The sequence below is a fragment of the Gilliamella sp. Occ4-3 genome, assembly GCF_001690675.1.
GTDB lineage: Bacteria > Pseudomonadota > Gammaproteobacteria > Enterobacterales > Orbaceae > Gilliamella > Gilliamella bombi.
Genome location: NZ_LZHR01000073.1, coordinates 1 through 115,343, shown reverse-complemented (window position 1 = coordinate 115,343; position 115,343 = coordinate 1). Strand labels below are relative to the sequence as shown.

The window sequence follows — 115,343 nt, the reverse complement described above, 5'->3', positions numbered from 1 at the left end:
ATAAGCGCAATAGTCGGCTTGATTGTTCTTTTGTAGAAAGTGGTAATAATTAATAGCACTTTCATTAAATGAAGTAGTAAATTGAATTGTATAGTTGGTTTGATAAGTATTGCCTGATTCAATTTGAGATCGAATAAAGTTAATTTTTTGATTATATTCCTCAATTGATGTATCGCTTATCAAATCAAAAGTTGGTGGAGTGTAATCACTTATTTCTACATGTTTTTGCTCAATGATAGAAAATTTATCAAAAATACCAAATATCAATAGCGGCAAATCATAATTCTGTTTTGTTTTATTTTCACTATTGAACCCCATTGCGCTTTCATAAGCGAGATATCCAACCGCATAATAGCCTTGTTGTGTGAATTTTTCGATTGAATCAAATTGTTGTTTGATTGTTGAATAATCATCAGACTTTAAAATGGCGATAGGGTTGCAAAAATATTTATGTTGACCTTCAAAGTCGATATGAATTTTCATTTTAGTATTGCTCATGGACAAAATTATCAATCATTTGTAAACCAAATTCGGTTTTAATTGCTTCAGGGTGAAATTGGACTGACTCGATGGGTAACTTTTTGTGACGTAATCCCATAATCAATCCTTGATTGTTTCTTGCTGTTACGATTAATTGAGAGTCTTTTGGTAAAAGCTTATCACAAGCAATTAATGAATGATAACGAACCACCGAAAGTGGTTTTTTGATCCCTTTAAACACGCCTTGACCATCGTGCGTTATTTCATCGACTTTTCCATGCATAGGTGTTGGTGCTTTGATGATCTTATAACCATAATATTGAGCAATCGCTTGGTGCCCTAAACAAACTCCCAATATTGGGCAAATATGACTAAATTCGGCAATAGTTGCAAGTGATATTCCAGCATCGGTAGGGGATCCCGGACCAGGCGAAATGATAATCTTAGAAAAGCTAAGCTCTTTTATTTGTTCAATTGTCATTTCATCATTTTTAATCACTTTAATTTCTGCGCCAACTTGACACAAATAATTGTGAATATTGAAAGTAAAAGAATCATAATTATCTATTAATAATATCAAAATAGAGTCCATTAATTACATAGCGTATTGTTTTTAAACCATTGGCATTTATAACAGCCAAATTCCAGTTATATCCAGAGTCATTATACCGTTAATACAGTTAAAAACAGATATGATTGCCAGTTTGCTATCTTTTTATTTCCTTTTTTATACTGAAACATAGTGTTACCTGAAACTTTTTAACAAAAATTCTCTTTTTCTGTGATAAATCTCACAAAACCATACAACTCTACTTGTATGGTAGTATTTGTGTTACTTATTACGTTAGCCGAAGCTGGGATTGTCAAAATTTTTTTGCAATAGCTCAACATGAAAACCTATCGGCTATTTTGGAGACTACAAAAATAGTATCAAAACAGAAGAATGAATGGTTTGTTGATTAATCTTGATTAAAGTTCTGAATTATTATTTTGAATATTTTCTGTAATTATGCCATTTGTTTTTTGTGTAGTTTACTCTGGTGCAGGCAATTATTTATTTTTACGTAAATAACCTAAAACGCCAAAACCTTCTATTAGCCATTTTCCATCTTTAAAGATTAAAGGAAAAGTTGCTCTACTGCTTGCATTTGGTCCTGGGTTTTGTTGCACAATTTCAATTTCGTTGTCTGTTACTTTACTTATAATGGCAACATGTCCATATTTGGACCAATTAAGGATAATAATATCTTCAACTTTCGGTTTAGTTGGTGAACCATTATGAAACTGTAATAAATTACGTTGACGATTAATTTTGCCATCAGCAACTAATGGATCAAAGAAATCTTTTGCATGTCCATAGCTATTGGGCATTTTGTGATTGAAGCGTTGATAATAATAGCGTTTAATAAATTCAACACATTGATATTTCAGACCTAAGTTATAGCCGTCTTTAGCAATATTTCTTCCACTTACATTATTGATGCTACCATTATAATAGACTTTCACGCCATTAAATTCATCAACGACTTTGCCAATTTTCTGTTTATCAATTTCAACATTAGCAAAAGCACATGAATTAAGTGTATAGTAACTTAATACTGATACTAGCCAAAGTAAGAAAAACCTTTTTTTATATTTTAATAACATATTTATTTCCATTGTTTTAATTATTTATTATTGTTTATTTTATTGAAAAATAAAATTTAGTCGATAGGTAAAAAACTTACTAGTTGTAAGATTATTAATGAATCTAACATTTAACCATGATAAAAAATTATGTTCTGTATTTTCAATCTAAATTAGTATTTCATCATTAAGATAAATATATTTGAATTATAATAAAATGGGGTTGCAAAATGATTAAAAAAGTTAAGATAAATGTTAGCGGTCGCGTGCAAGGTGTAGGATTTCGCTTTTTTACTTATCAGCAAGCCCAAAAACTGGGTTTAGTTGGTTATGTTCAAAATTTAGATAATGGCGATGTTGAGATTATAGCTCAAGGTAATAGTTTACAAATAAGCAAATTAATAAAATGGATTAAAAATGGCGGTCCTGCATCTTCACGCATTTCACATTTTAATATTTTTGAATTATTACCACAAAACGATTTAACTTCTTTTAATGTTCGATATTAATTTAATAAAAAATAAAGTAGAATAATTAAAATTTTGGCATTCGAAATAATAATTTCTAATTAATGTGAAAAACGTATGTTATGAATAAAAAAAATCTAATCTGTTTTTTACTTCTCATTGTTGTTATCGGTGTTTATTATAATTATCAAAAAGGAGATGAGGTTGTAAATCAATCCACTCTAAATATATCAGATAAGCCGATTTATCAAAGTGATAAAATGTTAACAGATATTTATGACTTATCTGGGGATCTTATTTATAAAATTGAGTCCAGTAATGTAAGGCATTTTGATGACTCAAATAATACTGAATTTGATTTGCCCAATTTTACGTTTTATGAACAGAATCATTCAGCTACATGGCATATTAAAGCAAAGAAAGCAACGTTGACAAAAGATAAACTTCTTTACCTTTATGATGATGTTCAATTAGATAATTTGACACAAGAAGCTCAATTGAAACAAGTAAAAACTGATAATGCCGTGATAGATTTAACTTCACAACTAGTCAAATCAAAAGATCCTGTCATCATCAATGGGGTGGGATTTTATTCAACTGGTATTGGTTTAGCGGGTGATTTACATGCCAAAACGGCTAATATACTTGAAAATGTAAAAACATATTATAATACAGAGGCAAAATAAAACATGAGTTCGCTAAAACAGGTTGTTTTTTCATTAATTTTATTGCTACCAATCTCTTTAAGTAGTTTCGCCAATGAACTTACTTCGCAATCTATAAACTCTAAAGAAGAACATAAAATGTTCGCTGATAATAAACCCATAACGATAGATGCAGATAATCAAAAAATTGATATTGAAAATAATACAATCACATTTATTGGCAATGTTGTTATTGTCCAAGAAGGATTAACTATAAAAGCTGATAAAGTCGTTATCACTGACACGCAAGACAAAAATAAGCAAAAAATCACAGCTTATGGTAAACCTGTGAATTATAAGCAAATTTTACCAGAAAAAAATAAGATTGTAACGGGGCATTCTTCACAAGTTATTTATGATGTAAAACAAAATAATGTTATTTTACGCGGCCATGCTGAATTATTTCAACAAGATAATCATATTGTTAGTGATCTGATTACATACGATGTCAAAAAACAACAAATATTAGCCAATCCAGGTAAGAATATGCGAGTAAAAAGCACTATTATCCCAAACCAAGTTAAAGGGATGAACAAATAAAATGTCAATTTTAAAAGCGGAAAATCTGGCCAAAGTATACAAAAAAAGACGAGTTGTTGAAGATGTAAGTTTAACTGTCAACTCAGGCGAAATTGTTGGATTATTGGGCCCCAATGGTGCGGGTAAAACGACTACTTTTTATATGGTGGTTGGTATAGTGACATTAAATGCAGGTAAAATTTACCTTGATGATCATGATATCAGCATTTTACCTTTACATGAGCGAGCTCAAAAAGGTATTGGCTATTTACCACAAGAAGCGTCTATTTTCAGAAAATTGTCTGTTATAGATAACATTATGGCAATTTTAGAAACGCGTAAAGATATTGATAAAAATGAGAAAATCGATCGTGCCGAAGAATTACTTGAAGAGTTCCATATTTCTCATATTCGTGACAGTATAGGACAATCTCTATCAGGTGGAGAAAGACGTCGAGTAGAAATAGCAAGAGCGTTAGCAGCTAATCCTAAATTTATTTTACTTGATGAACCTTTTGCTGGTGTTGATCCAATTTCGGTGATAGATATCAAAAATATTATTAAGCATCTACGTGATCGAGGGTTGGGTGTATTAATAACCGATCATAATGTACGTGAAACGTTAGATGTTTGCGAACGTGCTTACATTGTTAATAAAGGACATTTAATTGCTGAAGGTTCACCAAATGACATCTTAAGTAACGAATATGTAAAACGCGTTTACTTAGGAAACGAGTTCAGATTATGATGAAAACCAGTTTACAACTGAAAGTCTCTCAACAATTATCCATGACGCCACAATTACAATTGGCGATTAAACTACTACAGTTGTCAACTTTAGAACTCCAACAAGAAATACAAACTGCGCTTGAAAACAATCCATTGCTTGAAGTTGATGATCAATATGACGAAGTGCACGTTAAACAAAACGATGAAGCAGAAAATATTGATACGCGTGAGGCTTTAGATAGCAAAGAGATTCCCGATGATATTCCACTGGATGCATCTTTAGATGATATTTATAGTGCAGGAACTCCATCTGGAACTAACTCAGATTATTGTAATGACGAATTGCCTATCTATCAAGGTGAAACTCACGAAACATTACATGATTATCTAGAATGGCAACTTGAACTAACACCCTTTAGCGATACTGATAGGGCGATAGCAGTATCTATTATTGAAGCTATAGATGAGAGAGGCTATTTAACAGTTTCAACAGAAGAAATACTTGAAGAGCAAGGTAATGATGAAATTGAAATTGCCGAAGTTGAAGCAGTATTGAAACGAATATGGAATTTTGATCCTATCGGTGTTGGTGCCAGATCGTTGCAAGAGTGTTTGTCTATTCAAATTCAACATTTAGATACTCCACCGTTAGTTAAACAAATTATTGATAATTATTTAGAATTATTAGCCATACGCGATTATAGAAACTTAAAAAAAGTGTTAAATACAACAGATGAACAATTAAAAGAGGCTGTTGATTTTATACAACGTTTACAACCTTATCCCGGCGATTTGGTTAATACTGCTTCTCCAGACTATGTCATACCTGATGTCATGGTAAAAAAGGTACAAGGAAAATGGGTTGTGTATTTAAATAGCGATACAGTTCCATCTTTACGTATTAACCAGCAATACGCCGATATGGCAAAATTAGCAAATGAAAGTGATGGGCAATATATTAGATCTCATCTGCAAGATGCTAATTGGTTTATTAAAAGCATCGAAAACCGTAACGAAACCTTATTAAAAGTCAGCCAATTTATTGTTGAGCATCAGCAAGCCTTTTTTGAACACGGTGCTGAATACATGAAACCAATGATTTTGTCTGATGTTGCAACGGCAATTGATATGCATGAATCGACCATTTCTCGTGTAACAACTCAAAAATATCTGCATTGTCCAAGCGGAATTTATGAACTTAAATTCTTTTTCTCAAGTCATGTTAATAATGATTCAGGTGGTGAGGTTTCATCTACAGCTATCCAAGCATTAATTAAAAAATATATATCGGCAGAAAATAGTAAAAAGCCATTAAGTGATAGTAAATTAGTTTCGATGCTTGAAGAACAAGGTATTATTATTGCACGTCGCACCGTAGCAAAATACCGTGAAGCCTTATCAATTCCACCATCAAGCCAACGTAAACAGCTTTAAATTTGAATTCAAATTTTTTGGATATATATCGCTTATTTTAATCATGGGCGCAATTTGCGCCCTTTAATAAAATTAAGCTAAAAAGCTTGGGATTTTATGTTCAAAGTCGCTAATCGCTTCTTCATGTTGTAAGGTTAAACCAATATTATCTAACCCATTTAACAAGCAATGACGTTTAAAAGCATCAATTTTAAATGAATATTGCTTATCGCCGGCAATGACCACTTCATTAACTAAATCGATGGTAAATTCAATGCCTTCATTGGCTTCGACAATTTTAAATAACTCATCGATATCCTCTTCGGATAAATTGACCAACAATAACTGATTATTAAATGAGTTATTGTAAAAAATATCGGCAAAACTTGAACCAATAATAGTTTTAAACCCATAATCAGCAAGCGCCCAAGGGGCATGTTCACGTGATGATCCACAACCAAAATTTTCACGCGTAAGCAAAATGCTAGCACCTTTGTAGCGTGGTTTATTTAAAACAAACTCAGGATTAGGCTGCTCGCCAGCATCATCTAAAAAGCGCCATTCATGAAAAGCATGTTTACCAAATCCAGTGCGTGTTACTTTCTGTAAAAACTGTTTAGGAATGATTGCATCTGTATCAACATTAGCCGCATCCAAGGGAACGACTAGCCCAGTATGTTTTGTAAATTTTGCCATGACAAGTCTCTCCTTAAAATGGTTTGCGAATATCTGTAAAATGACCAGTAATAGCTGCGGCTGCTGCCATAGCAGGACTAACTAAATGTGTTCTAGCATCACGTCCTTGGCGACCTTCAAAATTACGGTTGCTAGTTGATGCACAGCGATCTCCCGGTGCTAATTTATCATCGTTCATTGCAAGACACATAGAGCAACCCGGTAAGCGCCATTCAAATCCTGCATCAATAAAAATCTTATCTAATCCTTCGGCTTCAGCTTGTTCTTTCACTGGTCCTGAACCGGGTACAACTAATGCTTGTACACCATCAGCCACTTTGCGGCCTTTAGCAATTTGCGCAGCAGCTCGTAAATCTTCTATACGTGAGTTTGTACAAGAACCAATAAACACTTTATTGATCTTAATATCAGTCATTTTGGTGCCAGCGGTTAATCCCATATAAGTTAATGCACGCTCTGCAGAGTGTTTTTCAATAGGATCAGCAAAATCATTAGGATTCGGTACTGTTGCATTAATTGAAGTTACTTGACCAGGGTTCGTTCCCCAAGTAACTTGTGGTGCGATATCTTTACCTTCTAACGTCACAACTGTATCAAAATGTGCACCTTCGTCGGTTTTTAGTGTTTTCCAATAAGCCACCGCTTTGTCGAAGTCTTCACCTTTTGGTGAAAATTGGCGATCTTTTAAGTACTCAAAAGTGACTTCATCAGGTGCAATTATGCCAGCTTTAGCTCCCATTTCAATTGCCATATTACACAACGTCATGCGTCCTTCCATTGATAATGATTTAATAGCATCACCACAAAATTCAACTACATGACCTGTACCGCCAGCACTGGTTGTTTTGCCAATGATAGCTAAAATAATATCCTTAGCGGTAATGCCATCAGCAACATGTCCTTTAACTTCAATTTTCATAGTTTTAGCTCGACCTTGTTTTAAGGTTTGAGTAGCTAACACATGCTCAACTTCGGAAGTACCAATACCAAAAGCTAATGCACCAAATGCGCCATGTGTTGCTGTGTGCGAATCACCACACACAATAGTCATACCCGGTAAAGTCATACCTTGCTCAGGACCGACTACATGGACAATACCACGTAATGGGCTTTGTAAATCATATAACGAAACACCAAACTCTTTGGCATTTTTTGCCAGTTCAGTTAATTGAATGCGAGCCATTTCGCTACAGGCACTTAAATCATTACTTTTGGTTGAAGTGTTATGATCCATAGTTGCAAAAGTCTTATTGGGCTGGCGAACTTTACGATTCATTGCACGTAAGCCATCAAAGGCTTGTGGAGACGTGACTTCATGAACTAAATGACGATCGATATATAAAATAGGCGTTTCATTTGGAGCCTCATAAACGACATGCGCATCAAATAATTTCTGATACAGTGTTTTTGACATTGCAGATTCCTTATTATTTTTTACAACTGGTATTAGTTTTAAACTTTGACATTATTTACTAATACTATAATTAATTGAATTAAAAAGGATACAAGGAGCAGTTTATTTTGCATACTTGAGTATCCCTTTACTACACATTTAACATAGCTAATTCAATTAAATAAGCTTACAAATAATGTCTCCCATTTCATCAGTTGAAACGGCTTGTTCTTTTTGTGCAAGATCGATAGTACGATAGCCTTGCTCTAATGCTTTATTTACTGCTGTTTCGATAGCTGAGGCAATATCATCACGTTTAAAGCTATAACGGACTAACAAGGCTAATGACAAAATTTGTGCAGCTGGATTAGCAATATTTTTGCCAGCAATGTCAGGTGCGCTACCACCAGCAGGTTCATATAAGCCAAAGCCTTGTTCATTAAGACTAGCAGAAGGCAACATGCCCATTGAACCAGTTATCATGGCACATTCATCGGATAATATATCCCCAAATAGATTTGAGCATAAAATAACATCGAATTGAGACGGATCTTTAACAAGTTGCATTGTGGCATTATCGATATACATATGCTCAAGTTCAATATCAGGATAGTTTTTAGCTACTTCATTGACCACCTCGCGCCACAAAATTGAGGTTTGTAAAACGTTGGCTTTATCAATTGAAGTTACTTTTTTGCGACGTAACCGTGCAGCTTCAAACCCCATTTTTGCAATACGTTCTATCTCAAAACGATGATAAACTTCAGTATCAAATGCTTTTTCTTGAGCACCACTACCTTCACGTCCTTTAGGTAATCCAAAATAAATACCGCCAGTTAATTCGCGCATACATAAAATATCAAATCCACGCTCAGCAATATCGGTGCGTAATGGGCAAAGATCTTCTAAGCCTTGATATAAACGAGCAGGGCGCATATTAGCAAATAATTTGAAGTGTTTACGTAGTGGCAATAACGCACCACGTTCAGGTTGCTTTTCAGGTGGTAAATTAGACCATTTAGGACCACCCACTGAACCAAATAAAATAGCGTCAGCTTTTTCACAGCCTTCAAGTGTTTCATTAGGTAATGGGCAACCATGAATATCAATTGCTGCACCACCCACATCATATTCACTAGTAGTAATAGAAAGTTGATATTTTTGGCGGATAACATCTAATACTTTATAGGCTTGTCTCATTACTTCAGGGCCAATACCGTCGCCGGGAAGTACTGCAATATGGTAGTTTTGTGACATTTTTTATTCCTTTACAATCTAAATTAATTTTCATGTTTTGCTGTTAAACGGCAAAACAAATTATTTTTTAGTCATGATGTAATTTTTGTTTTTCTTGTGCAACTTGATTTGCTCTATACACATTATTCAATACATTAATTAAAGCTAAAGCCGATGAGTGAACAATATCAGTTGCAAGCCCCACACCATGGAACTTACGACCTTTATATTCGGCAACAATATCAACTTGTCCTAAAGCATTTTCACCTTGTCCTTTAGAAGCTAATTGATATTTTACAATCGAAATAGGTTCGCCAGTAATACGGTTGATAGCTTGATAAACAGCATCAACAGGACCGTTACCCGTTGCAGCATCAGAATACTTTTTATCACCAATTAACAAGCTAACCGAAGCGGTTGAAACAACCGTCGAACCTGATTGAACATTAAAATAATCCAAAACATAATGTTCTTTTTCATCTTTTAATTGATTGATAAATATTAATGCCTCTAAATCATAATCGAATACTTGGCCTTTTTTATCAGCTAATTCTAAAAATGCCTCATAGACTTGATCTAAGTTATAATCTTTATCGTGATAACCAAGTTCTTCTAAACGATGTTTAACGGCGGCTCGTCCTGAGCGAGAGGTTAAATTTAATTGGATTTGATTTAATCCGATTGATTCAGGGGTCATAATTTCATAAGTTTCACGATTTTTTAAAACCCCATCTTGATGAATTCCTGAGGAGTGGGCAAAAGCGTTACTACCAATAATTGCTTTATTACCTGGAATTGGCATGTTAGTAATTTGGCTAACAATTTGGCTGGTACGATAAATCTCTTGGTGATTGATATTTGTGTAAACATTTAAGATATTTTGACGAACTTTAATCGCCATAATAACTTCTTCAAGTGCGGTATTACCCGCACGTTCGCCTAAACCATTCATCGCACCTTCAATTTGCCGAGCACCTTCTTGAACCGCGCTAATCGAGTTAGCCACCGACATGCCCAAGTCATCATGACAATGAACAGAGATAATCGCTTGATCAATGTTCGGGACACGTTCAAATAGGGTACGAATAATGCCACCAAATTGATAAGGGACAGTATAACCGACAGTATCTGGAATATTGATCGTTCTTGCCCCTGCTTTAATTGCTGCTTCAACGATACGACATAAGTTATCAATTGGGGTACGGCCTGCATCTTCACAAGAAAACTCCACATCATTAGTATAATTACGTGCACGTTTAATACAGTGCACAGCTCTTTCAATGACATCATCAAATGTCATTTTTAATTTATCCTTAACATGTAAGGTTGATGTTGCCATAAAAGTATGAATTCGAAACTGATCTGCAACTTTTAATGCCTCGGCAGCAACATCAATATCTTTATCAACACAACGAGACAATGCACAAACACAGCTATCTTTAATGGTCTTAGCAATCGTTTGAACTGATTCAAAATCACCGGGAGATGAAACAGGAAAGCCAACTTCCATCACATCGACCCGCATTCGCTCCAAAGCAAGCGCTATTTGTAACTTTTCTTTAACGCTCAAACTTGCTTGTAATGCTTGTTCACCATCGCGTAACGTTGTATCAAAAATAATGACTTGATCGTTCATTGTTTTTCCTTTTATATATTTTAGCGCTATCTCGGTATTTCAAGTTAAAAAAACAAAAAACCCGCACTTTAGCGCGGGTTCTTGTTAATTTGTTGAGTTGTTTATTTAACTACTTCTTTTTACTCCACACACAAGCTATCCGCGCAAATTGATGCGAGGAGGAGGCTGAGGTCGAGTGATAAATAGTTAACAAACATAAAAATCTCTATTTGAATTGTAATTAATACTGTCTAAAACTGATGTTATTTTTACCAAATGATATTAGTGGTGTCAATGATTATTTGTAACCAATCTTAATATGTTCTATTTTTATTAAAATAAAGTACTCAATACTAATTAAGGATTGCTTTACTATTTGACAAATCTATTAAAATAATAAGTTGAGACATAATAAAACCGAATTATAATGGTGAAAAGAATAACTCGCGAGGGCATAATAATGAACATAGTTGATATTTCTCAAAAACGCTACACTACCAAACATTATGATCCAACAAAAAAAATTCCTGCCGATAAGATTGAACAATTATTAACGGTTTTAAGAAACAGTCCATCATCAGTTAACTCACAACCATGGCATTTTTATGTTATTGATAACGACGAGGCAAAGAATAAAATTTTACCAGCTATACTTGAATTTAATCAACCAAGGGTGACTGGCGCTTCGCATACGATTGTCTTTTGTATTAAAACACCATTAGACGACGCCCATTTAGTTAATCTACTCAATCAAGAAGATAAAGACGGTAGATATCCTTCAGCCGATCTTAAACAAGCACAAGATCAAGGTCGTCGGCACTTTGTAAAGCTCAATAGTGCAACCATTGAATCGCAACAATGTTGGGAAAGTAAACAAGCTTATCTTGCATTGGGGCAACTGCTTTTTGCAGCAGCAACAATTGGTATTGATTCAACGGCTATTGAAGGATATGATGCCCAAAAAATGGACGATATCTTAGATCTCAAAAGCAAAGGACTTAAAAGTATTGTTGTTGCTACATTAGGCTATCGAGCCGAAAATGACGGCAATGCGCATCGACCAAAATCACGCTTACCTAAAGAGCAACTTTTTACGTTTTTATAAAATAACGAGCAATATTCTCTGTATGAATTAAGATAAATATAGAGGATATTTTTTGAACTATGATAAGTTTAATTGTAGGAAAACATTAAGTTGTTTATACCTCATGTGTAGGACTTACTCGCATTATTTACAGTAAATCTGAGAAAATGTGGTAATGAATATACGTAAAACAAAATTAACGCCTTATCACAGACAAGAGATATGGCGTTTATATCATAAAGAAAAATAACCATCACTGATTTGGCTAAGCGCTTTATGGTCAATCGCCCGACCATTTATAGCGTGCTAAAAAAGCCTGATTGAAGCTGTTTGTGCCTTTAACCAGCAAGAACAAACGTTATAAAACGATTAGTTATGGTATTAAACGCCTAGTTAAAGTTGAAAAGTCCATTGAAGATAAATTAAGGCGACAAGCTAAATTCTAGAACAAAACCAACCCTGACGAAATGTTATATGTCGGCACCAAATATTTACCTTTACCTAAAAACAAAATAAAAACCTCAATTAAATCAATAGTTTACCTGAACGATTTAGAGTAAAAAAACTCAACACTATATATGCTTGTTTTTTTGCGGTGTCAAAATACGCTAATGACAGAACTAGGGTCGCCGCCAAACAGGACTATTTCATTTGTATGTTTTTTACAAAAATCCACCAAAAAACTAGCCAACTATTTTTTTAACGGCTATACTTTTACGGTTATAGGAAAACAAGCTTATTAAATAAGCGAATAATTATAAAAAATCCAAATAAAACAAAATATTACTTGACAGGTAGACAATAATGCATTATCATTTCTGGCACAAGGCACAAGGCACAAGCACTGGCAAACCTACGATTTAAATTTATTAAATAATCCTATTCGCCGAGTTTTTGCACGAAACTCATTTATATTTTCCAAATTATCTCTCAAATTATCCCGAAAACTCTTGTTAGTGTTGGGCGTGTTATTATTGCCATATTCATGGAGTTTAGAAGCATTAACTAGTAAAAATGGTCGCGTAAAAAATCATCGTAGTGATGCCATAATATTACCGTCGTTCGAAAACCCGTGTCTAAAATATGGTACAGACGGAGATGCAGGTTCAGTTGATTTATGGATATGGATATCGAATCCTGATTATTTTGAACCAAGTGCGCCATTGGTTTGTTATGCTCAACCTAATTTATCAAACGATTCCAGTAATAATACTGAATACAAAGATTTAGATGGTCCAGATTGGGTAAAAGGAAAAGGATTTGTACCACAAGATATAAACAATCCACAACGTAATTTCCCATCGACAGGAACAAATAATGTTTATTTTTATTTATTATTAGCAAATGTAACGCCCGAAGAGATTATCTCAGCTAATGGCGCTAGAGTATTCCCTGAGTCAGGGAGTGGAGTTAGTTTAGCTTTATCATCTGGACGAACACCAGGTTGGGGAAAAGGCTCACGAGATGTAGCTTTAAAGATAGTACTAAAAGGGCCAGTAAACCGTAGTGCTAATAAAAATTTTAGCCCCTCTACATTTAAGCTTTATTCAGATAGAGCCAAAAGTAAAGTTTTGTATAGTTTTAAAATTGAAAGATGGTATATAGCCCAAGGGGCTAATATTAATGCATCTGTGCAAGATGCAAAAAATTACTGTAACCGAATTGGATACCGAATGCCAAGTGTTGCAGATTATACTAATGCAAATAATGATAATATTTGGACTGGAGGTATTCCGGGAAGAAATATCAATGGTTATCGCCGTCAATTAAGTTATCGCGGCGGTAATGGCAAGTGGATTGGTGGGCTATTTAATGAATGGGGAACCTTATTTAACAATCCTAATCACTATTTAGGTCTTGATGACTGGGAAACTAGTCATCCTCAAGATTGGTATTGGGCAATTGATACATACAAAGGAGAACCAATTCGAATCGATTTGGGGGATGGAGATTTATATGATTCTAAATCAACTAATAATAAACTTAGAGCTGCTTGTGTCAAGCCGTAGTTAAATTTGTTTTATTTGTTCAGCAAATAGTTTGATTCTGTAACTTTTTGAAGTTACAGAGGTTATTACGAGTAAGTTAATTATAGAACTTACTCGCATTGTTTACCGTAATGGTATGTCCCCACTTTTTAGTACCAAAAAGATAAGGTTAACGATTTTGATACCTAATATTTAAAACCATAAAATCAGTCTGCTTTTTATTATTCAATATAATTTTCATATGGTTATATATTATTTTTAATAATCAGATTCATCTAATCAGATGTTTACAAAACTTAACAAAAAAGTTGTTTTTTTGCATAAAATTAACATTATATAATAAATATGATCAGGTTTGTGTTTTATCAGTAGTCATGATTTGGATGCAAATGATTTTTTATAGGAAAAAGTAATTAAAAATGGGAATTATGGATAATAAAATATACAAAAGCAATAAGTTAGCCTTTGAACAACCTCGAATGTTTATTTTAAAAATAGCTAAGGATTTTGGCCAAATTTTTCGAATTATATCGTCAAGTTTACATGTTAAACATTATGCTTATGGAACTATAATTGCTACGTTGGGTATAATGATATCGGGTAATGTTATTGCCTTATCCGCAACCACAACAAAGGTGATTGAAGGGAGTGCGCCTTATCTACAATTTAAAACGTCTCAGAATGATCAACTCGGTAATAAACTAAAAAATTTAGATGAGTTGCTAGGTTTTATGATGCCAAGTCAAGAAAGCACTGGCGAACTAATACAAATTGGAGTTAATGATTCAATCTCCAATGGAGGTAAACCGTTAACAGTCCCTTTTGGTACAAAGTTTTCAGATGTTATTGCTTTGGTTACTGCTGATGGAAAAGAACATACAATTTCTAACTTGCAAGTGGCGGATGATGATGGTGATGCTTCAATTACTGATAATTTTACCGTCGGTGGTACGTTAACTGCAACTTGGAAAGATGGTTCTCAAGTTGTGAGTGATTTACATCAGGAGTTGACACTATGTGGGGGGCCTTATACTTTAGAGTTGAGTGCACAAGATATCGCCGCAACGACTAAGTATGGCATTCCCAATAAAAATTATTATGGTAGTAAATCCAAAATAACTTACCAATTTATGCTTTCAGGTGGTCCAAAATTGTGCTACGCTCGGCCAGATGGTCTTGATGTTTATTCAGAGGCTAGTGATATAACTAAATATCCTAAAGGCTATAACTCGGCATTATGGAGTGGTGCTGGTTATAAGGAGGTTAATCGATTTCGTGTAGGATTTATAGCCGAGTCATTTCGACCTATCACTGGTTTCAAAGGGATTAAGTTTGACTTAATAGGTTCAGGGAATGAACAGTCAAAATACCGTTGTAGACTTGATGCTAGCAATATCAATAATTGGGTAACTTTATCAGGAAACGGAAATAAAGAATTGGGGAAAGGTTGTCAGGTTGTTTATAATAGTCGTCTTAAACCGAAGACTCCATTAACCATTAATATGGAGTACACAGAAGATAACGGTAACAGTTGGAAAAATATTGGTAAAGTGACTCTTCCGATACCTAAAAAATGGGCAATTCTTATTGATCATAATAAGGATGATACAAGTAAAGGTTTTGTTACATGGACAGGTGGTAGCTACCCGGCGTTTGATGAATGTCGTAAAATTATTGATGGTCATGCAATACCAGCAACAACACGAGAACAAGTTAATGATTTTTCTGACGAGGGAAAATCTTGGCGACAAAAATATATGTATAGAAGGAATGAATTAATTAATTCACTTGATGCTGATTTACCAGAAGGTACTGCTACACTTCCTACACCAAGGACATATAGACCTTCCCGTGATTTAGGTACATTTCTAGGAGAATGGGGAGGCGTCTACCGATATCATAACGGTGGGTCTTTTATTTGGACATCTGAAATGTATCGAGCCGATAAGCCTTTTGCTGTTGATGGATCGCCTCTAAAAAGTTGGATTATTGGTGATCAATATCTCCTCGATAATGCACAGTCCTCTCAAACATTTTGTCGAGGTGAAAATTTACCATAAAAACTTTATAAATCAAATCGATGTTTAAAATAGGATTATTGCTCTGTTTGTTTTATAGCCATTCATTAATTGATGATTATCTTATTGGTTTATGTGTGTCACTCCAAGATTTGAGGATGTTCAGACGTATTAATAATATTTCATTGTTCACAACCCACAGGGTAGTCTGTGTAGCACCTTAAAAGATAGTGAGTAATGAGTAGTATAGTGTTATAAAATAATTACTAAAACCGTAATGGGCAACTAATGTTGTTGTCTATTACGAGTATTTGAAAATGATTATGCTTTTTATAAAGCCTTTTTCTTATAGATATTAAATCTATTTCTTTATTTTTTCCACAACCAGATTAATTAGCGCAAGTCTTATAAAGCTTAACATAAAAGTTATTTTTTACTTCAACGTCGCATTTTATTTTGATCATATTAGTCTTGGATATTTATCAGTCGTTATGGGTTAAATAAATGCTATCAAATTTAAAAGTCATTTTTAAATTGATAGCTAACTAATGAATGGGAAAACGGTTTTTAATGATCAACTGGACTATGACATTATTGAGTTGAGGGATACAAAAATTTCTGGGTATCTCTATTACATGCTAAAGGTTATCTATAAGGGTGTTATGTCTATCTTTTGATTTCCAGAGATGGTGTCGGTATGTGACCCTCTTAAAAGCGTAGGCGTTAGATTAGAAATTATTCCTATTTTTTCACCGTTACCATTATGGTCATTGTGGCGAAGCATGAATATGCATATACAAGTCCTACATTAAGTTTTGTGTATAGCGAATATTGATTTACCTATATTCTCAAAAATAACCCTAGACCCGATGCTCAGAATCATTACAATATATGCCATCAATTATATAGCAACTGATATGGTTTGCTATTTTTAAACAAAATTAACGGATGATGTTTTATGGCGCAATATGTTTATACCATGAATCGCGTAGGGAAGATTGTTCCCCCTAAACGCTATATTTTAAAAGATATTTCTTTAAGTTTTTTTCCAGGTGCAAAAATTGGTGTACTCGGTTTAAATGGAGCGGGTAAATCCACTTTACTACGAATTATGGCGGGTGTTGATACCGAAATTGAAGGCGAAGCACGCCCACAACCTGATATTAAAATTGGTTATTTACCCCAAGAACCGAAATTAGATCCTAAACAAACTGTGCGTGAAGCCATTGAGCAAGCGGTTAGTGAGGCTAAACAAGCATTGGCTCGATTAGATGAAGTATATGCCGCTTATGCTGATCCTGATGCCGATTTTGACAAATTAGCCAAAGAACAAGCAGAGCTTGAAGCCATTATTCAATCGCAAGATGCTCACAATCTGGATAACCAGTTAGAGCGAGCCGCTGACGCACTACGTTTGCCAGATTGGGATGCGAAAATTGAAAATTTATCAGGTGGTGAACGCCGTCGAGTAGCAATTTGTCAATTATTACTTGAAAAGCCTGATATGTTATTAATGGATGAACCGACCAACCACTTGGATGCCGAATCGGTAGCATGGTTAGAACGATTCTTACATGACTACGAAGGTACGGTTGTTGCAGTAACTCACGATCGCTACTTTCTAGACAACGTTGCAGGTTGGATTTTAGAGCTTGACCGTGGTGAGGGTATTCCATGGGAAGGCAACTATTCATCTTGGCTTGAACAAAAAGATCAGCGTTTAGCACAAGAAGCCTCGACCGAATCGGCACGTCGTAAATCGATCGAAAAAGAACTCGAGTGGGTACGACAAAATCCAAAAGGTCGCCAAGCAAAAAGCAAAGCCCGTCTAGCTCGCTTTGAAGAACTCAACAGTAACGATTACCAAAAACGTAACGAAACTAACGAGCTCTTTATTCCAGCTGGACAACGTTTAGGCGATAAAGTGATTGAAGTAAGCAACCTAACTAAATCGTATGGCGATCGTGTGCTGATTGATAACTTATCTTTTAGTATTCCTAAAGGGGCAATTGTTGGCATTATTGGTCCAAATGGAGCAGGGAAATCAACACTATTTAGAATGCTATCAGGCAAAGAACAACCTGATACAGGTACGATTACTTTAGGTGAAACAGTGCAACTTGCATCAGTTGATCAGTTCCGTGACAGTATGGACGACAAAAAAACAGTTTGGGACGAAATTTCAAACGGTCAAGATATTATGCGTATTGGCAATTTTGAAATACCAAGTCGTGCTTATGTTGGTCGTTTTAACTTTAAAGGTGTTGATCAGCAAAAGCGTGTAGGTGAACTTTCAGGTGGTGAACGTGGGCGTGTACATTTAGCTAAATTATTGCAAGTGGGTGGTAATGTATTACTACTCGATGAACCAACCAATGATTTAGATGTTGAAACGCTACGTGCGCTTGAAAACGCATTATTAGAGTTTCCGGGTTGTGCTTTAGTGATTTCCCATGACCGTTGGTTTTTAGATCGTATTGCGACCCATATTTTGGATTATCAAGACGAAGGACATGTTGAATTCTTTGAAGGTAACTTTACCGAATACGAAGAATGGAAAAAACGCACATTGGGTGCTGAAGCATTAGAGCCTAAACGTGCTAAATATAAACGAATCTCCAAATAGAATTAATTTTTATTTTATTCCGCCGATTTATATTGGCGGAATAGTTTTATCTTCTTGATAGCGATTTTAAATATTTTTCAAAATGTAATTATCTAAACTAACCTTTTAGATGAACTAATAATTCTCGAAAAAGTATCCATTAGCAAACGCGGTATAGCGTTTATACCACGTGATTTTGCATCATCACAAATGGCAATCGCAAGATCAGGTTTTGAACTTTTATGAATTGCTTTTTGAATAATTTGATGTACAGGCAGATCAATATGCTGTGTTGTATTATAAGCGGCAAGTTTATAGACATGACTAAAACCATGTTTAAATAAAAAGTTTTCAATGTCTCGCGCAGGCAAAACCGTTAAGTAATCATCAGGATTTTTATCTTCACCACATAACGATTTTACCGTATCGGCATATTTTTTACCCGCCATATCCCCATCAGTAATTACATACCAATGAATTCCCATTTTATTGGCATATTTTATAAGCGGTTTTAAACCACACTGAGCAAACTCAATAAGCTGAACTCCCTCTGAACTCAGATGATAACCACTTTGTTCAGCTAGTTCACGTAACAACCACACTTCGGTTTCGCCCTCGACTAACAACCAACATCGTGCAAATAAGGCATTTGATCGGCGATAAAGAATATGAAACGCAATACGGCGACTATCACTAACGCTTAATGAATGAGGTTCAATGTATTTGGCAATAATTTTATCTGGCAGACGAATTAAACGATAAAGGTTTTCTAATGAAAATAACGATACCAGATCACTTGAGTTAGACGTGATAATTTTTTGTGTAGGGAAGTTTTTTAGTAAGCGAAATGCAACTGATAAAATGATTGGATGTAACAAACTTTCAGGCTCTTCTAAAATTAAAATAGGCATTGAACTTTGTGAAAGTGAATAATTCCCTTTAGCATCAATAATAGAGCCGAAAATTCCTAAAAATACCGTTCGTAAATAATCATTATCAAGATTATCCAATACATCATTAATTTGTTCCAAAACATTCCAATCTTCTGATCTTGGTGTACTTTTGGCATTTTTTTGTTTGTAATGATTGCGGTGTGCTTGATCGACAAAATAATACTCTAATAATGAGCGTGCGGCTTGTAGGCCTCGAGCTAATTCATCTTGGGTTAATTCGGCTGAATGGGCTTTTAGTTGGTTTGAAAGTTGGCTAATGTAGTGTTCGGATAATGGTTCGTTAGTAACAGTTAATTGCTCAGGATTAATTGCATTTTTAAGTGTCATTACTGGATTTAGTTTGATTAATGTTGCAATTAATAATTTTTCGTTTTCTATATTAAAGGGATTGCCTTGTGCATTGAGCAATTTATGTTGTGTTATAATTTGGTTATTTTGTTTATTGGCAGAAATTTGATAAGTGATACGATGCAGATTATCTTGGTGTGATTGATACGAAACTGAGCGTAATGGTTGATAATCTTGATTATTTAATTCATGTAAGTGTGATTGGCAATAAGTGATTTTAATAATAATATTATCGCCATAATATTGGTATTGATCATGATAAAAATCGGAATCGACAAATTGGTAAAATGTGTTATCTAGTGATAACAATTGCAAAGCGCTGATTAAACTTGACCGCCCCCAACGATTTTCACCCATTAGTACGCTAGAACTTGCATTTAATTTTAAAGATAGTTGACTAATACCTTTAAATCCGGAAATATCAATTTGTTCAATAAACATAGCGTATCCTTATTGTTAAAGATGATACTTTTCTGTCCTTTTACGAATTCGTTCAACTTTTTGATGCGTGCTAGCTATTAGCTTAGATTCATTGCGCAAAATCGTTTTTAAAGGTTGATTAAAATACACTTTCAAAAAACGCCAAATATCGCGATCGGTTAGCCCAATATTCATGGCTGAAAAATAAAGCCCAATTAAATCTTTATCACGCCAACGCACAGGAACTGTTTTACGGATCTGAGCACGGTGTAAATCAATCACCGATAATTTTATTTGCTGATGATTTTCAAAAAGCGGAATATCAAGCAAAAAGTGACACAAATAACAATCACGATGATTAACCCCAGCAGCATGCATTCGAGCTACCATTTTTGCCAAATAAATAACTAAAGAACGCTTTATATGATAGCTAGGTGGGTTAGTTAACCATGGCTTGGTAAAATCTTCTAAACTCACAGTCGGGTTAAGATCTCTTGTCACAATAAATGAATGACGAGTCAGCGGATTTAGCCCCTTACGACCAAATGCTCGCCCATCCATCGTATTAACGCCAACTTGCTCCAAACGCTCAATCGCATCCCACTCTTGCTTAGCATCTAAAACAGGTAAACGTAACGAAATAAGATTCTTCACAATCTCTTTAATGGTTGTACCACTATGAATTTTAATAAAATACGATTCATCACCAAGCTCAAAATTCAACGTCTTACGTTGCTTAACCGCTCGATAGACTTTGCCTGATATTAACTCAACTTCCGCAAACGGATCTTTATTTTTCCACAAAGCATCAAAAGGGCATTTTAACTTCAACTCATTCATAATGATCACAACCTAAAATAATATCTGCGGCACGCTGGGCTAAATGATATAAATCAGCCGTTTTACCATAATGTATTGCATTGTTGTGCCATGTTAATAACTGATCGTGGTTTGTTATGGCATTTTGCAACGCTTGATTGAGATCTGCTTGTACAAAAGGTTCGGCAAGGATCACCCCAGCATTGGCATCATCAATATGATAAGCATAGCCCGAAATGCTTGACACAATCACCGGCACTCCAGCTGCTAACCCTTCAATAAGCACCATACCAGCTGCTTCTTGTCTTGCTGGGTGCAATAGCAAATCTGCCGCAAATAAAAAGTCAGGGATATCATTACGGCCTGCAAAAAAACGTACTTGATACTCAATGCCGAGTTGCTTAGCCAGTTTTTGATAAGCTTCGGGATTATCCTGCCCCACTACTAAAAAAGTCACTTTTTGTTTTAAATCGCAAGGTAGTGCGGCAATGGCGGTTAAAGAACGATCTACTCCTTTACGCTTAAAATCTGATCCAATTTGCACAATCACAAAATTATGTTCATCAATTTGATTGGCTTGCCTAAATTGCTTACCTTTAGCTAGCGACTCATAATTGTATTGGCGATCTTGCGCAATACCGGGTGGCAATAGGTAAAAGCGTGATGGATCAGTATGATAATGGCGCTCAAAATCACTAATTTGCTGTTTTGTTAGTACCATAACTTTAGTGTGGCTTTGTTGATTAAATACTGCATCTTCAAAAGCTAAATAGTGCTTACAGCGTTTTGACAATTTATACAAAAAGCCCTTGTGTGAAACCTTTTCGGCATAACAAGTATCACCTGCAAAATAAACATCCAAATCAGGCATTTTATTAAAGCCAACTACACAATTAACAGGATTTGCTTGTAAATGAGCCTTCACCCAATAGTAATAAGATTGATTACGGCTATGGTTGGATAAGCCCTTTTTAGGTACCAAAATAATGTCAAACCCACAAGGTACATCGCCTTGCCAATCCATGACATAAACACGAACATTATGTCCTCGATTTTGACAAGCTTTAGCTATTTGCAAAAAATCACGTTGCAAACCACCAAAAGGAAAATATTTATAAATACAAAAAGCCAGTTGCATGCAGATTGCCTCAAGTTTTAAAGGAGTATTATATACTTAGTATTTATTTGGGTGCAAAGTTTGATTTTTATAGACCCAAATTTGCTGTAAAATTTGGGTCACAGTGACAGTTGAATAAGCATACTGTCATTTGTAAAAATAATTCAAGAGTCTATACCATTATAGTTTGGTTTTATTCTTAGTGTGGGTGCGTTACGCTATTGATAATCTCTCAAACTATAATAATTTTAGATGAAATTGTTAGCACCATTGAAAACGTAAAAAGAATGACCAAAAACAATAGAGAATAGCAAGGGACAAATAGATATATCTTATTTTTCTATTTTTTATAAAAAATAAACTCAAAATTAAGGGAATGGTAAGGATAAGAAAAACGTCTTCACTATTTCTTCCACCTAATGGTAACGTGCAAAGGTTGTCTGGATCACCTGTAAAAATCATCCATTCATATTTATTGGTTGAAAATAGATTAATAATTATTAATAAAAAGGCGAAGTGGATAAATGAAAGGATGTCCTTTTTCATAATCATTAAATCCACTTATGATTTAAAAAAGTAACTATCACCAATAGCACTACCTTGAGCGCCAAACTGGCGTAAATTGTGATCAATAGCATTCATCGATTGCCAGTGGTTTTCACACCAATTAGGAGCGAGTAAAGTTGGTTTTCTGGCATTGGCTGATATGCGATGATACAAAATATTTGCGGGAGTTTGCCGAATGATATCGCCAGCAATATCAACATATTCATCTAATGACAATACGGCAAGCCGCCCAGCCCGCCACGCTTTTGCCATAATACTACCTTCAACAATATGTAAAGGATGCAGCTTTAAACCGTCCACGCCACTATCAAGTACACGCTCAAGGGTTATAAAATTATCTTGTTTGGTTTCTTTCGGTAAACCAATAATTAAGTGAGTACAGACCTTAATGCCAAGCTTGCGTGCCTTTTGTACGGTTTGATAATAATCATCAAAAGTATGCCCTCGATTAATATCGTGTAAGGTTTTGTTATGAGCAGTTTGTAAACCAAGTTCTAACCAAACTTCATAGCCATTGGATTGATAATGCGCAAGCAAATCAAGCGCTTCATCAGGAACACAATCAGGGCGAGTACCAACACAAAGCCCAACAATATCTGTACTATTCAGGGCTTCTTCATACATATTTTTTAGAATTTCAACCTCGGCGTAGGTGCTGGTATAAGCCTGAAAATAAGCAAGGTATCGTTTAGATTTTTTCATTTGTTGGGCTTGCGAAGTTAATTGCTCCGAAATTGATTTAACCTGAATAGATTCATCAATGATTGAGGCAACATTACAAAAAGTACAACCACCTTGACCAATAGTGCCATCTCGATTGGGACAGCTAAAGCCACCATGTAAAGTAAGTTTATAGATCTTTTCGCCATAGCGACGTTGTAAATCGGAACCAAATGTATTAACGACTAAATGAAGTTGCATTATAAACCAAATAAGATTTTTAATTATTTTAGCAATATGTCTTGTATTCCATATCTTATCCATAATACTACTTTTCAACAATATATAAATATTTTTTATAACCCAAAAAAAGATTGAAATTGAGCGCTGATTAAGTAAGGGTAACTAGTGTTGTTTTTTACACTGTGATGTGCGGTAAGTTTAAGGCTTGTTGTAATTAATAACTAGGAGTTAACATGTAACTCACCAATAAATATGCTGAAGGTTATTCTGGTAAACGTTATTACAGTGGTTGTGAATATGTTGATGTTGTTGAAAAATTGACAATTGATCGTGCTAAATGTTTCTTTAAATTTATTTACATTTCTTTACAAAAAAGTCCGCCAAAAAACTAGCCAACTATTTTATAAATGGTTATACTTTCATCGCTTTAGAAAGGTAAGCTTATTAAATAAGCGAATAGTTATAAAAAATCTAAATAAAACAAAATATTACTTGACAGGTGGAACAAAATGCAGTACCATTTTAGGCACAAGGCACAAGGCACAAGCACTGGCAAACCTATGTCTTAAGTTTATCAAATAATCCTATTCGACGAGTTTTTACCCGAAACTTATTTATATCATCGAAATTATCCACAAAATTATTTTCAAAAATTCCATTGGCATTAGTGCCGTTGTTGTTATTGCCGTACTCTTTAGAATCGCAGGCATTATCGGCCACGACTTCTGAGCGCATTCACGGTACTGCGCCTTATTTAACCTTTGATGGTGGTGTTACTAAAGTGACTAAAACAGAGGACTTATTAGGTATTAAGTTATCAGATGGTCGAACATTTACATCGCAAAATAATTCTTCATCACCGACAGCGCCAATCAAGTTACCGAATATAGGGGATACTTTGGCTGATATTGAAATGATAGTCCCGCCATCAAGCGACTCAATAAATATAAATGATTTAGTGACCCAAGGTAAATGGGGAGATGATGATGGTGATGGACAGGGTGTAAACGGTGTTGTAGCATCGGGAAGTATATCGGTATCATTTACGGATAAAGATGGTAGTGCCGTTAGTCGTGGTGATGCATTAGATATATGTAAAGCACCTTATAAGGTAACTTTAAGTAGTACTGAAGGGAATTTAGCTACGCAGTATGGTGAGCCAAGAAGTAGTACTTTTAGTGGAGGAACAGCGGAGTATTATATCACTTTACCGTCACCGCCCGTTATTTGTGCGGTCAGGCCGAATTTGTTGTTGGGTGGAACAACTGGCTTGGGTTGGGACGACCAAATCTACGCAGGTCCTGCTAACATATGGGATCCAGCTAAGGGTTTTTTAGTTCAGTCAACAAGTCCATCATCTTACGACAGAAATTTTCCTACTACAGGTTCAGATGGCTTGTATTTTGATTTGGATATAGGTGGGCTTGATGCAAGCCTGTTGGGTTGGACAGTTACCACACGTGGTGATATAACGGCAACGGTGAATTGGAGGTTGCCAGTCTCAGACCAAAATAATTCTGACATTGATAGATGGATTAGGGATAAATCAAAATATGTAACAAGGGTAACGTTGCATGGTCCTAAAGCTGATAGTGCTCAAATAAGTTCAAGTCTTCCAAGTTCACTAGCACGTCCATCTTTTCCACAGACCTTTGAGTTAGTCGGTAGGGATAGAAGTGGTAATGAAGTGAAGTATGGATTTGTCTTAAAGCAGTGGTTCGTTAATCGTGGTGCTCAAAAAACTAACGTTTCTAATCAAACAGCATGGTGTAATAGTTTGGGTTATCGAATGCCTAGGGTAAGTGATTTAACCAATGCGGTCAGAAGAGCTAGTCCTCCTATTTCAGGCGCAGCACCTAGTTCATCAGGTAATTATTACCAGCGTCACATAGGTGCTGGATTTTTCACGGAGTGGGGCAGCATGTACAACTACGCTGATGCGGGCTTCGTCGACGACCTCTACTGGACAAGCGACGCGGCAGGTAGCAATCAGTTTGCTATCACCTCGGGCGACGGCGGCGTCCTCGACGGCAGCGCCAGCTACAGCAATTACGCTGTTTGCACCGCACTTTAGCTTTTAGCGTTTAATTTTTAATCCTTAGGCGCGGGGGGGACGGTGCTTGAGAGGACAATATAGACAAGAATAAAGCCCCCGCGTAAGTTGGGGCGTTTCCCTTAGGGTTGCGCCGTTGTGGCACAGCCACAATAGCGCCGCCCCCCGCCGCCGACGCAGAAAGCGTGGCAGGTAGTCCAGTATTACGCTGTGGCGGTTTAAAGCTGTGGTCTATTTTAGTTCGGCAAGGTTTCGGACGTATTGACCTTTGGGGAATAAAATAGCTATCTTGAATACTTCCTAGCAAGGGGAATTAGAGCGAACTCCTTTTGCAATCCCACGCTTTAGCGTATAATGTGTTTACGGCGCCCCTTCGCCGTCGATCGGTCTTAACGCACCGTTTGTGGGATTACTTGTATCATCCTGACACTCGCCTTTTCGAGACCATCTTCGCTTTGGCTTTGCTAAGATGGTCAAATTTGTTTCAGACAAATTTGTCAGACGTAGTGCAAACTCGCCAAACATCCCTGTTTGGCGTGCTAACCTCACTCTGTTGTCGGCACATTCAGACGCCGAAACAAAACAGACAACATAACCTTGAGTGGTTTTTATAAGTTACTTTTTATAAAAAAAACAATACAGTGGAATGGCAACACAGTTACCCTCCAAAAGCTGGTTATGTAAACCTATTGATTTTATTGTTTTTTTAAATATGCTAAACCTGGATTCAAACATGAAGTGCAATTTTAAACACGGTGGAGTGAAGAAAGTAGAAAGGTGATTTATACTAGCACCTTCGCACCACCACAGTTTGGAGATTGCTATGTATTATAATCACCTTTCTAGGAAGGAAAGATACCAGATTTTCGTATTATTACAAGCCGGAAAGAATAAAAAAGAGATAGCCCAGCTACTCAATAGACATCCTTCGACAATAAGTCGAGAGATAAAAAGAAACTCAAAACCTAATCAAGCCTATCAAGCACATGATGCGGTAACCCTAGCTAGGAAAAGGCGAAAAAACAGCGGTAATGGTAAGCCAATAGCGTCTTCAGTATGGCGCCAAGTTGAAAAATACCTCATGCTTTATTACAGCCCAGAGCAGATTGCTGCACGTTTAAAGAAAGTCAGCGTCCAATCAATCTATAACTATCTTTATCAAAATAAAGCGCGCTATGAACAATTCAAACCTTATCTAAGGCGAAAAGGCAAAGCCTATAGGCATTGTAAGGCACCGAGTATTAAAGAAGGAGACCGCCGATATAAACGGTCAATTAAACAACGTCCAAGTTATGTAGAAAGCCGGAAAACGCGAGGACATTGGGAGGGAGATACGATTATTAGCCGTAAAGACAAGCAAGCATTGGTGACATTAGTTGAACGCAAAACAGGGCTAGTATTAATTGGACGCCTCAATCAACGTACCGCCTCCGAAACGAGAGATATGATAATAAAATTGCTAACGCCGTTTAAAAAAATGGTTAAAAGCATCACCTTTGATAATGGAACCGAATTTAATTATCATCATGCTATTGAGCATTATTTAAACACCACCGTGTAGTTTGCGGAGCCTTATAAAAGCTGGCAAAGAGGCACAAATGAAAACACCAATGGCTTAATACGTCAGTTTATACCAAAGTCAGCGGCCATTTCATTAGTTGACGACAAACAGATAAAGAAAATACAATATCTATTGAACACACGCCCAAGAAAACGGCATAAGTTTAAAAGCCCTGCCGATTTTTATTCTAAGGAGTTAAGAAGAATTGCACTTCATGGTGTAATCTAGGAAATAAAATCAGTATTCTTATGACTAGATTTGAATTGTTCAAATGATGCTATTAAGCAATGTTATTTATGTGAGTTATTTCTTTTAAAAGTTGCAGTACTATTTTTATTGCAATGTATTAATATTACTTATAACTCATAAAAAAGATTGAAATCGTTTGGTTGTTAAGTAACCATATAAGTGTAATACCCATTTTTGCAAACGATAAAGCAAAATCTGACAAACTAAATAATTGATGATAAGGATCCAACATGTTTAGTAAAGATATGACTATTGCCGATTATGATGCGGAATTGTGGAATGCTATTAAAGGTGAAGAACAGCGCCAAGAAGATCACCTTGAACTGATCGCATCAGAAAACTACACCAGCCCACGAGTAATGCAAGCGCAAGGTTCGCAATTAACCAATAAATATGCCGAAGGTTATCCCGGAAAACGTTATTATGGTGGTTGTGAGTATGTTGATGTTGTTGAAAAATTAGCAATTGATCGTGCTAAGGCTTTATTTGGTGCTGATTATGCTAATGTGCAACCGCATTCAGGTTCACAAGCTAATTTTGCCGTTTATATGGCGCTTTTAAATACAGGCGATACGGTTTTAGGTATGAATTTGTCTGAAGGTGGGCATTTGACGCACGGTTCGCCCGTTAGCTTTTCGGGTAAACTTTATCATGTTGTGGATTATGGTGTTGATGATTCAGGGCGTATTGATTATGACAAGTTAGCTAAAACAGCCCAAGAATCTAAACCTAAAATGATTATTGGTGGTTTTTCGGCTTATTCTGGGGTGGTGGATTGGCAACGTATGCGTGAAATCGCCGATAGTGTGGGCGCTTATTTGTTTGTGGATATGGCGCATGTGGCAGGGCTAGTTGCGGCAGGTGTTTATCCAAATCCTGTTCCTTATGCACACGTTGTTACTACTACAACTCATAAAACTTTAGGTGGTCCTCGTGGCGGTTTGATTTTGGCTAAAGGTGGTAGTGAAGAATTATATAAAAAGTTAAATTCGGCTGTCTTTCCAGGAGCGCAAGGTGGTCCTTTAATGCATGTAATTGCCGCTAAAGCAGTTGCGTTAAAAGAGGCGATGGAGCCTGAGTATAAAATCTATCAACAACAAGTGGTTAAAAACGCTAAAGCTATGGTCGAGGTGATTTTGCAACGTGGCTATAAAGTAGTTTCAGGCGAAACACAAAACCATCTGTTTTTAATTGATTTAGTCGATAAAAATATCACAGGTAAAGAAGCTGATGCGGCTTTAGGTAGTGCTAATATTACCGTTAATAAAAATAGTGTACCAAAAGATCCACAAAGCCCATTTGTAACATCTGGTGTGCGCATTGGTACGCCGGCTATTACTCGCCGAGGCTTTAAAGAAGCCGAATCGCGAGATTTAGCTAATTGGATTTGTGATGTTTTAGATAATATCGATGACGAGCAAAACATCCAAGCCGTGAAAGAAAAGGTGCTTGCAATTTGCCGTCGTTTTCCAGTTTATCAGCATTAATGGTTGTTTCATTTCGCCGATGGTTGTCGGCGAAATGGTTTTTTACTTTTATTTACCAATATTGGCATTTGTGTCAGTTTTGCTTTGGGTTTGTTCTTGATTGTGTTGTTCGATATAGCGGTCAAGGTAACCTTCATGCCATAACCAGCCACCTGTAACTCCAACACCAAGTAAAATTGCTAACCAAAAAATAATAACTAATTTGTTGTGACGTTGTTTCATTGGATCGCGCAAATTGCGTTTTGCATTGGTAGGGAGCTGGGCTTTGCTAGTGAGCAAGCTTCCTAGCATTAAATTGATTTTGACTTGCCCATTAATTGCCCAACCCGATGCTTCTAGTAATGGTCCAAGTGTTCTTCGACGTAATTTTAACCATGCTAAAATAACAGAAGGACCTGAAATAATTAGAAATAATCCAATAAAAACTAAAGGTACTTGCCACCAAGCAAGCGCAAAAATAGCTTGGAATATTGTGGCTAATGCTGTGCCGATTGCGCCAATGGCTAAACCAATTGCAGCAAAAATCCCTACACTTTTACCTATATCAAATTTATTAGCTGGATTTTGTAGTGCTTGTTCGCTTGATTTTTCGATATCAGCGTCTTTGCTGTTTGCCCACTTGTTAATTTGTTCGGTAATCACACGCCCCATACGTTGATAAGGAGCCCAAATTGCTTGTTGGATGCTGATTGGCTTAGTGATTATTTTAACAACATTGGCATCCCAATCGTTACCTTTATTGTCAATAAACACACCATTGCGGCCTTCAATTAATAAATCACCTTGTCCTGCTGTCATTGCTGCTGCAATTAGCTGTTTTTCTCCATGTCTAGTGCATTCACAATAAAGTAAACAGAGTTCAGAATAATTTGCCATGGTTGCGTGTTTGGCAATATTATCGACCGCAACGCAAAGTGTTGCACAGCGACCATCAATGTAGAGTTTACCAAGTTGAAATGCTGCTCGTGTTTCAGGCTGGAAGAAGTCTGCAAAAGAGGCAAAGTTAACTAGCAAACGGTAAAGATGTTTATGAAATAGGACTAATTTTTCTAGCACTAGAATATCTGAGGCAGATATTGGTGTTTGATTATCTTGTTCAACCATTTTCTCAAATTCGGTCAGTAAATCATTGTTAGCTAGGTTGGTAATGATGCTAATAGGAATATCATCTATATTGGCCGAAGGCTCAATTTCAACGGTTAATTGTGCCATTTCGGGCTTAGTGCTAATAAGTGTGGTATATGCTTGCAAGCTTTGTTGTATATTTTGCCATTCTTGTTGTGTTAGTTGGTCTGGGTTGGATAATGATGATTCTATTAATGCCTTAAATCGGCTGATTTTAGCTTTCCAAAGTGGATTTAGCCCATTGACTAGATCTAGAGTATCAGTTGTGTCGATTTTGGATAGCGGTAATTCGGCTAATTCTTCTTCAGATAGTAATCCGTTTTGTGTTGGTACAATGTATTTTTCGTCGACATTAAGTGCCGTTTGCGCTTGAGGAGCGTATTGTGCTAATTCAGCACGTAAAAAATAATCATCAATTTTGGGTTTTAATAGCTGAATTAGTTTCCAAATTTCTGCGGTATTTTCACCAAATGGGGTTTGCGTATTACTTATTTTTGTTTGCCATTGTAACCACGTTTGTAGATTTTCAACAAAGGTGGTTGCTATGTTTAAATCAATGCCATCTTGCCCACTCATATCTTTTTGTGCACCAGTAGTTTTGATTGCTGTTGTAATAAACATTTGCATGTCTGGTGACAATTCGCTTGATGGAGGAAAGATTAAATCACCATTATAAAGTTTGTCAGCATTGATTTTTATTGATTGTTGTATATCATCTTGTGTTAAATAATCCACATTTTTTTTATTTAAGCTAGCTAAAATGCTTTGTGCGGTGACTGATAATTTTTTTCCTTGCGGGGTCGATGCGTTAATTTGTGATAATGGTAATGTTTCACTTGTACTTAAGATACTATCAAATGAATTGATTTTATCGCAAGTCCAGCTAATGGCATCTAAAATATCAGGTATGCGAATACGTCCGTCATTATCTGAATCGAGTAGAGATAAGGTTCGTTCATCAAAATCCAACCCTGTTGTTGGGCAACTTAAAGCCACCCATAATTTAGGATCTAAATCAGGTAAATTGATAATATCACTGGCACTTTTAAATACGACTTGATCAAGCCCACCAACACGTTGAAATGTCCACATATGGCTCATAATAATCTCCACACAAAAATTTGATAATATCTTTGTTAAAAGAAAACAGTGGGTTGTCTACATTTCATGACTAAAATAACCCTCTAAAAACTCATAAGGCTTCTTACTGGATATCGCTTGATGAGATTTAATTGTATTATAATAGCTAATAAATCGCTTAAACTTTTGTTTTCTATTTTTTGAATCTTCGGATATTTGCTGATTATGCCATATCTCCATTAAAGTTCGTACCACTCTTTCTGCTTTTCCATTTATTTATTGGTAGTTAGGTTTAGTGGCTTTTTGGTTTATGTGATTATTATACATTTTAACAAATCGGTGAATGCTACGTTTTCTTTATGATATAGTGCTGTTGAACCTAGTGAAAAATAAAGCCTAATGGAAAAGGAGGTTGTTAAATGAATAAAATAGGAAAAGATGAATTAGTAGTTACCTCACTTTTATCTATACTTTTGGATGATACACTTGAATATTATAAAATTCATTTAAGTGATTCAAGTCAACCTACGAACGATGATGATCCTTTTGCAAGAGCAAGAAGTATTATCACAAAGCTATCAGATAAAGACCAAGAAAAGATTTTTAATTTTCTGCGTATAGTAATAGTAGATACGATGTCAACGATTTTTGGCACCATAGATGGTTCATGTTTTCCTCTAAATATTAGTGGTGATTTCATTCTTGAGTATGATGGAGATGAAATACAAGGTTCATTGCAAGATGAGTTAATTGCAAAAGCAGAAGAGATTGGTGTCTATGATTAATAGCTAAAAGTAAAGAATTTATTTTACATTATATTATTTATATACCAATTGCTTTTAAAATATATTTAGGTACCTAATAAACTCGCCAAAAAAAGCTCATACAAAATTATTGAAATGGTTTAATAATAAACAATCGTGTAAAATTACAAGGGGTAAATGTGGTTAAGACAATATACGTTGATGTAGATTTTAACGGGATAATTATTTTCGATTATCCAGGGATACTGACCCCCTTTGGTGGGAAAATAAATAATGGGGAAAATATTCTTGAAGAATTTACTACAACAGACAAAGGAGATGTTGTTCTTGATGAAGGAATAGCCTTACCTATCATGGGCATTGATGATGGTGGCTATATTGTTCGTTTGTTTTTAAATGAAACTCCTTGTAATGAGAATAGATCCATTATATTCAGTGATAAATATTTTTATCTTAATGTTACTGGAGATTTATATATTGCTGATATGTCAGTTTTTTGGGAGTGGGAAGAATATACTGGTTGGAATAATACCGATATTCCTAAAGGAATATATAAAGTCTGTCTGGAGGGAGTAATTTTAAAAAAAAATGAGGATATTTTTTATTGCTATGATTTGATCTTAGAAAAAGTAAGTAAAATTGGTAGAAGAGAAATTGAACCACGCTCAGATTGTAGGCTTTATTAAAAATAATCTGAGTATAATGTCTTAATTGATGTTATAAAGAAAAATAACATGTTGATTTTCTAAATCTTATAAAAAAGCAAACAGACCACCAGTGCTATCCTTGTACCACCTTTATAACGCCTTAGCCCTACGTATCGAAAAACATCAGATTGTTGATTGTAAGGGGAAATTTTAAGGCTAGATCAGCTTTATTCTTTAAGCGAAAAGTCCCCGAGTTTGCTACTGGTGCTTACATAATGCGGAAAAAAATGTTATTTAACCATTACAAAACGATTTTATAGTTTCAGTAAAAATTGTCTGATGCATATCATAGAGCATATTCAGGCCTAGATGATATAAAAGTTAATTCCAAATTTATAATTTGAGTATTTTTGCAACATACTCTAAAGTTGCTAATTTCATGAAAAGTTGGTTTAAAGAACTAGGATTAATGAAATGAATGACAAAAATCTTATCGAAATTGATGACTATTTATCTACTTCAACAAATTTCAATTTTTTAAAATTATTAGACGCTGATAATGCATTGGATCTAAGAGATGAATCCGAATTTGATCATCAGTGGATGAATGTTTTTAATTCTTTGAAAATATGTGATTTTAAAGCGAATGAAGTGAAATTTATTAATATGTTACGAGAAAAGGCTTTTAAACAATCTTTTAAAATAATTAATAATTTTGAAATATCTTCCCGAATTTCTGATGATATTGAGATAATAGCTAAGAGTTTTATTGCTAAGAAATATAAAAATTGGGCTATCACGCACTTGTGGTCAACCTATAAAAATAAAAAATTTCCAATATAATTATTATAACTTAATAAAAAAATTAATTATTTCTAATAAATTGCTTAGTCTATTTTATTTAATGTATTAAATCGTAACAGTTAGACGGCGTAGACAAGGGTAATGCAGTTATCAATTATGGGGAAAATGGATTCAGAAAATTGAACACCAATTAATAGAGCAAAATTTCAGGTATCAGGGACAATATTTAGAGGGATAAACCAGCCTGCATTACAATACTTTTAAGTATTATGAGCTGAGCGTAGGTAATTTTATTTAGCTAGATTTGATTGGTTGTTGAGTGGGATTAATTTGTATCAGTATGATATTAGTAGGTTGGCTTTAGTTGTAAGTTATATAAAATTCTTCAGATATTAATCTAGGTACTTCAAAAACAGTGAATTCATCTATTTAACCAAAAATAAATGACTAGATAGGCAGTATCATAAATTTAGAAAAGGATATTGGAAATTGAAAGTATTCGATTTTAGGTAGGGTAATTATATGAGTAGTATTAAAAATCTTGTTATGCGTTTAAATCATGAGGCTCAAGATGAAGTGTATTGGCTTGGAGCTTGTGATGAATCACAAATTAATATACTTGAAAATAATTTAAAATTGTCGTTACCAAATGAGTTAAAAGAATTTATTTTATTAGTTGGTGGTGGAGGGCTTGTTGGAGAAGAATTGTCAGGTATAGTTGATAATGATGCTTTGGTTGAGTCAGGAGGCGCTATTTATTATGATACTTGCCTATGTAGAAATGAATACGCGTTACCATTAGATATGGCTGTTATTTACTTTAGAGATGATGATGTATGTTGGTGTGTTGATTGTGGAAGAAATACTTATGGAACAATAGTTAATTATGATCTTTTTTCAAGAAAAATATCAAATGTTCTCGCACCGTCATTCAACAGTTTTTTTGAGGAATATGTAAATCTACGCACATAACTTATAGAAAAAATTTTATAAAAATTAATTATTTAGTTTTTACATGTTTTATTATGAAAGTGATTTATTTTTGGACTTTGATTGAGATAATATGGAGTCCTTTTTATTTGCTTGGACGAATGTTGTTTAAAATATTAATTAAATTAGATATCCCAAAATTATTGTTTTTTTTTATTGATAACGGTGAGTATTGCAAATAAAACGTAGCTATTCAGTGAATTATTTATACCAATTTGATTGGTAAACATCATCTTCAGGAGACTATTATATATATTTTTAGTGCTACAAAATGGTTTTATAAAATTTGTAACTATCCCCTAAAATAGTACAGCAAAAAAGTAGAAAATTCTCTATGATAAAAGAAAAGGGGATTTAATTATGAAAAAAATGACTGAACATCAAATCGTGGCTATTTTAAAAAAAGCTGAAGCGGGTATTCCCGTTAAAGAACTGTGCCGTAAATATGGCATGGGTAATTCAACTTTCTATAAATGGCGAGAAAAATACGGCGGAATGGAAACTTCGGATATCAAACGCTTAAAAGAGCTGGAGGCTGAAAACCGCAAGCTTAAGCAGATGTTTGCCGAACTGAGTTTAAAATCCCAGCTGCAGGAAGAAATAATAAAAAAGCTTTAGTACCCACAAAGGCACGTAAAACGTGGGCACAGCAACTAAAACAAAATCATTCAGTTACTATTGCTATGAGTTGTGCCATTGTTGGCTTAAGCCGTTGTGCTTACTATTATCAACCTAAGTTACCGGATGATTCAGTGATTATTTCGGTGTTGAATGCTATCACGGACAGGCATTTACGCTGGGGCTTTCCTAAATGCTTTAATCGTATCAAAAAGCTCGGCTATAAATGGAATCATAAACGGGTATATCGGGTGTATTGCCAATTAAAGCTTAATCTCAGGATAAAGCGTAAACAGCGCATTCCTCCACGAAGCCCAGAAAGGCTATCAGCACCCAATAAACAAGGTGAATGCTGTCAATGGATTTTATGAGTGACAGTAGTCGTAATCAGCGTCGCTTTAGGACATTCAATGTCATCGATGACTTTAATCGTGAGGCGTTAGGGATTGATATTGCAGTAAGCTTACCAGCAGGAAGGATTACCCGTTACTTAGATAAACTGGCCGAATATCATGGGTATCCATTAAAAATACGGGTCGATAATGGGCCAGAATTTACAGGAAAAACCTTTATAAACTGGGCTAAATCACATGATATAGTCATTGATTATATAAAGCCTGGTAGCCCTTATCAAAATGGCTATATTGAACGATTTAATCGTACCTATCGTACTGAAGTACTCGATTTATATCTTTTTAACAACTTAGCACAAGCAAGGAAAATAACCGAAGAATGGCTAACGATTTATAACACCGAAAGACCGCATGAGGCATTAAATAACATGACACCGATTGAGTATAAAACACTAAAACAGGCAGCATGATTTTCTACGTGAGTTGTGTACTAAGTTTGGGATATTTACAACCGAATCATCCTGTAACTTAGGTTGATAATAGTAAGCACAACGGCTTAAGCCAACAATGGCACAATTCATAGCAATAGTAACTGAATGATTTTGTTGTAGTTGCTGTGCCCACGTTTTACGTGCCTTTGTGGGCACTAAAGCTTTTTTATTATTTCTTCCTGCAGCTGAGATTTTAAGCTCAGTTCGGCAAACATCTGCTTAAGCTTGCGGTTTTCATTATGTCAGATATTATATGGATCAAACGCATAATAACTCCCGTAAATTTATTTAGAAATTGATTTAGGAATCCAGCAAATTGCTAAAATACCGACAATGAAAGTTAGTGCACTTGCCACAAGGATTGCAATGTGCATTCCATTGACAAAAGCAAACTTTGCCTGATTGATTAATGCAATCGATAAATTCGGATAATCCAGTGTTTCATTTAATGTTCCAGCAACATTTGGTCCAGAAACTCTAAAGTAAAATGCAGCTAAAGAACCCAAGATAGTAATTCCCAATGCATTTCCTATTTCGTTACTTGTTTCTGCTAATGAAGCTGCTGCTCCGGCGTTAGCAGGAGGTACTGCTGAAATAGCTATCTCTGCGACTAGGCTAAAAGATAGTCCATATCCAACACCAGCTATAATAGATGAAATTATTACTGCAATAACTCCGTGTTCTATATTTGTAAATAATAGAATAGCTATTCCCAAGCTAAGGAAAAAATGAGTCATGACTAGAGAATTCTTTTTACCAATACGATCAGCTATTTTATTTGTTACGATACAAGTAATGATTAATACAAACGCACCAGGTAGAGCAAATAATGCAGCTGTAAAAACATCAAATCCTAGAACAGATTGAAGATAAATACCCGTTAAATAGCCCGAAGCAGACCATACGACCAAAGATAATAATCCTGTAGCAATTGCAATTGAAAAAACACGATCTTTAAATAAAGATACATTCAACAGTGGATATTTAATATGATTTTGTCTTCTGACAAACCAAATTAAACTTATGATACCAATCAAACCAATTGTGATTTGTAAAGTAGATATACCATAGGCTGCGGCGTTTTTTATTGAATAAGTGAATAATAAAATTCCTGCAAATGATAAAACTAAACTTAATATGTCTATCTTTCCATAGTTTACTTGCTTAACTTCTTTTAGAAAAATAGGAGAAAAGATCAAAAATAAAATAATTACTGGGATATTAATAAAAAATACAACTCCCCAGTCAAATTTACTTAGAAGAAGTCCACCTATTATTGGTCCAATGGCAAATCCCCCAGCAAATGTAGCTGCAAATATTCCAATTGCTTGTGCAAGCTGCTTTGGATTCAAAAATAAGTTACTTAAAATAGCAAGCCCTGATGGCAGTAATGTAGCTCCTCCTAGCCCCATAATCGCTCGACTAATAATTAACATTTCTGGACTTGATGAAAATGCAGCACAAATTGAACCAACACCAAAAGTTATTGAGCCAAATATAATTAATCGTAGTCTTCCATAATGATCTCCTATGTTTCCAAATACGACTAATAAAGAGCCAACAATAAATCCATAAATATCTAATATCCATAATGACTGATCGGCTGTAGGTAAAATTGAAGATGTAATCTTTGGCATAGCCAAATATAGTACAGAACCATCCATTGAAACCAAAAGTACTAACGCTAATATAGTTATTAACCCAAACCATGCTTTTTTATCTGCTTTCGAGTTAACACTTGAACTGTCTTGATTTTTTTCTGTCATAATTAATTATCCTAAGCTGATAAAGTATTTTTTGTAAAAGTTAATTCTTGATTATCAATAAGAATATTGAATAAGCTTTTTTTAAATATAGATAGGTTTTTTTTTGATACTATAGTCTTTGATAGTAGCGAAATATGTTCTCTTTAAAACAAAACTAGCTCCGATTCCGTTGTTAATTTCATTTGAAATGATACTATCTACAAGATTTTTATGTTCTTTATCACTATTACTGTAATGTCCATTTTCGATAAGTAGATTATGATCTTCTATCATTTCTATTATTTTTGTTTGTTGTTTAATTTTCATTACAACAAGAGGAGTTTCGTCATCAACATATTTGAATCCTTTCTCTTTAATTTGTTTAAATGAGATTAATGCTAATACATCATGTAGTTTATTTTGTTTATAATTGAAAGAATCAAACGGAATATCGTCAAGTGTGTCGTAAGTTGCAAAATTGCCAGTAAATACGTCGACTGTGTTGTTGTCTAATTTCGGTCTATAAACGATAGCAAATGAAGTGGGTTGATCTGAAAGAATTGATTCTAAATTCTCGTTCATATTATTTAGTTTCATTTTCAAAAAAATTTAGAAAAAATGTTGCATATCATGAATTAATAATACTGCTCGAGAGCAATTAATTTTCCAATTTGGTATATTTGAGAATAACTCATCTTTTTTGGGGAATGAGTAATTAATTTTAAATGGTATATATTCCATATCAACGGTCCTTTTAATTATGTTAAAAACCCAAACTGTTATATTAAAGCCATACAAGTGAGATAATTACAATTAAAGTGGCATTTTGCGAACTTTATCACTAAGCGACAATTGTCTATTTATGCAATTTGTCACTAAGTGACATATTAAGTATATGAAAAGTATTGCTGCTTGACAAGAATAATTAGTAAAATACTTAGATTTTCTTACATATCTAATATAGCTTTATACTGTTAGAGTCTGTAACTAAAAGGTATGACATATAAGAATGAAGTACTCAATTTAAATTTTAGTGGAGCATTAATACGTGACAAAAACAAACGACTCTCTTCGAGAAAGAAAAAAAATAAAAATGCGAGAAGAGCTAGTTGAAGCCGCATTCAAGTTATTTGTACAAAAAGGGTTTGATAATACCACCGTAAATGATATCGCAGATCTTGCTGATGTATCATCTAGGACGTTTTTTCGTTATTTTTCCTGTAAAGAGGATGTGGTTCTAGATTATCAGCTAGTCGAATATGATGAAATTATCACATCTTTAGAGTTTAGACCCGCAACTGAATCCATATTACTTGCATTACGAAAATCATCGGTAAATGTAACAAAATGCTGTGAAGAGGGAGCTTACGGAATAGATCCAAATAGATTTAAGACACTAAGAGATTTAATTCGGAATCATCCGTCGATTCGTGCAAAAAATAATGAATTATTACAATCAAAAAAACAACTCCTTACCGAATTAATTGCAAAAAAATTAGGGGTAAACCATTTGCATGATATGAGACCAATGATATTATCGACTCTATTAGAGTTTGTATATAGTGCTGCCTATGATATATGGAAAGAGAAAAAGGACTCTGCACCATTTTATGATGTATTAGATGAAACCTTTGTTCTTATAGAAAATGGAATGAACTATCCCTGCGTATATTAAATACATGATGAAGGCACTACCACTACAATTCATCAAAATGAATGGATCGGCTACACTAAGTAGTACCAGTTTTATAAGGTCATTGTTATGATAAACTAAAAAATAAGAGAAGGTAACAACAATGGCAATCGATTCATCACGAAGAGCAAAACGTAGCTTTACTAACGAGTTCAAAAAACAAATGGTCATACCACTACTTTAATTTATAAAAATCAGACGGCTTTTAGGTCATTTATATCTATTCGTAACTAGTTAAAAGGTTAGAGAATTCATCAAATGACGAAACTAATTCGGTGTCTTCATAGGTTTCAATATCTTCTACTTTTAATAAATCCATACATTTTTTATTTGCTGTCATCAATGGAAAATCTGGACCGGCAATAAACATTGGATGTTCATGAATAAGTAAAAAGATGGCTTTTTCTAACGCTGGATGATCAGAAGGTTTAATAATTTCAATCGACTCTATTATTTCCTTGCTGCTCTCTTTGAAGGATAGATATAAGGTACAATGATTGCATATAATCATATCTTCATAAACTTCATCACCATAATCTAATAAATATTCTTCGTCATCTTTTTTAGTACAATACGGGCTGAACGCATTTAAAACAATATCTTGTGTAACACTGTCATCCATTGCAATGATACTATATTCTATTCCCATGAATCTCTCCTTAAATAGTTATAATTCAAATAAAATATTTACACACTATAAGTATAACAACACAGTTAAATAAAAATAGTAAGTTGTTTGCGTATCTATTCTACCGTTACTGATTTTGCTAAATTACGAGGCTGATCGACATCGGTTCCTTTGATCAAAGCAACATGATACGCAAGTAGTTGTGTAGGTACTGTGTAATATATTGGTGCAGTAAGTTCTTCAATATGGGGTAGGTTTATAATGTGCATGGTGTCATCACTAACAAATTCCGAATCTTCTTGGGCAAAAACATACAGTTGACCGCCACGCGCTCGAACTTCTTCTATATTAGATTTTAATTTTTCTAGCATTTCGTTTGTTGGTGCCATAACAATCACTGGCATATCCGCATCAATTAATGCAAGTGGACCATGTTTGAGTTCACCAGCAGCATAGGCTTCAGCGTGAATATAAGATATTTCTTTGAGCTTTAGCGAAGCTTCCATAGCGATTGGATACTCATCACCTCGACCTAAGAATAGCGCATGATGTTTATCCACAAAATGACTAGCTAATTTTTTTATTTGAGGTTCTGCTGTGAGCACTTGTTCAATGCGGTTTGGTAGGACTTGTAGTGCATGCACAATAGCCTGCTCAGTACTTTCAGCCATATTATTTATGCGTCCTAATTTAGCAACTAGTAGCAATAAAACCGTTAATTGTGTGGTAAAGGCTTTAGTTGACGCAACACCGATTTCAACCCCTGCTTTGGTTAATAGAACTAAATCAGCTTCGCGCACGAGTGTTGAGGCTGCCACATTACAGATAGCAAGGGTGCTTAGGTAATTATTTTCTTTGGCTAATCGCAATGCAGCGAGTGTGTCAGCCGTTTCACCAGATTGTGAAAGGGTGATAAATAAGCTATTTTTGCGACGAGCTGGATTTCGATAACGGAATTCTGATGCAATCTCGACATCACAAGGAATTCCTGCTAAAGCTTCAAACCAATAACGTGCAACCATACCTGCATTATAAGCAGTACCACAGGCAACAATTTGAACATGCTCAACCTGTTTAAGGATGGCTTTGGCTTCATCACCAAGTTCGGATAAATCAACTTTACCATGTACCATGCGGCCTTCAAGCGTATTTTTTATTGCATTAGGTTGTTCGTAGATCTCTTTTTGCATGTAATGGCTGTAGCCTGCTTTACTACCCGCATCATACTTTGCATCAGATTCTAAACATGGTCTTGCTACTTCTTGATGATTTTTGTCTAAGATTGTTACTTTTCGGTGAGTGATAAGTGCGATATCACCTTCTTCCAAATAGATGAATTGGCGAGTGACGGGTAATAGTGCTAATTGATCGGATGCGATAAAGTTCTCTCCTACACCACAACCTATAACTAAAGGACTGCCTGAACGTGCCGCAACAAGTATATCTGGATTGCGAGTGTCCATAATGACTGTACCGTAAGCCCCTCGTAGTTGTGGAATAGCTTTTTGTACAGCGTCAAATAAGGAACAATCTTCTGTTGATATAATGTTATGAATTAAGTGGGCAATAACTTCAGTATCCGTTTCTGAACGAAATTGATAACCTTTGGCGATCAGCTTTTCACGTAGTGGTTCAAAATTTTCGATAATTCCATTATGCACAACGGCAATAAAACCAGATACATGTGGATGAGCATTGTGTTCAGCTGGTTCACCATGAGTTGCCCAGCGAGTATGAGCAATTCCTGTAGATCCTTCTAGTGGATGCTGTTCAATGGCATCTTTAAGAGCTTGTACTTTGCCAACACGACGAACGCGTTGTAATTCACCTTGTGATGAAATAATAGCCAGTCCTGCCGAGTCATAACCACGATATTCTAATCGTTTTAAACCTTCTAATAATATTTCAGCAACATCACGTTTGGCGATAGCACCTACAATACCACACATATCTTATTCCTCGTTAGTTAACTTTGTTGGTCGTTTCCAACCTGTAAGTTGTTTTTGTTTTACTCGGCTTACGACCAATTCGTTCTCATTCACGTTATTAGTAACCGTTGTTCCTGCTGCAATAGTTGCCCCTTTACCCACTTTTACAGGTGCAATTAATTGTGTATCAGAACCGACAAACACATCATCTTCAATAATAGTTTTAAATTTATTGGCGCCGTCATAATTACAGGTGATGGTGCCTGCACCTATGTTGACGTTACTACCAATTTCGCTATCGCCAAGATAGCTTAAGTGTCCCGCTTTGCTTGCTTGGCCTAGATGTGCTTTTTTTAATTCAACAAAGTTGCCAACATGGGCTTGTTCGTCAAGCTGTGAACCAGGTCGTAGACGGGCGAAAGGTCCGATAGTGCACTGTTTAGCGATAGTTGAATCTTCAATAATGCTATACGGACTGATTGTTGAATTGTCATCAATTGAGCAATTTTTTAAGACACAGCCTGCACCAATAAATACGTTATTGCCTAGTTTGACATTTCCTTCAATAATTACATTACAATCAATCGTAACATCTTTACCATGCGATAGTGTGCCTCGTAAGTCAAAGCGATTTGGATCAAGCAGTGTTACACCAGCTAGTAATAAATTTTGAGTTTGCAGGTGTTGATATTGTCTTTCTAACATTGCCAATTGTAGGCGATTATTAACACCTTCAACTTCAAATTGTTGAACTGGGTGCGAGGTTAAGATTTCATAACCATCTTGGTAAGCAAAAGCAATAATATCGGTTAAGTAGAACTCTTTTTGCGCATTATTATTGGTTAAACGTAGTAACCAACTTTTCAATAATTTTCCGTTAACTAGCATTATGCCAGTGTTAATTTCATTGATTTTTTGTTGTTCTGGTGTAGCATCTTTTTGTTCAACAATAGCAACAACTTTGCCATTTTTGCGTTCTATTCGACCATAACCTGTTGGATCTTCAAGAATAACAGTTAATAAAGCGATACCTTGCTGGGGTTTACTGGCAATTAAAGTTTGTAGTGTTTGAGCCGATATAAGCGGAGTGTCGCCATATAAAATTAAGATATCTTCGTCATCTTGAATGTAAGGGATAGCTTGTTGCACAGCATGACCAGTACCTAGTTGTTCAGCTTGATATACCAGTTGCACATGTTGCTCTTTAAGCGCATCTTTAAGCTGTTGTTTGCCATGTCCATAAACAATATTGATGCGATTTGTATTAAGTTGTTGAACTGTATCAATCACATGTTGTAACATCGGCTTGGCGCCAATTTTATGTAAAACTTTAGGTAGGTTGGAATGCATCCGTGTGCCTTTTCCTGCCGCCAAAATAATTGCACTTAGCTTTGGTGGTGAAATTGCCATAATTGGTTCCGATCTGGTTGAATTAGCGTAACACTATAATCAAAATTTTTAATGAAATCATCCCCAATCTTTTAATTTTTATCATAAAAAAAGTAAAATTGATATTTACCCAAGAGTTTAACAAAAGAGGCAGCAAGTTATGAATTCCGCTATAAAAGTTTTATTACTCTATACCACACATGAAAAACAGACATTTAAGATTATGCAACGCATAAAAACACGACTTAATGGTCAATGTGATTGTGATGTTATTGAACTTTTACCTGATACTAAAATCGATTTGACACAATACCAAGCAGCCTTATTGGGAAGTTCGATTCGTTATGGATTTTATAGCAAAGTGATGAAAGCATTTATCGATAAGAATTATCAGCAGTTAAATAGTATGAAGTCTGGATTTTTTGGGGTAAATATGGTTGCAAGAAAACCCAATAAAAATACACCAGAAACAAATTTATATACTAAAAAGTTTTTAGCTAAAATAGCCTGGAAACCAGCTTTTACTGCTGTTTTTGCTGGCGCGCTTTATTATCCTCAATATAATTGGTTTGATCGCAATATGATCCGCTTTATTATGTGGTTAGGGAAAGGTGATACTGATGTAACAAAACCAGTTATTGAATATACAGATTGGGCAAAGGTAGATGAATTTGCCAAACAGTTTTATACTTAAACGTATAGTTACCTGAAACTTTTTTACAAATAAATTGATATTTTTCTAAAGGTATCAAGTGTTCAACTTCTTTTAAAGAAACTTTGTGATATAGATCAACATTTCGGCTAAAAAGGTGTACAATACTGCGCCTATAGAATCTGTCTCCTAATTGGAATTTTAATTGTGATTGAAAATTTAAGAAATATTGCCATTATTGCTCACGTTGACCATGGTAAAACAACATTGGTTGATAAGTTATTAAAACAGTCAGGTACGCTAGATAATCTACGTGGTGACGATAACGAACGCATCATGGACTCTAATGCGCTTGAAAAAGAGCGTGGTATTACCATTTTAGCTAAAAATACCGCTATTGATTGGAATGGTTACCGAATTAATATCGTTGATACCCCAGGACATGCTGATTTTGGTGGTGAAGTTGAACGTGTTATGTCTATGGTTGATTCTGTATTATTGCTCGTTGATGCAATGGATGGACCAATGCCTCAAACACGTTTTGTAACGCAAAAAGCATTTGCTTATGGTTTAAAACCGATTGTGGTTATCAATAAAGTTGACCGTCCAGGTGCTCGCCCTGATTGGGTAGTTGACCAAGTATTTGATCTATTCGTTAATTTAGGGGCAACTGATGAACAGCTAGATTTCCCTATTGTTTATGCTTCTGCATTAATGGGTATAGCTGGTGAAGATCACGAAAATATGGCTGAAGATATGACGCCACTATTTGAAGCGATTGTTAAACATGTTGAACCACCAAAAGTGGATTTAGATGGTCCATTCCAAATGCAAATTTCTCAACTTGATTATAATAATTATGTTGGCGTTATTGGTATTGGTCGTATTAAACGTGGTCGTGTTAAACCAAATCAACAAGTGACTATAGTTGATAGTGAAGGTAACAAACGTACAGGTAAAGTAGGGCAAGTGCTAGGCCATTTAGGGTTGCAACGTTATGAAGCTGAAGTTGCCGAAGCTGGTGATATTATTGCATTAACTGGTCTTGGTGAACTCGGTATCTCTGACACGATTTGTGATAACAGTTGCGTTGAAGCTCTGCCGGCATTAACTGTTGATGAACCAACAGTAACTATGTTCTTTAATGTTAATAGCTCACCATTTGCTGGTAAAGAAGGTAAATATGTAACATCTCGACAAATTCTTGAGCGTTTAAATAAAGAGCTTGTACATAATGTTGCGTTGCGCGTTGAAGAAACTCCAGATCCAGATGCTTTTAGAGTATCGGGTCGTGGTGAATTGCATTTATCAGTACTAATTGAAAATATGCGCCGTGAAGGTTATGAGTTAGGTGTTTCTCGCCCTAAGGTTATTTTTAGAGAAATTGACGGTAAAAAACAAGAACCATTTGAACAAGTTACGCTTGATATTGAAGAACAGCATCAAGGTTCAGTAATGGAAGCCCTTGGTTTACGTAAAGGTGATCTAACAAACATGTTACCAGATGGTAAAGGTCGCGTACGTTTAGATTATGTAATTCCAAGTCGTGGACTTATTGGTTTCAGAACTGAATTTATGACTATGACTTCAGGTACAGGTTTACTTTATTCTACATTTAGTCATTATGATGATATTCGCCCAGGCGAAATTGGTCAGCGTAATAATGGCGTAATGATTTCTAACGGGACAGGTAAAGCATTGGCTTATGCGTTATATGGTTTACAAGACCGTGGTAAGTTATTCCTAGGTCATGGTGCTGAAGTATATGAAGGGCAAATCATTGGTATACATACTCGTTCAAACGATTTAACTGTTAACTGTTTAACAGGTAAAAAATTAACCAATATGCGAGCATCAGGTACTGATGAAGCAACAACACTTTCACCACCAATTAAAATGTCATTGGAACAAGCGTTAGAGTTTATTGACGATGATGAATTAGTTGAAGTAACACCGTTATCTATCCGTCTTCGTAAACGTCATTTGACGGAAAATGACCGAAAACGTGCATTTAGAAGTGGTAACAAAGACTAATTAATATTAGTTCTATCGTAATATGAAAACCTCGCTATTTAGCGAGGTTTTTTTTGGCTTTTACTCTAGCAATGGCATCGGCGATAGACTGTTTTCGGTCGATCGATGTGCTAGTTTTGTTTGCCATCGGTGTTGTCCGAGGAAACAAAATTGTTGGCGGCACCAATTGGTTGTGATTTAATCGCTGTTGCTTTTTCTCAGTTAGCGCTAACTCTTCTGATTCACTTAATACAGTGCCTAAGGTACTTAATGTAATACAGTCTGTTGGACAGGTATTAATACAATTACTACACGAGGTACATAACTGTGGCAAAATAGTGTGTAATACTTGCTTACTGCCCACTATAGCATCGGTTGGGCAAACACGAATACATTTGCCACAGCCAATACAGTTTTCTTCGTCAATAAATGCTTTATATTGTTCTTGGGTTTGCATAATTACTTCTTGCATTAACTTAAACCTACAATATTACCATCTTTGTCAATATCGATTTGTCTATAAGCAGGATTAGTACCTAGCCCTGGCATGGTCATCACATTACCAGCATAAACACGAATAAAACCAGCACCGGCAGATATTGCTAAATGACTGATATCGACATCAAAATCGGTAGGAACATTTTTCAAATTTGCATCAGCACTAATTGACATTGGCGTTTTAGCAATACAAAGTGGCAAATGATCCAGTTTTAATTCTTCGATCTCTTTGATATTTTCCAGTGCGGTGGCTGATAAATTAGCCTTGTTAGCACCATATTTTTTTACCATGGTTTGAATCTTATCTGCGAGTGGCATATTATCAGGATAAGGCAATTTAATTTCACTTGGCATATCACATGCCTTAATAACATGTTTTGCTAATTTTTCAGCGCCTTTACCGCCTTGAGTGAAAACTTCACTAACTTCACAGGCAAATGCACCATGTTCAATCGCATATTTTTGTAAAAACGCTAATTCTTCTTCACTGTCGTGTGGAAAGCGATTAATAGCGACAATTACTTGTAATCCATAGCTTTTAGCATTGTTGATATGCCATGCTAAATTGGCAGCACCAATTTTAAGTAATTCAACGTTTGACTCAGAAATTTCTTTTGGAATTGCTTGCCCAGGTTTAATATTATATTTACCACTGTTAGATTTTAAACTACGAACTGTTGCAACAAGCACTACACATGAAGCTTTAATGCCAGCTTGGCGATATTTGATATTAAAGAATTTTTCCATACCCATATCCGAACCAAAGCCCGCTTCAGTCACGACATAATCAGCAAGTTGTAAAGCAATGCGATCGGCAATGACAGATGAGTTACCATGAGCAATATTAGCAAAAGGCCCAGCATGAATAAGTACCGGTGTATTTTCAACAGTTTGCATTAGGTTTGGATTAATCGCATTTTTAAGTAACACAGTCATGGCGCCAGCAACTTCAAGTTGTTCTGCGGTGATCGCCTCGCCTTGGATACTATAAGCTAAAATAATGCGTCCAATGCGCGTACGCATATCTTGTAAATCTGATGCTAAGGCTAAAATTGCCATGAGTTCTGACGCTGCGGTAATTTCAAATCCATCTTGGCGTGTAATACCATTAACGCCACCGCCAACACCGACAGTTATTTTGCGAAGTGCACGATCGTTATGATCTATCACTCGCTTCCACACAATGCGATTTACATCAATGTTTAGACGCGGTAAACCTGTTTGTGCAGTAAATTCATCACCTAAACGTTCTTCATGATAAAGCCTTGAATCTAAAGCGGCCGAAGCTAAATCATGTGCGGCAGTAATGGCGTGAATGTCACCTGTTAAGTGTAGATTTAATGTTTCCATAGGCAAAACTTCGGCTTTACCACCGCCAGCAGCGCCACCTTTAACACCAAATACAGGACCTAAACTTGGTTGACGGATACAAGCGATTGCGGACTTACCAATATAATTTAAGCCCTCACTTAGCCCGATAGTATTAACTGTTTTACCCTCACCAAGTGGCGTCGGCGTGATAGCAGTAACTAATACTAATTTACCGTTAGGTTTGTTTGGCTTGGTTTTAAGAATGGATAGATCAACTTTTGCCACATGCTTGCCGTAAGGCAGGACAAATTCTTCTGGAATGTTGCATTGTTTAGCTATTTCGGTAATTGGATGTAATGGCATATTAATTCTCATCTAACAGTAATTTGGGTTATCAGTATAAATAATTTGATTTGCCGAATAAAGCGACAATTTTATCTTTATCGTTTTTCGGCACAATTCGTAATTATCTTGTTATAATTACTTAATCTATTCAATCAACATATATTTCATTAAAGGATAATAATTAAATGAATTGGTTTTCTGAGTATTCACTTTTTTTAGCTGAAACAGCAACAGTTGTTATAGCAATTTTAGCTGTACTTGTTTTTATATTAAGCCAACGCCGCAAGTCAGCAACGGTGGCAGGGCGGTTATCGGTTAAAGATATTAGCCAAGAATATGAACAAGTTAAAGACGACATGTTAATGTCAAGTATGGACGAGTTAGAAGCTAAGCTGTTTATGAAAGATCTTAAAAAACAGAAAAAAAATGAGAGAAAGCAAGCGAAATTAGCAGCTAAACAAAAAAAGAAACAAGCTAAAAATCAAGAAAAATCTGTCGAACAAACTTCGTCAGATTCAGATAATGTAGCGAAACAAGTAGAAAGTAATACAAACCAACAAGTTAAACCTAAATTATTTGTATTATCTTTCAATGGCAGCATGGATGCACACGAAGTTGAGGAATTACGCCAAGAAATCACTGCTGTATTAGCTGTTATTAAGCCTGAAGATAAAGTTGTCATTAAGCTTGAAAGCCCAGGTGGCGTGGTTCACGGTTATGGTCTTGCTGCATCGCAATTATTACGGTTTAGACAGCGTGATATACCTTTCACTGTAGTGGTTGATAAAGTTGCGGCAAGTGGGGGATATATGATGGCTTGTACCGCTAACAAAATTGTGGCAGCACCATTTGCAATTGTGGGTTCAATTGGTGTGGTTGCGCAGATTCCTAATTTTAACCGCTTGCTCAAAAAACATGATGTAGACATTGAATTACAAACGGCAGGTGCGTATAAGCGTACATTGACAATGTTTGGTGAAAATACCGAAGAAGGACGTCAAAAATTCAAACAAGAATTAGAAGAAACTCATCTTTTATTTAAAGACTTTGTTAAAGAGTATCGCCCAAATGTCGATATTGAACAAGTTGCAACAGGCGAACACTGGTTTGCAACACAAGCTAAAAATAAAGGCTTAGTTGACGAAATCAGTACAAGTGATGACTTTATTTTATCTCACTTACAAACACATAAAATTATCTCAGTTTGTTATCAACGTAGGCAAAAGCTATCGGAAAGAATTTCGAAGAACGTGATGAAAAGTGTAGAAAGATTGTTTTTTAGACAAGAAAACGGGCTGTAATAGCCCTTTTTGTGATTAAAGTCAATTTTTAATTGATTTGTTGGAGCTAATTATACTGATAATTATAATTAGCTCCCATTTATCGTTGTGGTGTAGGTTAGATTAAAATCGTTTGATTATAATTGAAGTATTTATCCCACCAAATGCAAAATTGTTGGTTTGAAAATACTCAATATCTAAATTTCGACCAGTTCCCATTATATAGTCAAGGTCACCACATGCTGGATCAATATTATTTAGGTTAATTGTTGGATTGAACCAACCTGAGTGCATCATTTCTAGTGTTAACCAAGCTTCTAATGCCCCACATGCTCCAAGAGTATGGCCGAAATAACTTTTTAACGATGAGATAGGTGTTTGATTACCAAATATTTCAGAAGTTGCATTACTTTCAGCAATATCACCACGCTCGGTAGCTGTACCATGAGCACTGATGTAACCAATATCAGCTGGTGATAAATTAGCTTTTTTTAATGCTTGCTCGATACATAGTTTCATCGTTTCTTTACGTGGTTGAGTAATATGGCTTGCATCACAATTTGTCATAAAACCGACTATTTCACCATATATTTTTGCTCCTCGCGCTTTTGCATGCTCGTATTCTTCAAGAATTAAAGCGCCAGCTCCTTCACCAATCACTAAACCGTCACGATCTTTGTCAAATGGGCGAGGAGAACTTTTGGGATTATCATTCTTTTGACTGGTAGCAAATAAGGTATCAAAAACTGCTGCTTCTGAAGGACATAACTCTTCTGCACCACCAGCTACCATTGCTGTTTGCATACCATATTTAATCGCTTCATAAGCATAACCAATAGCTTGGCTACCTGATGTACAAGCGCTAGAAGTTGTAATAACTCTTCCTTTTAATCCAAAGAATAAACCAGTATTGACAACAGTAGTATGCGGCATCATTTGTACATAAGTTGTAGCAGTAATATTATTGGTATGTTTTTCATTTAGCATTGTAGCAAATGAAGCGACGGGTTGGGTACTACCAGTTGAAGAACCAAATGCAATTCCTGTTTTACCATTTGTAATGATTGGGTCATCAAGTAAACCTGATTTTTCGAGTGCTATTTCTGTTGCTTTTGTAGATAATAAAGATACTCTTCCCATGGAGCGTATCTTTTTTCGGGTATAATGCTCCGGGATAGTAAAATTATCAATAGGTGCGCCTAATTTTGTATGCAATCCATCGTAAATTTCCCACTCGGGCATATATCTCACTGCGTTTTCTAGTTTTTTTAACTTTTCTTGTATACTTATCCAGTCATTACCAAATGCAGTAACGCCACCCATTCCAGTTATGACAACCCTTTTAGTCATACCATCCCTCCGTTGATTGAAATTACTTGGCGTGTTATGTATCCCGCTATATCAGACATCAAATAACTTGCTAACCCAGCTACTTCGTCCACTTGTCCCATGCGTTTTAATGGTATTATTCTCATTGCCTCTTGTAATGCAATAGGTTCCATATCTAAAATACCGGTATCAATTAAGCCTGGCGCAATACAATTTACTGTGATCTTGCGTTTAGCAAGCTCAAGTGCTAGAGCTTTACTTGCTCCAATTATCCCTGCTTTTGCTGCACTATAATTAACTTGTCCACGATTACCAACCAAACCAGAAACTGAAGTTATACTAATAATTCGCCCACCGCTACGAAGTCCTATCATTGGCATAATACAAGGGTGCAGAACATTATAAAAACTGTCAAGATCAGTATGAATGACATTGTTCCAATCATCTTCTGTTAAAGCAGGAAAAGCTCCATCACGAATGATACCAGCATTATTTACAACACCATAATATGCGCCATAAAGTTCGATATCAGCTTCAATATTTTGTTGACACTGTATGCGATTACTTACATCGAATTGTATTAATCGAGCTGTGCCTCCAAATTGTTCAATATAGTTTTTTGTTTCAATTGCACCTTGCTTATCATTATTGTAGTGAACAGCAATGGCAAAACCATCTTGCGAAAGTTTACAGGCAATAGCTTTACCAATTCCTTTGCTTGCACCTGTTACCAGAATTGTTCGTTTCATTTCTTTTCTTCTCCTAATCGATTTTGACCGAATAAATGAGCTAATTCAGTTTGATCAGGCTCATAGACATTGAGCTTTCCTGAAACGACACATTGTTCGTCGATCTTTATTTGACAATCAAAATTAGCTAGTTTGCTATCAAAAAGAACTAAGTTTGTATGGATAACTAAATGGCTATAGTGAGGAAAGCTTGGTAATAATGTTTTTATTGATCTTCCACCTAGTAACATACCTAATTGTGGTTTTTTATTATTAATAATACCATGGTAACCATTCCATACGCCGATGGTTTGAGCCATTAATTCAATGGCATATAAATTGGGTAATTCATTATTATCATTTAAAAAAGGTGCCAAAATACCATTTTTATTAACTTGAACACTACAAATGCATTGTTCATCATTAATTAAATGAACTTTTTCTACCATTACCATTGGTTCTTCATGAGGTAAATAATAAATCGCTGGGTAATATTGCATTATATTTTTCCAATAATAAGAGATGCATTGTTACCACCAAATGCAAAAGAATTTGACATTATAATTGGAATATTTAATGTCATACGCTTTGTAACAATATTGATTTTATCAAGATTCTCATCAAATGGTGAGACCGAAAAATCCTGTTGTGGTAAATAAATATTTTGATCAAGCAATAATGTGCTAATGGCTAATTCTGTCGCTGCAGCACTACCTAAAGTATGGCCAGTTAAATGTTTAGTTGAGCTACATGGCGGTAAATTTTGATTGAATAAGCGATAAACAGCTTTACTTTCGGCAAGATCATTCAATATAGTTGCTGTTCCATGAAGGTTGATATAACCAATGTCATTAGTCGTTAATCTTGCATTATCTAAAGCCGCTTGCATTGCTTTTTGAGCGCCTAATCCTTCTGGATGGGGTGATGAAATATGATGAGCATCAGATGATTCCCCAGTGCCTAAAATAACCATATTACTTGTTTCTTCTTTGGTAAGCAAAAATACAGCGCTTGCTTCGCCGATGTTTATTCCATTTCGGTTTTGTGAAAAGGGCATACATGGATTTGCAGAAAGTGATTCAAGTGCATTAAATCCATTAATTGGCATTCGGCTCAGGCTATCAGCCCCCCCAACAATTGCTGCATCAACGATTCCTGATTCAATTAATCTTTTACCACTAATAATTGCTTTAGCACTAGATGTGCAGGCAGTTGATATTGTGTAACTAGGGCCTTTTAAACCAAGCAACGCCGTTAAAAAACACGATGGATCGCCTAATTCTTGCTGATTATAAGAAAAAGTAGGTAAATGGATATTCGTTTGTAAGTAATGTTTTAAATTGAGATCTCCCTCATGAATGCCTGAGGTGCTAGTCCCCATAATAATTGCTATTCGTTTATCCCCATAACGTAAAATAGCATTATCAATATCGGATTGAATTTGTAAGTAAGCTCCATATAATAATTGGTTATTTCGTGTTGAATATTGTGATAAATGTGTAGGAATTTTGGGTAAATCAGCTTTCACTTTACCTACCCAAGTTTTTTTATTGTTTAGCAACCAATTATTTTCTTCAATTAAACAGTGTGGTGCACAATACTGCTTAGTTAAATTCTGTCTAATTTCATTTAGAGAATTACCTAAACTATTGATTGCTCCTAGAGCTGTAATATAAACCATTTATTTTGTATCCATACTTTGAATTGCAATTTTATAACCAAATATATAATGTTCAATTTGAATTGGTTTTCTTATCTTCGTTGATGGTTGTTCTGCATAGGTTATATCTATTATGGTTTCTTGTTTGTTATTGAGCAATGTTCTATGTAGCTCGCTATCAACGATTTGCCAGCCAGCAGGTAGTACGGTCAGCCAATCTTGAGTGGGTAAAATACTCAACATAATATCAGATAGAACTTGTTCGGGAGCAGGTAGTTCTTTAACAAATATATTGTGTTTTGTTTTTACTAGCTTGCCATCATAATCAATTTCAAAGAGCCTGATACCTAGAGCAGAAAGACCAATCACCTTTAATTGGTTGTTGCTAATATCAACTATGGTAATAATTGAGTTTTCCAGATTTTTATATTTAAATTTTAACAGCTGCTGCTCATGATAATTTTGTTTTGTATTTATTACTGGAAGATTAATTTTAACTTCTTTAGTTAACCATGCTTGAGATTGTGTTTTACTAGCGCAACTAGTAACAAAAATGACTAACATCATCATGGTTAAAACTAAATATTTTTTCATCTTATATTCCTATTTTTAATTTTTATAAATTTTCTAAGTAATATTTGTCTGTTTTATAGCTAATGGGGCAAATATAAAAGCGGTGAAAATTCCACTCGTTAACACAATTCCAAAACCCATTATGGCATTCGTATTGCTAATTATCAGTAGTCCAAAGGATAGTAATGTCGTTAGCGCAGCCATTGTAACTGCCAATAATGCACTATTAGTTTGGCTTTTATGATTACCTAAAAAGAGACTATAATCGATACCAATACCAATGACAAGAATGAGGGCTAGCATAGAAAATAGATTCAATGGTTGGCGAATAATGCCATGCACAGATAGTGCAACTCCTATTGATAGTAAAGTCGGTAGCGTGCTTTTTAGCGCTATAATTACTCCATATTTGCGATTGTAAAAGATAAAGCAGATACATATGATAATTACTGCACTAGCAATTAACTGAGATAAGTGGATTCTATAGTTGGTAAACATGGTATTAAATTCAGTGTGGCGATCGAGCCAATGGATGCCATTATCTACTTGCGATAATGCACTAATATCGCTTAATTGATTAACATTTCCAATAGGAATTAATGTTGCACTTTTACCATTTGGTAGTGATAACCATAGCAAATTTTGTCCTTGACTAATTTCGCTTTTCAGCCACATTTCAGGTGTAATAAAATCGTTTGAATCTTCAATGTTCGGTATTTTAACATTCACACCAATTTGTTGAAGTGAAGACACAATTTCGGGAGCTAATTTGTTTATTAAAGTAATATTATATTGCTGTTTTTTAATTGAAGGTAAATTAATGGTTTGATATTGTTGAAAAATACCATGCTGTTTTGCTTGTTCTAATTTTGGTAAAAAAGATTCTAGTCGCTGTAATGTTTGTTCTGCTGTATCACCAAATACGATAAACCATTTTTGATCTGAGGATTGGTGAGTTATGTTTATTATATCTTGCTCCTCTTTTTGGAGATCGGCAGGTAAAACTTGTAACTTACTGATATCATCATCAACCTTTAAATTATTAAAACCATAACCAATAAATACTATAGCAATAGATAAAGTTATCCATTGCATTTTTTTATTTTCCCATAGCTTAAGCCAAAAAGTGGAGAAGCGATGGCCGATATTTTGTCGAACAGGTAAATTTTTTACTAAAAAAGGATACCAACATGTAACAGTTAAAAAGGCTCCAATTAAGCCAAAAACAGCAAAAATAGATAACTGTTTTAATCCTGGAAATGGTGCAATTAGTAAAACTAGGTAAGCAATAAAACTGGTGCACAATGCAATAGTTAAGGTTGATATTAATTTTTTTAAACTGGCATACGGCGATTCATTATTACCATTAAGTAATCGTTCAGTTAAATAATGTAATGAATAATCAATGGTTATTCCAATAACGCTTGTACTCATTACTAATGTCATTACATGAATCTCGCCAAATATCATTAATACTGCGACTAATCCACAAACAATTCCAATTAAAATTGATAATAATGAAAGAAGAATAGGAGTGATAGAACGAAATACAGCAATTATTAGTACAATAATACCAATAATGGAAAGGCTTCCTATTCTCGAAATATCTTTTTTAGCTTCAATACTTGCATTATCACTATAGAAGAGTACACCTCGTTTTAATATTTCTGTTCCGGGGTAATTTGTTTTTAACTGTTCAGTCAATGTTTCCAACTCGGTAACGATTTTGTGTGATTGGTTTAGATCAAATGAAGAACCATTCAGTTGAGCATAAATCATGTACCATACATTACCTTGCTTATCTTTAGCTGTTAACCAATTATTTTGAATGGTTAGATTCCCCGTATTACTAAGTCGGCTCAACTGTGAGGCACGGGTGAGGAGTAATGGATCTTTATTTAGCTCTGTTGCACTAACACCACTAAATGGTGAGTATATTTGGCTTTGAACCCAAGCAAATTGTTTATGTGTTTCTAGCCTTTCAGTTGTATTTACATCTATTAGCTGATAACGATATTTGTAAGCAAATTGTCCCCAATTTTGTTGAAATTGTTCATCAAAATGCCCATTAACTTGAATAAAATTGGGATTTTTTTGTAACTGTTGATACCACCAGTTTACCGCTTCTAAATTATTGGAGTTAGCTGGTTTAATTAACCAGACAAGTTGCTTATCGAGTCTATCTTGGAAACCATTAATAATTTCAATTGGAACATGGTTAGTTTGTTCCTTAGGTAGTAAGGATAAAACACTACTGTTGAATTTACTGTTAGAAATAAGCTGACATGCAACAACCAGTAAGCAAATGACAGTAATGCCCCATAAAATTGCTTTATGTTTAAGTTTTATTATTTTATTTGAATAGCAATTGTTCATGTTGTGTTAATTTTGTTGTTTTGTGGTTTTTAAATGTAATTATAGTTTTATCATCTTGTTTATCATCTATGGCGATAGTTTGTAGATATGTGTTGCCGTGTAGTGTTATTTGTTTGAAAATTTTATTTAATGGAGCAATTTTAGGCGTAAGTATAAGTGTCCATTGTTGATTTTGTTCTGATAGAATTATCTCAAAATTATTTTCTAGCAATTGTTTATCAGCAGTAAATATTGCAGTCAATAAATGATTAAACTGGAACAGTTGAGGTTGGTTTTCTGCTGTAATTATTTGAGGTTGTTGTCCGTCTACACTTTGTTCCATTCGCTGTTGATTCATTTTTAGCGTCATAATAAATGGCGTTAGTTGTTGCCACCATAATCCTAAATCTTGAGAAATAATCATTTTTCCTGATGAATGTAGTGGGGCGGATAAACCATTTATGTAACGTTCTTGTATAAAATCAGCATGAATGGTTTTATGTTTACTAAATTGTTGTTGTAAATCTTCAAGTGTAATGGCGTAGATTGATGTGGAAAAGCACATCATCATTACTACGCTAATTATAGTAATTAAGTATTTCTTCATTTTTATAATCCAAAGCGTTCTAAAAAAATTGGAGGTGTAACAAAACTCATTTCTTTGTTTGATGCCGATATCGCTACTTGAATTGTATAGCCCGATGTTGTTTTTTTTCCTGTTAAACTATCTTTTATTGTGTAATTAATTTTTATACGATGTTCATATTCTTCTAAAGTTGCAATAATCTGTAAAGTCTGTTCAGCAATTGTTGGTGCGATATATTTTACTCGAGCATCAACAATAGGCCAAAGGTAACCTGATTCAATCATCTCTTTGTAACCATAATTGAATTTTTGGAATAAAGCTTCTCTAGCTTTTTCAAAAAATTTTAGATAGTTGCCATGCCAAACTACACCCATTGCATCGGTATCATGAAATGAAGTGGTATATTCAATAGTAGAGGTACGTTTAAAATTATTTTTCATTTTTATCTGAATCTTTATTTAGGTTATTTGGTGTTGGTGGACTAAATCTCCAAAAATCGTAAAAGTTAAACCAATCTAGTGGAGAAATGAGGCAATAATGTTCTAATCTTTTTGCATACTCTTGTATTATTCTGTTCAGTTCATCTTGTCGATTTTGTCTTGGCAGCAAAATTTTATCTGAAAAATGCTCAAAGTAGACTTGAAAGCATCCATTAGGTTTTAGCCCCCAAATTAAATAAACAGGAAAACCTAAAGCAGCAGATAAAATAAAAGGACCTTTCGGAAAAGGAGCAAGATCACCTAAGAAATTAGCCCAACTAATTGAGTTATCCGATGTTCTTTGATGTGGATTGCTTGATGTTCGATCACCAACAATAGCCACCCATTCGCCATTATCTAGTTTTTCTTTGAGTAAAATAGCTGTATCTGGACCTAAAGTGTCTACTTGGACCAAATTAATTGCGGATGCTTGATTTACTTCCTGTAACACTTGCTGAAAACGCATAGCATTTTTTTTGAAAACAAGCGCATTGATTTTTATATTATGTGATAACTCGGCTAGTGCTCTACACATTTCTATATCACCAAGATGTGAGCAAATTAAAATAATACCTCGCTTATCAGAAATAATATCTAAGCATTCTTGATTGTTAGAAAAATAAAGTTGATTGAGTTTAATGTCACCTTGCCAACTTGCTATTTTATCGAGTAGTGATTCTCCAAATCGTTGGAAATGCCGAAATGAGGTAAGCTGATTTTTTTCAACATAAGGGATCTGGTCATAATAGTTTTTAATTTTTTCTAAATAGGATTTTGATGCTTGGCGTTGAGTTTTTCCAGTTAACCAAAAATACGTAATAATTGGAAACATAACTAATTTAGCAAATTTTCTACCAAAAATCTGGTAAAGTTTTAGAATAAATTTGATGCCTAATAGCCCTTTTCTTTCCGGTATTTGAGACCAATGTTTTTGACCTTTAGCTTTATATTTATTTCTTTTAAGTAATAAAGGAATGCGCGGAATCATTCCAAAAAATAAACGAGTATGCATCCATGATATTCGAACATTATCTTTGAAGGTGTGAAAATGTGATACGCCATCTTTAGGGTAAGTTACATGCGTCGGTACAAAAATAGATGGTGTACCTTGCCAGTATAGTCTCACCATTATATCTGTATCAAAATCCATTCTTTTACCTATTTTACACCGCTTTGTGAGACCAACAGTTTGCTGTAGTGGGTATATACGAAAACCACACATACTATCTTGAATTGAAAAAGATAAAGTTTCAATCCATACCCAAAAATGCGTTATATATCTAGCGATTAATCGATGTTTAGGTACAGAATTGTCATAGACAGGATTGCCGGATATTAATGCATTAGGGTTAAGTTGTGACTGTTTTAATAATTGTTTAACAAATTGGCTATCATGTTGCCCGTCAGCATCTATTTGTATGGCATGCGTGAAACCTTGATTAAACGCATATTCAAGGCCTGTCATAACTGCAGTGCCTTTGCCCTGATTGGTTGGTAAGTGTAATAGTGTTACCCATGGATATAACGCTGAAACTTGTTCTAACTTTTGTTTTGCATCTTTAGAACTACCATCATTAATTAAAATGCATTTTAAATTATAAGATTCAATATTTTTTAGAACCGTAGGTAAAGTTTCGCTGTGATTGTAAGATGGAATAACAAAACAATAGTTAGCAAGTAAAGACGATTGTATTAATGACATAAAGTAAGTTTTCCTGTACTTGCTATTTTATTGCTATTGTTTGGTGTGATGAAGGTATAGATGAATTCTAGTTTTTTAATCTTTTCATGCCATTTTAAATGTAAAGTAAGGCGATCTTCGGGAATTACAGGGCATTGAAATTTGATTACATCGATAGATAATAAGTGTAATGAATCATCAATATATTTTTGTGTGTAATGAAGCACCCAGTTAAGTTGAACTACTCCTGGTAATAAGGGTTGGGATTTAAAATGACCTTCAAACCAAAAAAGATCAGATGAGATTGTTAGTTCAATATCAGCGGAGGTGTTGCTAATATTAATTATATTTTCCTTTGCAAACTTTTTTTTCATTGTTTTTGTTGTGTATTAAATAATTTTTTTAAATCAATATAAGTACATTTCCCTTGAGAGTTTTTAGGTAAAGAATCAATAAATCGCCATTTTTTGGGCGTTTCAATTAATGATAATGTATCTTTCAATAAAAGTCGAAAATATTGTGTTAATCCGAAATGATTATACTGTTTTAATGACTGTTTGTATAAGGAAGATAATTCAATAACTGCACCGAGTATTGTTCGATTATTTTGTTCTAGCGGAATAACAATAGCTTGTGCCACCTCATCAAGTTGATTAAGCTGTTTTTCAATGAATGCTAGCGATACTCTGTTTTCAGATATTTTTATAATCTTATCTATTCGCCCGTTTAAATGAAAATGGCTTTCATCCACTACCTTGATTTCATCGTTTAATTGTTCAGGTTGAGTTAGTAAAAGTGAAAATAACAAAGGCGGCTTTGATTTTTTGCATTCGATATGCATTGATGGAAACAGTTTCCAAGGTGTGTCTGCTTGTGTTTGTTGCCGAGTTGCTATAATGCCCGTTTCGCTTGAGCCATATATTTCATCAGGTAATACGCCATAGCTTTTTCTACATAATTGTGCTTCTTCATATGCAAGCTTGCCGCCAGATGAGATTATTTTATCACAATTTATTGTTGGCAAATTGTCATCCAAATTTTTGATTATTGATGGCGTTGTAATATAAATAATTTTTTCATGGCTATAAGTAGTTAGCTGCTCTTGATAAAGTATAGGTTCACAAATGAATGGAATTTTACAGCTAAGAGGTAACATTATCTTAAATGTTAAACCATACATATGTTCATGGGAAACCGATGCAATAAATAGGTTATTTTCAAATTTTCCCCAGCTCGCTTCAAGTAGCGTAATCTCTGATTCAAGCTGAGAAATTGATTTTTCAATCGGTTTTGGCATTCCAGTTGAACCTGAAGTAAACAATGTTAATGTTTGGTGTTTAAATCCAGATTCTATTAATTGCTTTTCTGTAATTATATTATTTATATCAATTTTATTAATATTGATAATTTGTTTGCTTGAGAAATATTGATTAGTAAATTTAATATCATCAATTAATAGACCATCATAGTGATGTTTCATTTCTTTGTGGTGAGGATTGATTAATATTGGTTGCTTACCGGAATAGAAAATCGCCAATAATCCTGCAATGAAATTAAAACTATCTTGCATGTATAATGCCCAACGCATATTAGAATAGTTATTTAATACATTATTTATGTTTAAAACCTGTATTTTTAAATCACCTATTGTTAACGGCTGGTTATTCCTAAATGCTACAATTTCATGTTCTGGTCGTAATAGTTGCTTTGATAGCGATATTAATGTTGTATTTTTTGACGTATTAACCATTCAACCCCCATAAATATACCAATCAAAATATAGCTAATCAAACCATTATATAGAGTCCACCAGTACATATTATTTATCAGGCAAGTAGTTAAAGCGATAGCTCCATTAACAATAAAAAATAAACACCAATATAAGGTTACTTTTCGCGTATATAAAACACCCTCTGCAGATAAATTTGCATGTTTTAATCTAGCAAATTTTTCAACCATAGATTGTGGTTGGTATAAGGTGTAACCAAATGTGATGAAAAATACGAAGTTAACTAATACTGGATAAAAAAGGAGTATTTGATATTTAGCACAAAACCAACTCATCAACGCTAAAAATAGACCTATACATGCAATAAGTTTCATCATCCAACGTATATTTGAAAATAAATTGGGTAAAGTGACTAGTCGTAAAACAAAAGAAACAACTAAATAAAAAATAGCTAGGTTAACCCAGTTGTAGTATAAAGATAAGTAAATAATAAATGGGTAACCGACAAATAGAATATTTGTCACAATATTTATTATTAACTTAACTCTATTTATTTTCATTCTTTTGCATTCACTAAGTTATTAATTGCCTCAACAACATCTTGTACTGTTCTAACAGACTTGAATGTTTCGGGATCAACTTTTTTACCAATCTTTTTTTGAAGGTGTACAACCAAGTCAACAGCATCAATACTATCTAAATCTAATTCTTCAAAGAGTTTAGAGTCAGGTTTAATATCTTCTGCTGATAACTCAAAAAGTTGCACCAGTGCAGACTGAATTTGTTCAAAAATCTGTTGTTTGTCCATGCTATGTCTCTCCTATTGTTGTGATGAGATAAAATCAGCTAATGATTGAATTGAGTAAAATGCTTTTTTCGTTTCTTCACTTTCTGCAGATAAAACGATCCCATATTTGTTTTTAATAGCAAGACCAAGTTCTAACGCATCAATAGAATCTAGCCCTAGTCCATCATTAAATAAAGGGGCTTGAGAGTCGATATCATCAGGTGTGATAGCTTCCAAATTTAGTACATCAATTATGAGTGTCTTTATTTCATTATGTAGTTTTTCCATTAGTTTTCCTTTTACATTGAGACTGTTTTAATTTATTTCAGTTTCATTAAATACTGAAGTCAAATACCGTGTTAATTGCCTTGCTGCAACAGTTGTCTTTGGGCTGATAAAATCAGCAATTGAAATTTTTTCTCCGACAGTAATATTAAAACAAGCTTTTTTTATTGGTATATCATACCATTTCTGTTCCTTTATAAGAAAAGGAGGAGCACATTTTATATGAATGACTCGAATATCCACTTGGCAACGTAATGCTATATTAGCGGCACCTCTTTGTAATTTTATTGGTTTGTTTGGTATACTTCTTGTCCCCTCGGGAAATATCAGTATTCGCCCACCTTTTGCCAATATTTGTTTGCATTGTGGTAATATTTTTTCTGATTCGGCATTTAAAATGTATCCCGCGGTTTTTATGATGCGGCTGATAAAAATATTGTTGATAAGTTCACCTTTAACTAAGCAGTCACAACGAGGCATTACTGATGCTAAAAGTACAACATCAAGCAAAGAAGGGTGATTTGCCACAACCAAACAATTTTTGTCTTGTTTGAGTTTCTCAAGTCCATTGAATTGATAATTAATTACTCCTAATGATTTTATTATCCATATAAAAACTTTAAAACTAAAACAAACACTTTTTTGGGCAATAATGCTTCGTTGATGTTTGTTCCAAATAAATATTCTTAACAGACTAAACCATAATAGTGAAATTATAAAAAAACCACATAATCCAAATAACGTAAAGCCTAGCGCAGTAATTAATAAACGCCAATATTGATTAAAATTATAGGTGTTTATTTTCTCTATAAATTTATTATCCATTGCCAATCTTGAACGTTTCCTTGTACTATAAATTGTTTTTGTTTATTCAAATAAGCATGCAAAAAAGCAAGAGATTGCGGATAATCTGACTTATAAACTTTTGATGTTTTTTCTATACTTTTACAACTAAATTCATTGCCACTTGTTAATATGTATCCTACAGCATAAATCGGAACTAACTGTTTGATAGCCGTTTGATAAAATTTGGGAACGATGCCATCAAAATCTATTAATAGTATTTTTTTGTTGCTTTGATTTAATAAAGGTAAAGCTTCTATCAAGCCTTGATGAAAACTATCATTATGTGCTGATAACGAAGTAATAGGAACCGTTTGATTTGCAACAATTGTTAGTAAACCTGCAGTCGTATTATGAACTGATAGGGCAAAATCAGTAGGTGAAATCTCATTATTTTGATTAAGTTCAGATAATATTTTATAAGTTCTTTCTAATTCACCATGTCGACTAGTAAAGATAGCCAAATCAACGCTATTATTGTTTATAAGTTCCAGACCAACCTCAACAGCTAAGCGTGATGATGTACTCATTCGGCGCACTTGCATCATGGGCAGTTTATTTGATTTAGGTAGAGGTAAACTCCAATCGTGTTCTAATTGTTGAGACCACAAAAACCAATCATCTTTACTAGATAATCCGGAAGATAAAGCAAACCAATTTTCAATAGAAAAAGAAAAATTCATTTCGTTAATATTTTTAATTAATTCTTTACTTAACAATATTTTGTAATATTATTTAATATAAATTTACTTAAGTATGCAATGTGCTGATACAATACATTAAAAATTTAAAAAGGCAAGAGATTGACTGAACAAGAAAATATAAGATATGGATATTATAAAGATATTTATACCGCATTAGACGCAATAACAGAAGCACAAAAAATAGCATTTTATCCTATCTTTTTTCAAGCAATAGTTTGTATGAAAAACAAAGGTATCTTAACTTGCATAGATCAAGCAGGGAAAAGAGGCATTTGTTTTGACGAAATAGCAAAACAAATTTCTTTATCCCCTTACGCAATTGAGCTTTTGTTGGATATTGGATTAAGTATGCATGTTATCTATAAAAATGATGGGCACTATATTCTTGGTAAAGTAGGGCATTATTTATTACATGACAAAATGACCGAAGTTAATCTTAATTTTACTCAAGATATTTGTTATCAAAGTATGTTCTATCTACAAGAATCGCTTGAGTCTGGAAAACCTGAAGGATTGAAAGTCTTTGGTAATTGGAAAACAATATATCCAGCATTACAGTCATTGCCTAAAAAAGCTAAAGACAGTTGGTTTGAATTTGATCATTTTTATTCTGATCATTCATTTCCAATTGCTTTTTCTCATATTACCCAATTGAATCCCAAACACATTTATGATGTTGGTGGTAATACAGGTAAATGGGCTATTTATTGTGCTAAACACAACCCCAATATCAAAGTTACATTATTAGATCTACCCGAACAGATTTCTGTTGCCGAAAATAATATTAAGCAAGCAGGTTTTGATGATCGCATTGACTTCTATTCCGTCAATTTATTGACTGCAGAGATATTACCAAATGAAGCAGATATTTGGTGGATGAGTCAGTTTTTAGATTGTTTTAGTATTGAACAAATCACCCATATTTTAAAATTGATTCACAGTAGCATGAAAGATGATGCTATAGTATGTATTATGGATCTATTTTGGGATAGACAAAGTTTTGAAGCTGGAGCATTGAGTTTAAACGCTTCTTCTTTGTATTTTACATGTTTAGCAAATGGAAATAGTCGCTTTTACCATTCTAAGGTATTTTATAATTGCCTTAAGAATGCTGGTTTTTATGTCGAAAAAGATATTGATAATTTAGGTTATGGTCATACGCTGTTAATCTGTAAAAAGCTAATTAGTAATAAACAAACAAAATAAAGGAGTAAACAATGAAGTTTTTAAAATATATCGTTGGTGCATTATTACTTTCGCTATTAATTGGATGTTCTGGTAAATTTCAAGAACCCCAAAATATTACCACCCCAGTAACTGGACTATCAAAAGATCAAGTGAAAAAAGCTATTTTAGCTTCTGCTACTAATGGTCGAGCTGCATTTGGTACATGGAAGATGGATGTTATTGACAGTAATACTATTCGAGGGCGTTTATTCAACCGTAAGTTTGAAGTTGTAGTGAATATACCTTATTCTGCAAAGAGCTACTCTATTAATTATGTATCAGTGAGCAATAATTTAAAAAATAGTCAGGGCGGAGTTCATCGAAATTATAATCGTTGGATAAATAATCTTGATGCTAAAATTCAAGAAAATATTTTCAAAGCAAAATAAAGTAGATTTTTTGCTAATTTAACCATATCAGATAAAAGATAAAATGAAGATATAATTAGTCTAAATTTATTAATTAAAAATATTAAGCTCAATTCAAAAATTGAGCTTATACAATCTAAATACATTATTTCAATAATTTCTTGTCCTTGATTAAATTTCCGTTAAACATAGTGCTTGTTAACTAATTTTAACGATAGCATTAATTGCCAAAACTGAATATCCATTATTCTAAATAGGTTTAATATATAAGCAATCCATAAAAATTAATGGATAAACTCTTTCCTTTAATTACATTTCTTTATGTTTCTCCTTGAGGACAATTAATATGTTTCAATGGCTTTCAAATTGGGTTTTAGATGGACTTAAACACTCCCCAGAAATTCTATTATTTTTATCGTTAAGTTTAGGATATTTAATTGGTGGCATTCGAATGGGTAAATTCCAACTCGGTGGTGTTGCTGGTTCGTTACTTGTTGCTGTTGCTTTAAGTGTTTTTGGCGTTACTATTGATGCGGGGGTTAAGTCGATTCTCTTTGCACTATTTATTTATGCTGTGGGTTATGAAAGTGGTCCTCAGTTTTTCCGTTCATTAGGTGTGAAAACATTACGCGAAATATTCTTAGCATTATTTATTGCTGTCGCAAGCTTTGTGACTGTTGTAATTTTAGCTAAAATATTCAATTTAGACAAAGGCCTTGCTGCTGGTTTAGCTGCAGGAGGATTGACCCAATCAGCCATTATGGGCACAGCCTCTGATGCATTAAGTCAGCTTGGATTAAGTGCTGAAGAATTAAGTAAAATGCAAGCTAATGTCACTATTGGTTATGCAGTCACTTATATATTTGGTTCACTAGGTGCCATTATAGTGTGTGTCAATATTCTACCAAAAATAATGGGTAGAGATATTGGCGATGATGCAATTAAAGCACAAGCAGAACAGCTTCATGGTTCGCTCTTATTGGGCAATGATCAAAATTTAGCTTTATCTGATATTAGTGGTCGTTTGTATCGTATTACCAATAAAATCAACCAAACTGTTTCCCATATTGAACAAACTGTAAATGGTATCAGTATTGAACGTATTAAACGTGGCAATAAAATAATAGAAGCAACCCCTGAAACAGTATTAAAGTCAAAAGATATCATTCTGGTTGTGGGTCATCGTGACGCTATGATTAAAGCACAAGATCTACTTGGTAGCGAAGTAAATTCAGCATCAGGTATGGATGTAGTGATGAACAAACTAGATGTTGAAATGCGTAATAGCCGTTATGTGGATCAAAATCTTACTCAAGTACTTCAATCTGACGAAGTTATGAAATTAAAACATGGAATATACCTTTTGGCTATTCATCGTGATGGACAATCCCTTCCTCTTACTAACGATATTAATTTAAAACTTGGTGATGTTATTACTATTTATGGTGCTGATGGTGATCTTCGTCGTGTTGTAGATAAAATTGGTGCTCCAATCACTAAAAGTGAAAAAACTGACTGGATATTTCATGGTTTAGGGCTTGTTGTTGGTCTTATTATTGGTTTAATCGTTATACGTGTTAGCGATATTCCTATTACATTAGGAGCTGGCGGCGGTGCGCTTTTATCGGGATTATTATTCGGCTGGTATCGCTCTGTTCATCAAACTATCGGTAACATACCAACTGGTGCTGTGCAACTTTTAAAAGATTTTGGCTTGGCTGGTTTTGTGGCGGTTGTTGGTTTAAGTTCTGGTCTTCAAGCGATTAATACTATTAAAGAACAAGGTTTATCTCTATTTTTAATTGGTGTTGTTGTTACTTTATTGCCAATGTTACTTGCCATTTATTTTGGTAAATATGTATTAGGCTATAAAAATGTAGCGGTGTTTGCCGGTGCTTTAGCGGGTTCGCGTAGCGCTAATCCTGCTTTTGGTGAAGTGCTAAATAAAGCCGGTAACTCAACACCAACCAACTCTTTTGCCATTACTTATGCTTTAGCTAATGTTTTCCTAACTTTATTAGGACCATTAGTTGTTGCTTTTGTTTAATTGATCCATCAAATTAAGGATACAAATGTATGAAAAACAAAACAGAATACAGTCAATATGCTAATTTAAGTCCTTTTGAATTAAAAGATAACTTAATTAAACTGGCACAAAGTCATACTGATCGAGTAATGTTAAATGCAGGGAGAGGCAATCCCAACTTTCTTGCTACTTGGCCTCGTCAAGCTTTTTTCCAATTAGGTGTATTTGCAACCCAAGAATCCGAAATGTCATTTTCATATTTAAATGAAGGTATCGGTGGCATGCCAATTAAAGCAGGACTAACCGGACGCTTTGAACATTTTATTTGCCAAAATTACAACACTCCTGGTGTTGCCTTTTTAGGTAAGGCATTTTCTTATATTCGTGATCAACTAGGGCTTGACGAAAACGCCTTTTTACAAGAAATGGTAGAAGGTATTTTAGGATGTAATTATCCAGTACCAGATAGAATGCTACATTTTAGTGAAGATGTGGTTAAAGCATATGTTTTACAACAAATGGATGCTCAATATCTGGATCGTAATGATATAGATTTATTTGCTGTCGAAGGTGGCACAGCTGCCATGGCTTATATTTTTAACTCAATGAAAGAAAATGGATTAATCCAAAAAGGTGACAAAATTGCCATTGGCGCACCTATATTCACGCCTTATCTCGAAATTCCTGAACTTAACGATTACCAATTAGTTGAGGTATTAATTAATTCTGATCCTAACTCAAATTGGCAGTATCCTGAGTCAGAATTGCGTAAATTAGAAGATCCAGCAATTAAAGCCTTTTTTGTTGTTAACCCTTCAAACCCACCATCAGTTAAAATTGACGATAACAGCTTAAAAATCATTGCCAACATTGTCAAAAAACGCCCTGAACTGATTATTCTAACCGATGACGTTTATGGCACATTTGCTGATGACTTCCAATCTTTATTTGCAATTTGCCCTCAAAATACTATTTTAGTTTATTCATTCTCTAAATATTTTGGTGCTACAGGTTGGCGTTTAGGTGTTATTGCAACAGCACATGATAATGTAATAGATAAAGCCATTAAAGCGTTACCAAGCAAAACCAAACAGATCTTAAATAAACGATATAGCTCAATTGTTACTGACCCTGAAAATCTAAAATTTATAGACCGCTTAGTAGCCGATAGTCGTGCGGTTGCATTAAACCATACTGCTGGGCTATCAACACCACAGCAAGTACAAATGGTATTATTTGCATTATGTGAAATGATGGATAGCGATCAAAGCTATAAAACAGCATTAAAATCACTAATTCGACGCCGTGCAGCATCACTTTATCAACATTTAGGTCTTAAACATCAAACCGATGAAAACAGTGTAGATTATTACACTCTAGTGGATCTTGAACATATTTGCCGAGAATTATATGACGATAAATTTGCTAAATGGATCCTAAAAAATAAAAATCCTTCTGAAATGTTATTCAGAATTGCTGATGAAGCAGGCGTTGTACTACTACCGGGTAAGGGATTTGCTGTACAACATCCTTCTGCTCGAGCATCGTTAGCAAACTTAAATGAATATCAATATGCCGCAATTGGATTATCAATGCGTAAATTAGCAGAAGAATATTATGCTGAATATAAAGCGAAGAATTAATAGTTAAATATTTAAATCAATAAACTTAATTAATACCCTAGCTAGTCTAGGGTTTTATTCAACCAAAATGTTGTAAATTTTCTACTACCGATGTATCCAAAAGTAACAGTATTACGACAATCTATCTTTTGGGAAAAATATAAAATAAATATACTACCTGAGTTATGTAAAACGAAAAATAGACCTATCTTTATAACGTTTAAAGGTTAATATAACCATTTATACGTGTCGTCAAAATATGCCGACAAATAAGCGTGCATAACATGTCAAACAAGCATTTTGGAGGTGGAAGTGTTAGGTATTTTGTCAAGAATAAAAATATAGCTGATTTGTCAAAATCGAAATAAAGTCAAATATTATCATTCAACTACTTTGATCGTTTTTGATAAGTTAACACTAAACTTCTATCTTTAATTTATATATAATGTTGGCTCAATACTTAGATTGTAGATATCAATTTCGGAGCCTTTCATGCAGCAGTTTCGTCCTATCCGTCGTGCTTTACTTAGTGTGTCCGACAAAACCGGTATTTTAGAATTTGCAAAAGCCTTATCAGAACGTAATGTGGAACTCCTTTCGACTGGGGGAACAGCAAAATTATTAATGGAAAACCAAATACCTGTTATTGAAGTATCCAATTACACTGGTTTCCCTGAAATGATGGACGGGCGAGTTAAAACCTTACATCCTAAAATCCATGGGGCAATTTTAGGGCGACGGGGTATTGATGATGCTATTATGCAACAACACCAAATTGCACCGATTGATATGGTGGTTGTTAATCTTTACCCCTTTGCGCAAACTGTCGCTAAACCAGATTGTACGTTAGATGATGCGGTTGAAAACATTGACATTGGTGGTCCGACAATGGTTCGATCTGCTGCCAAAAATCATAAAGATGTTGCCATTGTAGTTGATTGTGGTGATTATGAAAATATCATCAATATGATGGATAGTAACCAAAACTCGCTTTCATTTAAATATCGTTTTAACCTTGCAATTAAAGCCTTTGAACACACGGCTAAATATGATGGTATGATTGCCAACTATTTTGGGCAATTAGTGCCACCTTACATGGGTGAAACCAATCAACCATCGGGCGAATTTCCTCGAACTTTAAATCTACAATTCATTAAAAAACAGAATATGCGTTACGGTGAAAACGCACATCAGCAAGCGGCTTTTTATGTTGAGCAAGATGTCAAAGAAGCCTCGATTGCAACAGCAAACCAGTTGCAAGGTAAAGCCCTTTCTTATAACAATATTGCTGATACTGACGCTGCGCTTGAATGTGTAAAATCATTTGATGAGCCAGCGTGTGTGATTGTAAAACATGCTAATCCTTGTGGTGTAGCGATTAGTGATAATATTTTACATGCTTATGAAAAAGCCTTTAAAACTGATCCAACTTCAGCTTTTGGTGGCATTATAGCCTTTAATCGACAACTTGATGCAGATACCGCAAAAGCCATTGTTGATAAACAATTTGTAGAAGTAATTATTGCCCCATCAGTTAGCCAAGAAGCTTTAACCATTACTCAAGCTAAAAAAAATGTGCGTGTACTTGAATGTGGTGAGTGGTCAACACCAGCATCAGTAAGTTTAGATTTTAAACGTGTCAATGGCGGTTTATTAGTGCAAGATCGCGATCTAGGTATGATATCGCCAAATGAATTAACTGTAGTAACCAAACGTAAACCAACTGCTCAAGAGCTTTCAGATGCGCTATTTTGTTGGAAAGTGGCAAAATTTGTTAAGTCAAATGCCATTGTCTATGCAAAAGATAATATGACAATTGGTATTGGAGCAGGGCAGATGAGTCGTGTTTACTCTGCTAAGATAGCGGGAATTAAAGCTAAAGATGAAAATTTAAACGTTGCTGGATCAGTTGTTGCCTCAGATGCGTTTTTCCCATTTAGAGATGGAGTCGATGCCGCTGCAGCCGTAGGTGTGACTTGTGTGATTCAACCCGGTGGTTCGATTCGAGATGATGAAGTGATCCAAGCCGCAAATGAGCACAATATCGCAATGATCTTTACTAAAATGCGTCATTTTAGGCATTAATTGTGTGATCACTTTGTTAGTTTTTTAAAAATTAGTTATCTATATATATCTTTATATTATGAAAGGCATCTTAAAAGGATCTTTTATGAAAGTATTAGTAATTGGTAATGGTGGGCGTGAACATGCGCTTGCTTGGAAAGCAGCACAATCTCCATTGGTTTCTAAAGTTTTTGTTGCACCTGGCAATGCTGGTACTGCGCTGGAACCAAGTTTAGAAAATATTAATATCAAAGCCACCGATGTGAGTGGACTGCTTAACTTTGCCCAGCAACAGCAAGTGGATTTGACCATTGTTGGTCCTGAAGCACCACTGGTTATTGGCATTGTTGATAGCTTCCAAAAAGCAGGATTGAAAATCTTCGGTCCAACAAAATCGGCCGCTCAACTGGAAGGGTCAAAAGCTTTTACTAAAGATTTTTTAGCACGTCATAAAATTCCAACAGCTGAATATCAAAACTTTACTGAAGTTGAACCAGCAATTGCTTATATCCGTGAAAAGGGCGCACCGATCGTGATTAAAGCCGATGGACTTGCGGCTGGTAAAGGCGTTATTGTTGCCATGACACTAAAAGAGGCCGAAGACGCCGTTCGTGACATGTTAGCTGGAAATGCCTTTGGTGATGCAGGTCACCGAGTAGTGATTGAAGAGTTTCTCGAGGGTGAAGAAGCTAGCTTTATTGTCATGGTAGATGGCAAAAATGTCGAGCCCATGGCAACGAGCCAAGATCATAAACGTGTTGGCGATGGCGATACAGGTTTAAACACGGGTGGCATGGGCGCGTATTCGCCAGCTCCTGTTGTAACTGATGCGGTTTTTGCAAAGGTAATGGATGAAATCATTTATCCAACGGTCAATGGTATGGCGCAAGAAGGCAACGTCTATGTCGGCTTTTTATATGCTGGCTTAATGATTGACAAAAACGGCAATCCCAAAGTTATTGAATTCAACTGCCGATTTGGCGATCCCGAAACACAGCCGATAATGATGCGAATGCAATCAGATTTGGTCAAACTTTGCTTAGCGGCGGTAGAAGGCAAATTAGATACGGTCAAATCAAAATGGGATCCAAGATCCGCATTAGGTGTAGTGCTAGCTGCAGGCGGTTACCCGGGTGAATATCATACCCAAGATGTAATTCTTGGACTACCGGCAGAATCAACCGAAGATTGCAAAATTTTCCATGCAGGTACTAGTTTAGAAAAAGGGCGAGTCTACACCAACGGTGGACGGGTATTATGCGTAACCGCACTTGGCAACACAGTACTTGAAGCTCAACAACGTGCTTATCAGCAAGCCAAAGACATCTATTGGCATGGTTGTTTTTATCGCCATGATATTGGCTACCGTGCAATTGAGCGGGAAAAAAATAAATAACCGTTTATGAAAAATTGGTTTATTAAAAAACAATAAATAAAAAGTTCAATAAAATCAATACTCTACCTGAGTGTTTTTGCCTTGGGTAGAGTGTTTGATAGCGCTAAGTGCTTTATCATTTTGATATAAAATAGCTTAAATAGTATGATGTCACCGTTGCGATTTGCTACTCTCAAAGCTCAAAATATCAGAATTTTAGCTAAATTTTTAAATAAAAAATGTATCCTAAAAGCTGTCATAATCCTAAAACAATAACACTCACTTTTAACAAAAATTAACCAAAAATTATCTAAAAGCTAGCAAAAATTTACATAAACGGTTATAATTTCATCAATTTAAAATTAGTTAATTTAATTATAAGGTTAATATAGAAACCAATAAACTTAATCGACAGGTGGAACGTAATGCAGTATCATTTTAGACACAAGCAGAGGCAAGCCAATGTCTTAAATTTATTAAATAACCATGCTAGATGTAGTGTTACACAAATCTTGTTTATCTTATCAAAGTTATCTTTAAAATTTTTATCGAAATCACTTGCTAAATTTCCGTTTTCATTGACACTACTACTATTATTGCCGTATTCATTGGAATCGCAGGCATTATCGGCCACGACTTCTAAACGTATTAATGGTACTGTACCTTATTTAACTTTTGAGGATGGTACTACCAAAGTGATTACAACAGATGACTTATTAAGTATTAGGTTATCAGATGGTCGTACACTCACACCGCAAAACAATTCTTCATCATCAACAAATCCCATTGAGCTACCCGCATCAGGTCAAAGTTTTGAAAATATTGACATGATAGTACCGACATCAACCAATTCTGTGAACCTTAGCGATTTAGTCGCACAGGGTAATTGGGGTGATGATGATGGTGATGGACAAGATGGCGGGGTAATGGCAGAAGGAAGTATAACGCTTAGTATCACAGATAAAAATAACCAAACGGTTAGTCGTAATGAAGTATTAACGATAAGTAATGCACCTTATAAAGTAAAATTAAGTAGTACAGGGGGATCTTTAAGCACACAATACGGGGAACCAAAAGCTAATACCTTCACAGAAGGTAGTGAAACATATTACATCAAACCAAAGGTTACAGTAGGCGTCAATTTCGTAAGACCTAATTTGCAATTTGGAACAGACATTTACGCGGGTCCAGCTTACGAATGGAACCCTGATAAAGGATTTTTAGTTCAACCAACCAATTCAGTATCATACGCGTTAAATTTTCCGACTACGGGTGCTGATGGATTATATTTTGATTTAGACATAGTTGGAGTAGATGCAAGTCAGTTGACTTGGGAGCCAGTCACGCATGAAGGAATAACCGCTACGGTGACAAGGACAACCGCTAGCGATAGTTGGATTCCTAATGGTTCAGAAACAGTAACGCGTGTTACTCTAACGGGTCCAGAGGCTAAAGCACAATGGGATAGTGCTAATCCAAATCCAATTACAGTGCCAAATTTACCAGAAAAATTTGAATTAAAAGGCAAGGATAGCAGTGGTAATGTGGTGGTAAAATATGGATTTGTATTGCAAAAGTGGTTTGTCAATGGAGGAACTAGATTTGATATCTATCCTAATAGCGTATCTTGGTGTAGTAGCTTAGGTTATCGAATTCCACAGATAAGGGATCTTACCAATACGTACAGTTCTGGTTGGGGTAATGGTTGGCAAGTAGCTGTACCGCCATCTTCTAATGATTATTATTATCAACGCCGAATAGGGGCTGGACTTGCTACAGAGTGGGGTGACATGATGTATTATACTAATACAGGTTTTGAACACATCATGAACAACTGGACTAGTGATAGTATGGGAGGAACAGGCTACTATATGTACACAGTGGGTTTGTCGAATGGTATTGTTTACTACTCTACAAGCTTATCTTCTATTGTTTGTGTTACTCCTTAGTTTTTGCACTTAAACCTAAACTGAGGACACTCAACCAAAGAACAAAGTTCTGTGTAAAGCTAGACGACACGCCCAATAGGTTTTAAAAGCTTGCGCTTTTTCTAATAAATAGCAAAAGCGCTTTGCAAAAATAAAAAACAAAAGTTAACTTAACAAACGAAAGATAATCTATAACTATTTAACCCTATTAAAAAAAATAAAAATTAAATAAAATCAATAGTCTACCTAAGGTGTTTTTTATAAGGTCATCTTAATAAATATTTTCAATGCTTTTCTTAAAGACTTAATTTTTTTTCTATTCATTATCAAAGTTTTTGGATCACTATAGGTAATTTATGTATTGTATATAGTGAGCAATTACTTTATCGTCATCATTTTACTAATTCGAACTAATAATAGAAACTAAAGTTTAATTTCGTTATTTGCCAATGAAATGAAACACAATAGCGAAGCAAATGTCAGAATGGTTACAGTGCCCCATACTGCTCGCCATCCGTAGATATGGGCGATATCAGCAATAATAATAGGAGTTAGAAACGAAGTGATAAATACGGTAGTGCCAATCATACCCAAGGCTGTTCCCGCACGTTCAATGCCCGCTTTAACTGCTACTTCGGTATAAGCAATACCGTGCCACGCATGGCCAAATAACCCCGTTAACACAATAAATATAATGCCGATATATGTATTATTCACCATTAAACAAAGCATTAAAGATGCCATTCCACCAAGTATGGCGTAATATTTTAATAAGGAAATACGATTCTTTTTTTTGTCTGTATAGTAACCAGACCAGATCCTGAGCAACCCACCACCAATCTGAACACCAATAAGAATAATAGCAATTTGATCCTCGCCAAAAAAGTGGACAAAAGTCGCCTCTATGATATAAATAAAAATCATAGGAGACAAATATCATGGTCAAAAAATTTAGTATCGAATTCAAACAACAATCAGTGGATTATGCGTTATCTAATGCACACCTTTCTATCAGCGAACTTGCCAACCATCTAGGTGTGGGTAAATCAACCCTAGATAAATGGATTAGGCAACTTTCCCCGAATAAAACCAGCCGTCGAGAGTTAACGGCTGAGCAACAGCGGATTATGGCGTTAGAAAAAGAGATTAAAGAACTGAAAATGGCCAATGATATACTAAAAAAGGCGCATGTGTACTTCATCAATAATCCAAGTCGGTGAAGTACGCTTATATGAAAAATCATTTAACCTGCTATCCCGTTACTAAGATATGCTCATTACTTGGTGTCAGTTCATCGGGTTATGATGCTTGGTTAAAAAGAGCAAACAAATCAGCCAAACTCAGCGAGTATATTAAAAAGCAGTATTGGCAACATAATGCCCGTTTGGGTGCGCCAAGCCTGCTTCATGATGCAAGAGAAGCGGGCTATCAAGTTTCAGAAAGGACAATTAGCCGTGTTTTGCAACAATTGGGATTACGGAGTAAAGCAGCACGTAAATTCAAGCATAAAACAGACACGACTCATCGCAATATTGCGCCCAACACGTTAGATAGGCAATTTAATCCTGATAAGCCTAATAAAACATGGGTAACCGATATTACTTATATTAAAACGGGTGAAGGTTGGTTATATTTGTCGGTGATTATCGATTTATATGGACGAAAAGTGATTGCTAGGCAAACCAGTCGCTACATAGACCGCCATTTAGTGTGTAATACATTAAAACAAGCTTTATTTCGGCGTCACTTTCCTAAAAATGTACTCATTCATAGTGACCAAGGAAGCCAATATTGCAGTGCTGATTTCAAGCAGTTATTGTTACAATATGGGCTAAGGCAAAGCATGAGTCGAAGAGGCAACTGCTTTGATAATGCGGTTGTTGAGAGTTTTTTTCATACACTCAAAACACATATTATTCATGACTGTTACTACAAAACGAGGAAGCAGGCTAATAAAGCACTATTTGAATATATTGAAATCTATTATAATCGGATACGCCGTCATTCAGCCAATGGCTGGGTATCACCTGAACAATATGAACAACAATATTACCAAAACGAAAAAATGATAGAGGCGGGCACTGTCTAATATTTTGGCGAGGATCAGTATTTAATGATGGCACAAGAGCACAGTCTCATATTAAAGCTGGAGCTAAAAAAGTGCTCATTTCTGCTCCAGCAAAAAATGTCGATTTAACTATTGTTCAGGGGGTGAATGAGCATTTATATAACAAAGATGAACACCACATTATTTCTAATGCTTCATGTACAACAAATTGTTTAGCTCCTTTAGTTAAAGTGTTACATGAGAATTTTGGAATTACATCAGGTTTTATGACAACCATTCATGCTTATACGCAGGCTCAAAATCTTCAGGACGCACCGCATAGGGATATGAGGCGAGCACGAAGTGCAGCGCAAAATATTGTTCCAACTTCAACAGGTGCTGCGCAGTCAATTGGACTTGTTTTTCCTGAATTAAAAGGCAAATTAGATGGTGGTTCGGTGCGTGTTCCTGTCATTACTGGATCCATGATAGATCTTACATTAAATCTAGAGAAAGAAGTGACAGTACAATTAGTAAATGATACTATCAAAAAAGCTGTAAACTTGAAAAAAATGGATGGTATTCTTGCCTATACAGAAGATGAAATTGTTTCTTCTGATATTATTGGCAATCCAACTTCCTCTATTTTTGATTCTAAGCTAACTAAAGTAATGGATGGTACTTTACTCAAAGTTGTCAGTTGGTACGACAATGAATGGGGTTTTTCAAATCGTTTGGTAGATACCATTTTACAAATTAAATAATTAGTTAATTAAACATACCGTCAATTGATGGTGTGTTGAGTTATAGCAATATGAATAACGAACAAAAAACTAAACAAAATTCCAGAGAAAAGCTCATTATTGCTATGGCTGATCTCTTATTAGAAAAAGGTCTAGCAAATACTAGCCCTAAAGATATTTTAAAGCGGTCAGGTGTTGGACAAGGTAGTCTTTACCACCATTTCAACGGTAAAGAAGATTTGGCCTTATATGCTATAACTTATAATGTAGAACAGTTAATAAGTATCAATGCTTCAGTACTAAATACTAATACAAATGCTTATAATAAACTGTCAAATTTGCTATTAAAACCTCGTAATATACAACGAGGCTGTTTAGTTGGTCAAATGGCACGGGATCGGTCTATTATGACAAATCCTCATTTAGCGGCAGAAGTTACACGCGGATTTTTGACAATGAAACAAACGTTAGAAAATCTTATAAGAATGGGAATTTCGGATGGAAGTATTTCTAATATTCTTGCACCGTTAGAAGCAGTAACACTGATCATATCCACTTTGCAAGGCGCTTATATTTCAGCAAAAGGATTGCAAGATGATTCCTATTTTCACCTAACAATCAATTCGCTATTGAAAATATTTACGCCAAAATCATAACTTATTTTTGTTTAATTTGTGTTGATTACAAACAATAAAACAGTCAAACCGTCAAACCGTCATTTATAGCCCAATAAAGTAACTCATTTTTTATTTATTGTTTTTCTCTATTTCACAATGGACATAAACCAATCCTCCATTTTTGGATTTTGATGCGAGAAGAAAAAACTATGCCAGTATCTAAAGTAGTAATGAGCTTTATCTCTTGTTCTGAAAGGGCAAAGTTCAAAAGGCGATCTGGGTAAAATTGCTAACGCCGATGGCTTTAGCCTTGCCTTTTTCGTAAGCTTCTTCCATTAATCGGTAAGCATAATAGTAGTCATTAAATGGCTGGTGAATTAATAATAAATCAATATAATCTGTTTTTAATTTGCGTAATGATTCTTCTATTGATTGCTTGGCTTTGTAGTTAGCGTTGGTGATCCATATTTTTGTGGTAATAATAGTTCTTGGCGGGGAATGCCACATTTTGTATGGCATTGCCAACCTGACGTATTTTAAAAATTAAGACCTGTTTTAGATGGACGGTAAATCCATCTAACATTCATTATTTAGCCAAATTTAAAATATTAGCAATGACCTGCTTGCTATAAATGTCGCTCATTTGCCAATCAATAGCGTTTTGTGCTGCATTGTCTACGATCAGTTTTAGATCCTGTTGGTTAATATTGAGTTGCTCAAGTGTAGTTGGTGTGCCTATTTTGTTAAACCAGGCTCTTAATGCTTCAATACCTTGTTCAGCCGTTGATAAACCAAAAATCTCTTTAGCAAAACGTTGGAACTGTTTTGGATTACGATCGTGATACCAAGTCATCCAAGCTGGCATAACAACTGATAATCCAGCACCGTGTGGTACATCACAGATTGCACTCATTGCATGTTCGATCATATGGTTGGGGTAGCTAAAGCCAGCTGTACCTAGATAGGTTAAACCATTTAAAGCCAGCGTTGCCGCCCAAGCAAATTCACCACGTGCATCTAAATTATTGGGATTTTGTAGAAGTATTTCGGTGGTACGGATCACGGTTTTTATATTAGCTTCGATTTGTAAATTAATGAGTTCAGGCTGTATCGATGCAGTAAAGTACCCTTCAATGGAATGGGCGATAATATCAGCGGCCGAATACACTAGATAATCACAACTGATTGTGGTTTGAAGTTGAGGATTAATTACCGATACTTTCGGAAATAAACTAAAACCATGAATTGGATATTTTTGTTTAGTTTTTTCGTTTGTGACAACACCACCATTGTTCATTTCACTACCAGTTGCAGCTAAGGTCATTATATCAAATATATTAAGTGCTTTGGTTACTGGGGAGCCAGTAAAGAAGTCCCATACATCTCCATCGTATAAACTACCAGCGGCAATCGCTTTTGCACTATCTAAGCAGGAGCCACCGCCAATACTAAGTACGCTATCGGCGCCAAATTTTTTAGCGATAGTGATCCCCTCTTGAACTTTGCTTAAAATGGGATTACTTTTAATTTTACTACATTCGGTGAATTCAATGCCGTATTCACGCAAGCTTGCTGTTACATTATCAAATAAACCAGATTGTTTGATGCGATCACTACCAAAGACAATTAATACTCTTTTGGCACCAAACTCCTTCATATAGCGACCCATGTTTTTTTCTTTATCGATACCAAATTCTATACGAGTTGGATTTTGAAAACTAAATTTATACATCGTGTTATTCCTTATACTAGACGTTTAATAAAAATTAGTCGGTTAGATCCCACCAAAATTTTGCTGTGGCACCGCCATCAATTAACATATCACTACCAGTAATATAAGCTCCTTTTTCGGACATAATGAGTTCGGCTAGGTTAGCAATTTCATCTGGCGATCCACCACGACCTACTGGTAATTCTTTAAGCATTTTGCGGTAAAAATCTTTACGATCGCCATTGAGTTCTTCATTGGCTAAAGGTGTATGGATAATACCTGCACTAATACAGTTTATTCTTGCACCACGATGCCCCCAGTTGACCGCTTCTGCCTGCACTCTTAAGGCATTTCCTTTTTTGGCTAGTTGATAAGCTTTTAAACTATCATTTACTTCTTTAATAAAAGGTAAATTGAGTAATGCTTCTGTGGGTGTTAAGGCTAGGGCTTTAGTTTGTTCCAATGTAAGCGGGTCTAAGCGATGTGATGATTGTGAACCAATGACCAAAGCCGAACTACCTTTTGCCATTACCCCACTAAATGCATCAAATAACAGGGCGTTACCATATAAATCGACTTCAAAGATTCGCTGTGCAGACGCTTGGGAAGGCGATACACCAGCCGTGTTGACTAAGCCCATTATTTTGCCTAATCCAGTGGCCGTCTCTACCAGTTTATTGACCGATACTCGATTTGATACATCGCAAGCGATAGTATGGGTATTATATCCAGCATTACGCAGTTCTTGAGCCTGTTTTTCAGCATTTTCAATTTTTAAATCGGCTAATAACAGTACTTTACCCACCGCTATACGCCTGGCTATTGCTATACCTATTGCCCCAGATCCACTTAGAACAATAACTTCTTTTGACATTGTAGAGCTCCCTTTTAATTAGTTATATCGCAAATAATTAAACTTTGGCTATACCTAAATTTTCACGCATGGCATATCTTGGATTTTTGATTAATTTATTAATTTAATAATAACGTCATTTTAACGAGAGCTTTTATTGAGATAAATGGGTGGTTGTTTTATAGTGTAGTGAATTAAATTCACTAATAAAATGCAATTATGTACAACCTTAATGAGTTAAATTACTTTATTACCGTAGCACAAACCAGCAGTTTTGTTAAAGCAGGGCAACGATTGGGAATTTCCTCATCAGCGTTAAGTCATAGTATGCGAAATCTAGAGACCCGATTAAATTTGCGTTTATTTAATCGTAATACTCGTAATGTATCACTGACTGAAGCAGGAGAACAACTATACCGAAAGCTATCCCCTTTATTTGACTCGATTAATCAAGAGGTGAACGCACTAAACAATTTTATTAATATACCTTCAGGAACGATCAGGATAAACGCGCCAAGTATCGCTGTAGAACATATTATTTATCCAAAATTACGCGATTTTTTACCCCGTTATCCGCTGATTAAGGTCGAAATTCAAGCCGATAATAGTTGGGCTGACATTGTTAAACAAGGTTTTGATATGGGATGTCGTTTAGGAAGTGATTTAGCCAAAGAGATGATTGCTGTAAAAATATCACCGCCCTTAAAAATGGCCTTAGTCGCTAGCCCTGAATATTTAATCGGAAAAGTGATACCGAAACAAATTAAAGAGTTAGATGAACATCGCTTAATTGGTATGAGAATATCCTCACAGCACGGAACTGAATTGCCATGGGAGTTTACGCAAGCAGGAAAGATGATTAAATATCATCCTCATTCACAATTTATAATTAATAATCATTTGCATAAGCAAGCAGCTTTAGATGGTTTAGGCATCACTTGGACGGCTAAAGCCGATGTTGAAAAGGAATTAACATCGGGGTCATTAGTTGAGTTGTTAACCGAGTTTGCTATCACTTATGACTCTTTTTACCTTTACTATCCAAGTCGCAAAGGACATTCAAATGTTTTTAAATTGATTATAGATTTGTTAAAGTGTGAGTAACAGTCTTGAATAGTTACTATAATTCATACAGTTAAATTCATTGTTAGAACATGCATTTCTAATTACAGAATTCATTATTTAAGTTTAATGTCCACGTAAAAAGCTTTATGTGTTCAATAGTGTATTTTTTAGTTACTCTAAAAAGTACACTATTAATAATAAATTATAGACTAGTATTTAATAGCAAAAAAGGGGCGTTTTGTGCCCCTTTTATAATATTTTATATACAATTTATAGCCGATTTCTATCAATTCCTCAACGTATAATAGGTAACAAATTAACGCTTGTTAAGTACTTCTAAAAAAGGCATGACACTATTGTTTGGCATAAAAACTCGATCATTATTCTTTTCTTTGTTAAGGATAGTTGGATCAATCTCATAACCTAAAAGATTAGAAAGAATATATTTATTCATAAGCCCGCTTAAATAGCCGTCTTGTCCCCGAAACGATTCAATAAATTGGCAATTATATCGCTGATTGGTTGATATAAACATAAAAGGGATTAGAAATTGGTCAACGTTGTCACCTATACCATGCCCAACATTCACAATTTCGCCATGATCCGAGGTATAAATAACGGTATAGTTGTTACTATATTTATTAATAACATCATATAATGCTTTGATTGTACGGTCGGTATGATGAATAGTTAAATCATATTCTTCGACATCAGGTAAAGCCAGTTTATCAATTTCATCATAACCATTTGTATAGGGTTGATGGCTACCGCGCAAATGCACAAAAATAAATTTTTTTGGAGAATTATCTTTTTGTAGGGTGTCTTCTAATAATTGACTTAAACTGACATCCAAAAGATCTTCACTAAAAGTGATAACATCGCTTTTACGTGCAATAAAACCAAATTTAGTATTAAATGTACCTTGAATTCGTTGCCCAGCCGATGCTAACCAGTAGGTTTTGTAATGATTGAACTTAGCCATCTCAATAATCGATTTATTATCAAATAAATTATCATTACTTTCGGGCACATTGAATGAAAGTGTCATTGGTATAGAATCCCGGGTTAAAGCGGCGGCTGAGTGGCTGTTTGGGATAATACATCCGCCATTTTGACTAAAAATATTGCTCATGAAAGGCGTAGTTTGCTGATGATAACCATAAGCGCTATAGCGGGAAACTAAAGACGATTCGCCCATAATAAATACGATCAAGTCGTTATCAGGCTTATTAGGAGGTAAAATCACAGCTTGATTAAATTTCTCAATTTCATTGGTATTTGAATAGATATCAGTTGATGCATAACTAGCAAAAAGATAAGATAAATTACCCAATGCCGCTGGATAAATTCGACGAACTATCTCAGCAGTAGTTTTATAGTTGCCTCTCTCGATTTCAGACTTTTCTGCTAAATTTTGTGAAAAAACAATAAAAAAAAGTAAAATTAAATACAATATTAATGGAATAACAGGTCTAAATTTAACAGTAATTGCTTTTCTTAAAATAAATAAAATAAGAAAAGTTGCAATAAATGCGGGGCCAGCTATGATTAAAACTTGTTTAGACATTGACAATATTTCATAAGAACTGGTTTCTACTATAGAGTCGAGAACGGTATCTGATATTACCTGCCCGTAATAAATAAAATAACTTATTTCTAGTAAAAACAAAAATAGAAAAAGCGAGCCAAGAGCAAATATAAAATAATTACGGCTAAGAATGCATGTATGTAAAAGAATAATAAAACATAAAGTTGTTATCAAAACGGCATAAAATATAGGTTCCTTAAAAATAAATTTGCTGCCAATAACATCAGATGTTAAATAAGAAAAAATAGCACTAAAAACGATATAAACCAACAATAAAATGAAAGAAAGATTCCATTTAATTTTAAAAAATTTCATTATATTACCCTATTATATTTTTACCATATTAGGTTAACTTATTGTTCTATTTGTGATTATTAGCTTGTACTAAATAAATTTTTTTAAAAACTTAATACATTTATTGAAAAAATAACAATGATAAAAAATTTCTCAACGTATAGTAAGTAACAAATTAATGTTTGTTAAGTACTTCTAGAAAAGGCATGACACTGCTGTTTGGCATAAAAACTCGATCATTGTTTTTTTCTTTGTTAAGGATAGCCAGATCAATCTCATAGCCTAAAAGATTAGATAGAATATATTTATTCATAAGCCCACTTAAATAACCATTTGGTCCCCGAAATGATTCAATAAATTGACAATTATATCGTTGATTGGTCGATATAAACATAAAAGGGATTAGGAACTGATCAATGTTGTCACCAATACCATGCCCAACATTCACAATTTCGCCATGATCCGAAGTATAAATAATGGTATAGTTGTTACTATGTTTATTGATAACATCATATAATGCTTTGATTGTACGATCGGTATGATGAATAGTTAAATCATATGCTTCGGCATCAGGTAAAGCCAACTTATCAACTTCATCATAACCTTTATAGGGTTGATGGCTACCGCGCAAATGTACAAAAATAAATTTTTTTGGAGAATTATCTTTTTGTAGGGTGTCTTCTAATAATTGACTTAAACTGATATCCAAAAGATCTTCACTAAAAGTGATAACATCGCTTTTACGTGCAATAAAGCCATATTTAGTATTAAATGTACCTTGAATTCGTTGCCCAGCCGATGCTAACCAATAGGTTTTGTAATGATTGAACTTAGCCATTTCAATAATCGATTTATTATCGAACAAATTATCATTGCTTTCTGGTACATTGAATGAAAGTGTCATTGGTATAGAATCCCGGGTTAAAGCGGCTGCTGAGTGGCTATTTGGGATAATACATCCGCCATTTTGACTAAAAATATTGGTCATAAAAGGCGTAGTTTGCTGATGATAACCATAAGCGCTATAGCGGGAAACTAAAGAAGATTCGCCCATAATAAATACGATCAAGTCGTTATCAGGCTTATTAGGAGGTAAAATCACAGCTTGATTAAATTTTTCAATTTCATGGGTATCTGAATAAATATCTGTTGATGCATAACTAGTTAAAATATAAGCTAAATTAGCAAGTACAGCAGGATAACTTTTACGAATTATGCTATCACTAGCTTTATAGAAACCTCGCTTAATATCAGGTGTTAATGCGGTGTAATTTACTAGACAATAAATAAGGTAGGACAATATAAGCACATAAATAGTTATAGGAATAAAAAGTTTAAATTTAATACGAACAATTTTTTTAAGAATCAATAAAATAATGAAGTCCGCAATAAGCGCAGGAATTATTATGATCGAAGCTTGTTTAGCCATTGACATTGCTTCATGAGAATTAGTCTCAATAATAGAATCAAGTACTCCTTCTGATATCATTTCCCCATAAAAAATAAAATAACTAATTTCGGATAAAAAAAGGAATAATAATAAAAAGCCAAAGACAACAATAAGCTTATGACAGCTGCAAATACAATTATGTACTATCATAATAAAAATTAAAGTTGTTATTATTGTAATATAGAAAAACAAATCTCCCCAAATAGATTCGGTAGATTTATCATGATAGCTATTATTAAAGCAGTAAGACCAGATAACACTGATAAACGTATAAACCAATAACAATAATATTAAGGGCCGAACTCTTTTTATCCCGCATAATTTCATAAAATATGACCTCATCCTATATTTGTGTATTTACTAGTTAAAAGTGACAGTTGATTTGGTCACTCTAGCCCTCAAATATTCTTTAGAATATCTTACCACGTACAGCCGTCCCGCATTTAATATAAAATATTTTCTATTCTGTTGCTATGTGTTTGTTTATTTTGTTTTTTTAGTGGTTATCTGTTAACATATGTTCTACATATAACGTGCTGTTATTGTTAATTTTTGGCAAAACTATATCATATACAATGTCTTTTTATTTTCTTTTTATTGAAAGATCGATAACCTCTAGTATGTAATAACAAAAAGGAGCTATACTTTTACGCACATTTAATATTTTGTATAAAATTTATAGCCGATTTCTATCAATTCCTCAACGTGTAGTAAGCACAAATTAATGCTTGTTAAGTACTTCTAAAAAAGGCATGACACTACTGTTTGGCATAAAAACTCGATCATTATTTTTTTCTTTGTCAAGGATAGCCGGATCAATCTCATAACCTAAAAGATTAGATAGAATATATTTATTCATAATTCCACTTAAATAACCATCTGGCCCCCGAAACGATTCAATAAATTGGCAATTATATCGTTGATTGGTTGATATAAACATAAAAGGGATTAGAAATTGGTCAACGTTGTCACCTATACCATGCCCAACATTCACAATTTCGCCATGATCCGAAGTGTAAATAATGGTATAGTTGTTACTATATTTATTGATAACATCATATAATGCTTTGATTGTACGGTCGGTATGATGAATAGTTAAATCATATTCTTCGACATCAGGTAAAGCCAACTTATCAACTTCATCATAACCTTTGCTATAGGGTTGATGGCTACCGCGCAAATGCACAAAAATAAATTTTTTTGGAGAATTATCTTTTTGTAGGGTGTCTTCTAATAATTGACTTAAATTAATATCCAAAAGATCTTCACTAAAAGTGATAACATCGCTTTTACGTGCAATAAAACCAAATTTGCTATTAAATGTACCTTGAATTGCTTGCGCAGCCGATGCTAACCAATAGGTTTTGTAATGGTTGAACCTAGCCATTTCAATAATCGATTTATTATCGAACAAATTATCATTGCTTTCGGGCACATTGAATGAAAGTGTCATTGGTATAGAATCCCGGGTTAAAGCGGCGGCTGAGTGGCTATTTGGGATAATACACCCGCCATTTTGACTAAAAATATTGGTCATAAAAGGGGTAGTTTGCTGATGATAACCATAAGCGCTATAGCGGGAAACTAAAGACGATTCGCCCATAATAAATACGATTAAGTCATTATCATACTTATTAGGAGGTAAAATCACAGCTTGATTAAATTTCTCAATTTCATTGGTATTTGAATAGATATCTGTTGATGCATAACTAGCCAAAAGATAGGATAAATCGCCAAGCACAGCAGGGAATATTGTTCGAATTACACTAACACTACTTTTAAGATGACCATTTTTAATGTCAGACTTTAGTGATGACTTAGTTACTAGGAATAAAAGAACAACGGATAGTATAAGTATATACAAAGATAGGGGGACAAAAATCCTAAATTTAACGAAAATTAATTTTTTAAGAACAAATAAAATAAGAAAGGTTGTAATAAATGCAGGACCTATTATGAGCAAGGCCTGTTTAGTCATTGACATCACTTCGTGAGAATTAGTCTCAATAATAGAATCAAGTACTCCTTCTGATATTATTTCCCCATAAAAAATGCAAAAACTGATTTCAGATAAAAAAAGAAATAAAAATAAAGAGCCAAAGGCAACAATGGGTTTATGACGACTACTAATGCTTGCATGTACTAACACAATAAAGCATAGAGTTGTTATTGTAATTAGATAAAAAAAAGGATTTTCAAAACAAAATCCATCCCGCTGTGCACCAGACTTAGTAAGGTAAATAAAAGCAAAAATAGCACTAATGAAAGTATAGATTAACAGTAAAATTAAACGGGAACTTCTTTCAATTCCATATGATTTCATAGTATATCTTAGTTATCTTATCGTTATTTTGTAAAAATTATAATAATCAATTATATTTTTTCAATTAAATTTTATTAAATAGAGGACATTATTGTATTTTTAAAAATACATGTTTTTGAAAAAAAAGAAGTAATATTATCTTGTCAATGGTCAATATTTACACGATAACCATGATGTGAATTATAAAAATACAATTTTCGATTGATAGCTAGTCATTTTAATTTTATTAGTGTAAGATATGTACACTTCTTGATAAAGAGGTATAAATTTTTAGTAATAATTTTAAAAAATATTTAAAAGGAGAAAATAATGATGTATTTATCAGCAATTCGTTCTCAAGCAAGAAATTTCTTAGGTAAATTTGTTAAAAATGAGCAAGGCGTAACAGCAATTGAATATGCAATTGTTGCAGCAGGTGTTGCTACTGTTGTATTCGTTGTCTTTAAAGGTGATGGTCCAGTAGCGTCAATGTTAAGTGAAGTTTTTAGTACTTTAAAAACTAAAGTAACTTCTACAATCAATGCGGTATCTACTGCTGGTTAATTTAGTTTGAAGATAATGTATTATTATCTTTGTTAAGTTAAAGTTACTAGCACGAGTTAAAGTGCTAGTAACTTTTTTGTAATGTAAAAAATAATATAATAAATGTTATGGCTAATGGACAATCTAAGTTTTCTGAAGAATGGGGTAGAGTTCGTGATTTAGTTTTTCAAGTGCTTGATCTTGATTTAATTGAGCAATTAAAAAACGAACCCAATCGAGTTTTGCGTGAAATTCAAACAATAATCAGAGATATTGTTAATTCTGGTAATGCTTATATTACTGCCGATGAATCTGGTGTATTGGCTGGTATGATTTGCGATGAAATTATTGGTTATGGTCCAATTGACTCATTAATGAAAGATGAAACGGTTAATGATATTTTAGTCAACGGTCCTTATAGTATTTATGTTGAACGGGGCGGGGTCCTTGCCAAAACGGATAAGTTTTTTATAAACGAACGTCAACTACTTGATATCGCAAGACGTTTAGTCAATAAAGTTGGTAAAAATATTGATGAGGCACATCCTTTAGTCGATTCACGGATGCCCGATGGTAGCCGACTTAATGTTGTTATTCCTCCAGTTGCCATTGATGGAACGTCGATGTCAATTCGTAAATTTGGTACTGGCCGTCGAACATTTCATGACTTGATCAACTATGGTTCACTAAATGAGGACATGGCTAATTTTTTAGTTATCGCTGCTCGATGTCGAATGAATATTATTGTTTCAGGTGGAACAGGTTCTGGTAAAACAACAATGCTTAATGCACTGTCTGGATTTATTGGTGAACATGAGCGAACTATTACACTTGAAGATGCCGCTGAATTAAAGTTGCAGCAAGATCATGTGCTTAGAATGGAAACCAAATCAGGTGGTGAGGATGGTCGTGGAAGAGTAACTATGCAAAATCTCTTAGTTAATGCATTGCGTATGCGACCAGATCGAATTATTTTAGGGGAGTGCCGTGGTGAAGAAGCTTTTGAAATGCTTCAAGCTATGAATACGGGGCACAATGGTTCAATGTCGACATTACACGCCAATACTGCTAAAGATGCTTTATCTCGATTAGAAAGTATGATCATTATGGCTCAACCTGAATTACCTATTGTTGCAATTAGACATTATATTGCTTCTTCCGTTAACTATATTATTCAGGCTTCACGCCTTCCAGATGGACAACGTAAAGTAATGAGTATTACTGAAGTTATGGGATTAGAATCCGATAATATTGTTACTCATGACGTTTTTAAGTTTAAAATTCATGACGAAAGAGATGGAAATGGTAAGATTCAAGGTGAATTTGTCTGTAATGGATTAGTTAGGCGATCTGCACTTTATGATAGTGCTCAATATTATGAAATGTCAGATGTGTTAGAAAAACTAATGTTAAATGCAGTAGGTTTAAAAACATGATTTTACTTCTTTCGCTTGTACTTATTTTTGTTGCCGTTATAAATATTTTTGCATTGCATCGCCGTAGTGGGCGATTACAAGTATTTTATAATGTCGAAACTAAAAATACTTCGTTATCAAGTTTGGTCGAAAGGCAATTATCTCAAAAAAAGCAATCCTTTTGGGAACGCATCAGCTTTAATATTAAAATGATGATTAGATCTGATTACAATTTTCTTGTAATGGGGCAATCAAAAAGTCGGTTGTTTGTTTATATTTTTGCAGGTACAGTTGCGGGTATCATATTGAATGAAAAGTATATTAACTATAATAGCTATTTTGCTACTTTAGCTAGTATTATTATCACAATTGTTATAATTATTTTTATAAAAAAAAGAAAGTTAAAAAAAGAGTTTTACGATACATTTCCTGAAGCATTAAACACCATTACAGGTGTTGTGTCATCTGGTGGCGCAATAACAACAAGTTTTAAAACGTGTGGAAATTCTATTGGTGGAATTGTTGGTGAAGTAATGAAGGATGTGGATAGCCGAATTGAAATTGGTGAAAATATTGAGGATGTGTTGATAAGATCTTATTTAAGGCTTCCATTTCCAGAATATTATTTTTTTATTCTGACAGTAATGGTTAATCTAGATAGTGGTGGAGAATTAAAAGAAGTTCTTAGTCGGTTAACAAAAATGTTAATAAACAATCGAATTTTAACTAAAACTAGAGACGGTAAAACGGCTGAATTAAGAATGACTATGAAAATACTAGGCGGTATGCCTTTTGCTTTTGTATTTATTCTTAAATTTGCTTCACCAGCAAATTATGAACAATTGGTTGGCACAACAGCTGGTCATTATGTTTTATATTATATATTTGGTAGTGTTGCTATTGGGCTTTTCATTATAAAAGGAATGGTTAGTAAGGTCATTTAAATTATGATGAATTTATTAAATATATTAATTCCCATTATTTTAATTTTTATAAGTAGTAGAGAATTAGTCTGCTTATATTTGTTGCATCAAAGAAAAGAAAAACTTAATTTGTTATTAAATAATGAAAATGAAGAAAAGAGAGCACCTAAAAAGCATATTAACCAAAGAAACCTTGCTTTTGAGAGGCTCGCTGCAAAAAATAGTATAAGCTTAACTTTTTTGCGTCGTTTTCAAGAACAAAATAGTTGGAAGATTTACGCTATTATTATCGGATTTTCATTTTTTTATCTTGTGAATCAAGTATTTTCTTTTATTGAACTTAGTTCAAATATATTACTAATTGTATTATTCTTTATTATTATTATAGTCATTATTCTGCCTGATAGATTAGTAAAAAAACAGACAGAAAAAAGAATTAAAAGAATTTCACAAGATTTACCATTGATCATTGATATGATGGCAATTATGGTGAAATCAGGCATGACAGTCGAAAATGGTTTTAGATATTTAAGCACGAAAGTAAAACCAATTAATAGGGATGTGGCAACTATTTTAGAAAGAGCTTGTTTAATGATGGATGTTAATGGTATCGAGCTCGCTATTGATTTAATTTTGAAAGAAGTACCGTGTAAAGAAGTCAGAATGTTTTGTATTACTTTAAAAAGGAGTATTAGTTATGGTAATTCGATTTATGACGCTTTATTAGAATTATCAGCTGAAATCAGAGAAGTACAAAAATTAACAATAGAAGAAAGAATCGCTGCTATTGCAGCTAAAATGACAATGCCGATGATGGTATTCTTTTTAGTTCCTGTTCTTGTTGTTGTAGTTGCGCCAGTTATTATGAATATTATATCGACATTAAGTCAGATGAATAATTAGGGATCTAGAGATAATGAATGATTTTTTAAAATTCTGTAAACCAAAAGTGTTAATAAATCCGAAATTTATTGCGGTATGTTCAATATTGTTTGTTGCTACTGGATGTCAAAATAGTACCTTAAGATACGATTTAAATGAGCAACAAAAAATTTTCATTCATGAAACCACAAAAAATTATGGCGGTTTAATTGAGCTTTATAAACAACGTTTACAAAAATCTGATACTGAAGATACAAGATATAAACTTGCTCAAGTCTATTACTTATCTAATGATTATGAAGCGGCAAAAAGGACATTAACTCCTGTTTTGAATAAGAGCAAAAATGATAATCTTTTTGTTTTGTATGGTCATGTTGAATCAAAAATGAGGAATAATGATACTGCATTAGAATATTTAGACAAAGCAATCACGATTAATCCTAAAAATGGTGAAGCATATAATGTAAAAGGTATTGTTTTGTTGAAAAAGAAACAATATGATGCTGCACGATATTCATTCAATCTAGCTAGAGAAAACTTTTATGATGAGAACAAAGTCACAAATAATCTAGCTATGCTATCAATTTTGAATCAAGATTATAATGAGGCTTATAAGCACTTAAATATTTTATATACAAAAGGGTATCGTGACCAAACCATTCTTCATAACTTGCTTTACACGTTGGTTAAATTAAATAAAATTCAATTAGCTAAGTCATTTTGTTTAGGGCATAGGTTATCTAATGAGCCAGAAATATTAATTCAAGAACTAAAACAGATCGAGCCAATTAAAGCGATTAAATTTAATGAAATTGTGCCATCGCAAAGTGATAATCAAAAGCAGTATACAATTGAAAAAACGGCATCACAAAAGGTTAATAAAACGGACAAAAAAGTTATTAAGTCTGAAAAAGTAACTAATTCACAAACAACTGATAAGTCGGAAATTAGTACTAAATTATCGAGTGTGGCTAAATTAGATTCAGAAACTGAATCCAAAACAGCTTCTCAAGCTACCGCAACTAATTCAACAGTTGTTAATAATACCGATTCTAAACAAAATAATCAGGTCAATCAGGCGACGAATCAATCGACTATTTTAGCTGTTCGATCTGGTGAACATCGAAAATTTAGTAGAATAACTTTTGAAACAGTTAGTCCATTAAATAAAAATCAATATGTAATTGAAAAAATTTCACCAACAGAGTTCAAATTATCGTTATATGACGTAACCCTTCCTAGCAAAGGAATAAATTATATCATTAACCAAATTTCTCGTAGTGACCGTGATTTTGCTAATGTTACGGGAACTTTAACTGCCGAAAAAACATTAGTTTTACAAATAAAAACAAAACAGGACTCAATAGTGAAGGATTTCGATGCAGGCCCTAATTCTAACGGTAAAGCTCATTGCTTTGCATTCGATTTTTATTTAGAGAATAAATAAGTGCAAAAAAAATAATAACAATAGATATAAAATTTTAGGGAGTTTGCATGAAACAAAAAAAAATAATTATTCTATATATATTAATGTTAGTTGTGGGACTGGCATTACTATTTACTAAATCATCGCCTGAGCCTGCTGCAGAGCCTATAGTTCAGCAACCAGTTCAAGTTAAAGAAGAACCTAAAAAAGAAGAACCTAAAACAGAAATCATAACCGTAGCAGCTGCTAAACGTAGTATTAGTAAAAGTAAAATTTTGACTAAGGATGACTATTATTTTAAATCGATAGAAGTCAAAATTGGGTCTAATGACAAATCCAAATATATAGGCGATGCAACAGAAATCGATGCTTATGTTGCTAAAAATAATATTGCCAAAGATGCATTTATAGAAAGAAGTTTTATTGCTGCACCTAATTCAGAGGAATACTTAATGTCAGCGATAAAAGAAGGAAATTATATGTTTCCATTCAAATTGGATCAAATTGATTCATACTTGGTAAAAAATCTAAAGAGTGGCGATCTTGTCGATCTTTATATATTTTACAGTGATGATGAAATAGCTAAGTCTAATACTAATAGTAAAAATTATAAAGAAGATAGATTAGTTTCACCTAGTGATGATTTTGTTAAAAATCGCATAAAACCAATTATTGTTGGTAAAAAGATTCTCTATATTGATCTAGGAGATACAATAGATCAAAAATTTCAGAGAAGAGAGGTAGGGCAAGTTCAATTAGAACTTTCAAATCAAGAAATTAAATTATTAAGAACACTAATGACTAATTCCACAGTTATGATGTATCCAAGTACTTATAAACAAAATGTTGATGATGGATTACGTTTGTTAAGTGATAAAGAAAAGAAATGGCCATTAACTGATAAAGCTATTTTCTCAAAGAAAAAACAAATTAATTTGCTAAAAGGGAATTAAGAATGCTAATAAAAGTTAAACCAATTATGAACAAAATCAAACTGCTAGTTTGTTTATTATCAATTAGCTTCTCTCCGTTGGTTTTTGCTAATACTCACAATTTACAGATTGGGCAAAGTAAAACAATTGTTTTACCTGAAAATGTAGGTACGGTTTTTATTAGCCAAGATAGCGTGGCAAATTATGAAGTTGTTGATGGTAAATCGCTAATTATATATGGTAAACAAAATGGTAGAACTAGCTTACTTGTTTATGATGATGCAAATAATATTATCATTAATGACACCATTAATGTCGATCCACTTTTATCTCAGATTACACATAGACTAGCGCAAAACTTTCCAAATAGTAGCGTAACAATAGATCGTTACGATAACGGTGACCCAAGTGGTAGATTTGTTTATGTACTAAATGGTACTGCACCCGATACTACAACAAAAGGAAAAATCATGGCGCTTGTAGGTACACTTGTTGGACAAAATGCAGAGCGAATACGGAATAAAGTAACGGGTGAAGATTTTGTCAACCAAGAACTTACATTTCAAGATTACTATGTATATAACAATATTATCGATAATATTAGGGTAATTGAAGAGTATCAAGTTAATGTCAGATTGACTTTTGTTGAAGTTAGCAAAACTTTTACTGATTCATTGGGTATAGAGTGGCAAAGCTTAACTTTGGATAGTATGGGCAAAGGTCAAGATTTTAAGATGAACAATATTGGCGAGTTTACTCTATTAGGTCTAAAAAAAGGGTTTAATATCCATAATATTACTACAATGATTCGTGCTATAAAAAATGATCGCCTAGCTAAAATTTTAGCACAACCTAATTTATCTGTATTATCTGGCGAAAGTGCAGCATTTCTTGTTGGTGGTGAGATTCCCATTGTGACTAAAGGTAAAGATGGTGATTCTGAAGTTACCTATAAAGAGTATGGTATTAAATTAAATATCAGTACTAAAGTAAACAATGACAAACGTATTAGATTATTTATTAATAACGAAGTGAGTTCGGTTGCAGGTTCATATGCTTTTAATAACTATAATATACCGACTTTACAAACTCGAAAAACAAGTTCTACCATTGATTTATCTGATGGTGACAGCTTTGTTATTGCTGGATTAATTAGTGAACAGGACTCAGAAACATTATCTCGTATTCCTTTTGTTAGTGAGATTCCTATTTTAGGAGCATTGGCTCGTAGTACTACAACAGGTCGTGAAAAGACTGAAATGGTCGTATTTGCAACAGTTAATTTAGTTACACCTAATAATAGTTTTGATGGTGTAGAATTACCAATTTTAGAGCGAACAGATGCAGTAAATAGTTTCTTTAATATCAAGAATAATATGAATAAACAACGACGAAACACAGTACCAATATCTAATGAAAGTGAAAAGTTTATTAACGATATGGGTTTTATTGAATAAACAATTAGTGAGATTCTTATGCAATTATTTGGTAATAAAAAAGATAAAGATATATCAAAAGAACCATCACAAGAATTTGTAGTTGGACGCATTTCTGGTTTTCAGATCGCTATTTTAAGCAAAAGAGCTGAATTGATTGAAAATATTCGTTCGGTGCTTTTCCTTTATAATGTGTTAGCCATGGAGATCTTCTCATTAGAATTATCTGAATTAAAAGAAGACCCACGTTGGAATAAATATGATGCTATTATTTTAGATATTAAAGATGAAGATGATGCCGAGCTATTATCAGAAAATATCAATCGTTTTTTTCCAATTCAAGCATCAACAATACTTGTTGGTAGCTATGATTCAATCCAGTTTTCTGAATTTTTATTAAAAAAAGGAATTCATTTTTTATTAGAAAATACACAATTAGAGAAAATTCCTGATATCTTACACTCAAGGAGTATTACTCCACCAGGTTCAAGCCAAAGAGTAGGTAGCGTTATTACATTTTTAGGTTGTAAAGGTGGAATTGGCACTTCATCATTAGCAGTTCATACACTAAAAAAAATTAGCTCATTAACAAATTATCCGCTTCTTTATATCCAAGGTGCAACTACAAGTCCTAATGCAGACTTTTTATTTGAAACACCAATTCCTCAAGATGGTTCAATTGTTGATATTGAAATGTCTTTACGAGTAAAAGTTGAAATTGCTGATAAGGCTTGGAAATATGATGATCTAAATTCAGGTCAATTCAATATTACTGTTATTGATCAAAATATGGGATTACAATCTTCGTTTAAGCATTTTGATGAAATCATAAAGCTTTCAAACATTGTGTTTATTGTAATAAATAGAGATCCCTTTTCAATCAAAGTTGCTAAGAGAATTTTGGAAGAAATTGCACGTATTAGTACACAAAATACGGATTTATTAAATAAACGTTTTTTGGTTTGTTTAAATGAAAACCTTCCTTATGATAAAAAAAATGCTTTGCAAAATGAGGATATTGAAGAATTCTTAGGTAGAAATATCGATTTTACACGTAAATTTATTCCTAGATTAGATAAATTCAAAAAAGCACATACTAGCAGTGAAATAAATGAAATGGCTGCGGCTATTATTGGTAATAAAAAAGTCAAAAAAAATAAACAAAAGATGTCTTTTTCAATATTAAAGAAAAAGAAAGATTAATCGTTCATATAATAGAGTAGAGCAAAAATTATGTTTAAATATTGGAAATTATTCTTCGGTCAAAAAAATGCAAGTGTTTCGATAGAGTTTGCAATTGTTTTTCCTTATTTAATTGTTCTATTTTTATTTGTACTAGAATTTAGTCGAATTATGATTATTGGTTCGGCTTTAGATCTGGTGACTACAGAAATAACTAGAAAAACGGCGATTTCTCAAAATGCAAACTATAATCAACAGTTACAGGAATTGATTAATTCTGAAGTGCCTTTATGGCCTTATATAGCAGATCCTCAAAAATTTGAAATAACTGTGAAATATTGTAAAAAAATTGATGAGGCAATTAATAATAATTGCCTAAATACTCCAGTTAGCGATGCTCCAATACTATTATTTGAATTGAAGTATGACTACAATGCTATATTCTCCAAGCTGTTTGGTCGTATACTTGACAGTTCTCTGGAAAAGAAGACTATTGTTTACCGTGAGTTTTATTAAAATAATTGATAATTAAAGGAATGAAATAGCAAATGAGATATTCTGATAATTTTTTTCGTAATAAAGACGGTATAATTTCAATAGAGTTTGCAGCATGTTTTTGTTTGTTTTCACTTTTAGTATTTATTATCTATGATACTTACAGCAGTATCATGTTACAAAATAGATTAGAGCGGGCAAATTATACTGTAGCTTCTATTTTTCGTGAAAGATCAGCAATTTATCCAGTTATAAAAGGCTCGACAGTTCAAGAGGTGGCTGCATTATGTGCTGATTCTAACACCTGTTTTAATTCTCATGAGTTATTTGATGGTACTCAAGTGGAAGAACTCAGCCGACTAGCAAGTTCATTACTAAATGGACGTAATGTTACTTTAAAAGTTGATAGTTTATTTATTTTTCAAGATGTTGCTAACCCTAAAAGCTTGGCTCATGCGCAACTTGTTAATCTAAGCGTTGGATCTTGCTCCTCAGGTGTATGTAATGATGGGGGTGTTGGGGACTATTTTAATTCATTACCCAGTATGACTGATAATTCAAATAACTCACTTACTGACTATTCCAAACTTGTTCCGTATGTTGAACGCGTTGTTGATCCGACAACAGGATTAGCAGGACGTTGGATTCCTTTATATCGAGTTAGTATGTGTATAGTTAACGAAGAAAGCCTTTATTTAAAATGGTTTAATTCAAGCAGAAAAGCTACTGATACTTTACCAAATTTATGTAGCAATATTGTAGTGTTATCACGATGTAATGATATTTCAAGCTCTGATGGAAATTGCCCAATTTATTATCGGTAATCAACACACTTTTGAGAGTATTATATGAACCATAATAGACATAAACAAATTAATTATAAGAAATCTTTTTTTAAGTGTTCTTCAGGGAGTGCTGCTATAAGTTTCGCCTTGATGTTTCCTGCAATGCTAATTTGTATGTTAGTTTCAATAAATCATACTCAAACAATGCGCGACCGTGCAAGGATCTCTGAAGCGACTAACGAAGCTTCGTTGGCAATTGTCGCATTAAATAATGAAAATGCTGATAAAACAGCAATTGAGCAAAATCGCAAAATGGCATTGAACTATATTAATTATTTTGTTTATCAAAAAATTAGTGATGATTTAGTAGAAGATGCCGATGCCTATATTAATATAGAATATAATAAAAACACAAAGGTATATAGCATTGCCTATAAACAGAAAGTTGATTCCTTAACAAGTAGTAAAGACAAAGGAAAAGTTGGTGAGTTAAATCAATCTATGATTGTTAGCAATAAAACTGAAAGTTATGGTAATACCAAGAAATTTGATAGATATGACTCATTTGATATTGCTTTTATTAGTGATTTTTCAGGTTCAGCAACATGCAAATATGACGATCCAAATTGTAATGATTACTCTCCTCAAAATGGAAATAGTGATCAGCAACGCCTTCAATATATGAAAAAAGCAATAGCTGATATTATTCGTAATTTTCAAAGATCTTCAGAGATTAAATTCGCATTAGTTCCTTATGATATTGGTGTGCCCGTTAAGCTGGATGCTAAAAACCCAGCAGGTGGAGAAAGTTACGGTTGTTCAGTTATGTACAAATTACAAAGCCCTTATGATAAAGTTGATTATAACTTTTGGGCAAATAAAAACATTGCATATGCTAGATGGAGTAATTTAAAAGAAAGCGGAGGGATGAGTGAGAACTATTCAGATTATGACTATTTAGGTAAATATGCGAACACGGTTACTTATTATTTAGATTATTTTAATTATCGTTATTATTCACAAATAATTGGGCCAGCAAAAGGATTAAATAATGATAGTGCCTTAGAGCGCAGTGGATTGTGCCGTAATAGACATCAAGCTGATGTGCTTAATATGGGAGCAGCAAGATATGCTTGTGGTGAAGATAGTCCCGATTATCCATTGCGTGCTGAAAATAGGAAAACTATTGAAAGCCAATATGCTAAGGTTGTTCAACTATATGATTACATGTTTTCGGGAAAATATTCTGATGTACATTATTCATTTGCTAACACTGCAACTGTTGATGTACAAGGTACAATTGATACATTGTTCAGTGGTATAAAAAGCAATACAATAACATTTAATCGACCTATTTCGCCTACTGTTGGTGATTTTTCGCCATTTTTTGGAATGTGCCAATCGCCTTTATATAGTAATAACATAATGAGCGAAACGGTGATCAATTTGCCAACTAACCATCGAAGGTTTTTAGAAGCATCAAAGCATATTGGAACATTTAAGACGTCCCCTCATTTAGTCCCTTTTAGTAAAAATGGAAATAATAATACAGATTTACTAAATTATATCCAGAATGGGAATTGGCAACCAGGCGGAGGAACAGACACTATAACAGCCTTGTTAAGGACAGTTCCAGTAATGGCAAATGGCTCTGCTAATAATAAAATGATGATTATTATTACAGACGGTAAAGACGATGCTGGTGCAGATATTCTTAGAGATAATTTTTTGGATAAAAGTGTTTGCCAAGCAATAACGGCTGGATTAACTTCAGCAACTAATAAAAATAACGGCTATATTGAAAAAGCAGCTAATACGGCGACGATCCACTATATAAAACTCGATCCTAATGCAGGCAATTTAACAACCGATGAACAGTATGAACAAGTATACGGGAAATGGTTTACTAAATGTATGAATGGCAATAGAGAATATTTACACGAGGCTCAAGATTATCAGAGTTTATTTGATACTATGGTAAAAATTATTCAGACAGAGACGGGTAATTTTGTTAATAAAGATGAATCTAATCAATAATGAAATAGAGGTTACTCTAAATGAAACTAATTAAGTTAATGGTATTATTTGCATCATGTTTATGCTTTTCATTATTTGCAAACGAAAAAAGTGATGCCGTCGTGTTGACTACAAAATCATCAGCAATAAAGGTTCCGACTGCAGCTAACTCTGTTGATACAGTTGTTACGATAGAAAATGGCGAGGTTTGGGTCTGGGGCTATAGAAATAACGGTATGCAAGGTAATGGAGAATTTGTTAATGCTAAAGCTCCACCCGCTAGGGCTAGTATTCTTGTCGATAAAGGTGTTTATATTACGCAAGTAGCTTCTGGAATTCACCATTTGATTGCTCTTGATGATCAAGGTAATGTCTGGGGATGGGGGCAAAATGGTGTTTATGAAGCAGGAGGTTATAAGACTACACCTTGGTTTCTCAAAACTCCTAGTTTAGTTTTGGAAGGTAAAGATGTTGTTATGATTAATTGTGGAGAATATACTTCTTTTGCTCTAACTCGAAGTGGAGAGGTTTATGCTTGGGGAACTTCATTTTGGGGTCAAATGGCAAATGGCAAGACGGGTACTATACCAACTGAAGTTCATCGTATTCCTCAATCATATTTTCACGATAGTCCAATTGTATTGATTGGGGCGGGTTATGAATCTGCCTGGGCTATAAACGATCGTGGTGAAGTTTTTGCATGGGGAGATGAAGAAAATGAACAATATGGTCACCAAAAGCTTAAAGGAGGGGGATGGGGGCATGACTTGCGAACCTATCCTATACAAATTACTAGTCTGCCGTCAGGTATTAGTGGTGAAGATATAGCAACTATTACGGGAGGAAACCGTTACACTGCTTTTTTAACTTCGGAAGGCGAGGTGTACGCTATGGGAGCTGCTAATCATCTCGGTATTGGATTTGGTTATTTGAATGCTACCCTATACGAACCTGAATTGTATCTTGATGATGTAGAGGGAAAGCCCTATAAAGTTAGGTTTGATTCGAGTGTTCCTATTCCTCAGTTTGTTATGGATGATGTTAATACGCTTTATTGCCGATATGGAGGATGTGTTGCGATCACTAATGAGAATGAAATATTTACATGGGGGGTGACGCTTCCAGCTCATGAAGAAAGAAGTTCCCTTTGGCAAATAATGTATGGTTATAAAGCTATGAAAAGAGAAATTATTGGTAATTTGACCAAAGTTGATGGTGGTAAAGAGCATATAGTTTATTGGAATGATGAAGGACAAGCTTTTGGGGTAGGATGGAATAATCACAGTAAATTTGGTAACACATCATTCCCTGTTTTTTGGCCAGGCAAAGAATTAAAATTTGTCACAGATGAGATGAAAAAAGTTTATGGTAAAGATTTTGTTCCTGGTCAAGGATAAAGACTATAATGATTAGCCAAGAATTAATTAATGATATTATTATTCTAGCTACTTGGGCATGTTTGTTATTTTCTTGTTATACGGATTTAAAATATCGAACTATCTCAAATAAAATTGTTATAATAATATTCATTTTAGTTATTTTGAATTTTGCCCTTGGCAAAGGGCATCTAGATTATATTGCATCAGCTATATTTTTAATTTGCGGTCTATTCATGTTTTATTGCCGACTTGTTGGTGCTGGAGATATAAAATTAATTACTGTTCTTTTGATCTCTATTCCAATAAATAGTGTTCCGTTTTTCTTAGTCGTTATCACCTTTTTGGGGTTACCAATGGCAATCATTGCAATAATATACAGATCCTTCAAAAAAAAATCTGTTACATTGCCTTATGGGCTTGCCATTAGTGGTAGCTATTTTTTAACATCAATAACCTTATTTGAGGTTATACTGTAATAACTTACTTGTAGCTAACTTCTCAAATATAATGGCATTTTTATAATAAATATCAATGTTTCCCATCCCCAAGAAGGCGGGTGGGAAACTCTTTTTTAACCTGCAAGCACTTAATAACTGTTATTCCTTAAAAATATTTAAAATAATCTTACACAAAACTATATAAACATTATTATGTTTTAGTCACTTTTAATAAAAAATTTATCACCTTATTTTAAGAATATGTATATATACCATTTTGGTGCATATCAGGTCTTTATTAGAGTATTATAAGTTTATTACTTTTTAATGATGAATCATTATAATTATTTTTAATTAGTTTTTTGCTTAAAAAACAGTAATTATATTAACTAACATTTATCAAACTTTGTTTAAGTTATGGCATAGTTATTGCTTATAAATAACATTGGATAGATTTGTAATTATAAATATTTAGAGGAAACATCCGTATGGAAAATCATAGCAGTAGTACTGTTGCTTTTGTTAAAAATCGGCGTGCTTCATTAATCAGTGCTATTTTTTTAATGGCAACATCAGCAATTGGCCCAGGCTTCATTACTCAAACCGCTACCTTCACCGTTACGCTTGGTACTGCTTTTGGATTTGGTATTTTAGCCTCTATTATTATCGATTTTGTTGTTCAGCAAAATATTTGGCGAATTGTAGCATTAACCAAAATGAACTCTTCAGATATAGCTAATGCAACCATTCCATTTAGTGGTTATTTGCTAGCGGTGTTAATTATATTTGGTGGATTAGTATTTAATATTGGTAATATAGCTGGTGCAGGTTTAGGTTTAAATGCATTGGTTGGCCTTGATCCTAAATGGGGAGGGGCAATTAGTGCACTTTTAGCGGTTTACATATTTTCTTCCCGTAAAGCGAGTCATTTTATAGATCGTTTGATGATTGGTTTTGGTTTGTTGATGATTTTTTTGACACTGTTTGTGGTATTCGCATCGCATCCACCGATTGGTCAAGCTTTAAAAGAGACAGTGCTTCCAAGCCATGTTGATTTTGCTTCAATTACGACCATCGTTGGTGGGACAGTTGGCGGTTATATTTCTTACGCAGGCGCTCACCGTTTACTTGATAAAGGTATGGTTGGTGTAGAGCATATTGATTATGTTTCAGGCGCAGCCACAAAAGGAATTGTCGTTGTTGGTTTAATGCGTTACATTTTATTTTTAGCGATTTTAGGTGTCGTGGCAAGTGGTGTGACAATTGATATTTCAAGTTATGCTGCTAACCCTGCATCGCAAGCATTTCAAGCGGCTTTGGGAGAGTTTGGATTGCGCCTTTTTGGTTTGATTTTATGGGCAGCAGCCATCACTAGTGTTATTGGGGCAGCTTATACTTCAATGACATTTATTACTCCGTTTAAACGTACTATTACAGACAGACAACGTCAGTTTGCTACCATTATTTTTATTGTTGTTTCGCTTGCAATTTATTTAATTATGGGGACTGCACCTATATCATTACTTGTTTTTGCCGGTGGTTTTAATGGCTTAGTTTTACCGCTTGGTTTGACCATTTTTGTGTATATTGGTTGGCGACGTGCTGATCTTATGTCAGGGTATCATTATCCAAGATGGTTATTGTTGTCAGGTTTAGTTGTGTGCGCAATTACTTGGTATATGGGCATAATGTCGGTTGCGACTATTTTTAACTATTTAAAATAGAGGACAATATGGCAATCACTAAATGTATTGATTTAAATAGTGACCTTGGCGAGAGCTTTGGTCAATGGCAAATGGGTAATGATGAAGCAATGCTAAATGTTGTTAGCAGTGCGAATATTGCTTGTGGATTTCATGCTGGTTCGCCAGCAGGTATTTTAAAAACATTAAAAGCGGCCAAAGCCAATAATGTCCAAGTGGGTGCTCATGTAAGTTACCCTGATTTAGTGGGATTTGGTCGTCGTAATATGGATGTTGCAACTGATGAGTTAACCGCTGATGTAATTTATCAGATTGGGGCAATTAAAGGGTTAGCCACATCAATTGGTACCAAAGTGACTTACGTTAAACCACATGGCGCATTATATAACACTATTGCACACGATAAACGTCAAGCAATGGCGGTGATTGATGCGCTTTGTGCGGTTGATTCGACATTGACTTTGGTTGCTCTTGCTGGCTCAAAACTGATTGAATGGGCTAAAGAAAGTGGCTTAAGCGTCGTTGCTGAAGCGTTTGCCGATAGAGCTTATCATGCTGATGGTACTTTAGTTTCTCGTAAAGAGGTTGGAGCGGTATTGCACGATCCTGATCTAGTTGCCGACCGTATGTTGCAATTGGTTAATGATGGTGGCGTGATGTCTATCGAAGGGCAATTTGTGCGTATTGAGGCAGGATCAATTTGTGTCCATGGCGATAGTGCTGGCGCTTTAGCGATGGCACAAAAAGTGCGACAAAAACTACAACAAAATGGCATTAATATTGCCTCGTTTGCTAAAAGTAATAATAACTAAATTAGTTAATGTTTTGAAAAAGTTAATTAAAGTAATAAAAAAAATAAAATATGATTAGACAACACTTTACCAAGTGGGCTATAAACTTGGTCTTTAATATGACCAAACAATATAAAATATGTATTGTTAGTGATTGGATGTTGATCATATTTCGAGGTACTTAATGCGATTTTTACCCGTTAATATCGATGCGTTTATCGTAGAATTAAACAGCCTTGAGCAAACCATGGCACTTACTGATGTGCTTCAAGGTGTTATTGCTGATTGGCATATCAAAGAAATAATCCTAGCGGCACGAACCCTATTAATCCGTTATAACCCCATTGTAACCAATGCTAATATACTTGCTGAGCAGATTGCTCAATTAGATATTTCGGCAAGTGTTATGCAATCTGGCGAATTGGTAACAATACCAGTTCGCTATAATGGTGAAGATTTACCTCAAGTGGCAGACTATCTAGGCATAACGGTTGCCGAAGTCATTGCAAGGCACACTGATAACGAGTATCAAGTGGCTTTTTGTGGCTTTGCACCAGGGTTTGCTTATATGGTATCAAAAACAGCTCAGCTTAATGTACCACGTCGAAACTCGCCACGAGTCCGCATTCCAGCAGGATCAGTTGCTGTAGCAGGGGAATTTAGTAGTGTTTACCCACAAGCAAGCCCTGGTGGTTGGCAATTGATTGGCATTACAGATACGGCAGTTTGGGATATTTATCGTGATGAGCCAGCGCTGTTCAAACCTGGTACTCGGGTTAATTTTATTGATGTGAGCCAATCGAAAGCAACTTATCATTTACCTGCGCATTTATCAGCAGTTAAAAAACAAGATAACCTTGTTGAACAGCAACAAGATATAACAGTATTAACGACAGGATTGCAAACATTGTTTCAAGACAATGGCCGAATTGGGCAGGCGGCGTTAGGCATTTCTGAATCGGGAGCGATGGATAAAAACGCATTACACAGTGCTAACCGCGTGTTAGGTAATTCAATTAATGAACCAGTGTTAGAAATTACCCAAGGTGGTTTTAGCGCCCAAATAAACCGCTCCATGTTAGTTGCGGTAACAGGGGCGGTATGTGATATCACCATTACCACCGCCCAAGGCGAAACATATACTTCGCCCATGTATCGGCCAATTCAATTAGAAGCAGGTGATATTATCCGTTTAGGTAATGTAAAATGTGGTGTTCGTAGTTATTTAGCAGTGCGTGACGGTTTTCAAGTAACACCTATTTTAACCAGTTGTGCTTTTGATACGCTTGCACAAGTTGGGCCCTTACCACTAAAATCGGGTCAAATGTTGGCGATTAAGCAAGCAAAAACGTTAAATCCAGTATCATTATCAGAAACTCCTATGATTAATTACCCAACTAGTGATGATATAGTAGTGTTAGATATTGTGCTTGGACCACGTACCGATTGGTTTTCTCAGCAATCGATAGCGCTTCTTACTTCACAGTTGTGGTTGGTTACTCCAGCTTCTAACCGTATTGGCTTGCGTTTATCTGGCAAGGAACCGTTAATTCGTGAAAAACAACAAGAATTACCTAGTGAAGGTACCTGTATTGGAGCAATACAAATACCAGCTAATGGACAACCTGTATTATTTTTGAATGATCACCCTTTAACAGGAGGTTATCCTGTTATTGGCGCAGTATGTAATTATCATTTAGATTTAGCAGGTCAAATTCCAGTCAATGCTAAAATAAAGTTTAATCCTATAGGGATGTTTAAAGAATTTGAAGGGAGTGATGTTGATCATGTCTGAAAATAATAAAAATACAACACATAAAGTATTGATAGCTAATCGAGGTGAAATTGCTGTACGTATTATTCGCGCTTGCCGTGATATAGGCTTGTTATCTGTTGCAATTTATGCCGATGCTGATATTGATGCACTTCATGTACAAATGGCTGATGAAGCTTATGGATTAACAGGCAATGTACCTAGCGATACATATTTAGATATTGATAAAATTATCGCAATAGCTAAAAAATCAGGAGCCACCATGGTTCATCCAGGTTATGGTTTTTTATCTGAACGTGTTGAATTTGCTAGAGCAGTACAAGATGCAGGTTTAATTTGGGTAGGCCCCAAGCCTGAAACGATTGAAATATTGGGTGATAAAGTCAAAGCAAGACAGCTTGCGTTGCAAGTGGGAGCTCCTTTGGTTGTTGGTACAAAAGAGCCTGTAAAAGATGCCAAAGAGGTTATTGAGTTTGCGCATGTCCATGGTTTACCAATTGCTATTAAAGCCGCATTTGGTGGCGGTGGTCGAGGTTTAAAAGTAGCTTGGCAAATGGACGAAGTAGAAGAACTTTATCATTCCGCAGTTCGTGAAGCTACAACTGCTTTTGGGCGAGGTGAGTGTTTTATTGAACAATTTTTGCATAATCCTCGGCATGTTGAAGCACAAGTTATTGCTGATACATTAGGTAATATTGTTGTCGTTGGTACACGTGACTGTTCATTACAACGACGTAATCAAAAATTAATTGAAGAGTCTCCAGCACCTTTTATAACAGATCAATTAGAACAGCAAATTATTCAATCTTCGATTGATATTTGCGCTAAAACAAACTATGTAGGCGTAGGTACAGTTGAGTTTTTACTTAGCCAAGATGGTAAGTTATCTTTTTTAGAAGTTAATACGAGATTACAAGTTGAACACCCAGTAACAGAAGAAACTACAGGCGTCGATCTTGTTATTGAGCAACTGCGCATTGCCCAAGGTTTACCTCTGAGTATAGATGAAACACCTGCACCTAGAGCTCATGCCATTGAATTTCGTATCAATGCCGAAGACGCAGCTAACGGTTTTTTACCTGTAGCTGGCACTATTACACGTTTTGATGTACCAACTGGTCCTGGTGTACGCATAGACAGTGGGGTGATGGCTGGTTCAACAATTCCAGCAACGTTTGATTCCCTTATGGCAAAATTGATTATTGTTGGTAATAATCGACAACATGCCATTGCTAGAGCTCGCCGTGCTTTGGCTGAGTTTGCTATTGAAGGGGTAGCTAGTGTGTTGCCATTTGATCGTGCGGTTATTGAACATTCCGATTTTTGTGATGATTTTAAATTACATACACGTTGGATTGAAACTGAATTTACTACAACAATAGCACCAGCCAAAAGGCAAATACCACAAAAAGAAGCAGCGTTGACACACACATTTATTGAGATTGACGGTAAACGTTGTAAACTCGGTTTACCTGCACAACTCTTTGCAGGGTTATCCTTGCAAACGGAAGCTAATTTAGATACATCTTCAAACGTGAAAGAAGAATTATCTGAATTAATTGTCCAGTCACCTGTTTCTGGTAGTCTTTTTAAATGGGTGATCAATGATAATCAAAGCGTAAACGCAGGCGATGTCATTGCTATTATGGAAGCCATGAAAATGGAAGTTCAAGTTATTGCACATCGAAATGGTGTGTTAAAACAAATACTCAAAGAAGGCAATTATGTTAACGCAGGATCACCTGTTGCAGAAATCATTTAGATAACGCTGATAAAACAAGAATGTTTTTCATCAAAATAGCAAAAAACATTAAATATAGACAATATATTTTGTTTGTTTTATGCTCATTAGCATGATGTTTTGTCTATTTTTAATGTGTTAGGATTATTTATATTGAAGTTTTCTCAGCAATCAAAACTCACTAATGGCGCATTAGCCTTAGCGTTATCGCCAGCCTTAACACCAGATGGAATTATTGACAACCCTCAATTTTTTGCTGGTTATGCACTTTACCCACAAATTCTTGCTAGATCTTTACTGGTTTTGGCTGATATTACTGCGACCCGATATTTTAAACCGGTGCCAGTAGCTTTTCGTGATCCTATTTTATCTGCACAAGGGAATCAATTAAGAGCAGAGGTTTTTTCTGCCTGCAATAGTGTTTATGCTCGTTTAGATTTGTTACAACAAGGGTTTGATGGACAAATATTACGAGGCACAACCAATGTAGATATTGGTATTAGCTTAAGGCAAGCGCTAACTCAGGTTAATAATAGAGACAAACTTCATCTTAATATTGGTAATCAAGGTTTGGCTATGCGCCATATCCAAAAACAAGATAAAGATGTAATTGGAATAAAGGCCATTATTGAGCGCCCTGTTGCAATGCCAGATAGGTGGATTCGAGCACTTGGTAATGTAGCTGAAATTCATACCAAAATGGTCGCTGTTTTTACGGTAACGGGAATACAAGCACAAACCTTTATTGCAGGATTGCCAACCGTGACTAGTAAACATCAATCAAGCTGGCTAGTGCCATCTAATACTGGTATTAAATTGATGGCTCAAGGCGGTCTCGATAGTGTGTATATTTCTGGGCTACATCGGTTAAGTGCACTTAAGCGATTAACGACCAATGTTAAGCGTTTAACTTTTTATCAGCTAGCAAGTGGCGAACAAGGACCCTGCATGGTTGAAGTTGAACTCGACGGTGCAAGACTTACTTTGAGCTTAACTGCACAGCCATGGCAAGGCTATTCTGGCGAAGGTGCCTTACTTGAGCTGCTCGCAACAAAACAGCAATTACAAAATGCTCAACTTGTTCAATCTATTTTACAGTTTGATTCACTGATTGATCTGACTCAGCTAGCAATAAAAACAGGGTTAAATACTCAGTGCATTAATAGTTCACTGGCGTATCTGGCTATTTCAGGTAAGCTGGGTTTTGATGTACACCAGAATGGCTATTTTCATCGTCAATTGCCTGAAGATCCTAATCGACTTATCAAAGATAATCCGCGTTTAAAATCGGCCTATAAATTGATTGAATATATTGATCGAATTGATGAAAACACATGGATGGTTCACTCGAATAACGAAGACTATCGTGTCCGTTTTGTTAGGCAGAATAGTAAAATGACATCACAATGTACTTGCTCATGGTATCTGAATCATCAACTCAAAAAAGGACCATGTAAACATATTTTAGCAGTACAAATTAAGGAAAATATTTATGAATGCTAACTTAGCGAAAGCCGAAGCGATTTTTACTTTTTTGAATTGGAACAATGTCACAGCTGACAATATTTTACAACAACCGCTAGGTAGCAAAGAGCAGCAAAAGATTGCACTTTTAGGATTAAAAAATGGCAAATGGGGTGACTATGTCAAAGTTGGTAACGCTTTTCAATGGCAAGATTATGTTAAGTGTAATAAAGCATATTTAGCTTTGTACGCCATTCGGATTGGGGTATCAGTGAGCCGAGCGTTAAAACTTGCTCATTATACTTATTCATCTTTGTTATTGCCGGTTATTATTGAACGAGGTGAAAATTACGCACAAAATTTTGTGCAACAAGCATCTGCACCAACAGATCTTGCTGTTCAGTTGGTTGATCGTTTAAATTTGGTTATTCCTAAAAATCAGAATTATATCGGCGGTTGGACGTTGTATGCGGCGGTTGCTATGCGTGGTGATGATGTTGTAAAGCATTTTTACGATAAAATTCCTCCAAATATAGCTCAATGTCAGCGTCGATTTGTCGAACATATTCATATTGCTATAGCGATAAATACACCTGCTACACGGTCATTTATCGAGGTGTTTTGCTTGGGGGTAACATTAGGTTGGCTTGACCGAGAGCAAGCAAAAGAGTTACTTTTTTTGGCTTTAGATATCGCTATTCGTCCTATAGATCGTAAAGTATGGTTAGATACACTTTATGATTTAGGTATTACCGATGCTGAATTGTGCCAGCGAGTACCTGCTTTAATTCCATTACTAGCCATGGGTGAATCTGCAATAATTAATCGATTAGCACCTGTTTTAATTCCCTTTGTTGATGATGAATTATTAATCGAAGTGATGACGGCATGTTTATCATCTAAAATAAAATCGGTCAAAAAATTAGTGTTAAAGATAGCCCTAAATCGCAAAGTGCCCCAAAATACTGATTTGTTTATGCCTTTGTTAAATCTATTACTTGACCAAACTGATGAATCAATTGTGGCTTTAACTAGCAAGCTAATTACACAGTGGCATATTGATGATCATACCGTACAATCTAATTCCTCCGAATTACAACAACTTTGGCAACCAACACCGTCACTTTGGCAATTACCGCCTTTTGAATTAGAGCCTATTTCCCCTGATGTATTAACTGAGTTAGCCTCTGAATTAGTAAAAAGAAACATATCTGGTCATGATAGTGTGACGGAAAGATTTCTAGCTGTAGCCAATATTATTGCTTATCACGATCCTCAAGCAGCAAAAGCGAGTTTAGCGGGTATAAAATTGCGGGTTGATCAGCTTCTTGGTTTTCTATTTTATTGGCGTAAAGGGGAAGAGATTCCGTATCATAAATATTTGTCTGATTTATTAACAGCACGCGATTATATTGTTTGTAAAAACTTAGGCAAAATACCTTGTTTACTGTCGACACCAAGCATGAGTGATCTTTCAATAACAGTGGATGATCTTAGTCAACGATTAGCGATTTATCAACAGTTGAAAATTGATGCATTAGAGGCGGATCTGTTTTTAGCCTTGACTCGTCTTGATGTTTCGACACAAACATCATCAACGATAGAAAAACTCAAGAAGTTAAATGTTGCAGTCGTTTTGCAATCAGGACAAAAAATGCCAATTGATGCTGCTTCTTTAGTATTACAGTATCTGGACGATCCAGTAATCGAACCTAAATTAGCGTTAAATACTTATATTGAAGACGTACTGTCCCTTCCACAATCATTAAATTATTTTCCTAAACGTATTGGAAATAACGGGTTTACAAAAATTCTTGCTATTTTCCCGTTATGGAACGATAGTGCAATACCGTCAGATATTGATTGGGCAACATATTACCATCAAGGTTTTGAGTTCCAGCAAATTGTTAACAGGCGTTCTCCTTTTGATTCACGTTCTGCAATGGCATTGTTAGCTATGCAACGCGCTAATTCGCCTTATGTGGCTAGCAATATGGCTCAAGCAGTAAACGATGCATGGCAAAGAGGTTTGCTTATTCCAGGTGTGGCGGATATTTTGTTACTGGAGCGATTTAGTCAGGTTCCTTGTCGTATAGCTAGTTTGGTGTCAGTATTAACCGATATTGCAAAACAAGGTATTCTTTCGGTGGTTTGGCCTATTTTGGATCAATTAATTATCGCATCATGTAAAGCACCAAGACTGTTATCTGGCACGCTTGAAACTGTTGATGCGATAGCTGAGTTTTTACCAGAAGTTCAATATGCTGTCGATCAAGGCATAGCCGATGCCAATCAATTGCAATTACTTGGCATCAGAATGTTAGCCAGTAAAGAGGGTAGTGCTAATGCGATTAAGAAAGCAAAAGCCATAGTTGAAAAACTACCTAAAATCGCCCCTTTAAAACAAGACGTATCGATGCGAGCTCCTGATGATTTTGAACAAGTATGGTCAAAACCGCAAAAGGCTAAAGTTGTGCCTGAAGATAATGTTTCAATTACTATTAGTAAGCCTGTAATAGATCAATCATCACGATTTTCTAAAGCATTGGCTAAATCACTAATGTTTACTTTAAAACTCCCCAATGTGTCTAACCAAGTTTTCCACATAGTAAAAAATGATTGGTATTATGATTTAGAATACGAATTCCAATGCGAAGCTTACCCAGCATTATCAAAAGATCAACAAGTTATACCTAATTTTCGATCAAGAGTTTGGTTACATTGGTGTATTAACAAACAGTTACTTGTTGTTGAAAAAACACGTAATTGGCAAGAAAATAACGATGGACCATTATCAAGTATAGATAATTTTATTTTTTTAAACACAGATAATCTGATTTTTTCAAAATCGTTAGTGACAGTGATTATCGGATTATTGGCCCAAGACAGTGATACTTATAAAGCAAATTTTATTTTTGAAAAAAATGTTAAAAAAGGAATCATTGATGCAGATACCATGCGTAAAGCTATTATCTTGTTTCTCGATTATCCTGATCTAAGCCCCGCTAAATTAATTCGATTACTAGAAAAAAAGCCAAGTTTATTGCCAATATTTTGTCCAGTATTAATTGAATGCATTAAGTTTGTTGGAAATCTAGTAAAACAAGGTGAAAAAATACCTGCTTGGATCAATCGGATTTTAGATATGTCATTAACCTATGCCCCTTATTTGAAAGAGGCAACTAGGCGCAGTTATCTAACTGAACCTGATTCTCAATGGCAAGGCTTAGCGGATATTGCCCAAGCAAAAGCAAAATCAGTAGCAGTGAACAAAGCAAAACAACTACTTGAATTACTTAAGTAAGATGGTTATTTTTGGGAAATGATTAGAACACTTAAAATAGGTCTAATATAAAAGTAATAAATAATTAAATTTAATCATCATGTAATGTAATATATAAAAAAACATTATAATGATGATTATTTTCTATAAACGCAATGTTGAATTATGTTATTGTTTTAACTTTATTTTAATAAGAAAGGAATATTATGACTCATTCTTCACATCCTTTGGTTCGTTTTTACTTAAAAGTAGGGTTGATACGGCAGATCTTATGGGGCTTAATATTTGGTATTATTCTCGCTGCGGTGTCGAAAGATACCGCATTAGCGATGTCTCTTATAGGTGGGCTATTTATTAATGCTTTGAAATCAGTTGCTCCTGTACTTGTGCTCATTTTAGTGATTGCATCGATATCGAATCATCAACATGGCAAACAAGCCAATATGAGACCGTTAATTACTCTTTATTTTGCCGGAATGATGTTAGCCGCATTATTAGCAACCATTGCTAGTTTTTTATTCCCATCACAGATTTCATTTGGTGATACGTTAAATAACCTTGAACTTACACCGCCTAGTGGTATTGCTGCTGTTTTAAAAACCTTATTAGAAAAAATGATCGACAATCCGATAAATGCACTAATTAATGCAAACTATATTGGTCTTATCATTTGGGGTGTTGGTATCGGTTTGGCATTAAGACACTCTAGCCAAAGTACTAAAACAATGATGAATGATCTGTCTTATGCTATTTCTTTTATTGTAAGAGTTATTATCCGATTTGCCCCTTTGGGTATATTTGGACTTGTCGCTTCAATATTAGCCGAAACAGGTTTTGATGAACTGTACAAGTATGCCCATTTATTGGTTGTATTAGTTTCTTGTATGTTAATTGTTGCATTAGTTATCAATCCATTACTTGCCTATTTAGTTATGCGAAAAAACCCTTATCAGCTAGTGTTTACCTCTTTAAAAGAAAGTGCTATACCTGCTTTTTTTACGCGTAGCTCTGCGGCTAATATTCCAGTGAATATTGAAATCTGTAAAAAATATAACATGGATGAAGACACCTATACTGTTGCTGTACCGCTAGGTGCTGCAATTAATATGTCAGGTGCTGCCGTTACTATAACAGTTTTAACTCTAGCCACCGTCAACTCAATGCCAGCTAGTGCTGGTATACATGTTGATATCTATTCTGCGGTATTACTTTGTATTGTAACTTCAGTATGTGCTTGTGGGGCATCAGGGATTGCGGGTGGATCGTTACTGCTTATTCCTGTCGCTTGTAGTATGTTTGGTATACCTAACGAAATTTCAGCCAAAGTGATTGGGATTGGAATTGCAATTGGCGTTATTCAAGATTCGGTTGAAACCGCATTGAACTCATCAAGTGATGTTGTGTTTATTGGTGCGGTTTCATCAGCCGCGCAGAAAAAGAAAAATAATACGACTAAAAATTAAGTATTCAAGCCTATTTAATTGGTAACTCTGATTTATAACTGAGCATGGTAATTTGTTATTATCAGCTCAGTCTTTATTTATTCCTCACAACCAAACATATCACATTGCTTTTTCTTGAATGGCTCTTTATTATTGAAAAAATATCTAATATTTAAGTGATTTCTTATATTATTTAGATGTTCCGATACTATATGTGATGAGGAGACACTATGTCATTTAATGCCATTGTTTTATCGAAAGAAGAAAAAACGGGGTTTTCATGCTCCTTAAAGAGTATTAGTAAACAGCAGTTATTAGCGCAAGAAGGTGATACCTTAATCCAAATAACCTATTCAAGTATTAACTATAAAGATGCGCTAGCTTTAACTAATAAAAGTCCTGTTGTTAGACAGTGGCCAATGGTACCAGGTATTGATGGTGTTGGTATTGTGCTAGAGTGTCGTAGTGGTTGCTATCAAAAAGGCGATATAGTTATATTAAATGGGTGGGGGTGTGGCGAGACTCATTGGGGATGTTTGTCACAATATGCTTATTTAAAATCTGATTGGCTAATACCCTTGCCCAACAAACTTACAGATTATCAAGCAATGGCAATTGGTACGGCAGGTTATACAGCAGGCCTTTGTGTCCAACGTATTGTTGATTTAGGTGTAAAACCACAAGATGGTATGGTTTTGGTAACAGGTGCTAGTGGTGGAGTTGGCTCAATTGCCGTTGCATTACTTACTAAACTTGGTTATCAAGTCACCGCATCAACGAGTAAAATTGAAGAAGATCATTATTTACGACAACTTGGCGCAGTTAATATTATTGATGGTCAAACCTTAAAAGAAACGGGTAAACCATTACAAAAAGAACTGTGGTCAGCTGTTGTCGATGCGGTTGGTTCGCACACTTTAGCAAATGCTTGTGCCCAAACTCAATATGGCGGAATTGTGGCGTGTTGTGGTCTTGCTCAAGGCATGGACTTACCAGCAACGGTTGCGCCGTTTATTTTAAGAGGTGTTTCGTTAGCTGGGGTGGATAGTGTGATGGCAAATTATGATAAACGTGTGGCAGCATGGAATTTATTGGCACACAATCTGGATGAAAAAGTGTTATCTCATATTAGTAATACAATCACACTAAATGATTGTGTTGAGGTGGCAAATAAAATGATTGCAGGGCAAATAAAAGGGCGTTTTGTTGTTGATGTAAACAAATGAATCTAGGTTTGACTAAACAGTAGTATTTTGATAATTACTGTTAATTACTTGTCCTACTCATTTGCTATAAAGTTAAAAAAAACAGCGATGTAATATTTACACCGCTTTTATTTATACCACTATTTATTGTCATTGATAATGACTAAAATGTTAGCAATGAAACGATGTTTATCTATTTTTAATTGATTACTTGATTATAGCCTTTAATTACACTTTTAAGTTCCCCATTCAAAGAATCAACTTCTCTTTCTACAGCATTGGTCTGTAAATTTTTTAAAACTACTTTCATTTGATTAATCAATCCAGGTAAACAATCAACAAAACCGTCATAATACATATCGTTTAAACCTTGTTGTTTAATCAATTTATTTTTGCCTTTATTCGTCATTAATTCATTGGCTATGGATTCTATTTGTTGAATTTTTTGTTCAAGGGCTGATTTATCGAGATTTTTAAACTGGTTGTCTTCGTTAAAGCTTTCATTGATTAAATCGATAACATCTTCAGATAAATCCATGATTTCCATGCAATTGTAGTTAAGTGTTAACCCTTTGTTTTTTATTTCTGATTTTTGAAATGCATGGATTTCTTTGTATAATTTACCATAAGCCGCTAAAGCCACACTTTTTGCTTCAATATATTGGTTATAAAGCGTGTTCAAATTATTTAACAGTTCAGGTAATTTGGCAAAGTCATCCAATTTATACTCATTATCTAAATAATATTTAGCTATCTGATCATAAGCTAATCCTATTTCAATATATTTATCACTTAATGCTTTGCCTGCGGCATCAAGTTCGGGTAACTCTGGTTTAAATGCTAATAACTCAGTAATCAATTGTTTATATTCATCAAGCTCTTTTGGTCCTGGGTGATAACCGATAAAAAGTTTCGTTGAATTTTTTTTCACATAATTGACATCAATTTTACCGTTTTTATCACTGATACCTCTTAAAAAACCCTTAACACTGCTATCAAGATGATAAAGAGAAGAAGTCATCCTGCCATGTCCATTCCCTCTTAATTTATCTGCAGCTTGGGAGACATTAGCATTAAAAATCTCTAGCCATATGTTACCTTTACGTGCTTTCAGTGCAAATTGCCGTGAAACATCTTCAGTAGTTTTAGACTTAGAAGATTTAACTTCTGAAGCTGCTGTTGGTTGTTGCGTTTTGTTTTCAGTTGGTTTGTCATCACAGCCAATCATCAAAAATCCAGCAATCAATACGGTTAAAAAATTTTTTTTCATTGTTTATCCCTTCATTTTTGTGTTCTAAATTCATTGAATTAATACTTTATTATCTTTTAAAGATTATTTCTAATAAAATATGAAGTGAAACAAAAAATTGTGATATTGGGGCTTAATTTTGTAATAAGTCTTGTATTGTAGGAAAACACCAAGTTGCTTATATTTCATGGTTAAAATGATTTTTTAAAAACTCATAAGGCATTTTGTTGGAAATTACTTAACCTTTTGTTTTTTTTATCTTTGAATGGTGAACTATTTGCTGAGCATTCCATTAAGGTATGTATTATTTTTTTTATTAACCCATTTATTTGAGGAATACCTGTTTCGTGAGTTTTTAATTGATATGATGGTGATCACACGCTTTACTAAGAAGGATTCTGAGAAGTTTTAATTATC

At 34.5% G+C, this 115,343-nt stretch carries 97 protein-coding genes and 4 pseudogenes (1 of these 101 running past the window's edge); 54 read left to right on the top strand and 47 right to left on the bottom strand.

Translation table 11 applies throughout. The annotated features are described in order from the left end of the window. The 3 genes from pabB to A9G44_RS08420 form a co-directional block, all read right to left on the bottom strand. Positions 1-483, bottom strand: the 5' portion of a protein-coding gene (pabB, locus tag A9G44_RS08430) for an aminodeoxychorismate synthase component I (protein WP_179854829.1). 1,275 nt of this gene lie to the left of the window's left edge; 483 of the gene's 1,758 nt are visible here — the first part of the coding sequence; the start codon lies at positions 481-483; its stop codon lies off the left edge, out of view. Between the two features lies 1 nt (position 484). Beyond that, on the bottom strand, positions 485-1,060 hold the full coding sequence (locus A9G44_RS08425) for an anthranilate synthase component II (protein WP_065610511.1): 576 nt from the start codon (positions 1,058-1,060) through the stop codon (positions 485-487). A 470-nt stretch (positions 1,061-1,530) separates the two neighbouring features. Beyond that, entirely contained in the window at positions 1,531-2,127 is a 597-nt protein-coding gene (locus A9G44_RS08420) for a CHAP domain-containing protein (RefSeq protein WP_065610393.1), read from the bottom strand. Between the two features lie 209 nt (positions 2,128-2,336). Between A9G44_RS08420 and yccX the strand changes: the two genes are divergently transcribed. From yccX to A9G44_RS08395, 5 genes are all read left to right on the top strand, one after another. Continuing rightward, positions 2,337-2,615 (top strand): acylphosphatase, encoded by a 279-nt coding sequence (gene yccX, locus A9G44_RS08415; RefSeq protein ID WP_065610391.1) that lies wholly within the window; start codon positions 2,337-2,339, stop codon positions 2,613-2,615. Between the two features lie 80 nt (positions 2,616-2,695). Continuing rightward, positions 2,696-3,259, top strand: a complete 564-nt coding sequence (gene lptC, locus A9G44_RS08410) for an LPS export ABC transporter periplasmic protein LptC (protein WP_034913230.1) — start codon at positions 2,696-2,698, stop codon at positions 3,257-3,259. 3 nt (positions 3,260-3,262) lie between these two features. Continuing rightward, on the top strand, positions 3,263-3,817 hold the full coding sequence (gene lptA, locus A9G44_RS08405) for a lipopolysaccharide transport periplasmic protein LptA (protein WP_065610390.1): 555 nt from the start codon (positions 3,263-3,265) through the stop codon (positions 3,815-3,817). A gap of 1 nt (position 3,818) precedes the next feature. Beyond that, positions 3,819-4,544: an LPS export ABC transporter ATP-binding protein gene (gene lptB, locus A9G44_RS08400; protein ID WP_034913235.1), complete on the top strand. Its 726-nt coding sequence runs from the start codon at positions 3,819-3,821 to the stop codon at positions 4,542-4,544. Next, positions 4,544-5,959: an RNA polymerase factor sigma-54 gene (locus A9G44_RS08395; protein WP_065610509.1), complete on the top strand. Its 1,416-nt coding sequence runs from the start codon at positions 4,544-4,546 to the stop codon at positions 5,957-5,959. The genes lptB and A9G44_RS08395 overlap by 1 nt, the downstream gene beginning before the upstream one ends. 72 nt (positions 5,960-6,031) lie before the next feature. Here A9G44_RS08395 and leuD read toward each other — a convergent pair whose 3' ends face one another. The 4 genes from leuD to leuA form a co-directional block, all read right to left on the bottom strand. Next, the gene (leuD, locus tag A9G44_RS08390; RefSeq protein WP_065610387.1) at positions 6,032-6,634 is read right to left on the bottom strand and encodes a 3-isopropylmalate dehydratase small subunit; all 603 of its coding nucleotides are present in this window, start codon (positions 6,632-6,634) and stop codon (positions 6,032-6,034) included. A gap of 13 nt (positions 6,635-6,647) precedes the next feature. Next, on the bottom strand, positions 6,648-8,048 hold the full coding sequence (leuC, locus tag A9G44_RS08385) for a 3-isopropylmalate dehydratase large subunit (RefSeq protein ID WP_065610385.1): 1,401 nt from the start codon (positions 8,046-8,048) through the stop codon (positions 6,648-6,650). Between the two features lie 156 nt (positions 8,049-8,204). Continuing rightward, entirely contained in the window at positions 8,205-9,284 is a 1,080-nt protein-coding gene (gene leuB, locus A9G44_RS08380) for a 3-isopropylmalate dehydrogenase (protein ID WP_034913242.1), read from the bottom strand. Between the two features lie 67 nt (positions 9,285-9,351). Continuing rightward, on the bottom strand, positions 9,352-10,899 hold the full coding sequence (gene leuA, locus A9G44_RS08375; protein ID WP_065610383.1) for a 2-isopropylmalate synthase: 1,548 nt from the start codon (positions 10,897-10,899) through the stop codon (positions 9,352-9,354). 439 nt (positions 10,900-11,338) lie between these two features. Between leuA and nfsB the strand changes: the two genes are divergently transcribed. The 4 genes from nfsB to ettA all read left to right on the top strand — a co-directional run bounded on the left by nfsB (position 11,339) and on the right by ettA (position 18,594). Continuing rightward, the gene (gene nfsB, locus A9G44_RS08370) at positions 11,339-11,983 is read left to right on the top strand and encodes an oxygen-insensitive NAD(P)H nitroreductase (protein WP_065574815.1); all 645 of its coding nucleotides are present in this window, start codon (positions 11,339-11,341) and stop codon (positions 11,981-11,983) included. A gap of 953 nt (positions 11,984-12,936) precedes the next feature. Beyond that, on the top strand, positions 12,937-13,971 hold the full coding sequence (locus tag A9G44_RS08365) for a hypothetical protein (protein WP_143426353.1): 1,035 nt from the start codon (positions 12,937-12,939) through the stop codon (positions 13,969-13,971). Between the two features lie 407 nt (positions 13,972-14,378). Further along, entirely contained in the window at positions 14,379-16,010 is a 1,632-nt protein-coding gene (locus A9G44_RS08360; protein ID WP_143426352.1) for a hypothetical protein, read from the top strand. A 916-nt stretch (positions 16,011-16,926) separates the two neighbouring features. Beyond that, positions 16,927-18,594: an energy-dependent translational throttle protein EttA gene (gene ettA / locus A9G44_RS08355; protein WP_065568785.1), complete on the top strand. Its 1,668-nt coding sequence runs from the start codon at positions 16,927-16,929 to the stop codon at positions 18,592-18,594. 92 nt (positions 18,595-18,686) lie between these two features. Here the strand turns inward: ettA and A9G44_RS08350 are convergent, their stop codons facing one another. The 5 genes from A9G44_RS08350 to A9G44_RS08335 form a co-directional block, all read right to left on the bottom strand. Further along, positions 18,687-20,315, bottom strand: coding sequence for a DUF2813 domain-containing protein (locus A9G44_RS08350; protein WP_065610377.1), 1,629 nt, complete (start codon positions 20,313-20,315; stop codon positions 18,687-18,689). Positions 20,316-20,330: 15 nt separating this feature from the next. Further along, positions 20,331-21,134: a lipopolysaccharide core heptose(I) kinase RfaP gene (gene rfaP / locus A9G44_RS08345; RefSeq protein ID WP_065610375.1), complete on the bottom strand. Its 804-nt coding sequence runs from the start codon at positions 21,132-21,134 to the stop codon at positions 20,331-20,333. Continuing rightward, entirely contained in the window at positions 21,127-22,251 is a 1,125-nt protein-coding gene (locus A9G44_RS08340; protein WP_065610373.1) for a glycosyltransferase family 4 protein, read from the bottom strand. Before A9G44_RS08340 ends, rfaP begins: the two co-directional genes overlap by 8 nt. A 240-nt stretch (positions 22,252-22,491) precedes the next feature. Continuing rightward, on the bottom strand, positions 22,492-22,776 hold the full coding sequence (locus A9G44_RS13120) for a DUF2645 family protein (RefSeq protein ID WP_176701131.1): 285 nt from the start codon (positions 22,774-22,776) through the stop codon (positions 22,492-22,494). A 15-nt stretch (positions 22,777-22,791) separates the two neighbouring features. Further along, on the bottom strand, positions 22,792-23,718 hold the full coding sequence (locus A9G44_RS08335; protein WP_065610507.1) for a TIGR01212 family radical SAM protein: 927 nt from the start codon (positions 23,716-23,718) through the stop codon (positions 22,792-22,794). Positions 23,719-23,939: 221 nt separating this feature from the next. Between A9G44_RS08335 and glyA (A9G44_RS13115) the strand changes: the two are divergent. Then, a pseudogene (glyA, locus tag A9G44_RS13115) lies at positions 23,940-24,071 on the top strand (serine hydroxymethyltransferase); the annotation flags it as partial. A 287-nt stretch (positions 24,072-24,358) separates the two neighbouring features. After that, complete coding sequence (locus A9G44_RS08330; RefSeq protein WP_143426351.1) at positions 24,359-25,774, top strand: hypothetical protein; 1,416 nt, start codon at positions 24,359-24,361, stop codon at positions 25,772-25,774. A gap of 339 nt (positions 25,775-26,113) precedes the next feature. Here A9G44_RS08330 and A9G44_RS13295 read toward each other — a convergent pair whose 3' ends face one another. Next, the gene (locus tag A9G44_RS13295) at positions 26,114-26,302 is read right to left on the bottom strand and encodes a hypothetical protein (protein WP_141671772.1); all 189 of its coding nucleotides are present in this window, start codon (positions 26,300-26,302) and stop codon (positions 26,114-26,116) included. A gap of 274 nt (positions 26,303-26,576) precedes the next feature. Here A9G44_RS13295 and A9G44_RS08325 point away from each other — a divergent pair, with 274 nt between their 5' ends. Then, positions 26,577-27,314, top strand: coding sequence for an IS30 family transposase (locus A9G44_RS08325; RefSeq protein ID WP_065610369.1), 738 nt, complete (start codon positions 26,577-26,579; stop codon positions 27,312-27,314). 479 nt (positions 27,315-27,793) lie between these two features. After that, positions 27,794-29,050 (top strand): serine hydroxymethyltransferase, encoded by a 1,257-nt coding sequence (gene glyA / locus A9G44_RS08320; RefSeq protein ID WP_065610367.1) that lies wholly within the window; start codon positions 27,794-27,796, stop codon positions 29,048-29,050. Positions 29,051-29,098: 48 nt separating this feature from the next. On the opposite strand, the gene A9G44_RS08315 is transcribed toward glyA (A9G44_RS08320), so the two are convergent. Both A9G44_RS08315 and A9G44_RS14070 read right to left on the bottom strand, forming a co-directional pair. Next, positions 29,099-31,276 (bottom strand): phage holin family protein, encoded by a 2,178-nt coding sequence (locus tag A9G44_RS08315; RefSeq protein ID WP_065610365.1) that lies wholly within the window; start codon positions 31,274-31,276, stop codon positions 29,099-29,101. A 57-nt stretch (positions 31,277-31,333) separates the two neighbouring features. Continuing rightward, positions 31,334-31,531 carry an integrase core domain-containing protein gene (locus A9G44_RS14070; RefSeq protein ID WP_363319071.1) on the bottom strand — a complete coding sequence of 66 codons (198 nt, stop codon included), beginning with the start codon at positions 31,529-31,531 and terminating at the stop codon, positions 31,334-31,336. 143 nt (positions 31,532-31,674) lie between these two features. On the opposite strand from A9G44_RS14070, the gene A9G44_RS08310 reads away from it, so the two are divergent. From A9G44_RS08310 to A9G44_RS08285, 5 genes and pseudogenes are all read left to right on the top strand, one after another. Then, positions 31,675-32,040, top strand: a complete 366-nt coding sequence (locus tag A9G44_RS08310) for a hypothetical protein (RefSeq protein ID WP_218837569.1) — start codon at positions 31,675-31,677, stop codon at positions 32,038-32,040. Between the two features lie 158 nt (positions 32,041-32,198). Further along, positions 32,199-32,705: a hypothetical protein gene (locus A9G44_RS08305; RefSeq protein WP_065610363.1), complete on the top strand. Its 507-nt coding sequence runs from the start codon at positions 32,199-32,201 to the stop codon at positions 32,703-32,705. Between the two features lie 435 nt (positions 32,706-33,140). Next, the gene (locus A9G44_RS08300; protein WP_065610361.1) at positions 33,141-33,509 is read left to right on the top strand and encodes a hypothetical protein; all 369 of its coding nucleotides are present in this window, start codon (positions 33,141-33,143) and stop codon (positions 33,507-33,509) included. Between the two features lie 483 nt (positions 33,510-33,992). Beyond that, on the top strand, positions 33,993-34,442 hold the full coding sequence (locus tag A9G44_RS08295) for an SMI1/KNR4 family protein (RefSeq protein WP_065610359.1): 450 nt from the start codon (positions 33,993-33,995) through the stop codon (positions 34,440-34,442). Positions 34,443-34,820: 378 nt separating this feature from the next. Continuing rightward, positions 34,821-35,901: pseudogene (locus A9G44_RS08285) on the top strand (IS3 family transposase). Here A9G44_RS08285 and A9G44_RS13290 read toward each other — a convergent pair. The 3 genes from A9G44_RS13290 to A9G44_RS08275 form a co-directional block, all read right to left on the bottom strand. Next, positions 35,884-36,078 carry a hypothetical protein gene (locus A9G44_RS13290; RefSeq protein ID WP_143426350.1) on the bottom strand — a complete coding sequence of 65 codons (195 nt, stop codon included), beginning with the start codon at positions 36,076-36,078 and terminating at the stop codon, positions 35,884-35,886. The pseudogene A9G44_RS08285 and the gene A9G44_RS13290 overlap by 18 nt on opposite strands. A gap of 128 nt (positions 36,079-36,206) precedes the next feature. Beyond that, on the bottom strand, positions 36,207-37,688 hold the full coding sequence (locus tag A9G44_RS08280) for an MFS transporter (protein ID WP_065610356.1): 1,482 nt from the start codon (positions 37,686-37,688) through the stop codon (positions 36,207-36,209). A gap of 81 nt (positions 37,689-37,769) precedes the next feature. Beyond that, positions 37,770-38,249, bottom strand: a complete 480-nt coding sequence (locus tag A9G44_RS08275) for a hypothetical protein (protein WP_065610354.1) — start codon at positions 38,247-38,249, stop codon at positions 37,770-37,772. A gap of 511 nt (positions 38,250-38,760) precedes the next feature. Between A9G44_RS08275 and A9G44_RS08270 the strand changes: the two genes are divergently transcribed. Further along, positions 38,761-39,342: a TetR family transcriptional regulator gene (locus A9G44_RS08270; RefSeq protein WP_051634236.1), complete on the top strand. Its 582-nt coding sequence runs from the start codon at positions 38,761-38,763 to the stop codon at positions 39,340-39,342. 238 nt (positions 39,343-39,580) lie between these two features. Here A9G44_RS08270 and A9G44_RS08265 read toward each other — a convergent pair whose 3' ends face one another. The 3 genes from A9G44_RS08265 to glmU form a co-directional block, all read right to left on the bottom strand. Beyond that, positions 39,581-39,982, bottom strand: a complete 402-nt coding sequence (locus A9G44_RS08265; protein ID WP_143426349.1) for a hypothetical protein — start codon at positions 39,980-39,982, stop codon at positions 39,581-39,583. Between the two features lie 122 nt (positions 39,983-40,104). Continuing rightward, positions 40,105-41,937, bottom strand: a complete 1,833-nt coding sequence (gene glmS / locus A9G44_RS08260) for a glutamine--fructose-6-phosphate transaminase (isomerizing) (protein ID WP_065610350.1) — start codon at positions 41,935-41,937, stop codon at positions 40,105-40,107. A gap of 3 nt (positions 41,938-41,940) precedes the next feature. Beyond that, the gene (gene glmU / locus A9G44_RS08255) at positions 41,941-43,326 is read right to left on the bottom strand and encodes a bifunctional UDP-N-acetylglucosamine diphosphorylase/glucosamine-1-phosphate N-acetyltransferase GlmU (protein ID WP_065610348.1); all 1,386 of its coding nucleotides are present in this window, start codon (positions 43,324-43,326) and stop codon (positions 41,941-41,943) included. A 139-nt stretch (positions 43,327-43,465) separates the two neighbouring features. On the opposite strand from glmU, the gene hemG reads away from it, so the two are divergent. Then, entirely contained in the window at positions 43,466-43,999 is a 534-nt protein-coding gene (gene hemG / locus A9G44_RS08250; protein ID WP_080702340.1) for a menaquinone-dependent protoporphyrinogen IX dehydrogenase, read from the top strand. A 165-nt stretch (positions 44,000-44,164) separates the two neighbouring features. After that, on the top strand, positions 44,165-45,991 hold the full coding sequence (gene typA, locus A9G44_RS08245; protein WP_065610346.1) for a ribosome-dependent GTPase TypA: 1,827 nt from the start codon (positions 44,165-44,167) through the stop codon (positions 45,989-45,991). A gap of 34 nt (positions 45,992-46,025) precedes the next feature. Here typA and A9G44_RS08240 read toward each other — a convergent pair whose 3' ends face one another. Both A9G44_RS08240 and A9G44_RS08235 read right to left on the bottom strand, forming a co-directional pair. Beyond that, positions 46,026-46,442 (bottom strand): RnfABCDGE type electron transport complex subunit B, encoded by a 417-nt coding sequence (locus A9G44_RS08240; RefSeq protein ID WP_051634234.1) that lies wholly within the window; start codon positions 46,440-46,442, stop codon positions 46,026-46,028. Further along, entirely contained in the window at positions 46,442-48,142 is a 1,701-nt protein-coding gene (locus tag A9G44_RS08235) for a formate--tetrahydrofolate ligase (protein ID WP_218837568.1), read from the bottom strand. The genes A9G44_RS08240 and A9G44_RS08235 overlap by 1 nt, the downstream gene beginning before the upstream one ends. 167 nt (positions 48,143-48,309) lie before the next feature. Here A9G44_RS08235 and sohB point away from each other — a divergent pair, with 167 nt between their 5' ends. Further along, positions 48,310-49,425, top strand: a complete 1,116-nt coding sequence (gene sohB / locus A9G44_RS08230) for a protease SohB (RefSeq protein ID WP_065610342.1) — start codon at positions 48,310-48,312, stop codon at positions 49,423-49,425. A 102-nt stretch (positions 49,426-49,527) separates the two neighbouring features. Here sohB and A9G44_RS08225 read toward each other — a convergent pair whose 3' ends face one another. From A9G44_RS08225 to A9G44_RS08150, 16 genes are read right to left on the bottom strand one after another with little or no spacing between them, the layout of a single operon-like run. Then, positions 49,528-50,754 carry a beta-ketoacyl-ACP synthase gene (locus tag A9G44_RS08225; protein WP_065610340.1) on the bottom strand — a complete coding sequence of 409 codons (1,227 nt, stop codon included), beginning with the start codon at positions 50,752-50,754 and terminating at the stop codon, positions 49,528-49,530. Then, positions 50,751-51,482 (bottom strand): 3-ketoacyl-ACP reductase FabG2, encoded by a 732-nt coding sequence (locus A9G44_RS08220; RefSeq protein ID WP_065574798.1) that lies wholly within the window; start codon positions 51,480-51,482, stop codon positions 50,751-50,753. Before A9G44_RS08220 ends, A9G44_RS08225 begins: the two co-directional genes overlap by 4 nt. Further along, positions 51,479-51,961: an ApeP family dehydratase gene (locus A9G44_RS08215; RefSeq protein WP_065610338.1), complete on the bottom strand. Its 483-nt coding sequence runs from the start codon at positions 51,959-51,961 to the stop codon at positions 51,479-51,481. Before A9G44_RS08215 ends, A9G44_RS08220 begins: the two co-directional genes overlap by 4 nt. Then, the gene (locus A9G44_RS08210) at positions 51,961-53,142 is read right to left on the bottom strand and encodes a beta-ketoacyl-[acyl-carrier-protein] synthase family protein (RefSeq protein ID WP_065610336.1); all 1,182 of its coding nucleotides are present in this window, start codon (positions 53,140-53,142) and stop codon (positions 51,961-51,963) included. Before A9G44_RS08210 ends, A9G44_RS08215 begins: the two co-directional genes overlap by 1 nt. Beyond that, positions 53,143-53,715, bottom strand: a complete 573-nt coding sequence (locus A9G44_RS08205) for a DUF3261 domain-containing protein (protein ID WP_065610334.1) — start codon at positions 53,713-53,715, stop codon at positions 53,143-53,145. A 33-nt stretch (positions 53,716-53,748) separates the two neighbouring features. Next, entirely contained in the window at positions 53,749-56,070 is a 2,322-nt protein-coding gene (locus A9G44_RS08200) for an MMPL family transporter (protein ID WP_065610332.1), read from the bottom strand. Continuing rightward, positions 56,048-56,656 (bottom strand): outer membrane lipoprotein carrier protein LolA, encoded by a 609-nt coding sequence (locus A9G44_RS08195; RefSeq protein ID WP_065574793.1) that lies wholly within the window; start codon positions 56,654-56,656, stop codon positions 56,048-56,050. The genes A9G44_RS08200 and A9G44_RS08195 overlap by 23 nt, the downstream gene beginning before the upstream one ends. A gap of 2 nt (positions 56,657-56,658) precedes the next feature. After that, positions 56,659-57,075, bottom strand: a complete 417-nt coding sequence (locus tag A9G44_RS08190) for an acyl-CoA thioesterase (protein WP_065610329.1) — start codon at positions 57,073-57,075, stop codon at positions 56,659-56,661. Beyond that, on the bottom strand, positions 57,065-58,816 hold the full coding sequence (locus A9G44_RS08185; RefSeq protein WP_065610327.1) for a glycosyltransferase family 2 protein: 1,752 nt from the start codon (positions 58,814-58,816) through the stop codon (positions 57,065-57,067). The genes A9G44_RS08190 and A9G44_RS08185 overlap by 11 nt, the downstream gene beginning before the upstream one ends. Then, entirely contained in the window at positions 58,807-59,169 is a 363-nt protein-coding gene (locus tag A9G44_RS08180; RefSeq protein WP_065574790.1) for an ApeI family dehydratase, read from the bottom strand. Before A9G44_RS08180 ends, A9G44_RS08185 begins: the two co-directional genes overlap by 10 nt. Beyond that, a complete protein-coding gene (locus A9G44_RS08175) occupies positions 59,166-60,545 on the bottom strand; it encodes an AMP-binding protein (RefSeq protein WP_065610325.1) in 1,380 nt (459 codons plus the stop codon). Before A9G44_RS08175 ends, A9G44_RS08180 begins: the two co-directional genes overlap by 4 nt. Then, complete coding sequence (locus A9G44_RS08170) at positions 60,515-61,084, bottom strand: hypothetical protein (protein WP_065610323.1); 570 nt, start codon at positions 61,082-61,084, stop codon at positions 60,515-60,517. Before A9G44_RS08170 ends, A9G44_RS08175 begins: the two co-directional genes overlap by 31 nt. Next, positions 61,081-61,332 (bottom strand): acyl carrier protein, encoded by a 252-nt coding sequence (locus A9G44_RS08165; RefSeq protein ID WP_065610321.1) that lies wholly within the window; start codon positions 61,330-61,332, stop codon positions 61,081-61,083. The genes A9G44_RS08170 and A9G44_RS08165 overlap by 4 nt, the downstream gene beginning before the upstream one ends. Positions 61,333-61,344: 12 nt before the next feature. Beyond that, the gene (locus tag A9G44_RS08160) at positions 61,345-61,599 is read right to left on the bottom strand and encodes a phosphopantetheine-binding protein (protein WP_065574786.1); all 255 of its coding nucleotides are present in this window, start codon (positions 61,597-61,599) and stop codon (positions 61,345-61,347) included. 27 nt (positions 61,600-61,626) lie between these two features. Next, positions 61,627-62,421 (bottom strand): lysophospholipid acyltransferase family protein, encoded by a 795-nt coding sequence (locus tag A9G44_RS08155; protein WP_065610320.1) that lies wholly within the window; start codon positions 62,419-62,421, stop codon positions 61,627-61,629. Beyond that, entirely contained in the window at positions 62,403-63,158 is a 756-nt protein-coding gene (locus A9G44_RS08150; protein ID WP_081298297.1) for a beta-ketoacyl synthase chain length factor, read from the bottom strand. The genes A9G44_RS08155 and A9G44_RS08150 overlap by 19 nt, the downstream gene beginning before the upstream one ends. 102 nt (positions 63,159-63,260) lie before the next feature. Between A9G44_RS08150 and A9G44_RS08145 the strand changes: the two genes are divergently transcribed. The 7 genes from A9G44_RS08145 (at position 63,261) to A9G44_RS08115 (ending at position 73,774) form a co-directional block, all read left to right on the top strand. After that, on the top strand, positions 63,261-64,349 hold the full coding sequence (locus tag A9G44_RS08145; protein WP_065610501.1) for a methyltransferase: 1,089 nt from the start codon (positions 63,261-63,263) through the stop codon (positions 64,347-64,349). A gap of 11 nt (positions 64,350-64,360) precedes the next feature. Continuing rightward, the gene (locus A9G44_RS08140; RefSeq protein ID WP_065574784.1) at positions 64,361-64,759 is read left to right on the top strand and encodes a hypothetical protein; all 399 of its coding nucleotides are present in this window, start codon (positions 64,361-64,363) and stop codon (positions 64,757-64,759) included. Positions 64,760-65,084: 325 nt separating this feature from the next. Further along, positions 65,085-66,785, top strand: coding sequence for an aspartate-alanine antiporter (aspT, locus tag A9G44_RS08135; RefSeq protein ID WP_065610318.1), 1,701 nt, complete (start codon positions 65,085-65,087; stop codon positions 66,783-66,785). A 29-nt stretch (positions 66,786-66,814) separates the two neighbouring features. Beyond that, positions 66,815-68,407 (top strand): bifunctional aspartate transaminase/aspartate 4-decarboxylase, encoded by a 1,593-nt coding sequence (locus A9G44_RS08130; RefSeq protein WP_065610316.1) that lies wholly within the window; start codon positions 66,815-66,817, stop codon positions 68,405-68,407. A 471-nt stretch (positions 68,408-68,878) separates the two neighbouring features. After that, a complete protein-coding gene (purH, locus tag A9G44_RS08125) occupies positions 68,879-70,471 on the top strand; it encodes a bifunctional phosphoribosylaminoimidazolecarboxamide formyltransferase/IMP cyclohydrolase (RefSeq protein ID WP_065610314.1) in 1,593 nt (530 codons plus the stop codon). A gap of 85 nt (positions 70,472-70,556) precedes the next feature. Next, positions 70,557-71,846: a phosphoribosylamine--glycine ligase gene (gene purD, locus A9G44_RS08120; RefSeq protein WP_065610311.1), complete on the top strand. Its 1,290-nt coding sequence runs from the start codon at positions 70,557-70,559 to the stop codon at positions 71,844-71,846. Between the two features lie 404 nt (positions 71,847-72,250). Then, a complete protein-coding gene (locus A9G44_RS08115; protein WP_065610309.1) occupies positions 72,251-73,774 on the top strand; it encodes a hypothetical protein in 1,524 nt (507 codons plus the stop codon). A gap of 402 nt (positions 73,775-74,176) precedes the next feature. Here A9G44_RS08115 and A9G44_RS08110 read toward each other — a convergent pair whose 3' ends face one another. Next, positions 74,177-74,677: an MFS transporter gene (locus A9G44_RS08110; RefSeq protein WP_065610307.1), complete on the bottom strand. Its 501-nt coding sequence runs from the start codon at positions 74,675-74,677 to the stop codon at positions 74,177-74,179. A gap of 14 nt (positions 74,678-74,691) precedes the next feature. On the opposite strand from A9G44_RS08110, the pseudogene A9G44_RS08100 reads away from it, so the two are divergent. The 3 genes and pseudogenes from A9G44_RS08100 (at position 74,692) to A9G44_RS08090 (ending at position 77,199) form a co-directional block, all read left to right on the top strand. Continuing rightward, positions 74,692-75,842, top strand: a pseudogene (locus tag A9G44_RS08100) (IS3 family transposase). Between the two features lie 20 nt (positions 75,843-75,862). Then, positions 75,863-76,564, top strand: a pseudogene (locus tag A9G44_RS08095) (type I glyceraldehyde-3-phosphate dehydrogenase); the annotation flags it as partial. 50 nt (positions 76,565-76,614) lie between these two features. Continuing rightward, complete coding sequence (locus A9G44_RS08090) at positions 76,615-77,199, top strand: TetR/AcrR family transcriptional regulator (protein WP_065610302.1); 585 nt, start codon at positions 76,615-76,617, stop codon at positions 77,197-77,199. 225 nt (positions 77,200-77,424) lie between these two features. Here the strand turns inward: A9G44_RS08090 and A9G44_RS08085 are convergent, their stop codons facing one another. The 3 genes from A9G44_RS08085 to A9G44_RS08075 form a co-directional block, all read right to left on the bottom strand. Beyond that, positions 77,425-77,679: an aldo/keto reductase gene (locus tag A9G44_RS08085; RefSeq protein ID WP_218058637.1), complete on the bottom strand. Its 255-nt coding sequence runs from the start codon at positions 77,677-77,679 to the stop codon at positions 77,425-77,427. Between the two features lie 67 nt (positions 77,680-77,746). Beyond that, complete coding sequence (locus A9G44_RS08080) at positions 77,747-78,892, bottom strand: iron-containing alcohol dehydrogenase (protein WP_065610300.1); 1,146 nt, start codon at positions 78,890-78,892, stop codon at positions 77,747-77,749. A gap of 34 nt (positions 78,893-78,926) precedes the next feature. Then, entirely contained in the window at positions 78,927-79,745 is an 819-nt protein-coding gene (locus A9G44_RS08075; protein WP_065610298.1) for an SDR family oxidoreductase, read from the bottom strand. A 198-nt stretch (positions 79,746-79,943) separates the two neighbouring features. Between A9G44_RS08075 and A9G44_RS08070 the strand changes: the two genes are divergently transcribed. After that, positions 79,944-80,828 carry a LysR family transcriptional regulator gene (locus tag A9G44_RS08070; protein ID WP_034912674.1) on the top strand — a complete coding sequence of 295 codons (885 nt, stop codon included), beginning with the start codon at positions 79,944-79,946 and terminating at the stop codon, positions 80,826-80,828. Between the two features lie 277 nt (positions 80,829-81,105). On the opposite strand, the gene A9G44_RS08065 is transcribed toward A9G44_RS08070, so the two are convergent. From A9G44_RS08065 to A9G44_RS08055, 3 genes are all read right to left on the bottom strand, one after another. Then, entirely contained in the window at positions 81,106-82,356 is a 1,251-nt protein-coding gene (locus tag A9G44_RS08065) for a phosphoethanolamine transferase (protein ID WP_179854827.1), read from the bottom strand. 490 nt (positions 82,357-82,846) lie between these two features. Next, entirely contained in the window at positions 82,847-84,160 is a 1,314-nt protein-coding gene (locus tag A9G44_RS08060) for a sulfatase-like hydrolase/transferase (protein ID WP_218837567.1), read from the bottom strand. Positions 84,161-84,842: 682 nt separating this feature from the next. Then, positions 84,843-86,444, bottom strand: a complete 1,602-nt coding sequence (locus A9G44_RS08055; protein WP_143426348.1) for a phosphoethanolamine transferase — start codon at positions 86,442-86,444, stop codon at positions 84,843-84,845. A gap of 309 nt (positions 86,445-86,753) precedes the next feature. On the opposite strand from A9G44_RS08055, the gene A9G44_RS08050 reads away from it, so the two are divergent. The 21 genes from A9G44_RS08050 to acuI all read left to right on the top strand — a co-directional run bounded on the left by A9G44_RS08050 (position 86,754) and on the right by acuI (position 113,698). Next, positions 86,754-86,987: a Flp family type IVb pilin gene (locus A9G44_RS08050; RefSeq protein ID WP_081298294.1), complete on the top strand. Its 234-nt coding sequence runs from the start codon at positions 86,754-86,756 to the stop codon at positions 86,985-86,987. A 107-nt stretch (positions 86,988-87,094) separates the two neighbouring features. Further along, positions 87,095-88,402, top strand: a complete 1,308-nt coding sequence (locus A9G44_RS08045; protein WP_081298293.1) for a CpaF family protein — start codon at positions 87,095-87,097, stop codon at positions 88,400-88,402. Next, the gene (locus tag A9G44_RS08040) at positions 88,399-89,325 is read left to right on the top strand and encodes a type II secretion system F family protein (RefSeq protein WP_065610296.1); all 927 of its coding nucleotides are present in this window, start codon (positions 88,399-88,401) and stop codon (positions 89,323-89,325) included. Before A9G44_RS08045 ends, A9G44_RS08040 begins: the two co-directional genes overlap by 4 nt. 3 nt (positions 89,326-89,328) lie before the next feature. Then, complete coding sequence (locus tag A9G44_RS08035) at positions 89,329-90,207, top strand: type II secretion system F family protein (RefSeq protein WP_081298292.1); 879 nt, start codon at positions 89,329-89,331, stop codon at positions 90,205-90,207. 13 nt (positions 90,208-90,220) lie between these two features. Further along, positions 90,221-91,633, top strand: a complete 1,413-nt coding sequence (locus tag A9G44_RS08030; RefSeq protein ID WP_065610292.1) for a tetratricopeptide repeat protein — start codon at positions 90,221-90,223, stop codon at positions 91,631-91,633. A gap of 47 nt (positions 91,634-91,680) precedes the next feature. After that, a complete protein-coding gene (locus A9G44_RS08025; RefSeq protein WP_065610290.1) occupies positions 91,681-92,565 on the top strand; it encodes a hypothetical protein in 885 nt (294 codons plus the stop codon). Between the two features lie 2 nt (positions 92,566-92,567). Beyond that, entirely contained in the window at positions 92,568-94,001 is a 1,434-nt protein-coding gene (locus A9G44_RS08020; protein WP_065610288.1) for a type II and III secretion system protein family protein, read from the top strand. A gap of 18 nt (positions 94,002-94,019) precedes the next feature. Next, positions 94,020-95,183, top strand: coding sequence for a hypothetical protein (locus tag A9G44_RS08015; RefSeq protein WP_065610287.1), 1,164 nt, complete (start codon positions 94,020-94,022; stop codon positions 95,181-95,183). A 30-nt stretch (positions 95,184-95,213) separates the two neighbouring features. After that, the gene (locus A9G44_RS08010) at positions 95,214-95,678 is read left to right on the top strand and encodes a TadE/TadG family type IV pilus assembly protein (protein ID WP_065575451.1); all 465 of its coding nucleotides are present in this window, start codon (positions 95,214-95,216) and stop codon (positions 95,676-95,678) included. Between the two features lie 32 nt (positions 95,679-95,710). Next, on the top strand, positions 95,711-96,481 hold the full coding sequence (tadF, locus tag A9G44_RS08005) for a tight adherence pilus pseudopilin TadF (protein ID WP_065610285.1): 771 nt from the start codon (positions 95,711-95,713) through the stop codon (positions 96,479-96,481). A 135-nt stretch (positions 96,482-96,616) separates the two neighbouring features. Beyond that, complete coding sequence (locus tag A9G44_RS08000) at positions 96,617-98,479, top strand: vWA domain-containing protein (RefSeq protein ID WP_179854826.1); 1,863 nt, start codon at positions 96,617-96,619, stop codon at positions 98,477-98,479. A gap of 20 nt (positions 98,480-98,499) precedes the next feature. Next, the gene (locus A9G44_RS07995; protein WP_065610281.1) at positions 98,500-99,855 is read left to right on the top strand and encodes an RCC1 domain-containing protein; all 1,356 of its coding nucleotides are present in this window, start codon (positions 98,500-98,502) and stop codon (positions 99,853-99,855) included. 8 nt (positions 99,856-99,863) lie between these two features. Further along, positions 99,864-100,313: an A24 family peptidase gene (locus tag A9G44_RS07990; RefSeq protein ID WP_065610279.1), complete on the top strand. Its 450-nt coding sequence runs from the start codon at positions 99,864-99,866 to the stop codon at positions 100,311-100,313. 449 nt (positions 100,314-100,762) lie between these two features. After that, entirely contained in the window at positions 100,763-101,998 is a 1,236-nt protein-coding gene (locus A9G44_RS07985) for an NRAMP family divalent metal transporter (RefSeq protein WP_065610278.1), read from the top strand. Between the two features lie 14 nt (positions 101,999-102,012). Continuing rightward, complete coding sequence (locus A9G44_RS07980; protein WP_065610489.1) at positions 102,013-102,789, top strand: LamB/YcsF family protein; 777 nt, start codon at positions 102,013-102,015, stop codon at positions 102,787-102,789. 163 nt (positions 102,790-102,952) lie between these two features. Then, positions 102,953-104,563, top strand: coding sequence for an urea amidolyase family protein (locus A9G44_RS07975; RefSeq protein ID WP_065610276.1), 1,611 nt, complete (start codon positions 102,953-102,955; stop codon positions 104,561-104,563). After that, positions 104,556-106,304, top strand: coding sequence for an acetyl/propionyl/methylcrotonyl-CoA carboxylase subunit alpha (locus A9G44_RS07970; RefSeq protein WP_065610273.1), 1,749 nt, complete (start codon positions 104,556-104,558; stop codon positions 106,302-106,304). The genes A9G44_RS07975 and A9G44_RS07970 overlap by 8 nt, the downstream gene beginning before the upstream one ends. Positions 106,305-106,436: 132 nt before the next feature. Then, positions 106,437-107,786, top strand: a complete 1,350-nt coding sequence (locus A9G44_RS07965) for an SWIM zinc finger family protein (RefSeq protein ID WP_218837565.1) — start codon at positions 106,437-106,439, stop codon at positions 107,784-107,786. Next, positions 107,776-111,051 (top strand): hypothetical protein, encoded by a 3,276-nt coding sequence (locus tag A9G44_RS07960; RefSeq protein ID WP_065610271.1) that lies wholly within the window; start codon positions 107,776-107,778, stop codon positions 111,049-111,051. The genes A9G44_RS07965 and A9G44_RS07960 overlap by 11 nt, the downstream gene beginning before the upstream one ends. 182 nt (positions 111,052-111,233) lie before the next feature. Further along, a complete protein-coding gene (sstT, locus tag A9G44_RS07955; protein ID WP_442902817.1) occupies positions 111,234-112,493 on the top strand; it encodes a serine/threonine transporter SstT in 1,260 nt (419 codons plus the stop codon). 209 nt (positions 112,494-112,702) lie between these two features. After that, a complete protein-coding gene (acuI, locus tag A9G44_RS07950; protein WP_065610269.1) occupies positions 112,703-113,698 on the top strand; it encodes an acrylyl-CoA reductase (NADPH) in 996 nt (331 codons plus the stop codon). Between the two features lie 178 nt (positions 113,699-113,876). Here the strand turns inward: acuI and A9G44_RS07945 are convergent, their stop codons facing one another. Next, positions 113,877-114,947 carry a DUF3829 domain-containing protein gene (locus A9G44_RS07945; RefSeq protein ID WP_065610267.1) on the bottom strand — a complete coding sequence of 357 codons (1,071 nt, stop codon included), beginning with the start codon at positions 114,945-114,947 and terminating at the stop codon, positions 113,877-113,879. Positions 114,948-115,343: the final 396 nt, after the last annotated feature.

Coding starts and splice junctions, on each gene's coding strand:
- A9G44_RS08420 (WP_065610393.1), bottom strand. CDS start 2,127: ATGTTATTAAAATATAAAAAAAGGTTTTTCTTACTTTGGCTAGTATCA.
- yccX (WP_065610391.1), top strand. CDS start 2,337: ATGATTAAAAAAGTTAAGATAAATGTTAGCGGTCGCGTGCAAGGTGTA.
- lptC (WP_034913230.1), top strand. CDS start 2,696: ATGAATAAAAAAAATCTAATCTGTTTTTTACTTCTCATTGTTGTTATC.
- lptA (WP_065610390.1), top strand. CDS start 3,263: ATGAGTTCGCTAAAACAGGTTGTTTTTTCATTAATTTTATTGCTACCA.
- lptB (WP_034913235.1), top strand. CDS start 3,819: ATGTCAATTTTAAAAGCGGAAAATCTGGCCAAAGTATACAAAAAAAGA.
- A9G44_RS08395 (WP_065610509.1), top strand. CDS start 4,544: ATGAAAACCAGTTTACAACTGAAAGTCTCTCAACAATTATCCATGACG.
- leuD (WP_065610387.1), bottom strand. CDS start 6,634: ATGGCAAAATTTACAAAACATACTGGGCTAGTCGTTCCCTTGGATGCG.
- leuC (WP_065610385.1), bottom strand. CDS start 8,048: ATGTCAAAAACACTGTATCAGAAATTATTTGATGCGCATGTCGTTTAT.
- leuB (WP_034913242.1), bottom strand. CDS start 9,284: ATGTCACAAAACTACCATATTGCAGTACTTCCCGGCGACGGTATTGGC.
- leuA (WP_065610383.1), bottom strand. CDS start 10,899: ATGAACGATCAAGTCATTATTTTTGATACAACGTTACGCGATGGTGAA.
- nfsB (WP_065574815.1), top strand. CDS start 11,339: ATGAACATAGTTGATATTTCTCAAAAACGCTACACTACCAAACATTAT.
- A9G44_RS08360 (WP_143426352.1), top strand. CDS start 14,379: ATGGATAATAAAATATACAAAAGCAATAAGTTAGCCTTTGAACAACCT.
- ettA (WP_065568785.1), top strand. CDS start 16,927: ATGGCGCAATATGTTTATACCATGAATCGCGTAGGGAAGATTGTTCCC.
- A9G44_RS08350 (WP_065610377.1), bottom strand. CDS start 20,315: ATGTTTATTGAACAAATTGATATTTCCGGATTTAAAGGTATTAGTCAA.
- rfaP (WP_065610375.1), bottom strand. CDS start 21,134: ATGAATGAGTTGAAGTTAAAATGCCCTTTTGATGCTTTGTGGAAAAAT.
- A9G44_RS08340 (WP_065610373.1), bottom strand. CDS start 22,251: ATGCAACTGGCTTTTTGTATTTATAAATATTTTCCTTTTGGTGGTTTG.
- A9G44_RS13120 (WP_176701131.1), bottom strand. CDS start 22,776: ATGAAAAAGGACATCCTTTCATTTATCCACTTCGCCTTTTTATTAATA.
- A9G44_RS08335 (WP_065610507.1), bottom strand. CDS start 23,718: ATGCAACTTCATTTAGTCGTTAATACATTTGGTTCCGATTTACAACGT.
- A9G44_RS08325 (WP_065610369.1), top strand. CDS start 26,577: ATGTATTATAATCACCTTTCTAGGAAGGAAAGATACCAGATTTTCGTA.
- glyA (WP_065610367.1), top strand. CDS start 27,794: ATGTTTAGTAAAGATATGACTATTGCCGATTATGATGCGGAATTGTGG.
- A9G44_RS08315 (WP_065610365.1), bottom strand. CDS start 31,276: ATGAGCCATATGTGGACATTTCAACGTGTTGGTGGGCTTGATCAAGTC.
- A9G44_RS08310 (WP_218837569.1), top strand. CDS start 31,675: ATGAATAAAATAGGAAAAGATGAATTAGTAGTTACCTCACTTTTATCT.
- A9G44_RS08300 (WP_065610361.1), top strand. CDS start 33,141: ATGAATGACAAAAATCTTATCGAAATTGATGACTATTTATCTACTTCA.
- A9G44_RS08295 (WP_065610359.1), top strand. CDS start 33,993: ATGAGTAGTATTAAAAATCTTGTTATGCGTTTAAATCATGAGGCTCAA.
- A9G44_RS08280 (WP_065610356.1), bottom strand. CDS start 37,688: ATGACAGAAAAAAATCAAGACAGTTCAAGTGTTAACTCGAAAGCAGAT.
- A9G44_RS08275 (WP_065610354.1), bottom strand. CDS start 38,249: ATGAACGAGAATTTAGAATCAATTCTTTCAGATCAACCCACTTCATTT.
- A9G44_RS08270 (WP_051634236.1), top strand. CDS start 38,761: ATGCGAGAAGAGCTAGTTGAAGCCGCATTCAAGTTATTTGTACAAAAA.
- A9G44_RS08265 (WP_143426349.1), bottom strand. CDS start 39,982: ATGGATGACAGTGTTACACAAGATATTGTTTTAAATGCGTTCAGCCCG.
- glmS (WP_065610350.1), bottom strand. CDS start 41,937: ATGTGTGGTATTGTAGGTGCTATCGCCAAACGTGATGTTGCTGAAATA.
- glmU (WP_065610348.1), bottom strand. CDS start 43,326: ATGGCAATTTCACCACCAAAGCTAAGTGCAATTATTTTGGCGGCAGGA.
- hemG (WP_080702340.1), top strand. CDS start 43,466: ATGAATTCCGCTATAAAAGTTTTATTACTCTATACCACACATGAAAAA.
- A9G44_RS08240 (WP_051634234.1), bottom strand. CDS start 46,442: ATGCAAGAAGTAATTATGCAAACCCAAGAACAATATAAAGCATTTATT.
- A9G44_RS08235 (WP_218837568.1), bottom strand. CDS start 48,142: ATGCCATTACATCCAATTACCGAAATAGCTAAACAATGCAACATTCCA.
- sohB (WP_065610342.1), top strand. CDS start 48,310: ATGAATTGGTTTTCTGAGTATTCACTTTTTTTAGCTGAAACAGCAACA.
- A9G44_RS08225 (WP_065610340.1), bottom strand. CDS start 50,754: ATGACTAAAAGGGTTGTCATAACTGGAATGGGTGGCGTTACTGCATTT.
- A9G44_RS08220 (WP_065574798.1), bottom strand. CDS start 51,482: ATGAAACGAACAATTCTGGTAACAGGTGCAAGCAAAGGAATTGGTAAA.
- A9G44_RS08215 (WP_065610338.1), bottom strand. CDS start 51,961: ATGCAATATTACCCAGCGATTTATTATTTACCTCATGAAGAACCAATG.
- A9G44_RS08210 (WP_065610336.1), bottom strand. CDS start 53,142: ATGGTTTATATTACAGCTCTAGGAGCAATCAATAGTTTAGGTAATTCT.
- A9G44_RS08205 (WP_065610334.1), bottom strand. CDS start 53,715: ATGAAAAAATATTTAGTTTTAACCATGATGATGTTAGTCATTTTTGTT.
- A9G44_RS08200 (WP_065610332.1), bottom strand. CDS start 56,070: ATGAACAATTGCTATTCAAATAAAATAATAAAACTTAAACATAAAGCA.
- A9G44_RS08195 (WP_065574793.1), bottom strand. CDS start 56,656: ATGAAGAAATACTTAATTACTATAATTAGCGTAGTAATGATGATGTGC.
- A9G44_RS08190 (WP_065610329.1), bottom strand. CDS start 57,075: ATGAAAAATAATTTTAAACGTACCTCTACTATTGAATATACCACTTCA.
- A9G44_RS08185 (WP_065610327.1), bottom strand. CDS start 58,816: ATGTCATTAATACAATCGTCTTTACTTGCTAACTATTGTTTTGTTATT.
- A9G44_RS08180 (WP_065574790.1), bottom strand. CDS start 59,169: ATGAAAAAAAAGTTTGCAAAGGAAAATATAATTAATATTAGCAACACC.
- A9G44_RS08175 (WP_065610325.1), bottom strand. CDS start 60,545: ATGGTTAATACGTCAAAAAATACAACATTAATATCGCTATCAAAGCAA.
- A9G44_RS08170 (WP_065610323.1), bottom strand. CDS start 61,084: ATGAAAATAAATAGAGTTAAGTTAATAATAAATATTGTGACAAATATT.
- A9G44_RS08165 (WP_065610321.1), bottom strand. CDS start 61,332: ATGGACAAACAACAGATTTTTGAACAAATTCAGTCTGCACTGGTGCAA.
- A9G44_RS08160 (WP_065574786.1), bottom strand. CDS start 61,599: ATGGAAAAACTACATAATGAAATAAAGACACTCATAATTGATGTACTA.
- A9G44_RS08155 (WP_065610320.1), bottom strand. CDS start 62,421: ATGGATAATAAATTTATAGAGAAAATAAACACCTATAATTTTAATCAA.
- A9G44_RS08140 (WP_065574784.1), top strand. CDS start 64,361: ATGAAGTTTTTAAAATATATCGTTGGTGCATTATTACTTTCGCTATTA.
- aspT (WP_065610318.1), top strand. CDS start 65,085: ATGTTTCAATGGCTTTCAAATTGGGTTTTAGATGGACTTAAACACTCC.
- A9G44_RS08130 (WP_065610316.1), top strand. CDS start 66,815: ATGAAAAACAAAACAGAATACAGTCAATATGCTAATTTAAGTCCTTTT.
- purH (WP_065610314.1), top strand. CDS start 68,879: ATGCAGCAGTTTCGTCCTATCCGTCGTGCTTTACTTAGTGTGTCCGAC.
- purD (WP_065610311.1), top strand. CDS start 70,557: ATGAAAGTATTAGTAATTGGTAATGGTGGGCGTGAACATGCGCTTGCT.
- A9G44_RS08115 (WP_065610309.1), top strand. CDS start 72,251: ATGCAGTATCATTTTAGACACAAGCAGAGGCAAGCCAATGTCTTAAAT.
- A9G44_RS08110 (WP_065610307.1), bottom strand. CDS start 74,677: ATGATTTTTATTTATATCATAGAGGCGACTTTTGTCCACTTTTTTGGC.
- A9G44_RS08090 (WP_065610302.1), top strand. CDS start 76,615: ATGAATAACGAACAAAAAACTAAACAAAATTCCAGAGAAAAGCTCATT.
- A9G44_RS08085 (WP_218058637.1), bottom strand. CDS start 77,679: ATGCCATACAAAATGTGGCATTCCCCGCCAAGAACTATTATTACCACA.
- A9G44_RS08080 (WP_065610300.1), bottom strand. CDS start 78,892: ATGTATAAATTTAGTTTTCAAAATCCAACTCGTATAGAATTTGGTATC.
- A9G44_RS08075 (WP_065610298.1), bottom strand. CDS start 79,745: ATGTCAAAAGAAGTTATTGTTCTAAGTGGATCTGGGGCAATAGGTATA.
- A9G44_RS08070 (WP_034912674.1), top strand. CDS start 79,944: ATGTACAACCTTAATGAGTTAAATTACTTTATTACCGTAGCACAAACC.
- A9G44_RS08065 (WP_179854827.1), bottom strand. CDS start 82,356: ATGTCTAAACAAGTTTTAATCATAGCTGGCCCCGCATTTATTGCAACT.
- A9G44_RS08060 (WP_218837567.1), bottom strand. CDS start 84,160: ATGATATCAGAAGGAGTACTTGATTCTATTATTGAGACTAATTCTCAT.
- A9G44_RS08055 (WP_143426348.1), bottom strand. CDS start 86,444: ATGAAATCATATGGAATTGAAAGAAGTTCCCGTTTAATTTTACTGTTA.
- A9G44_RS08050 (WP_081298294.1), top strand. CDS start 86,754: ATGATGTATTTATCAGCAATTCGTTCTCAAGCAAGAAATTTCTTAGGT.
- A9G44_RS08045 (WP_081298293.1), top strand. CDS start 87,095: ATGGCTAATGGACAATCTAAGTTTTCTGAAGAATGGGGTAGAGTTCGT.
- A9G44_RS08040 (WP_065610296.1), top strand. CDS start 88,399: ATGATTTTACTTCTTTCGCTTGTACTTATTTTTGTTGCCGTTATAAAT.
- A9G44_RS08035 (WP_081298292.1), top strand. CDS start 89,329: ATGATGAATTTATTAAATATATTAATTCCCATTATTTTAATTTTTATA.
- A9G44_RS08030 (WP_065610292.1), top strand. CDS start 90,221: ATGAATGATTTTTTAAAATTCTGTAAACCAAAAGTGTTAATAAATCCG.
- A9G44_RS08025 (WP_065610290.1), top strand. CDS start 91,681: ATGAAACAAAAAAAAATAATTATTCTATATATATTAATGTTAGTTGTG.
- A9G44_RS08020 (WP_065610288.1), top strand. CDS start 92,568: ATGCTAATAAAAGTTAAACCAATTATGAACAAAATCAAACTGCTAGTT.
- A9G44_RS08015 (WP_065610287.1), top strand. CDS start 94,020: ATGCAATTATTTGGTAATAAAAAAGATAAAGATATATCAAAAGAACCA.
- A9G44_RS08010 (WP_065575451.1), top strand. CDS start 95,214: ATGTTTAAATATTGGAAATTATTCTTCGGTCAAAAAAATGCAAGTGTT.
- tadF (WP_065610285.1), top strand. CDS start 95,711: ATGAGATATTCTGATAATTTTTTTCGTAATAAAGACGGTATAATTTCA.
- A9G44_RS08000 (WP_179854826.1), top strand. CDS start 96,617: ATGTTAGTTTCAATAAATCATACTCAAACAATGCGCGACCGTGCAAGG.
- A9G44_RS07995 (WP_065610281.1), top strand. CDS start 98,500: ATGAAACTAATTAAGTTAATGGTATTATTTGCATCATGTTTATGCTTT.
- A9G44_RS07990 (WP_065610279.1), top strand. CDS start 99,864: ATGATTAGCCAAGAATTAATTAATGATATTATTATTCTAGCTACTTGG.
- A9G44_RS07985 (WP_065610278.1), top strand. CDS start 100,763: ATGGAAAATCATAGCAGTAGTACTGTTGCTTTTGTTAAAAATCGGCGT.
- A9G44_RS07975 (WP_065610276.1), top strand. CDS start 102,953: ATGCGATTTTTACCCGTTAATATCGATGCGTTTATCGTAGAATTAAAC.
- A9G44_RS07970 (WP_065610273.1), top strand. CDS start 104,556: ATGTCTGAAAATAATAAAAATACAACACATAAAGTATTGATAGCTAAT.
- A9G44_RS07960 (WP_065610271.1), top strand. CDS start 107,776: ATGAATGCTAACTTAGCGAAAGCCGAAGCGATTTTTACTTTTTTGAAT.
- acuI (WP_065610269.1), top strand. CDS start 112,703: ATGTCATTTAATGCCATTGTTTTATCGAAAGAAGAAAAAACGGGGTTT.
- A9G44_RS07945 (WP_065610267.1), bottom strand. CDS start 114,947: ATGAAAAAAAATTTTTTAACCGTATTGATTGCTGGATTTTTGATGATT.